General features: G+C 63.9%; 91 protein-coding genes and 1 riboswitch (1 of these 92 cut by a window edge). Of the genes, 38 read left to right on the top strand and 53 right to left on the bottom strand.

The features are described from left to right. Positions 1–210 precede the first annotated feature (210 nt). From HJ583_RS18405 to HJ583_RS18395, 3 genes are all read left to right on the top strand, one after another. The gene (locus HJ583_RS18405) at positions 211–564 is read left to right on the top strand and encodes an energy transducer TonB (RefSeq protein WP_170023279.1); all 354 of its coding nucleotides are present in this window, start codon (positions 211–213) and stop codon (positions 562–564) included. 111 nt (positions 565–675) lie between these two features. Continuing rightward, complete coding sequence (locus HJ583_RS18400; protein WP_173863649.1) at positions 676–1,359, top strand: hypothetical protein; 684 nt, start codon at positions 676–678, stop codon at positions 1,357–1,359. 462 nt (positions 1,360–1,821) lie between these two features. Beyond that, entirely contained in the window at positions 1,822–2,328 is a 507-nt protein-coding gene (locus tag HJ583_RS18395; RefSeq protein ID WP_170023278.1) for a hypothetical protein, read from the top strand. Between the two features lie 183 nt (positions 2,329–2,511). On the opposite strand, the gene HJ583_RS18390 is transcribed toward HJ583_RS18395, so the two are convergent. The 8 genes from HJ583_RS18390 to HJ583_RS18355 all read right to left on the bottom strand — a co-directional run bounded on the left by HJ583_RS18390 (position 2,512) and on the right by HJ583_RS18355 (position 7,497). Beyond that, on the bottom strand, positions 2,512–2,964 hold the full coding sequence (locus tag HJ583_RS18390) for an Hsp20 family protein (protein ID WP_170023277.1): 453 nt from the start codon (positions 2,962–2,964) through the stop codon (positions 2,512–2,514). A gap of 205 nt (positions 2,965–3,169) precedes the next feature. Next, positions 3,170–3,556 (bottom strand): VOC family protein, encoded by a 387-nt coding sequence (locus HJ583_RS18385; protein ID WP_170023276.1) that lies wholly within the window; start codon positions 3,554–3,556, stop codon positions 3,170–3,172. A gap of 76 nt (positions 3,557–3,632) precedes the next feature. Then, entirely contained in the window at positions 3,633–3,992 is a 360-nt protein-coding gene (locus HJ583_RS18380; protein WP_101940330.1) for a DUF1304 domain-containing protein, read from the bottom strand. Between the two features lie 16 nt (positions 3,993–4,008). Next, entirely contained in the window at positions 4,009–4,308 is a 300-nt protein-coding gene (locus HJ583_RS18375) for a putative quinol monooxygenase (protein WP_170023275.1), read from the bottom strand. A 76-nt stretch (positions 4,309–4,384) separates the two neighbouring features. Then, positions 4,385–5,023: an NAD(P)H-dependent oxidoreductase gene (locus HJ583_RS18370; protein WP_101940332.1), complete on the bottom strand. Its 639-nt coding sequence runs from the start codon at positions 5,021–5,023 to the stop codon at positions 4,385–4,387. A 48-nt stretch (positions 5,024–5,071) separates the two neighbouring features. Further along, positions 5,072–5,752 (bottom strand): type 1 glutamine amidotransferase domain-containing protein, encoded by a 681-nt coding sequence (locus HJ583_RS18365; RefSeq protein ID WP_170023274.1) that lies wholly within the window; start codon positions 5,750–5,752, stop codon positions 5,072–5,074. A 29-nt stretch (positions 5,753–5,781) separates the two neighbouring features. Further along, positions 5,782–6,810: an NADP-dependent oxidoreductase gene (locus HJ583_RS18360; RefSeq protein ID WP_170023273.1), complete on the bottom strand. Its 1,029-nt coding sequence runs from the start codon at positions 6,808–6,810 to the stop codon at positions 5,782–5,784. A gap of 96 nt (positions 6,811–6,906) precedes the next feature. Then, on the bottom strand, positions 6,907–7,497 hold the full coding sequence (locus HJ583_RS18355; protein WP_170023272.1) for a TetR/AcrR family transcriptional regulator: 591 nt from the start codon (positions 7,495–7,497) through the stop codon (positions 6,907–6,909). Between the two features lie 264 nt (positions 7,498–7,761). Between HJ583_RS18355 and HJ583_RS18350 the strand changes: the two genes are divergently transcribed. Continuing rightward, a complete protein-coding gene (locus HJ583_RS18350; protein ID WP_170023271.1) occupies positions 7,762–8,097 on the top strand; it encodes a hypothetical protein in 336 nt (111 codons plus the stop codon). Between the two features lie 111 nt (positions 8,098–8,208). Here the strand turns inward: HJ583_RS18350 and HJ583_RS18345 are convergent, their stop codons facing one another. The 4 genes from HJ583_RS18345 to HJ583_RS18330 form a co-directional block, all read right to left on the bottom strand. Continuing rightward, the gene (locus HJ583_RS18345; protein WP_170023270.1) at positions 8,209–9,348 is read right to left on the bottom strand and encodes a ribonucleotide-diphosphate reductase subunit beta; all 1,140 of its coding nucleotides are present in this window, start codon (positions 9,346–9,348) and stop codon (positions 8,209–8,211) included. Then, positions 9,345–12,173, bottom strand: coding sequence for a ribonucleoside-diphosphate reductase subunit alpha (locus HJ583_RS18340; protein WP_170023269.1), 2,829 nt, complete (start codon positions 12,171–12,173; stop codon positions 9,345–9,347). The genes HJ583_RS18345 and HJ583_RS18340 overlap by 4 nt, the downstream gene beginning before the upstream one ends. A gap of 102 nt (positions 12,174–12,275) precedes the next feature. Then, positions 12,276–12,433, bottom strand: a riboswitch (cobalamin riboswitch). A gap of 144 nt (positions 12,434–12,577) precedes the next feature. Beyond that, on the bottom strand, positions 12,578–12,901 hold the full coding sequence (locus HJ583_RS18335) for a hypothetical protein (RefSeq protein WP_170023268.1): 324 nt from the start codon (positions 12,899–12,901) through the stop codon (positions 12,578–12,580). Between the two features lie 53 nt (positions 12,902–12,954). Continuing rightward, positions 12,955–14,175 carry a glycoside hydrolase family 6 protein gene (locus HJ583_RS18330; protein WP_217423505.1) on the bottom strand — a complete coding sequence of 407 codons (1,221 nt, stop codon included), beginning with the start codon at positions 14,173–14,175 and terminating at the stop codon, positions 12,955–12,957. 168 nt (positions 14,176–14,343) lie between these two features. Between HJ583_RS18330 and HJ583_RS18325 the strand changes: the two genes are divergently transcribed. From HJ583_RS18325 to HJ583_RS18315, 3 genes are all read left to right on the top strand, one after another. After that, positions 14,344–16,236 (top strand): MFS transporter, encoded by a 1,893-nt coding sequence (locus tag HJ583_RS18325; protein WP_170023267.1) that lies wholly within the window; start codon positions 14,344–14,346, stop codon positions 16,234–16,236. Beyond that, positions 16,233–17,048, top strand: a complete 816-nt coding sequence (locus HJ583_RS18320) for a DUF429 domain-containing protein (protein WP_170023266.1) — start codon at positions 16,233–16,235, stop codon at positions 17,046–17,048. The genes HJ583_RS18325 and HJ583_RS18320 overlap by 4 nt, the downstream gene beginning before the upstream one ends. 299 nt (positions 17,049–17,347) lie before the next feature. Next, positions 17,348–20,608, top strand: coding sequence for a DEAD/DEAH box helicase (locus HJ583_RS18315; RefSeq protein ID WP_170023265.1), 3,261 nt, complete (start codon positions 17,348–17,350; stop codon positions 20,606–20,608). A gap of 105 nt (positions 20,609–20,713) precedes the next feature. Here the strand turns inward: HJ583_RS18315 and htpX are convergent, their stop codons facing one another. From htpX to def, 3 genes are all read right to left on the bottom strand, one after another. Then, positions 20,714–21,553 (bottom strand): zinc metalloprotease HtpX, encoded by an 840-nt coding sequence (htpX, locus tag HJ583_RS18310; RefSeq protein ID WP_170023264.1) that lies wholly within the window; start codon positions 21,551–21,553, stop codon positions 20,714–20,716. A gap of 84 nt (positions 21,554–21,637) precedes the next feature. After that, positions 21,638–22,570, bottom strand: coding sequence for a methionyl-tRNA formyltransferase (gene fmt / locus HJ583_RS18305; RefSeq protein WP_170023263.1), 933 nt, complete (start codon positions 22,568–22,570; stop codon positions 21,638–21,640). Between the two features lie 72 nt (positions 22,571–22,642). Further along, complete coding sequence (gene def / locus HJ583_RS18300; protein ID WP_170023262.1) at positions 22,643–23,146, bottom strand: peptide deformylase; 504 nt, start codon at positions 23,144–23,146, stop codon at positions 22,643–22,645. 187 nt (positions 23,147–23,333) lie between these two features. Here def and HJ583_RS18295 point away from each other — a divergent pair, with 187 nt between their 5' ends. The 6 genes from HJ583_RS18295 to HJ583_RS18270 all read left to right on the top strand — a co-directional run bounded on the left by HJ583_RS18295 (position 23,334) and on the right by HJ583_RS18270 (position 30,704). Then, positions 23,334–24,383: a LysM peptidoglycan-binding domain-containing protein gene (locus HJ583_RS18295; RefSeq protein ID WP_170023261.1), complete on the top strand. Its 1,050-nt coding sequence runs from the start codon at positions 23,334–23,336 to the stop codon at positions 24,381–24,383. 4 nt (positions 24,384–24,387) lie between these two features. Next, positions 24,388–25,473 carry a DNA-processing protein DprA gene (gene dprA, locus HJ583_RS18290; RefSeq protein WP_170023260.1) on the top strand — a complete coding sequence of 362 codons (1,086 nt, stop codon included), beginning with the start codon at positions 24,388–24,390 and terminating at the stop codon, positions 25,471–25,473. Positions 25,474–25,510: 37 nt separating this feature from the next. Then, the gene (locus HJ583_RS18285; protein WP_170023259.1) at positions 25,511–25,993 is read left to right on the top strand and encodes a DUF494 family protein; all 483 of its coding nucleotides are present in this window, start codon (positions 25,511–25,513) and stop codon (positions 25,991–25,993) included. Between the two features lie 120 nt (positions 25,994–26,113). Beyond that, a complete protein-coding gene (locus tag HJ583_RS18280) occupies positions 26,114–28,711 on the top strand; it encodes a DNA topoisomerase III (RefSeq protein ID WP_170023258.1) in 2,598 nt (865 codons plus the stop codon). A 114-nt stretch (positions 28,712–28,825) separates the two neighbouring features. Next, a complete protein-coding gene (locus HJ583_RS18275; protein ID WP_170023257.1) occupies positions 28,826–29,656 on the top strand; it encodes a DUF481 domain-containing protein in 831 nt (276 codons plus the stop codon). Positions 29,657–29,717: 61 nt separating this feature from the next. Continuing rightward, positions 29,718–30,704, top strand: coding sequence for a magnesium transporter CorA family protein (locus HJ583_RS18270; RefSeq protein ID WP_170023256.1), 987 nt, complete (start codon positions 29,718–29,720; stop codon positions 30,702–30,704). Here HJ583_RS18270 and HJ583_RS18265 read toward each other — a convergent pair whose 3' ends face one another. The 3 genes from HJ583_RS18265 to dmeF all read right to left on the bottom strand — a co-directional run bounded on the left by HJ583_RS18265 (position 30,705) and on the right by dmeF (position 34,329). Then, positions 30,705–31,688, bottom strand: a complete 984-nt coding sequence (locus HJ583_RS18265; protein WP_170023255.1) for a bile acid:sodium symporter family protein — start codon at positions 31,686–31,688, stop codon at positions 30,705–30,707. Positions 31,689–31,793: 105 nt separating this feature from the next. Continuing rightward, positions 31,794–33,323, bottom strand: coding sequence for a phytase (locus tag HJ583_RS18260; RefSeq protein ID WP_170023254.1), 1,530 nt, complete (start codon positions 33,321–33,323; stop codon positions 31,794–31,796). Between the two features lie 67 nt (positions 33,324–33,390). Beyond that, positions 33,391–34,329, bottom strand: coding sequence for a CDF family Co(II)/Ni(II) efflux transporter DmeF (gene dmeF / locus HJ583_RS18255; protein ID WP_170023253.1), 939 nt, complete (start codon positions 34,327–34,329; stop codon positions 33,391–33,393). Positions 34,330–34,383: 54 nt separating this feature from the next. Between dmeF and HJ583_RS18250 the strand changes: the two genes are divergently transcribed. From HJ583_RS18250 to HJ583_RS18240, 3 genes are all read left to right on the top strand, one after another. After that, positions 34,384–34,659, top strand: a complete 276-nt coding sequence (locus HJ583_RS18250) for a metal/formaldehyde-sensitive transcriptional repressor (protein WP_170023252.1) — start codon at positions 34,384–34,386, stop codon at positions 34,657–34,659. Positions 34,660–34,741: 82 nt separating this feature from the next. Further along, the gene (locus tag HJ583_RS18245; RefSeq protein ID WP_170023251.1) at positions 34,742–35,197 is read left to right on the top strand and encodes a MerR family transcriptional regulator; all 456 of its coding nucleotides are present in this window, start codon (positions 34,742–34,744) and stop codon (positions 35,195–35,197) included. Further along, a complete protein-coding gene (locus HJ583_RS18240; protein ID WP_170023250.1) occupies positions 35,139–35,576 on the top strand; it encodes a carboxymuconolactone decarboxylase family protein in 438 nt (145 codons plus the stop codon). The genes HJ583_RS18245 and HJ583_RS18240 overlap by 59 nt, the downstream gene beginning before the upstream one ends. Positions 35,577–35,689: 113 nt before the next feature. On the opposite strand, the gene HJ583_RS18235 is transcribed toward HJ583_RS18240, so the two are convergent. After that, the gene (locus HJ583_RS18235) at positions 35,690–36,928 is read right to left on the bottom strand and encodes a cystathionine gamma-synthase family protein (protein WP_170023249.1); all 1,239 of its coding nucleotides are present in this window, start codon (positions 36,926–36,928) and stop codon (positions 35,690–35,692) included. 78 nt (positions 36,929–37,006) lie between these two features. Beyond that, positions 37,007–38,083, bottom strand: coding sequence for a GGDEF domain-containing protein (locus HJ583_RS18230; RefSeq protein WP_170023248.1), 1,077 nt, complete (start codon positions 38,081–38,083; stop codon positions 37,007–37,009). Positions 38,084–38,266: 183 nt separating this feature from the next. Here HJ583_RS18230 and HJ583_RS18225 point away from each other — a divergent pair, with 183 nt between their 5' ends. From HJ583_RS18225 to HJ583_RS18215, 3 genes are read left to right on the top strand one after another with little or no spacing between them, the layout of a single operon-like run. After that, positions 38,267–38,938, top strand: coding sequence for a CsgG/HfaB family protein (locus HJ583_RS18225; RefSeq protein WP_170023247.1), 672 nt, complete (start codon positions 38,267–38,269; stop codon positions 38,936–38,938). Positions 38,939–38,953: 15 nt separating this feature from the next. After that, on the top strand, positions 38,954–39,316 hold the full coding sequence (locus HJ583_RS18220; protein ID WP_101940359.1) for a DUF4810 domain-containing protein: 363 nt from the start codon (positions 38,954–38,956) through the stop codon (positions 39,314–39,316). Next, positions 39,313–39,981, top strand: a complete 669-nt coding sequence (locus tag HJ583_RS18215) for a DUF799 domain-containing protein (RefSeq protein ID WP_170023246.1) — start codon at positions 39,313–39,315, stop codon at positions 39,979–39,981. The genes HJ583_RS18220 and HJ583_RS18215 overlap by 4 nt, the downstream gene beginning before the upstream one ends. 21 nt (positions 39,982–40,002) lie before the next feature. Here the strand turns inward: HJ583_RS18215 and HJ583_RS18210 are convergent, their stop codons facing one another. Beyond that, the gene (locus tag HJ583_RS18210) at positions 40,003–40,611 is read right to left on the bottom strand and encodes a TetR/AcrR family transcriptional regulator (RefSeq protein ID WP_101940361.1); all 609 of its coding nucleotides are present in this window, start codon (positions 40,609–40,611) and stop codon (positions 40,003–40,005) included. Positions 40,612–40,712: 101 nt separating this feature from the next. Between HJ583_RS18210 and HJ583_RS18205 the strand changes: the two genes are divergently transcribed. The 4 genes from HJ583_RS18205 to HJ583_RS18190 all read left to right on the top strand — a co-directional run bounded on the left by HJ583_RS18205 (position 40,713) and on the right by HJ583_RS18190 (position 45,214). Beyond that, positions 40,713–42,164: an efflux transporter outer membrane subunit gene (locus HJ583_RS18205; RefSeq protein ID WP_170023245.1), complete on the top strand. Its 1,452-nt coding sequence runs from the start codon at positions 40,713–40,715 to the stop codon at positions 42,162–42,164. 72 nt (positions 42,165–42,236) lie between these two features. Then, positions 42,237–43,400, top strand: coding sequence for an HlyD family secretion protein (locus HJ583_RS18200; RefSeq protein WP_170023244.1), 1,164 nt, complete (start codon positions 42,237–42,239; stop codon positions 43,398–43,400). Positions 43,401–43,410: 10 nt separating this feature from the next. Then, positions 43,411–44,970 (top strand): DHA2 family efflux MFS transporter permease subunit, encoded by a 1,560-nt coding sequence (locus HJ583_RS18195; protein ID WP_235943929.1) that lies wholly within the window; start codon positions 43,411–43,413, stop codon positions 44,968–44,970. A gap of 34 nt (positions 44,971–45,004) precedes the next feature. Then, complete coding sequence (locus tag HJ583_RS18190; protein WP_170023243.1) at positions 45,005–45,214, top strand: hypothetical protein; 210 nt, start codon at positions 45,005–45,007, stop codon at positions 45,212–45,214. 11 nt (positions 45,215–45,225) lie between these two features. On the opposite strand, the gene HJ583_RS18185 is transcribed toward HJ583_RS18190, so the two are convergent. The 3 genes from HJ583_RS18185 to HJ583_RS18175 form a co-directional block, all read right to left on the bottom strand. Beyond that, a complete protein-coding gene (locus tag HJ583_RS18185) occupies positions 45,226–45,474 on the bottom strand; it encodes a DUF2835 family protein (protein ID WP_170023242.1) in 249 nt (82 codons plus the stop codon). A 63-nt stretch (positions 45,475–45,537) separates the two neighbouring features. Then, positions 45,538–47,055: a fumarate hydratase gene (locus HJ583_RS18180; RefSeq protein ID WP_170023241.1), complete on the bottom strand. Its 1,518-nt coding sequence runs from the start codon at positions 47,053–47,055 to the stop codon at positions 45,538–45,540. Between the two features lie 94 nt (positions 47,056–47,149). Beyond that, positions 47,150–47,716, bottom strand: coding sequence for a TIGR00645 family protein (locus HJ583_RS18175; RefSeq protein WP_170023240.1), 567 nt, complete (start codon positions 47,714–47,716; stop codon positions 47,150–47,152). Positions 47,717–47,866: 150 nt separating this feature from the next. On the opposite strand from HJ583_RS18175, the gene HJ583_RS18170 reads away from it, so the two are divergent. From HJ583_RS18170 to HJ583_RS18155, 4 genes are all read left to right on the top strand, one after another. Then, positions 47,867–48,409, top strand: coding sequence for an adenine phosphoribosyltransferase (locus HJ583_RS18170; RefSeq protein ID WP_170023239.1), 543 nt, complete (start codon positions 47,867–47,869; stop codon positions 48,407–48,409). Positions 48,410–48,530: 121 nt separating this feature from the next. Continuing rightward, on the top strand, positions 48,531–48,986 hold the full coding sequence (locus tag HJ583_RS18165) for a hypothetical protein (protein ID WP_170023238.1): 456 nt from the start codon (positions 48,531–48,533) through the stop codon (positions 48,984–48,986). Positions 48,987–49,037: 51 nt separating this feature from the next. Further along, positions 49,038–49,523 carry a YbaK/EbsC family protein gene (locus HJ583_RS18160; protein WP_170023237.1) on the top strand — a complete coding sequence of 162 codons (486 nt, stop codon included), beginning with the start codon at positions 49,038–49,040 and terminating at the stop codon, positions 49,521–49,523. 149 nt (positions 49,524–49,672) lie between these two features. Continuing rightward, positions 49,673–51,034, top strand: coding sequence for a diguanylate cyclase (locus HJ583_RS18155; RefSeq protein ID WP_170023236.1), 1,362 nt, complete (start codon positions 49,673–49,675; stop codon positions 51,032–51,034). On the opposite strand, the gene HJ583_RS18150 is transcribed toward HJ583_RS18155, so the two are convergent. Continuing rightward, positions 51,031–51,546 (bottom strand): hypothetical protein, encoded by a 516-nt coding sequence (locus tag HJ583_RS18150; protein WP_170023235.1) that lies wholly within the window; start codon positions 51,544–51,546, stop codon positions 51,031–51,033. The genes HJ583_RS18155 and HJ583_RS18150 overlap by 4 nt on opposite strands. A gap of 2 nt (positions 51,547–51,548) precedes the next feature. Next, on the bottom strand, positions 51,549–52,457 hold the full coding sequence (gene hemF, locus HJ583_RS18145) for an oxygen-dependent coproporphyrinogen oxidase (protein ID WP_170023234.1): 909 nt from the start codon (positions 52,455–52,457) through the stop codon (positions 51,549–51,551). 137 nt (positions 52,458–52,594) lie between these two features. On the opposite strand from hemF, the gene HJ583_RS18140 reads away from it, so the two are divergent. Then, positions 52,595–53,959, top strand: a complete 1,365-nt coding sequence (locus tag HJ583_RS18140; protein WP_170023233.1) for a pectate lyase — start codon at positions 52,595–52,597, stop codon at positions 53,957–53,959. 63 nt (positions 53,960–54,022) lie between these two features. Here HJ583_RS18140 and HJ583_RS18135 read toward each other — a convergent pair whose 3' ends face one another. The 5 genes from HJ583_RS18135 to HJ583_RS18115 form a co-directional block, all read right to left on the bottom strand. Then, on the bottom strand, positions 54,023–54,349 hold the full coding sequence (locus HJ583_RS18135; RefSeq protein WP_170023232.1) for a DUF2782 domain-containing protein: 327 nt from the start codon (positions 54,347–54,349) through the stop codon (positions 54,023–54,025). Between the two features lie 37 nt (positions 54,350–54,386). Next, positions 54,387–56,390 (bottom strand): DUF1631 family protein, encoded by a 2,004-nt coding sequence (locus tag HJ583_RS18130; protein WP_170023231.1) that lies wholly within the window; start codon positions 56,388–56,390, stop codon positions 54,387–54,389. A gap of 4 nt (positions 56,391–56,394) precedes the next feature. Next, positions 56,395–56,985 (bottom strand): RdgB/HAM1 family non-canonical purine NTP pyrophosphatase, encoded by a 591-nt coding sequence (gene rdgB, locus HJ583_RS18125; RefSeq protein WP_170023230.1) that lies wholly within the window; start codon positions 56,983–56,985, stop codon positions 56,395–56,397. A 66-nt stretch (positions 56,986–57,051) separates the two neighbouring features. Then, the gene (locus tag HJ583_RS18120; protein WP_101940377.1) at positions 57,052–58,260 is read right to left on the bottom strand and encodes a multidrug effflux MFS transporter; all 1,209 of its coding nucleotides are present in this window, start codon (positions 58,258–58,260) and stop codon (positions 57,052–57,054) included. Between the two features lie 102 nt (positions 58,261–58,362). Beyond that, positions 58,363–59,538 (bottom strand): phosphoglycerate dehydrogenase, encoded by a 1,176-nt coding sequence (locus HJ583_RS18115; protein WP_170023229.1) that lies wholly within the window; start codon positions 59,536–59,538, stop codon positions 58,363–58,365. Positions 59,539–59,844: 306 nt separating this feature from the next. On the opposite strand from HJ583_RS18115, the gene fabI reads away from it, so the two are divergent. The 3 genes from fabI to HJ583_RS18100 are packed head-to-tail and all read left to right on the top strand — an operon-like array spanning position 59,845 to position 62,043. Beyond that, complete coding sequence (gene fabI / locus HJ583_RS18110) at positions 59,845–60,681, top strand: enoyl-ACP reductase FabI (RefSeq protein WP_170023228.1); 837 nt, start codon at positions 59,845–59,847, stop codon at positions 60,679–60,681. Between the two features lie 58 nt (positions 60,682–60,739). Next, positions 60,740–61,387, top strand: a complete 648-nt coding sequence (locus tag HJ583_RS18105) for a CoA transferase subunit A (protein WP_170023227.1) — start codon at positions 60,740–60,742, stop codon at positions 61,385–61,387. Positions 61,388–61,392: 5 nt separating this feature from the next. Beyond that, positions 61,393–62,043, top strand: coding sequence for a 3-oxoacid CoA-transferase subunit B (locus tag HJ583_RS18100; protein ID WP_170023226.1), 651 nt, complete (start codon positions 61,393–61,395; stop codon positions 62,041–62,043). Positions 62,044–62,052: 9 nt separating this feature from the next. Here the strand turns inward: HJ583_RS18100 and HJ583_RS18095 are convergent, their stop codons facing one another. Continuing rightward, positions 62,053–62,325: a hypothetical protein gene (locus HJ583_RS18095; RefSeq protein ID WP_101940382.1), complete on the bottom strand. Its 273-nt coding sequence runs from the start codon at positions 62,323–62,325 to the stop codon at positions 62,053–62,055. 67 nt (positions 62,326–62,392) lie between these two features. Further along, entirely contained in the window at positions 62,393–63,052 is a 660-nt protein-coding gene (locus tag HJ583_RS18090; protein WP_170023225.1) for an HAD family hydrolase, read from the bottom strand. A gap of 232 nt (positions 63,053–63,284) precedes the next feature. Here HJ583_RS18090 and HJ583_RS18085 point away from each other — a divergent pair, with 232 nt between their 5' ends. Further along, positions 63,285–64,919: a pectate lyase family protein gene (locus tag HJ583_RS18085; protein WP_170023224.1), complete on the top strand. Its 1,635-nt coding sequence runs from the start codon at positions 63,285–63,287 to the stop codon at positions 64,917–64,919. A 151-nt stretch (positions 64,920–65,070) separates the two neighbouring features. Here the strand turns inward: HJ583_RS18085 and rng are convergent, their stop codons facing one another. Further along, entirely contained in the window at positions 65,071–66,525 is a 1,455-nt protein-coding gene (gene rng / locus HJ583_RS18080) for a ribonuclease G (protein ID WP_170023223.1), read from the bottom strand. An 87-nt stretch (positions 66,526–66,612) separates the two neighbouring features. Between rng and HJ583_RS18075 the strand changes: the two genes are divergently transcribed. Both HJ583_RS18075 and HJ583_RS18070 read left to right on the top strand, forming a co-directional pair. Then, positions 66,613–67,791, top strand: coding sequence for a BaiN/RdsA family NAD(P)/FAD-dependent oxidoreductase (locus HJ583_RS18075; RefSeq protein ID WP_170023222.1), 1,179 nt, complete (start codon positions 66,613–66,615; stop codon positions 67,789–67,791). A 359-nt stretch (positions 67,792–68,150) separates the two neighbouring features. Further along, a complete protein-coding gene (locus HJ583_RS18070; protein WP_170023221.1) occupies positions 68,151–69,668 on the top strand; it encodes a pectate lyase family protein in 1,518 nt (505 codons plus the stop codon). Between the two features lie 86 nt (positions 69,669–69,754). Here HJ583_RS18070 and HJ583_RS18065 read toward each other — a convergent pair whose 3' ends face one another. Next, the gene (locus HJ583_RS18065; protein WP_170023220.1) at positions 69,755–71,665 is read right to left on the bottom strand and encodes an ATP-binding cassette domain-containing protein; all 1,911 of its coding nucleotides are present in this window, start codon (positions 71,663–71,665) and stop codon (positions 69,755–69,757) included. 29 nt (positions 71,666–71,694) lie between these two features. Between HJ583_RS18065 and HJ583_RS18060 the strand changes: the two genes are divergently transcribed. The 3 genes from HJ583_RS18060 (at position 71,695) to HJ583_RS18050 (ending at position 73,965) form a co-directional block, all read left to right on the top strand. Then, positions 71,695–72,408 (top strand): hypothetical protein, encoded by a 714-nt coding sequence (locus HJ583_RS18060; protein ID WP_170023219.1) that lies wholly within the window; start codon positions 71,695–71,697, stop codon positions 72,406–72,408. Positions 72,409–72,524: 116 nt separating this feature from the next. Then, positions 72,525–72,869 (top strand): ArsR/SmtB family transcription factor, encoded by a 345-nt coding sequence (locus HJ583_RS18055; RefSeq protein WP_170023218.1) that lies wholly within the window; start codon positions 72,525–72,527, stop codon positions 72,867–72,869. A 34-nt stretch (positions 72,870–72,903) separates the two neighbouring features. After that, a complete protein-coding gene (locus tag HJ583_RS18050) occupies positions 72,904–73,965 on the top strand; it encodes an alkene reductase (RefSeq protein ID WP_101940391.1) in 1,062 nt (353 codons plus the stop codon). Positions 73,966–74,030: 65 nt separating this feature from the next. Here HJ583_RS18050 and HJ583_RS18045 read toward each other — a convergent pair whose 3' ends face one another. From HJ583_RS18045 to HJ583_RS17990, 12 genes are all read right to left on the bottom strand, one after another. Further along, positions 74,031–75,113 (bottom strand): lactonase family protein, encoded by a 1,083-nt coding sequence (locus tag HJ583_RS18045; RefSeq protein WP_170023217.1) that lies wholly within the window; start codon positions 75,111–75,113, stop codon positions 74,031–74,033. Positions 75,114–75,170: 57 nt separating this feature from the next. Next, complete coding sequence (locus HJ583_RS18040; protein WP_170023216.1) at positions 75,171–76,553, bottom strand: glycoside hydrolase family 28 protein; 1,383 nt, start codon at positions 76,551–76,553, stop codon at positions 75,171–75,173. Positions 76,554–76,616: 63 nt separating this feature from the next. Further along, positions 76,617–77,927 carry a putative acyl-CoA thioester hydrolase gene (locus HJ583_RS18035; protein WP_170023215.1) on the bottom strand — a complete coding sequence of 437 codons (1,311 nt, stop codon included), beginning with the start codon at positions 77,925–77,927 and terminating at the stop codon, positions 76,617–76,619. A 44-nt stretch (positions 77,928–77,971) separates the two neighbouring features. Beyond that, positions 77,972–79,210, bottom strand: a complete 1,239-nt coding sequence (locus tag HJ583_RS18030; RefSeq protein ID WP_170023280.1) for a glycerate kinase type-2 family protein — start codon at positions 79,208–79,210, stop codon at positions 77,972–77,974. A gap of 47 nt (positions 79,211–79,257) precedes the next feature. Continuing rightward, the gene (locus HJ583_RS18025; protein WP_328824944.1) at positions 79,258–80,226 is read right to left on the bottom strand and encodes a 2-hydroxy-3-oxopropionate reductase; all 969 of its coding nucleotides are present in this window, start codon (positions 80,224–80,226) and stop codon (positions 79,258–79,260) included. Further along, positions 80,189–80,977: an aldolase/citrate lyase family protein gene (locus tag HJ583_RS18020; protein WP_217423506.1), complete on the bottom strand. Its 789-nt coding sequence runs from the start codon at positions 80,975–80,977 to the stop codon at positions 80,189–80,191. The genes HJ583_RS18025 and HJ583_RS18020 overlap by 38 nt, the downstream gene beginning before the upstream one ends. 23 nt (positions 80,978–81,000) lie before the next feature. Next, on the bottom strand, positions 81,001–81,798 hold the full coding sequence (locus HJ583_RS18015; protein ID WP_170023212.1) for an ABC transporter ATP-binding protein: 798 nt from the start codon (positions 81,796–81,798) through the stop codon (positions 81,001–81,003). Between the two features lie 10 nt (positions 81,799–81,808). Beyond that, positions 81,809–82,672: an ABC transporter ATP-binding protein gene (locus tag HJ583_RS18010; RefSeq protein WP_170023211.1), complete on the bottom strand. Its 864-nt coding sequence runs from the start codon at positions 82,670–82,672 to the stop codon at positions 81,809–81,811. Positions 82,673–82,806: 134 nt separating this feature from the next. Beyond that, positions 82,807–83,709: an ABC transporter permease gene (locus HJ583_RS18005; protein ID WP_170023210.1), complete on the bottom strand. Its 903-nt coding sequence runs from the start codon at positions 83,707–83,709 to the stop codon at positions 82,807–82,809. A 10-nt stretch (positions 83,710–83,719) separates the two neighbouring features. Beyond that, a complete protein-coding gene (locus tag HJ583_RS18000; RefSeq protein ID WP_170023209.1) occupies positions 83,720–84,760 on the bottom strand; it encodes an ABC transporter permease in 1,041 nt (346 codons plus the stop codon). A 60-nt stretch (positions 84,761–84,820) separates the two neighbouring features. Then, positions 84,821–86,422, bottom strand: a complete 1,602-nt coding sequence (locus tag HJ583_RS17995; RefSeq protein WP_170023208.1) for an ABC transporter substrate-binding protein — start codon at positions 86,420–86,422, stop codon at positions 84,821–84,823. Positions 86,423–86,461: 39 nt separating this feature from the next. Then, positions 86,462–87,616, bottom strand: a complete 1,155-nt coding sequence (locus HJ583_RS17990) for a mandelate racemase family protein (RefSeq protein ID WP_170023207.1) — start codon at positions 87,614–87,616, stop codon at positions 86,462–86,464. Positions 87,617–87,912: 296 nt separating this feature from the next. On the opposite strand from HJ583_RS17990, the gene HJ583_RS17985 reads away from it, so the two are divergent. Further along, on the top strand, positions 87,913–88,632 hold the full coding sequence (locus HJ583_RS17985) for a FadR/GntR family transcriptional regulator (RefSeq protein WP_170023206.1): 720 nt from the start codon (positions 87,913–87,915) through the stop codon (positions 88,630–88,632). An 81-nt stretch (positions 88,633–88,713) separates the two neighbouring features. Here HJ583_RS17985 and garD read toward each other — a convergent pair whose 3' ends face one another. The 6 genes from garD to gudD all read right to left on the bottom strand — a co-directional run. Beyond that, positions 88,714–90,294 (bottom strand): galactarate dehydratase, encoded by a 1,581-nt coding sequence (gene garD, locus HJ583_RS17980; protein ID WP_170023205.1) that lies wholly within the window; start codon positions 90,292–90,294, stop codon positions 88,714–88,716. A 129-nt stretch (positions 90,295–90,423) separates the two neighbouring features. Further along, positions 90,424–91,257 carry an aldo/keto reductase gene (locus HJ583_RS17975; RefSeq protein ID WP_170023204.1) on the bottom strand — a complete coding sequence of 278 codons (834 nt, stop codon included), beginning with the start codon at positions 91,255–91,257 and terminating at the stop codon, positions 90,424–90,426. Continuing rightward, complete coding sequence (locus tag HJ583_RS17970) at positions 91,254–92,534, bottom strand: glycerate kinase type-2 family protein (protein WP_170023203.1); 1,281 nt, start codon at positions 92,532–92,534, stop codon at positions 91,254–91,256. Before HJ583_RS17970 ends, HJ583_RS17975 begins: the two co-directional genes overlap by 4 nt. 17 nt (positions 92,535–92,551) lie before the next feature. Further along, positions 92,552–93,442, bottom strand: a complete 891-nt coding sequence (glxR, locus tag HJ583_RS17965) for a 2-hydroxy-3-oxopropionate reductase (RefSeq protein WP_170023202.1) — start codon at positions 93,440–93,442, stop codon at positions 92,552–92,554. Positions 93,443–93,475: 33 nt separating this feature from the next. After that, entirely contained in the window at positions 93,476–94,258 is a 783-nt protein-coding gene (gene garL / locus HJ583_RS17960) for a 2-dehydro-3-deoxyglucarate aldolase (RefSeq protein ID WP_170023201.1), read from the bottom strand. 10 nt (positions 94,259–94,268) lie between these two features. Continuing rightward, positions 94,269–94,425, bottom strand: the 3' portion of a protein-coding gene (gene gudD, locus HJ583_RS17955) for a glucarate dehydratase (RefSeq protein WP_170023200.1). Its footprint extends 1,199 nt past the window's final position; the window shows 157 of its 1,356 coding nt (coding positions 1,200–1,356); its start codon lies off the right edge, out of view; its stop codon occupies positions 94,269–94,271.

Genomic DNA, 94,425 nt, shown 5'->3' with positions numbered 1-94,425 from the left:
ATTCATATGGACTTCCCCTTTCGCCATTCAGATTGAGTTTCGCAACCCCAATCTTGGCACTTTGATGCCGGCGAGGCTTACGCCTCCGGCGACTGTGGGAAGTCCCTTTTTAGTCCGTCGAGAGGGATCGCCCACAAGATGCGCTTGTGGGTTCCCTTCGCGGCTTCGCCGCTACGGCGGCCCCTCACGTCAAACGTTAGGCCTCAGTTAATGCTACGAAACGCAGCGCTTACTCTTCTGATTGCAGTATCACTCACTGCTTGTACGTCTTTGGAAAAAGACGACGAGATTCAGAGCGCAAATCAAATACCAAAGAATGGCGCTCCTATATATCCAAAAGAATCTCGTAACACTGGCGAAGAAGGTACCGTCTTTGTCTATGTTCTTGTTGGAAAGTCTGGCGATCCAGTTGAAGTGAAAATTTCAAAATCAAGTGGATTCAAAGCACTAGATGACTCGGCTATTTCCGCAGTTAAAAGCTGGAAATTCAGTCCTGCTAGAAACAAAGGTCAGCCAATTGAAGCTTGGCTGAATATTCCCATTGCCTTTAAAATCGAAAAATAGTCGGCAGTATTTCCGCCCTAACTCCTCCATCGAGAGGGACGGTTTGAAGCTGTGCTTCAAATTCCCTCCGCCTGCGGCTCCGGCCGCCCCTCGCGTCAAACGTTGGGCATCATGATCCGCGTATTCGCGAAAGGTGTCTTTCTTATGGTTTTCGGATTGTTTGGCGCCAAAGCACAAGCTTCACCAGAAGCTGATTTTTGGAAATGGTTCACGACCAATGAATCTATGCTTTTCTCTTGGGAGTCAGACCGCGAGGCGACCTTCGACAAGTTGGCCTCAGCCATGCAAAAAATCCATCCGGATCTCACCTTCGAGTTCGGCCCAGCGATTGGCGGCAAAAGAGAATTCGTCATCAGCGCTGGAGGAATAAAAGCCGCATTCGCGGCAGTGGAGGCACTCTACAAAAGTGCGCCAGCACTTAAGCGCTGGGAGTGGGTCAAATTCCGCCCCCGCAGACTACCTCTGAACAACATTGAGTTTGGAGGCAAGCCGATCCGCGTTGAAGATGTTCACTATCTACTTGCCAAAGATGATCCGAAAGTTGGGATCGTTCTTTTCTTTGATGGCTACAACGAAAAGGAAAAAAATATCTTCGGGCAGATCGGCTACTTGTTTCTCGATGAAGCCCTTGGCGAGTTTGCTGTTGAAATGCAGGTTGGGTTCATCGAGTTCCAATCGCGCGATTCAAAGTACTTCCAGAACGCCTCGCCTCTCGAAGAGCTGCCCGCTTACTTTGATGAGCTCTGGGCGAAGAGGGGCACTGATGCCCAACAATTCCGTCGTGAGGGGCCATAGAAAATGGTAGCGATTGAGGTTGTTGTCAAATTTTTAATCGTTGCACTCATCTGGATTGTACTGTCTAGCCCATTTATCATTTTTTCGGTGGTAATAGCTCGGCACATGAGGCGCAAAGGGGCAACGTCGCGTTTGGCTTCGGTAGGATTGGGTTTCATCACTGCCATGCTTATCGCACCAGTTCCAACCTCCATAATTACAATATTTATACCAAACGGCTTGGCTGTTGCTCAGTCTGAATATTACGAAAGGCTCTTTTCAGGAGGAGCACTGGATTCACGGCTCTGGCCTCGGGTAGTGCTATCCATTGCGATAAGCAGCCTTATCTGTATCTCTTGGATTTCTCGCTTCTTTCAACGAGAAGTAAAGGTCACGGTTGATGTATCAAGCGCGCAGTCTCAGCTTTGAAGTGCAATTCACCAATGCCCCCACCCTAACCCATGAAGTCATCCCCTGGTCTGCATGACTCAACATCTCCGACGCTTCGCTATTGCTCTGTGGCTCATCAGCTTTGTTGTGCCCACAGGCACATTGCAAAACGGAACAGTCGCGCTTGGTGCGCAGATCGCCCTGGCAGGCCTGTTCGGCATGGCCTTCATGTTTCCCGTCGGCTTGCTCGGTATGCCGCTTCAGGCCATCAGCCTGCTGAGCAATTTGCTCATGCTGGATGAAATACGACGTGAAGCAAGCAGATCGAGTTATCCAAACACCCTTTTCAGAACGCTTCTGCTTGTTTCGACTGCAGCGCTGAATGTGGCCGTTGCGCAGCAGGTGAGGTCATTTTTACCTGACCTCCTCTCCCATCCTGGCTTCTATCTGTGGTCGTCTTCCTTCGTTCTTCTGGCATCCATCGCAGCATTTGAAGAAAGGCTCTTCTTTTTTGCGCTCCTGAAGCGAAGCCTGGCGCTCAGTGCTGTTGCCCTCGTCGTGTTTTTTACAGGGCTCGTAGCCATCTTTTTGGGTCATTAGCGAGCACGCCCTCGGCAGCTTCCGACATCTGTTGTACTTCGCTACACACGTTGAGTTGGGTGGCGCTATTCACGATGCCCTGCGCCTGAAGGCCCGCCGTTCGAGTCTCCGGATGAGCCCCAAAATCAAAAGCCCCCGCCGGTCATTCCGGATGGGGGCTTTGTGTTGGGCGGGCTTTGGAACTTACGCGGCTTCACCCCTGATCAGCGGCAGGGATTCGCCGCCGTCGATGAGGATCTTGCGCGGTTTGTGGGCCTCGGGGATTTCGCGCTCGAGCTCGATATTGAGCAGGCCGTTCTCGAAGCTGGCGGCGACCACTTTCACATGGTCGGCGAGCTGGAAGCGCTGCTCGAAATCGCGCGCGGCGATGCCGCGGTGCAGGAAGGTGCGCTCACCGGGCTCTGTGGCCTTCTTGCCGATGATCTTGAGGGTGTTCTTCTCGGTTTCCACGTCCAGCTCATCGCGGCTGAAGCCGGCCACGGCCATGCTGATGCGGTATTTGTCTTCCGAAACCAGCTCGATGTTGTAGGGCGGGTAGCTGGGCTGCTCGGTGCGCAGCGCGGTTTCGGCGAGCTGGGCCAGGCGATCGAAGCCGATGGCGGAACGGTACAGCGGGGAGAAATCATAGGTACGCATTTTTCATATCCTCGTAAGCGATATAAGGGTTGAGCAGGCCTCACCGTGAGCGCCTGCCCTCCCTATCTGCGTACGCCACACATGATTTTCAAGTGCTTGAAATCATGTGGCTTTATCCCCATCTGGGCTTGTTTTGAATGCTCCCTGGATCTTCTTGGTGCGCATCGCCCCTGCGCTGCCCGGGTGTGCGAGCCAGAACGCCTTGTCAGCAATCCACTAGGGGCTCTGATATTTCGATCAGGTTGAGATCCGGATCGCGCAGGTAGATCGAGCGAAGCTTGTGGGTGGCCCCCGTGCGCTGCACCGGACCTTCAATGATCGTTCCGCCAGCCTCGGTAATACGGGCGATCACTTCATCCAGCGGGATGGCGGCGATGAAACACAGATCGAGCGCGCCCGGCACAGGCAGATGTGCCTTGGGCTCGAACTCGCTGCCACGCACATGCAGATTGATTTTTTGGTTGCCGAATTTCAGCGCATGCCGCCCGTTGCCGAACTGCTCGTAACACATGCCCAGCTGCTCGGTGTAGAAGCGGATGGTGGCTTCCAGATTGGTGCTTGTGAGAACGAGGTGGTCAAGATGATCAATCATGTCGGGCTCGTCAGATTGGGTTGGGGAATGGCTTTGAGGTCTGCACTCTGCTCAGGGCTAAAGCGCTGCCTGCAGCTCAGGCCGCCAGCCACACCAGCCCCATGGCCAGCGCGGCGGGAATGCCTTGCACGAAGAGGATCTTCTTGCCGACCGTGGCGGCGCCGAAAATGCCGGCCACCAGCACGCAGCCGAGAAAGAACAGGCGCACCGCCACGCCCTCCGGCCCCAGCCACAGGCTCCAGAACAGGCCGGCGGCGAGGAAACCGTTGTAGAGCCCCTGATTCGCTGCCAGCACACGGGAGGCCTGCGCGAACTCGTCACTCAGACGGAAGGTTTTCTTGCCGAGCGGGTGAGTCCAGAGAAACATCTCCAGGATCAGGATCCAGCTTTGCAGCAGGGCGATGAGGAGGGTAGCGAGGCTGGCGGCGGTCTGCATGGAAGCTTGGGCTGGATCAGGCGGCTACATCCACGGCGCTGGTGATGCTGATCGTGAGCGGCTGAGCGAGCAGCGGGGTGATCTGTTCCTTGAGGGTGAGGAAGTGAGCAGACTGGGCGTGGGCGACCAGCGCGGCTTGGTCCACATACGCCTCGTAGAACTGGAAGGATGCCTCCCCCTGCACGGACTTGAACAGGTCGTAGCGCAGGCAGCCGGGCTCCTTGCGCGATTGCACGACGGCGGCACGCAGGATCTGTTCGGCAGCTTCGAGGTGCTCGGCTTTGGGGGTAACGCTGGCAAACACGTAAATGCTCATGGGTTTTCCTTGAATCCTGGATAAGGGTAAGCGGCGCAGGGAGCGGCAGCGCATGCTGCGCTCCCCGGCAGATGGCTTACTTGAGTTCGATGATGAACTTGTCGCGACTGCGGCGCACCTTCTTCAGGTTTTGCAGCCAGTCGCCCTCGTCGGCGCGGTAGCCGAGCGGCAGGATGATGACGGAACGCAGGCCGCGTGCCTTGAGGCCGAGGATTTCATCGACCTTGACCGGATCGAAGCCTTCCATCGGGGTACTGTCCACGCCTTCTTCAGCGGCGGCGATCAGCGCAGTGCCGAGTCCGATATAGGCCTGGCGAGCTGCGTGCTGATAGTTGACCTCGGCATCGCGCGGCACATAGCTGCCAAGCACTTGCTGGCGATAGTTTTCCCAGCCTTCGTTTTTGAAGCCGCGCTCGTCGTTCACGAGGTCGAACATCATGTTGATGCGATCACTGGTGTAGTTATCCCATGCAGCAAAGACCAGCAGGTGCGAGGCTTCGGTGATCTGGGCCTGGTTCCAGGCATGCGGCTGGATCTGGGCACGCAACTCGGGATTGCTGACGACGATCACTTCATAGGGCTGCAGGCCGCTGGAGGTAGCGGTGAGGCGAATGGCTTCGAGGATGCGCTCGATCTTCTCTTGCGGCACCTGCTTCGCCGGGTTGAACTTCTTGGTGGCGTAGCGCCATTGGAGCTTTTTCAGCAGATCAGACATGGGGACTCACTTTCGATGTTTCAGGGGAGGGGATGAAACCAGAGGGCTTCAGGATAATGCCAAAAGGATTTTCTGGGCGACCAGTTCGGAGGAGGCCGGATTCTGCCCAGTGATCAGTGTGCCATCGACCACGGCGTACGGGGCCCAATCCGGCCCCTTGCTGTAGTGGCCGCCATTGGCCTGGAGCATATCCTCAACGAGGAAGGGCACAACCTTCGTGAGCTGCACGGCCTCTTCTTCAGTGTTGGTGAACCCAGTGACACGGCGGCCCTGCACCAGTGGCGTGCCATCGGCATTTTTAGTATGGCGCAGCACACCCGGAGCATGGCACACGGTGCCCAGCGGTTTACCGGCGGCAACGGCGGCTTCGATCAGGGCGATGGAGTGCGGGTCTTCAGCCAGATCCCAGAGCGGGCCGTGGCCGCCGGGGTAAAACACTGCGTCGAAATCGGCGAGTCGGATATCGGCGAGCCGCAGGGTACTGGCGAGATGAGTCACAGCCGCCGCATCGGCGCGGAAGCGATGGGTGGCTTCGGTCTGAAAGTCTGGCTCGTCGCTCTTGGGGTCCAGCGGCGGTTGGCCGCCCTTAGGTGAAGCGAGGGTAATGTTGAGGCCGGCATCCTTGAACACATAGTAGGGGGCGGCGAATTCTTCGAGCCAGAAGCCAGTCTTGAGGCCGGTGTTGCCAAGCTGGTCATGCGAGGTGAGAACGATGAGGACGTTTTTCATGGCTTTGCTCCGTGTAGGGGGTGAGGTGTTCAGTCGGCCAGCTTGACGATCAGCTTGCCAAAGTTGCGGCCCTTGAGCAGACCGATGAGTGCTTCGGGGGCGGCTTCGAGGCCATGCACAACGTCTTCGCGGAACTTGATCCGGCCGGCCGCAAACCATTCGCCCATCTGCTGCAGGAACTCCGGATAGCGATGGCCGTAGTCATCAAAAATGATGAAGCCCTGCATGCAGATGCGCTGCTTGAGAATGGTGCTGGCCAGCAGCGGCAGGCGATCCGGCCCCTCCGGCAGGCCGGTGGCGTTGTAGCTGGCGATCAGGCCGCACACGGGCACGCGGGCCTTGGTGTTGAGCAGGGGCAGCACGGCATCGAAGACCTTGCCACCGACGTTCTCGAAATACACGTCGATCCCGGCCGGGCAGGCATCGGCAAGTTGTGCGGCCATGTCGTCCGCATGGTGATCGAGACAGGCATCGAAACCGAGCTCTGTCGTCACATAGGCGCATTTCTCCGCCCCACCCGCAATGCCCACCACACGGCAACCGAGGATTTTGGCGATCTGCCCTACCACCGCGCCCACCGCGCCACTGGCGGCCGCGACCACCACGGTTTCGCCGGCCTTTGGCTGGCCGATATCGAGCAGGCCCATATAGGCGGTGAAGCCGGGCATGCCCAGCACGCCAAGCGCAAGGGAAGGCTGGGCGAGATCACCGAGCTTGTGCAGACCACTGCCGTCGGAGAGGAAGTAGTCCTGCCAGCCGGTGTAGGCCAGCACCAGGTCACCGGCCTTGAAATCCGGATGCAGCGAGTTTTCGACGCGGCTTACCGTGCCGCCCACCATCACATCGCCGAGCCCCACCGGCTTGGCGTAGGACTTGGCGGCGCTCATACGGCCACGCATATAAGGATCCAGCGAAAGGTAGAGCGCACGCAGCAGTACCTGGCCCTGGGCGGGCTGCGGTACGGGCGCGGTTTCGAGGCGGAAATTGGCGACCGTGGGCTCGCCGACAGGGCGGGAAGCCAGCACGATGCGGCGGTTGAGAGAGGCAGGTGCGCTCATGGGAAAGTCCTCGGGCATTTCGCACTAGACCGGTCGTCTAGTTCGGGATCAAAAAAAGCGGCGAGGCCTTTGCCCCGCCGCGTGCGTCGTGTCTTTTCAGTTCAGTTGCAGCAGCTCGCGGGTTTTTTCCATGGCGCCGGCAAAGGCACTGTCGTCCCGCCGCAGCTTGGCCAGCAAGGATGCGCCGAGCCAGGCTTCATACAGCCATTGCGCCAGCGCCGCGGCATCCTGCGGATTGCCGATCGAGCCATCTGCCTGGCCAGCAGAGACATGCCCGGCCAGCTCGCGCAGCACAGCATCGGTGGCAGACAGCATGCGGGCCCGCATCGCTTCGGAAAGATCGGCCACCTCGGCACTGAGCTTCACGATCAGGCAGTACTCGGCCGCATCGTCGCCGCGCTGGGTTTCGGCCCAGCGCTCAAAATAAGTCAGCAGCCGCTGTGCGCCCTTGAGCCCGGGCCGTGCGTTGAGCGCCGCCAGACGATTCAGGTAGCTGGCCTCGTAGCTCTCCAGCAAGGCCACTCCGAAGGCTTCCTTCGACGCGAAGTAGTGATAGAAGGAGCCCTTGGGTACTTTTGCGGTCGTCAGAATCTCGGCCAGCCCGACCGCTACGAAACCCTTGGCCGCAATGAGTTGCTGGCCACAGGCAAGGATGTGCTGACGGGTATCGGGGCGTTCGGAGTTCATGGCCTGGATCCTAAAGCACAAATAGACCGGTCGTCTAGTTAATTTTTGTGTGTCCAGAAAGACTCGCTCCCAGGCCTGGCCATGCATCGGCGTCAGTCGCGGCGCGCGCCCTCCTCGGCATGATCGGCATTGAAACCTGGCTCTTCTCCCCCATATCAGGAAAACGGACACACGCCCGGCCGGGGAATCTTTTGCCGGATCCGCGCTCTGAACCTCCGTCTTCCCCGCACCCAGCCGGCTCGCTGGCTACAAGGATCACCTGTCATGCCTTCACCCGTTTTCATCCGTATCCCCTCTTCGCGCCCACGCACCCCAGCCGGCCCCTTTACCCGGATCGTGGCAGGGCTGTTCACGCTGGTGGCGATCGTGGCCATGGTGATGTTCTCGGTGGTGGCGCTGGGCGTAGTGCTGGTCGGGGGCGCCGTGTTTCTGGGCTATTTCTGGTGGAAAACTCGCGCCCTGCGCCGTGCCTTGCGAGCCCAGTCCCCCGTGCAGCAGGAGCCCTTTGCGCAACGCAGCCCGGCTGAGAACTCCGATGGCATGGTGATCGAAGGCGAGATGATTCGCGAGGTGCCTGATCATGAGGCTCAGCGTCGATAAATTTGAGGCAGGGTCAGGAAGCAATACAGGCTTGCCGCTTCACTCTGGAAAGACTCCAAGAAAAAGGCCTCGCGTACTGCGAGGCCTTTTCATTTCATACTCCAACACACCTCAATCCCAGCTCAATGCCCCGCCGGTCTGGTACTCGGTGACGCGGGTCTCGAAGAAGTTCTTCTCCTTGCGCAGGTTGGCCTGTTCGTCCAGCCAGGGCAGCACGTTCTCGGCGCCCGGGAAGGGTTCGGCGAGGCCCAGCTGACGCGCGCGGCGGTTGGCGATGAAGCGGAACTGGGCACGGTGCAGATCCGCCGAGTAACCGAGGATGGGCTCGCGCAGGATGTAGCCGGCATAGCCTGACTCAGCGGCTTCAGCTTCTTCCCACAACTCCTGCACGGCGCGCGGATCGAGTGTGAGGTTCTCTTCCTTGAGCAGCTCGCGCACCACGCGGATGCCGAAGGCGCAGTGCAGTACTTCGTCGCGCATGATGTACTGCAGCTGCTCGGCCGCGCCCTTCATGAGGCCGCGGCGCTGCAGGGCGAAGATTGGCGTGAAGCCGTTGTAGAACCAGCAGCCTTCGAAGATGCCGGCGAAGAACATGTAGGAGAGCGCGAACTCGTGCAGGTTGTCGCGATCGGCGAGGTCGAAGTCCGAACGCATGACACGCTCAAGGCGACGGTTGGCCAGCGAGATCTTGGCGTTGATCTCGGGCACCACGCGGTAGCGGTTGTAGATCTCCTGCTGATCGATGCCCAGGGTTTCAATGCAGTGCTGGTAGGTCCAGGTGTGCAGCGCTTCTTCGTACACCTGACGCGCCTGGTAGATCTGCAGTTCGGGCGCACTCATCTTTTCCATCACCGCCAGACCGATGTTGCGCATGGCGAGGATGTCCGAGGTGGTCAGGTAGGCCAGCACGTTTTCGAACACATGGCGCTCGGCCGGCGTGAGTTTGTGCTGGTAATCATGCACATCCTGAGCCATTGAGATTTCGAGCGGGGTCCAGTGGTTCTTGTTGGCGTTGAGGAAGAAATCCCAGGCCCACGGATACTTGAACGGGGCGAGCTGGTTGATGTCGCCCTGACCGTTGACGATGCGTTTGTCCTGCGCGCGCACGGCAGCCAGCGCGGGGTGCGGCATGTTGCCGGTGACTCCACGCGGCACCGGCGCAGCCGCCTGCGGCGCCGGTGCGGAGCCGCCCGCCACGGGCTGGAGGGCGGACGCGGGGCTGCCCCAGTCTTCGAAATTCAGGGAGCTCATTGGCAGGCCTCGCATTCGGGATTGTCGATGGAGCAGAACTTGGGCTCGGCGGGCACATTGATCTGCTCGACCGGGGCGGAGGTCTTCTCCATGGCGGTGGCACCGAGGGTGCGCAGGTAGTAGGTGGTCTTCAGGCCACGCTTCCAGGCCAGCTTGTAGATCTCGTCGAGCTTGCGGCCCGAGGGCGCAGCCAGGTACAGGTTCAGCGACTGGGCCTGATCGATCCACTTCTGACGGCGCGCGGCGGCTTCGATCAGCCACACCGCGTCCACCTCGAAAGCGGTGGCGTAACGGGCCTTGAGCTCGGCCGGGATACGATCGATGCGGGCCAGCGAGCCATCGAAATATTTCAGGTCGGCGATCATCACTTCATCCCACAGGCCCAGGGCTTTCAGATCGCGTACCAGGTGTTCGCCCACCACCGTGAATTCACCGGAGAGGTTGGATTTCACGTAGAGGTTCTGATAATCCGGCTCGATGCAGGCGGAGACACCGATGATGTTGGAAATGGTGGCGGTAGGTGCGATGGCAACGCAATTGGAGTTGCGCATGCCGTGGCGGCCGATCTGGCTGCGCAGGGCATCCCAATCGAGGCGCGCGCTGCGATCCACTTCCACCGCTTCGCCGCGACCTTCTTCGAGCAGGGCGATCGACTCGTGCGGCAGGATGCCGCGATCCCACAGACTGCCACGGTAGCTGGAGTACACACCCCGCTCTCGGGCCAGCTCGCTGGAGGCCCAGTAGGCCTGATAGCAGACGGCTTCCATAGAGCGATCGGCAAATTCGACGGCTTCATTCGAGGCGAAAGGCAGGCCCATGCGGTGCAGGCAGTCGGCATAGCCCATCACGCCGAGGCCCACCGGGCGGTGGCGCAGGTTGGATGTGCGCGCCTTGGGGGTGGCGTAGAAGTTGATGTCGACCACGTTGTCGAGCATGCGCATGGCGGTGCCGACGGTGCGGGCGAGCTTGGCCTGATCGAGCTGCCACTCACCATCGATCTGCACCAGGTGGGCCGGCAGGTTCACCGAGCCGAGGTTGCACACGGCGGTCTCGGTGTCGGAGGTGTTGAGGGTGATCTCGGTGCACAGGTTGGAGCTGTGGACCACACCGGCATGCTGCTGCGGCGAGCGCAGGTTGCACGGATCCTTGAAGGTGATCCAGGGATGGCCGGTCTCGAACAGCATGGTCAGCATCTTGCGCCACAGTTGCACGGCGGGCAGCTTCTTGTGCAGCTTGAGCTCGCCACGTGCGGCCTTCTCTTCGTAAGCCTCGTAGGCAGTGCGGAAGGCGCTGCCGAACTTCTCGTGCAGATCGGGCACATCGGAAGGCGAGAACAGGGTCCAGTCTTCACCGGCGATCACGCGCTGCATGAAGAGATCCGGAATCCAGTTGGCGGTGTTCATGTCGTGCGTGCGGCGGCGCTCATCGCCGGTGTTCTTGCGCAGCTCCAGGAACTCCTCGATGTCGAGGTGCCAGGTCTCCAGATAGGCGCACACCGCGCCTTTGCGCTTGCCGCCCTGATTCACGGCCAGCGCCGTGTCATTGACCACCTTGAGGAAGGGGATCACGCCCTGGCTCTTGCCGTTGGTGCCCTTGATGCGGCTGCCCAGCGAACGCACCGGGGTCCAGTCGTTACCCAGGCCACCGGCATACTTCTGAAGCAGGGCATTTTCCTTCACCGCCTGATAGATGCCGTCCAGATCGTCAGCTACCGTGGTCAGATAGCAGGAGGAGAGCTGCGAGTGGCAGGTGCCGCTGTTGAAGAGGGTCGGCGTGCTGCTCATGAAATCGAAGCTGGCAAGCAGCTGGTAGAACTCGATGGCGCGCGCTTCGCGGTCGATCTCATTCAGTGCCAGTCCCATCGCCACGCGCATGAAGAAACTCTGCGGCAGCTCGATGCGGCGCTCTTCGATGTGCAGGAAGTAGCGGTCGTAGAGAGTTTGCAGGCCGAGGTAGTCAAAGCGCAGATCGTTGTCGGCCTTTAGTGCGGCAGCCAGGCGCGGCAGGTCGTACTCGGCCAGACGCGCATCGAGCAGGCCGGCCTTGACGCCTTCGCGGATCAGGCCCGGGAAAGCTTCCGGCAGGCGCGCAGCCATGGCGACCTGGCCCAGCTCCTCACCCAGCACTTCGATGCTCACGCTGCGCAGCAGCAGGCGGGCAGCCAGCTTGGAATAATCCGGATCACGTTCGATCAGGGTGCGCGCCGCGAGCACCAGAGACTGACGCACGGAAGCCACCGGTACGCCGTCGTAGAGATTGTGCAGGGCGTGTTCGAGCACGGTTTCGGCGGACACATCTCCCAGGCCAACGCAGGCTTCACGAATCTGGCCAAGCAGGGCAACCTCATCCAGCGGGCGACGCTCGTCGCCATCCAGCACATGCAGGCGGGCCGGCGCGGCAGCGGGCACGGCAGCCTGCTGGGCGGCGCGTTCGGAAGAGCGCTTCTCACGGTAGAGCACATAGGCACGGGCCACATCGTGCTGGCCGGCGCGCATCAGGGCCAGTTCGACCTGATCCTGCACATCTTCGATATGCACCGTGCCGCCGCCAGGCAGGCGGCGGGTCAGGGCGCCGACCACAGTCGCCGTAAGCTGATTCACCAGCTCGCGGATGCGCGCCGAAGCGGCTCCTTGCCCACCCTCAACGGCGATGAAAGCCTTGGACAGCGCCACGCTGATTTTCTCAGCCTGGAAGGGCACCACAGCGCCATTGCGACGGATCAGCTCGAGACCTGCCTGGCTGGCGGCAAAGTCGGACTCGCTGCTGGAAATGCTGCTGGGCGCGCTGCTGCGGGCGGCCTCGGCCGCGATGGCGGAATGTTGCATACCGGCTCTCTCTCTCTTGATGGGGAACGGCATGCTGGGGGCGGTGAACGCAGGCCTGCAGGCAGCGTCGCATCGGCCCCGGAGACACCCCGCTCCAGTTGATGTTTTATCTGTGTGACGGCCGGTCTCCTGGCTGCCGGGTCAAAGCCTGTCGGCAGCCTTCCCGGATCATCCCAGTGGCATGCCGACACTCGCCGGTCACAGTTGCGGGGGCAGCGCCAGCGAGCTGGCTTCCCGACACCGTCGGGACGGAGTGTAGGGGCTGTATTTAGTTGGAGTCAAGCTGATGACAACTATACCTAGTAGCAGATACCAATAACCCGACTAGATGTAGTGAAATGCAGAAAAGCGCTTGTGGGCTTGCTGCAGGGCCGCTTGCGCTGGTTTTGCGCCGCCCGGTGCGCTTACTCCTGGCGCACCAGACGCACCCCATCCACCTCCATCACCCATTCCCCCTGCTCCGGGTGTGGGCGCTGACTGACGACGAAAGTGGCAGCAGCCGGGCCAAGGCCGGCGACGATGTTATCGCCCTCAAAGCGCTGGATCGGCAATTCCAGCGTGCGTGAGCTGCTGCCCTGCACGCGCTGGTAGTACAAACGGCCGTCACTGCTGATCGACAGCTGCATGCCCGGCCCTTCCCAGTCACCGGCGTAGATTTCCTTGTCGGCGGGCAGGGGCTCGCTGCAGGCAGCCAGCAGCAAGGCGATCAGGAGCAAGAGGCGTTTCATGGGAAGCATCTTTCAGGCGTAAAAAAGCCCGGCGACTGCCGGGCTGGAGGGTTTCAGCCACCGGTGGCGAGTCGGTAGGCCAGATCCGGTGAGAACTGACCAGCGCCGGCCGCGCAGCCATCGGCTTCGCCCGGGGCCTTAAGCCACAGCGCCATCTCCATGCCGCTACCGAGGCTCAGCACCTTACTGGTGGCACCGACCTTGCGGCCGGCCGGGTCGCACCATTCGCTGCCGTTCGGGCCATTGCCGTTGCGCGAAGAGTCGATCACATAAGGCTTGGCAGCACTGCCCTGGAGCTGTAGCTGCGCGATCACGGCCGCGCCGTGGGTCTGCAGTTCGGTATCGGCCCGGTAGTTGGACACGTTCAGGGCAAAACCACGCACCCGCGCCACACCGGCATTGATCAGGCGGGTAGCGGTATCCGCCGCACTCTTCCAGTTCGAATGGCCTGCATCGATATAGACCCAGGCATTCGGAGCCTTGGCGGCAAACTGGTCGACGGCGTAATTGAGCAGGGCCAAGCGCGCCGTGCGGTCGGCATCCGAGGGCAGGCAGTCGAGCTGCATCAGCGCGTCCGGCTCAAGGATCACGATCGCCGGCTTGCTGCCGATGCCCCCAGCAAATGCGCTGATCCAGGTCTTGTAGGCGTCACCACCGCTGGAGCCGCCTGCGCTGTAAGAGCCGCAATCACGGCTGGGAATGTTGTAGGCGATCAGCAGCGGGATCTTGCCGGCGCTCTGCGCTGCGCCGGCATAGCCACTCACGGCAGTGGCGATATCGCCGCTCCATTCGCCGAACCACTTGCCGAAGGCCTGCTGGGCGATCGCACTGTTGATGGTGGCGGTGCGTGAGTCAGCGGGATTGGCAGCTACCCAGTTGCGCACCTGCGAATTCGGGTCCGAGTAGAAGGCGCTGAAGCCATTGCTGAGGCCCAAACCTCCGCTGGCACTGCTCGCCGTGCTGGAACTGGCAATGCTGCTGGCAGCCTTGCTTGATGCGACACTGCTGGCAACACTACTGCTCGTTGCGGCGCTCGAAGCCTTGCTGCTGGTGGCCGCCGATGAGCTGCTGGCGATGCTGCCGGCCACTGAACTGGACACGGCCACCGCGCTGCTGCGGGCTGAACTGGCGCCCTGACTGGTTGCAGCGCTGCTTACCTGCACCGAAACCGACGACGCGGAGGCGCCTCCACTGCTACCCGCACTTCCACCGCCACCGCCACACGCGGCCAGCATGACAGCGGCCACCGCTCCGACCAGAAAGACCTGACGCATTGCTTCACTCCCCGAAACTGCTTGTTATGTGCGTGGAATCCTAAGCAGAATCCGTGACTTAATTCACGAAAACTCGACCAGTGGCACTGCGCTGCTGCCAGCTGCGAGGCTCGCCGCAAGCCCTGGCCTGCGTTATCCTCGCCCGGCATCCTGACCGGCTCCCTGCGCATGTCCATCGAACCTTCCCGCTCCACCCTGCAGCTTCTCGGCGCCCGTCGATTCGGCCCGCTGTTCCTCACGCAGTTCTGTGGCGCGTTCAATGACAACGTGTTCAAGAACACGCTGCTGCTGCTGATCACCTTCCAGGCCGGCCAGGTGCTCGGACTGGCGCCGGCGCTGGCGGTGCAACTGGCGGCGGGGCTATTCGTGCTGCCCTTCTTCCTGTTTTCGGCGCTAGCTGGCCAGCTGGCGGACAAGTACGACAAGAGCCGCCTGATCCGCATCATCAAGGCGGTGGAGATCGGTATCGCAGTGGTCGCCAGCGTGGGTTTCTTCACCCGCCATGTGGAGCTACTGCTCTTCGCCCTGTTCATGATGGGCTTGCACTCCACCTTCTTCGGCCCGCTCAAGTATTCGATCCTGCCGCAGCACCTGCATCCGGACGAACTGGTCGCCGGCAATGCCTGGGTGGAGAGCGGCACCTTCGTGGCGATCCTTGCCGGCAGCGTGCTCTCCGGCCTGCTGATGGCCATTCCGCAGATCGGAGCGGACCTCTGCGGCGTGCTCACGGTGATCGTGGCGGGACTGGGCTATGCCGCCAGCCGGCGCATTCCGCCGGCGCCTTCACCCGCGCCAGAGCTCAAGGTGAGCCACAACTTCATCGCCGAAACCTGGCGCAACCTGAAGCTCGCCGCGCGCAACAAGACGGTGTTCATGGCGCTACTGGGCATCTCGTGGTTCTGGTTCTTCGGCGCCCTACTGCTGACCGAGTTCGCCCCTTATGTGCAGGGTGTGCTGGGCGGCGATGAGCTGATGGTTACCACCTTGCTGGGTACCTTCATCGTCGGCATCGCGACGGGCTCCTTCCTGTGCGAGCGCCTGTCGGGCAAGCATGTGGAGCTGGGCCTGGTGCCGCTCGGCACGCTGTGCATCAGCCTGTTTGCCTTCGACCTGTGGCTGGCCAGCCCCACCGGTACGCCTGCACCGGTCACTCTGGCGGGCTTCCTGGCCAAGCCAGCCAGCTGGCGCATCCTCCTCGACATGGTGATGATCGGCATCGGTGGCGGCTTTTTTACCGTACCGCTGTATGCGCTGATGCAGAGCCGCTCGAATGTGGCCGAACGCTCGCGCATCATCGCCGCCAACAACATCCTGAATGCCGCTTTCATGGTGGCCTCGGCCGGCATCACGGCCGGGCTGCTTGCCGCCGGGCTCACGATCCCGCAATTGTTTCTGGTATGCGCGCTGCTGAATCTGCTGGTGGCCGGCTTGATCTACCGCGCCGTGCCCGAGTTCTATCTGCGCTGCATCGCGTGGTCGCTGACCCACAGCATCTACCGCGTAGCCCCCAGCGGCCTCGCCAATGTGCCGGCCAGCGGCCCGGCGCTCGCGGTGTGCAACCACGTGAGCTTCGCCGATGCGGTAATCCTGATGGGCGTGCTGCCGCGCCAGCCGCGCTTCGTGATCGATCACCAGATCAACCGCACGCCCTTGGTGCGCTGGCTGTTCCGCGCCAGCCGCTGCATTCCGGTGGCCAGCGCGCAGGAGGACCGCGAATCGGTGCAGCGCGCCTATGAAGAAATTGCCCGCGCGCTGGACGCCGGCGAGCTGATCTTCATCTTCCCCGAAGGCACGATCACCCGCGACGGCGAAATCGGCCCCTTCAAGGGCGGCCTCAACAAGATCCTGCGCCGCAACCCGGTGCCGGTCGTTCCAATGGCCCTGCGCGGCCTGTGGGGCGGCTATTTCTCGCGCGCCTACGGCAGTGCCATGAGCAAGCTCTTCCCGCGCGGCCTGCGCAACCGGGTGGAGTTGGTCGTCGGCGAAGCACTAGCGCCGGAAGGGCTCAAGCCGGTCGAGCTGCGCGCGCGCATCGCCCAGCTGCGCGGCGAGTGGAGATGAACGCGCCCTTGCTGCTGGGCGTGGACTTCACCTCCGCTCCCAGCCGGCGCAAGCCGATCACCGTAGCCAGCGGATGGCTGCGCGGAAATACCCTGGCGGTGGCGGACATGGAGCGCTGTGCGGACTGGGCCCGCTTCGAAGCGGTGCTGCAGCGCCCCGGCCCCTGGGTTGGCGGTTTCGATTTTCCCTTTGGCCTGCCGCGCGCGCTCGTCGTGCAACTTGATTGGCCACAGAACTGGGCCGGGCTGATCCGGCACATTCACACGCTCAGCAAGCCGGCCTTCAAGGCTGCGCTCGATGGCGTGCGCGAGCGTCGGCCGATGGGCAGCCGCTACCTGCACCGCGCCTGTGACGGACCGGCGCGCTCGCACAGCCCGATGAAGCTGGTCAATCCGCCGGTCGGCCTGATGTTCTTCGAGGGCGCGCCACGCCTGCTCGCCGCCGGCCTGAGTCTTCCCGGCCTGCACGCCGGCGACCCGCAGCGCCTCGCGCTGGAAGCCTATCCGGCCCTGCTGGCGCGCCGCTTCACCCAGGCCTCCTACAAGAGCGACGAGCGCGCCAGACAGACGCCCGAGCGCCGCGCGGAACGGGAGAAAATCATCATGTGCCTGAACACAGGCGCAGCCGAGCTGACGCTGAAGCTGAGTCCGGCGCTCACCGGGCAGCTGCTTGATGACGCCAGCGGCGACAGCCTCGACGCTGTGCTGGCCCTGCTGCAGGCGGCGCGGGCCTGGCAGTTGCGTGAAGCCGGCTTCGGGCTGCCGGCCGACGTCGATCCGCTTGAAGGCTGGATCATCGGCTGTCCGGGCTAGGGCCTGTTCACATTTACCCCGCCAGATCACGTTGGCCGGTTCAGGCGTGCCAACAAGGCGCACGAGGCAGCCAAGGGTGGTCCCCTTGGCAACGAGTGCAACGCAGTGGGCGCGGCTGAACCGGCCAACCCACAGGGCTCATGTGATGCGGGCGCATCGCCACGTTGGTGCTCCTCACGAGGGGGCCACCCTTGTTTCGTCGCCCCGCCTTGCGCTGCATCCCGCAACACATGAGCGTGACTGGCGCGGTAATTGTGAACAGGCCCTAAACTGGCTCCTTTGCCCGCGAATTCTGCTTCATGCACGCTAGCGCTCCTGCCCGCCACTTCACCCGCGATGACATCCTGCGCGCCCTCGGCCCGGCCGGGATGGCCAAGGGTGAGGCTTATCTGCCAGCGGTCAGCCAGCTGCATGTCAGCGACTTCGAGGTCAGTGCGCTGGTGCAGGGCACCGAGCGGCGGCCCTACACCGTGCGCGTCGTGTTCCATCCGGCCAAGCGCGGCATGCAGATCAATGCGTCCTGCACCTGCCCGGTGGGCAGCGCCTGCAAGCATTGCGCCGCCGCTCTGCTGGCCGCCATCGAGCAGCGTGGCGAGAAGAAGGCTCTGCCGGACCCGGCCGTGCTGGCTTGGTTGCGCGACTTCCGCGAGGAAGTGGAGGCGCCGGCCAAGCGCGAGGCCACGCGCAGCCGCGAGCAACTCTTCTACCTGCTTGAAGCTTCGCCGGACGAACGCCTGCTCTCCGTGCGCCTGTACAAGATCCGCCCGGCGCTGGATGGCGGCTTTCCGGAGCGCCCGGCCGAGTGGAGCAATATCGAGCGCGCCCTGATCCAGCCGCCGGCTTTCGTTGACGACAATGACATCGCCATCCTGCGGGCGCTGTGGCTGACGCGCGATCGTGATGGCTATTACCTGCGCCTGCGCCTTGATGGCTGCAAGGTCGAAGAATTGCTGCCGCGCCTGCTGGCTACGGGTCGCTGCCATTTCAGCAGCCTGCAGCACGGCGTCCTGCAGCCGGGCCCGGCACGCAGCGCACGGCTGGGCTGGCAGATGCGTGAAGACGGCTGCCTGCATCCTGCCATCGAAGGGCTTGCTGGCCTGCGCCTGCTGCCAACCGAACCACCCTGGTATCTGGATGAAAAGGGGCGCTGTGCAGGCCCGCTGGAACTGGGCCTGCCGCCGCGCCAAGCCAGCCGCCTGCTCGGCGCACCGCCCCTGCGCCCGGTGGATGCCGCCGTCGTCGCGCGCGAGCTGGCCGAGTTCGCGCCGGAACTGCCGCTCCCTCAAGGCCGCGCCACCGAGTTACGCGAAGTGCGGGTGGCACCACGGCCACGTCTGCGCCTCTACAGCCGCACGGTGGACACCAGCAGACGCTGGCGTCAGCACCCACCGCTGTTCCGTGACTGGCTGGATTTCGCCCAGCCTAGCTTCGACTACGCTGGCATCGAGGTGGCGCTGGATGACACGCGCGAATTCCGCGTGCAAGGCAGTGAAACCGTGCGCCTCGTGCGCGACACTGCCGCCGAGCAGCGCGCGCTGGAAGTGCTCACCCGTCTCGGCTTTGAAGAAATCCCGCGCGGCCTGTTCCAGTATTGGTCGGTTCCCACCGAGAAGAATCTCTTCAGCCTCGCAGCGGCAGAAGACTGGCAGTACTGGGTCGGCAAGCTCGCCCCGGCCCTGCACACGGCCGGCTGGACGCTAGAGCTGACGGAGGACTTCCGCCATCACATCGTTGAAATCGATGATTTCTTCAGCGACATCGAGCCCGGCGAAAACGGCTGGCTGGAGGTGAGCCTGGGCTTCGAGCTGGAAGGACGGCGCGTCGAGCTTGCGCCGCTGTTGGCTGGGCTGCTGGAGCATCCGGCGGTGAGCCGTGCCGGCGGGCTGGACAAGCTGGCCGACGACGCCCGCCTGCAACTCACGCTCGACGAAGGTCAGCGCGTGAGCCTGCCGGTGGCGCGCGTCCGCCCGGTGCTGCGCGCCTTCCTCGATCTCTTCGACGGCAGCGCCCGCCTGCGCCTCTCGCCGCTGGACGCCGCCCGGCTCAGCGAGATTCCGCCACCCCGTTCGCAGGATGGCCTGCGGGCCCTGCAGGCCGCCCGCCAGCGCCTGCACGAGCTGGCCCGCCCGCCGGCGCTGGCCGCCCCGGCCGGGCTGGGCGTGAGCCTGCGCCCCTATCAGCTCGAAGGTCTGGCCTGGCTGCAGCAGCTGCGTGCGCTCGATCTGGCCGGCATCCTTGCCGATGACATGGGCCTCGGCAAGACCGCCCAGACCCTCGCCCATCTGCTCACCGAAAAGCAGGCCGGTCGCCTCGACCGCCCGGCGCTGGTGGTGCTGCCGACCTCGCTGGTCTTCAACTGGCAGCGCGAAGCTGCGCACATCGCCCCGGCCTTGCGGGTGCTGGCCCTGCACGGCCCGCAGCGCGATTTTTCGGCGATTGGCCAGCATGATGTGGTGCTGACCACCTATCCGCTGGTTTGGCGCGATGCTGAGCACTTGCAGGCCCAGCCCTGGCACATGCTGATCCTCGACGAAGCGCAGACGGTAAAGAATGCCGCCAGCAAGGCCGCTGCCGTGGTGCGCGAGCTCGATGCGCGGCACCGCCTGTGCCTCACCGGCACGCCGATGGAGAACCACCTCGGCGAGCTGTGGAGCCAGTTCGATTTCCTGCTGCCGGGTTTTCTCGGCGACAACCGCGATTTCACCCGCCGCTGGCGCACGCCGATTGAAAAGAATGGAGACAGCCTGCGCCGCGAGCTGCTCTCACGCCGCGTGAAGCCCTTCATCCTGAGGCGCCGCAAGGAAGACGTGGCCAGCGAACTGCCGCCGAAAAACATCGTGCTGCGCACGGTGGAACTGGCCGGCAGCCAGCGCGATCTCTACGAGACCGTGCGCGCGGCGATGGACGAGAAGGTGCGCGCGGTGGTCGCCGACAAGGGCTTCAAGCGCAGCCAGATCGTGATTCTCGACGCGCTGCTCAAGCTGCGCCAGGTGTGCTGCGATGCGCGTCTGCTGGACATGCCCAGCGCTACAAAAGTGAAGGAGCGCGCCAAGCTCGATCTCTTGATGGAGATGCTGCCCGAGCTGATCGAGGAAGGCCGCCGTGTGCTGCTCTTCTCGCAGTTCACCAGCATGCTCAGCCTGATCGAAGCCGAGCTGAAGCAGGCGGCCATCGGCTATGTGAAGCTCACCGGCCAGACCCGCAAGCGCCAGGAGGCGGTTGAAGCCTTCCAGAGCGGGCAGCTGCCGCTGTTCCTGATCAGCCTGAAGGCCGGCGGCGTGGGGCTCAACCTCACGGCGGCGGATACCGTGATCCACTTCGATCCCTGGTGGAATCCGGCGGCCGAGGATCAGGCCACGGACCGGGCGCATCGCATCGGCCAGACCAAGTCCGTCTTCGTCTACAAGCTAATCGCCGCCGGCAGCATTGAAGAGCGCATCGTGGCCCTACAGGAGAAGAAATCCGCGCTGGCCGCCGCGGTGCTGAGCGGCGACGCGGAAGGCGAAGTGAAGTTCAGCGAAGCCGACATCGCCGAACTCTTCGCGCCCTTGCCCGAATGAATAAAGCCCGGCGCGAGGCCGGGCTTTGGATTTCGTAGGTGCGGCTTCAGCCGCACGCGGGACGTGGTGGCGGACTGAAGTCCGCCCTACAGCGGCCCTGCTACCTCAGCGCATCGCACGCAGGCGACGAATGCGTTCTTCGGTCGGCGGGTGGGTCGAGAAGAGGCCGGCCAGCCCCCCACCCGAAAGCGGGTTCATGATCATCATCTGCGCCGTGGCCGGGTGCTCGTCCGCCACCGGCATCGGGATGCCACGCGCGTAGTAATCGATCTTCTGCAGCGCGTCGGCCAGCGCATCCGGATCGCCGCAGAAAGCAGCGCCGCCCGCATCGGCTTCGTACTCGCGCGCCCGCGAGATCGCCATCTGGATCAGGCTGGCGGCCAGCGGGGCGAGCAGGGCCACGGCGATGGTCGCGATCGGGTTGGCCGGGCGGCCGTTCTCGTCGCGCCCACCAAAGAACATCGCGAAATTGGCGAGTGCCGAGATCGCGCCGGCCATGGTCGCCGAGATCGTCGAGATCAGGATGTCGCGGTGCTTCACGTGCGCCAGCTCGTGCGCCATCACGCCGCGCAGCTCGCGTTCGGTGAGCATCTGCAGGATGCCGGTGGTGGCCGCCACGGCGGCATGCTCCGGGTTGCGGCCGGTGGCGAAGGCGTTGGGCTGATGCTCGTCGATGATGTAGACGCGCGGCATCGGCAGCTGGGCGCGCTGGGCGAGCCGCCTGACCATGTTGTAGAGGTAGGGCGAGCTGGCCTCGTCGACTTCCTGCGCGTTGTACATGCGCAGCACCATCTTGTCCGAGAACCAGTAGGAGAACACGTTCATCGCGCCGCCGAAGAGCAGCGCCAGGATCATGCCCTGCTGTCCGCCGATCATCGCGCCGACTACGCCGAACAAGGCCACGATGCCCGCCATCAGGATCGAAGTCTTGAGCCAGTTGAACATTGTCTTAACCTGCCTTCCAGAAATAAACCGTGCTCATGCACGCGAAGTTTAGATGGGGGTCAGGAAAAAAGATTCAATCCTGGTTCAGGCGGGCAGATCGAAACGGGCACCGGCTGTCAGCGCAAAACCGCGCAGAAAATCCCCCGCTGGCAGGCGTTTGCTACCCGGCTTCTGCAGCACGGTCAGACGCAGCGCGCCTGCGCCGCAGGCGACGACGACGCCGGCCGCATCCGCCGCCAGCACTGTCCCCGGTTCGCCCGCGCCTGTCGTGGCCTCGCCCGCCCACAGTTTCAGCGTGGTGCCGGCGATATTTGCGGCGCCACCCGGGAAGGGGTCGAAGGCGCGCAGCTTGCGCGCGAGTACTTCGGCGCTCTGGCGGAAATCGAACTGGCTTTCGGCCTTGTCGATCTTGTGGGCGTAGGTCACGCCTTCTTCAGGCTGGATCGTCGCCGGTAGCGGGCCTTGTGCCAGCGCACGCAGGGCCTCGACGATCATTTCGCCGCCCAGTGCGGCGAGGGTGTCGTGCAGGCTGGCGGTGGTGTCGGCGGGCAGGATAGGCACGGCGCGCTTGAGCAACATCGGTCCGGTATCCAGCCCGGCTTCCATCTGCATGATGGTGATGCCGGTCTCCGTGTCGCCGGCTTCGATGGCGCGGTGGATCGGCGCGGCGCCACGCCAGCGCGGCAGCAGCGAGCCGTGGATGTTCAGGCAACCGAGGCGCGGCAGGTCCAGCACCGCCTGCGGCAGGATCAGGCCGTAGGCGGCGACCACCAGCACGTCGGCGCCACAGGCAGCGAGCGCAGCCTGCTGCTCGGACGTGCGCAGCTTTTCGGGCTGATCGACGGCGATGCCATGTTCGAGCGCGACCTGCTTCACTGCAGAAGGTTGCAGCTGCATGCCGCGCCCGGCGGGTCGGTCGGGCTGGGTCAGCACCAGCGGCACCTCGAAGCCGGCGGCGAGAATGGCGCGCAGGGCGACGGCAGCGAATTCCGGAGTTCCGGCGAAAGCGATTTTCATTTTTGAGTAAGGGCTTAAAGCAAGCGGGCGGCAAAAGCCGCCCGGGAACACGCCACCGCAGGCATCAAGGCATCACGCCGTAATGCGTGCCTTCTTGGCAAGCTTGGTTTTGATACGGTTCTGCTTGAGGGGCGAGAGGTATTCAACAAAGACCTTGCCCTCCAGATGATCCATCTCGTGCTGCACGCATACGGCGAGCAAGCCGTCAGCCTCGAACTCGATCCGCTCGCCCTTCTCGTTCAGGGCACGTACCTTCACATGCTCGGAGCGGGTCACCGTGTCATAGATGCCAGGCACCGACAAACAACCTTCTTCGCAGGTCTGCTCGCCATCGCGCGCAATAATTTCCGGGTTGATCAGGGCCAGCAGGCCACTTCTGTCTTCGGAGACATCAATGACGATGACGCGTTCATGCACATCAACCTGGGTGGCGGCCAGGCCAATGCCCGGCGCCTCGTACATGGTCTCGGCCATGTCATGCACCAGCTTGCGGATACGCTCGTCCACAACGGCCACCGGTTTGGCCTTGGTATGCAGTTTGGGATCGGGATAGCGGAGGATGGGCAGCAGCGCCATTTGTCTGAAAAACCCTTGCTGGATGAGTGAGCTACATGCAGAATCTAACGCAAAACTTGAATATCTGCAGCGTCTGGTCAAGTAATGAATAGGCCGGCTGCAAAGCAGCCTGCACGCCTAACAAGGCGAGGAGTTTAGCGTTTCCGGAACGACTCCGCGCCGCGACCAACCATTTACGGGGTTCGCAATGCTCAGAAAATCGCTTCTCGCACTGATCGTGGCCATGGCCACCGCTTACGCCGGTGCTGCCGACAATTCGCCGATCGCCGATAGTGCGCCAGACAGCTATACGGTCAAACAGGGTGACACCCTGTGGGGTATCTCCGGCATGTTCCTCAAGCAGCCTTGGCGCTGGCCGGAAGTCTGGAAGATGAACCAGGACCAGATCCGCAATCCGCACCTGATCTATCCGGGTCAGGTGGTGGTGCTGGATCGTGCCAACGGCACTCTCTCGATCGGCAAGTCAGTCGATGGTCAGGTGACCGGGGGTGACCGCCTGTCACCGCAGGTCTATTCCAAAGACGCTCTTTCCCCGATCGCCAGCATCCCGCTGGAAGCCATCCGTGCCTTCCTAGTCGAACCGCTGGTCGATGAGTATGGTGACAATCCCGCGCTGCCGACCATCGTCGCCAACCAGGAAAGCCGTGTGATTGTCGGTGCACGTGGTGACACCACTTACGCCCGCAACCTCACGCCCGGCATCGACGCATGGGACATTTATCGCCGCGCCCAGCCGATCAAGGACCCGTACTCGGGGGCCGTGCTGGGCCATGAAGCCAAACTGGTCGCCAAGGCCCGTGTGGTGCAGCCTGAAGCCAACGGCAAGGTCGCTGAACTGGCGCTGACCGAGTCGGTCAGTGAAGTGATTGCCGGCAACCGCCTGGAGCCCTCGTCGAAGACCAGCCTGATGGCAGCACCGCCGCACCCGCCGGCAGCCTCTCTGCAGACTTCCGTGGCCTCCATTTACGACGGTGTAAGGGATGCTGGCCGTGGTTCGGTCATCGCCATCGCTGCCGGCCGTGATCAAGGCATGGAGCCTGGCCATCTGGTTGCACTGACGCGAGTGAATGGAACGGTTACCTACCTGGAAAGCCTGCGCAGCTCGCAGAAGGTCAATCTGCCGGACTCCCGCGTCGGCCTTGCCTATGTGTTCCGCACCTTCAATCGGCTTTCCTACGCCCTGGTAATGGACGCTACCGGCCCGGTCAAGGTCGGCGACAAGGTCAGCGCGCCCTGACGCGTTGAGCGCCAGCGACCTGCGCCACTGGCTGCGCCTGTGCCTGATTCCAGGCATTGGCCCGGAACGGCAGCGCGAGCTGCTAGCCACCTTCGGACTGCCCGAGCGGATCTTTGCCGCCGGGCAGTTTTCTTTGGCGCAGGTGATCGGTGAAAAGCTTGCCACCGCCCTCCGTACTCACGACAACAGCGCCCTGGTCGAAACCGCACTGGCCTGGGCCAATGAGCCCGGCAATGCAATCCTGACTCTTGGCGACGCCGCCTATCCCCAGGCGCTGCTGCAGATCGCCGACCCGCCCAGCCTGCTCTACGCCAAGGGACGCGTCGAATTGCTGCAGCAGCCGGCCATTGCCATGGTTGGCGCACGTGCTGCCACACCGCAGGGTGAAGCCAATGCTGAGGCCTTCGCGGAAGCCTTTGCGGCCGCCAACCTTACCGTGATCAGCGGCCTTGCGCTGGGGGTCGATGCGGCAGCCCATCGCGGCGCGCTGAAAGCCGCCGGCAGCACCATCGCGGTGATCGGCACCGGAGCCGACCGGATCTACCCGGCACGCAATGCCGCGCTTGCCCGGCGCATTGCCGAGAATGGCCTGGTGATTTCGGAATTCCCGCTCGGCACGCCACCGACACCCTACAACTTCCCGCGCCGCAACCGCATCATTTCTGGCCTCGCGCGCGGTGTGCTGGTGGTGGAAGCGGCGGTGGATTCCGGTTCGCTGATCACCGCCCGCACAGCGATCGAACAGGGGCGTGATGTGTTTGCGATTCCCGGCTCGATCCATTCACCGCAGGCGCGTGGCTGCCATCGCCTGATCAAGCAGGGCGCCAAGCTGGTCGAAAGCGCCCAGGATGTGCTCGAAGAACTCGACTGGGCCCACAACGCCCACATCGCCCCGGTAGTATCCCAGGCAAGCGCTGACGCGGAGGAGCTCGGCTTGCTCGGTCAGATGGGCTTTGATCCGGTCGATCCAGACACACTGGGCACTCGGGCGGGCTTGACGCCGGATGCGCTCTTCGCCATCCTGACCACACTGGAACTCGACGGACGCATTGCGCGCCTGGCCGGGGGCCGGTTCCAAAGAATCACCTAGTGCCGCGCCGTGTGGCGGCACACAAGCAGGAGCTGCCATGATCGACATTCTGGTTTATCTGTTCGAGACCTATGGCTACGCGGATGCCTGCCCGGAAGAGCCGGAGCAACTGACCCGCAAACTCACTGCCGTCGGTTTTGAAGAAGGCGACATCGCCGAAGCGGTCGAATGGCTCAGCGGCCTGCGTCTGGTTGCCAGTCAGGCGGCACCCAAACCGGCCAGCGGTTCGATGCGCATCTTCACCGAAGCGGAAAGCGCACGCCTGGACGTCGCCAGCCGCGGCTTCATGAGTTTCCTTGAAAGTGCTGGCGTGCTCGATATGCGCAGGCGCGAAATGGCCATTGAACGGGCCATGGCGCTGCCTGAGACAGAGATCGGCCTGTCCCAGTTCAAGGTCATCGTGCTGATGGTGCTGTGGCAGGAGCGTGCCAGTGTCGACGCTCTGATTCTCGATGAACTGCTCACCGACGAAGTCGAAACCGTCGAGGACGATTGGCAAACCACGGTAGCCGTGCACTGAAAGCCAAGAGCCTGCTTTCAGCGGGAAAACTTGCGCCGCCGGGCGCAGCACTTCTATCATCCAGAGCAGTTTCAACAACCGCGGCTTTACAGCCGCGTTTTTTTGCCTGTCCAGGCCACCATGACCAAACAACTCATCATCGCCGAAAAACCCTCTGTTGCTCAGGATATTGCCCGGGCGCTGGGCGGCTTTACCCGCCAGGGCGACTATTTCGAGAGCGATGACTACGTATTGTCCTCGGCCGTCGGCCACCTGCTTGAGCTGGCTGTGCCAGAGGAATTCGAGGTCAAGCGCGGCAAGTGGAGCTTCACCCACCTGCCCATGATCCCGCCGCACTTCGCGCTGAATCCGATCGAGAAGAGTGCTGAACGCCTGCGCCTCCTGACCAAGCTGATCAAGCGCAAGGACGTGAGCGGCCTGATCAACGCCTGTGACGCGGGGCGCGAAGGTGAGCTGATCTTTACCTATGTGGCCCAGCATGCCGGCACCGCAAAGCCGGTGCAGCGTCTGTGGCTGCAGAGCATGACCGCGCAGGCCATCCGCGACGGCTTCCAGCGCCTGCGCACGGCCAACGAGATGAGTGGCTTGCGCGAAGCAGCAATGTGCCGCGCCGAGAGTGACTGGCTGATCGGCATCAATGGCACCCGCGCCATGACCGCCTTCAACTCCAAGAGCGGCGGCTTCCATCTGACCACCGTGGGCCGGGTGCAGACGCCGACGCTGGCCATCGTGGTCGAACGCGAAGAACGCATTCGCGCCTTCAAGTCGCGTGATTACTGGGAAGTCGAAGCCACTTTCGGCGTCTCCGCTGGCGAATATGCCGGCCGCTGGTTCGACGAGAACTTCAAGAAGCCAGAGGATGACGAGCACGCCACTGCGCCGCGCATCTGGGACAAGGCCAAGGCCGACGCCATCCGCACCAAATGCGCCGGCAAGCCAGGCAAGGTCGAGGAAGAGTCCAAGCCCTCGACCCAGCTCTCGCCGCTGCTCTTCGATCTCACCTCCCTGCAGCGCGAGGCCAACGGCCGCTTCGGCTTCTCAGCCCGCACCACCCTGCAGCTGGCCCAGGCCCTGTACGAAAAGCACAAGGTGCTGACCTACCCGCGAACCGACTCACGCTGCCTGCCGGAAGATTACGTCGCCACCGTGCCGGGCATCCTCGGCGCGCTGCCGGACGAGTACGTCGGCTTCGCCACCCAGATCATCAAGCGTGGCTGGGTCAAGCCGAACAAGCGCATCTTCAACAATGCCAAGATCTCGGACCACTTTGCCATCGTGCCGACCGGTACCGCGCCGAAGAGCCTGAGCGAAGCCGAGTACAAGATCTACGACCTGGTCACCAAGCGTTTCCTCGCCGTATTCTTCCCGGCCGCTGAATACCAGATCACCACCCGCATCACCCGCGTCGAGAACGAGGCCTTCAAGACCGAGGGCAAGGTTCTCGTGAACGCTGGCTGGCTGGCCATCTATGGCAAGGAAGCCGCGATCGAGGGCGAAGAGGCAACCGGCTCGCTGGTGCCGGTACAGGCTGGCGAGGGCTCGACAACCGAAGAAATTCACGTCAAGGCCAGCGTCACCAAGCCGCCCGCACGCTACAACGAAGCCACCCTGCTCTCCGCCATGGAAGGCGCCGGCAAACTGGTCGACGATGAAGAGTTGCGCGCTGCCATGGGCGGCCGTGGCCTCGGTACGCCGGCCACCCGCGCCCAGATCATCGAGAACCTGATCGCCGAAACCTACATGCTGCGTGAAGGCCGTGAGCTCATCCCGACCGCCAAGGCCTTCTCGCTGATCACTCTGCTCAAGGGGCTGGGCATCACCGAGCTGTCTTCCGCCGAGCTGACCGGCGAGTGGGAATACAAGCTGGCGCAGATGGAAAAGGGCCTGCTCACGCGTGCCGAATTCATGGGCCACATCGAGGCCATGACGCGCGAGATCGTCGAGCGTGCCAAGACCTACGATTCGGACACCATCCCCGGCGATTTCGGCATTCTCGAAGCCCCTTGCCCCAAATGCGGCGGCCTGATCCGCGAGAACTACAAGAAATTCCAGTGCTCGGATTGCGACTACTCGCTGTGGAAGATCGTCGCTGGTCGCCAGTTCGAACCGCACGAGATCGAAACCTTGCTCACCACCGGCCGCGTCGGCCCGCTGCTGGGCTTCCGCAACAAGATGGGGCGTGCTTTCAACGCCGAGATCCGCCTCAATGACGACAAACTGCCCGAGTTCGACTTCGGTCAGCCACGTGACGGTGAAGCCGCCGAAGCGCCGGACTTCTCGGCCCAGACCAGCCTCGGCAGCTGCCCCAAGTGCGCCAGTGGCGTGTATGAACACGGCACCACCTATGTCTGCGAGAAGGCTGTTGGCCCCGAAAAGAGCTGCGACTTCCGCTCCGGCAAGGTAATCCTGCAGCAGCCGATCGAAATCGAGCAGATGCAGAAGCTGCTCACCACCGGCAAGACGGATCTGCTGCGGCTCTTCGTGTCTTCACGCACGCATCGCAAGTTCTCGGCCATGCTGGTGTGGGATGCCAAGGCCGGCAAGGTCGGCTTCGAGTTCGAACCGCGTGCCCCCAAGGCCCCCAAGGCAGGTGCTGCCAAGGCCGTCGCGGCAACCGAGGGCGAAGAGGCAACTGCAGCGGCCCCCGCAGCCAAGGCCAAGGTCGCCAAGAAACCGGCAGCGACCAAGACAACCCGCACCCGCAAGGCTGCCAGCTGAACCGGCGCCTACGTCGTCCGGCCCAAGGCCTGCGCAAGCAGGCCTTTTTCATTCCGGCACGGAACTCCTGCCACGACGCACACTCACACCAGCTTCAACTCTCCCGAACGATCCATGTCCAGCCCGCTGTACCGCAACATCCTGCCCCTGCTGTGCCTGCTGGCCAGCACCGGTGTCCTCGCCCAAGCCCCTGAAGAAGCCGAGTCGCCCACCCCCGCGCCACCACCACCCCTGCCATCGCAGGTGAAGGACCCACTCTTCAACAACCTTGCCCGAGCGCCTGAAATCGATGCGCCTTCGGACAAGTGGAACGGCTCCTTCGGTCTCGGCATCACCCTGCAGCAAGGCTCCACGAACTCCAGCCAGGGTTCGATGACCCTCGACGCGGTGCGGACAACCGCCAACCGCCGCCTGCTCGCCAACGTGATCGCGGTACGCGGTACCGAGAACGGCGAACGCGATACCGACAATATCAACGCTGATTTCCGCAGCGAACGCAGCTTCGGTCAGGACATGTTCGGCTACCTGGCGCTAGGTGCCGAACGCGATGGCGTGCAGGAGCTCCAGTCGCGCGGCAGCGCAGGCGGTGGCCTCGGCTCGCATCTCTTTGCCTCGGACACCCTGAGCTTCAACGCCTACACCGGTATTGCCTACAGTGAAGAGCGTTATCGTGGCGAGGAGGCCTCGCGCGGCATCGAAGGCCTGCTCGGCTCCGAGCTGCGCTACGACATTTCCGAGCACTCGCGCTTCACCCATCGCCTGGTGGTGTATCCGGACTCAGTCAGCGGCGGCACCCGTTTCGCCATGCAGGGCGCCCTGTCGACGCGGATCAATTCGACGCTGGGCCTGCAGGTCGCGATGCTGCAGAAATACCGCGAGAAGGTTCGCGGCGACGCAACCAATCTCGACACCATCGTGTTCACAGGCATCACCGCCGGCTTCTGAACGGCATCGCCGCCGCAACGCCAGCCCCTATACTCGGGCAGATCCATTCCCGGGCCCCGCCATGAAACGTTGCTTCAACCTGCAGGCCGGCACCATCCAGCACGCCGAGGGCGATCCGGCCGCAGCACCGATCCGTGTCTACGCCGCGCCCGATCGCGCCGAGCGCGAGGAGTTGCGCAGCACGCTCGGGCTCGATGATTACGATCTCGACGCCGCACTGGACCCGGAAGAGATCCCACGTGTCGAGTTCGGTGCGCATGGCGCCGCCAACATCATCTGGAAGCGCCCCAAGAACGTTTCGATCGGCGCCCAGCTGCGCTTCGACGTGGCCTCGGTGGGCATCTTCGTACGCCCCGATGCGGTGGTGCTGGTCACCGCCGAAGGGGAGCCGGACTTTTCGGAGCGCGAATTCCGCGGCATCCACAGCCTCAGCGATTTCCTGCTCAAGCTGCTGCTGCACACGGTGCACCACTATCTGGGCCACCTGAAAGTCATCAAGCAGATCAACGCCGAGCTGGGCAGCAAGATCAGCGTCTCGATGGAAAACCGCTACTACCTGCAGATGCTGGCCCTCTCCGAGAGCCTGATCTACTACGTGGACGGCATCGAGGCCAATGCGGCGGTACTCGCCAAGCTGCGCAGCTCCACCCATCGCCTTGAACTGACGCCGCTACAAGCCGAGATGCTGCATGACACGGTGCTGGACATGCAGCAGTGCGCGCGCCAGGCTGCGATCTATTCGAGCGTGCTCTCGGGCCTGATGGATGCGCGCGGCGCGATCATCAACAACAACGTCAACACCCTGCTGAAGAACCTGACCCTGATCAGCGTGATCTTCCTGCCGCTGAATCTGGTGGCCAGCATTGGCGGCATGTCCGAGTTCAGCGTGTGGACTGCTGGCCTGGACTGGCGCCTGTCCTACGGCCTGCTGGTGATCGGCATGGCGCTGGCCGGCTGGCTGGGCCTGCGCATCATCGTGCAGCTCGCCAGCGGACGCGGCCTCGGCTGGAATGGGCTACGCTGGCCGCGCGTACTGAGGCGCAGGTAGTCAGCCGCTGTGCTGCTGGCCCCAGCGCCGCGCCAGCACACTGACCATCACCAGCTGCAACAGGTGGAAGATCATGATCGGTGCAATGATCAGGCCCAAAGCCGGATTGCCGGCGAACATGATGCCAGCCATCGGCACCCCGGCCGCAAGCGATTTCTTGGAGCCGCAGAACTGGGCTGCGATACGGTCCTCACGCGAAAAACCGAGCCGGTCGCACAACAGCGCCAGAAGGCCCATCACGCCCCAGAACAGGACGACCGCGATGGCTGCGATCGCCAGCAGGGTCAGGATGCCTTGCTGCGCCCACACGCCCTCATGCACCGAATCCGCGAAGGAATTGGCCACGATCGCCACGATGGTGGCGCGATCGAGCCAGCGCGTGACGGGAGCGGCCCGCTCCAGCTGGCGCAGCAGCAGGGGGCGCAGCAACTGGCCGAGCACGATGGGCACAACTACCATCAGCACGATCTTGCCGATCACCGGCCCGAGCGGCAGGCCAGCGCCCTGGGTCTGCAGATAGGCATTCACCCACAAGGGCGTGATGAAAACGCCGATCAGGCTGGAGAGGCTGGCATTGAAGATCGCGCCCGGCACATTGCCATGGGCAATGGAAGTCATCGTCACCGATGACGACACGGTGGAGGGCAGGGCGCACAGGTAGAACAGGCCCAGCGCTAGCGGCGCAGCAAACAGGCTGCCGAGCGTGGCATCGAGCAGCAGGCCCAGCAGCGGAAAGAGGATGAAGGTAGCGCCCTGCACCACGCAGTGCAGGCGCCAGTTGAGCAAGCCTGCGCGCATCCGCGCTGGCGACAGGCCCAGACCGTAGAGCAGGAAAACGACGGCCACCCCCCAGCTGGCATACCAGTCCAGATGGAGCAGACCGCCGCTGCGGCCAAGCTCCGGCCACACGGCGGCAAACAATGCAGAAGCCAGCAGGGCAAGGATGAAGCCATCCAGGCCAAAACGTCGAAGCAAAGCGAACATCGGGCAGCGGGTAATTCAGGGGAAACCCCGAGTTTAACGCGCCCAGCCGCCCTCTCAGAAACCCGCCTGAGCGCCCGCCCGGCCAGCGGGCCGGCGCTCACATGCTCAGAATTTGCGCGGATCGAAGCTGTCGTATTTGGCCAGCCCGAGCGCGGTGGCGATCTTTTCCCAGGAGGTGTACTTCAGGTTGGTCTGGTGAGTCACATCGCTCAGATTGTCCAGGTCGTCGTTATAGCCGTCCTGGCTGATGAACACGCCATAGGGATAGCCCGGCAGCTGCAGCGCGATCACGTCCGCGCCATCACACTCCTGCACCCCATCTGCCTGCCCGGCCGCGCCCTTGCTGATGCGGAAGCCGCCCTTGAAGACCGGCGTCTTGCTGCCGTCGAGCGTGAGAACCACGAAGCTGTCGTCATACGGCGCATCGGCCAGGGTTGCGCCGGTGCCATGCGCGCCGCCCTGGCTGGAGGCGATCAGATAGCCACCGCCGTCCGGGCCGTAGTAGATGCTGAGGCCTTCAAGATCGCGCGAGATGCGGCTCTCCGGGTTGAAGAAGCTGTGTTTGACGCTGCTGGTCCCGTCCACATAGCTCGCCACGCCGCTGCCGCGGGTCTCGTAGAAAGGCGCCGTGCTGTCGAGTTTCTCGCCGGTCTTCAGATTGATGCGCCAGATGCCCACGTCTTCCTGGCCGGCGTAGAGAATGCCGTTGCGCTGATCCACCACCATGCCTTCAAACTGCGGACTCCAGTCGCGCGAGGCATCAGTGTCGCTCGCTTCCAGCAGGCTCTGACCCTTGTAGGTATAGGGGAAGCGCCAGTCACGTCCGCTCACGGCTGCCACGTTGACCGTACCGCCCACCTCGGCCACCAGCTCGAACTGCTGCACCCGCGCCTGCTTGCGCTGATTCACCAGCACATAGTGCTTGCCACTCGCGCTGTCGCTCCAGTGGGTCAGACCATACCCCGTGTTCTGCTTGGAAACCTTGATCGACACATCCTTGCTGCTGTCCGCCTCGCTGCCGGTCGCCGGCACCAGCGGGAACAGGCGCAAAGGCGTGGCCGAAGTGATGTCGGTAAGCGGAGCGGCGCTGTCGCCATCAATCTTCCAGACCCGGATCAGATCCTGGCCACGATCGCTGGCCACCGCGAGATCAACCGTCGTGCCGTTGGCCAGCTTGAAGCCATAGACCACGTCGACATTGTTGAAGCGGCTCTTGCCGGCCGTGTCATGCACCAGGATGCTGGCAGCGATGCTCTGCACCACCTGGCCTTGCAGGTCATAAACCCTCAGGCCACCATCCTTGACTGCGGCCACCACCAGGCTCTTGCTGCGATCCGTGGCATGTACCCAGATTGCAGGATCATCGACATCACCGCTCGCGGCAGCCATGTTTTCGGTTTCCAGATCAAAGCTCAGCGCGGCCACGCTGTAACTGGAAGCCGACGAAGCCCCTGCACTGCTCGCCGCACTGGCGCTTGAGGCGCTGCTGCTGACGCTGGCAGCGGAAGAAGCAAGGCTGCTGGTTGCGCTGGAAGAAGAGGAGGGCGTGGCTGACTCGCTGGAGCCGGCACCACCGCAAGCGGTCAGCAGACAGGCGAGCAGCAGGCAGGATCCTGCCGCAAGGGAATATTTCATGGACTTCGGGCCTCGTAGAAAGGCCCGCAGTCTGCTGCCGGCGGATTACCGCAGGATGACAAACGGATTACACGGTGGACGGCGGCAGCAGCTCGACGGTGATATGTACCAGCTCTTCATGGATCGCCAGCTGGGCGCGGAAGTACTCCGCACTCACCGGCTCCGCAACGCTCAGGCTCAGAATGACGGCATAGCTGCCCTTGCCCACGCGCCACACGTGCAGATCGCGGATCGTGGCCGGCACTGGGCTGGCCGCGATCACTTCACGGATCTCTTCCACCACCGGCACATCCATCTCCGCATCGAGCAGCACGCGTCCGGTCTGCTGCAGCAGGCCAACCGACCAGCGCGCCACCAGCAAAGCACCGGCAATCCCCATCACCGGATCCAGCCAGGCAGCGCCCCACAGCTTGCCACCAAACAGGGCCAGGATCGCCAGCACCGAGGTGGCTGCATCGGCCAGCACATGCAGATAAGCCGCGCGCAGGTTCAGGTCGTGATGGTGATCGTGGTCGTGCGCATGGCCGTGATCATGGTGGTGATGGCTATGGTCGTCCCGCAGCAGCCAGGCACAGACCAGATTGATCAGCAGACCGAGCAGCGCGATCGCGATCGCCTGATCGTAATGGATGGCCTGCGGTGCAAGCAGGCGCTCCACCGACTGAAACAGCATCAGGCCGGCCACACCGATCAGGCACAGGGCACTGGTGTAACCACCGAGCACTTCGAACTTCCAGGCTCCGAAGCTGAAACGCGCATCAGCCGCGTAGCGCCGGGCCAGCGCATACGCCAGTAGCGACAGCCCCAGGGCCAGCGCATGCGAGCTCATGTGCCAGCCATCCGCCAGCAGCGCCATTGAATTGAAATACCAGCCGCCAAAGATCTCAGCGACCATCATCAGCACAGTGAGGATCACGGCCCAGCGCGTCTTGCGCTCGGCGAGCGGATTGCCGGCGTCGAACTGGCCAGCTTGCAGGCAGTGATGAGCGGAAGGGCGCGATTGCATGATTGTTTGTGCTCGGTGTATATACTCCCCCCCAGTATAAACCCGAGACCTGCCATGGCCCATACCATCCGTGATCGCAAACCCCTGCTGACCCGCGTGCGCCGCATCCAGGGCCAGTTGCGCTCGCTGGAGACCACGCTTGACGAAGGTGGTGACTGTGCTGCCGTGCTGCAGCAGATCGCCGCCGTGCGCGGTGCGGTGGCCGGGCTGATGAATCAGGTGCTGGAAGGCCACATCCGCGAGCATCTGGGCAACCCGGACGCCACGCCCGAAGAACGCACGCAGGATGTCGAGCAGGTCGTTGCCGCACTACGCTCGTATCTCAGATAGACCGGTCTGAAGTTGGCAGGCTTGTCATCAAACGCCACGGCGTGCTTGACTTCGAGTGCACTCAAACTTCGAGAATGCCGCCATGGATACGCAACTCAGCATTCAGCAGCTCGCCGCGAGCACCGGTCTGAGCCCCCACACCCTGCGCTACTACGAGCGGATCGGCCTGATCCAGAACGTAGCGCGGGATGCCGGCGGGCGACGACGCTACACGGCAGCAGATCTGGACTGGCTGCGCTTCCTGATGCGCCTGCGTCAAACCGGCATGTCCATCACCGAAATGCTGCGCTACGCCGGATTACGACGAGAAGGCAGCAGCACGCAGGCCGAACGCTGCGCGATGATGGAAGCTCAGCTTGCTCACGTCCGCCAGGAGATCGCCCGCCTGCAGGCTCTGGCAGGGTTTCTGGCCGACAAGGTGGACGGGTATCACGACGCCCTGCGCATCTCCATGAATGCAGCAAACACGGAGATCAAACATGCTGAATCACGAAGAAACCCGCTTCCAGAACGGCCTCGCAAAACTCGCCGAAGTTGATGGTCAGGCCGGCGAGAAGGTGATCGCCGCACTTCAGGACATCGCGCCGGATTTCGCCCGCCTGCTGGTGTCCTTTGCCTTTGGCGATATCTACAGCCGCCCCGGCCTCGATCTGAAGTCTCGCGAGATAGGTGTAGTCGCAGCCCTGACGGCGCTCGGCAATGCAAAACCGCAACTCAAGGTGCATATCCACGCGGCACTCAATGTCGGCTGCAGCCGCGAGCAGATCATTGAGACCATCATGATGATGAGCGTCTACGCCGGCTTTCCGGCTGCGTTGAATGGCCTGTTCGCCGCCCAGGAAGTGTTTGCGGAAACGGAGCACAAAGCGCATTGCCGGCCAACGCCTCCGCCCGCCCCCTGCAGCATGCCTGCCTGAAGCCCTCGCCGGCCAAGCACGGGGGCGGCAACCGAAACCAGCAGGCCCCCTCGCCGCACGCTGTCAGACACAGATTGCGCTGCGGTCCGGCCGGAACCGGCCCGCGCGGACAATCAACCGGCCTTGGCCAGCGCCTGCTCGAAGTCGGCAATGAGATCGTCGGCGTCCTCGATACCGACCGAGATGCGCACCGTACCGTCAGCAATCCCCATCTCGGCACGGCGCACCGGCCCCATCTCGGCGTAGATGGTGTGCGCCACCGGAATCACCAGCGTGCGGTTGTCACCCAGATTGCTGGCCAGCACGGCCAGCTCCAGCGCATCGAGGAACTTGAAGCAATCCACTTCCGGCTTCAGCTCGATGGCCATCAGGCCACCGAAGTTGCGGAACAGTTCGCGGGCGCGCGCGTGCTGCGGATGACTCGCCAGGCTCGGATGGAAAACCCTGGCAATCGCCGGTTGCGCGGCAAACCAGGCGGCGAGCCGGGCGGCGTTGTCAGCCGCACGCTGCTGGCGCAGAGGCAGGGTTTCGGCGCCGATGGCGATGTGGTGCGCGGCTTCAGGCGCCAGCGTGGCGCCCATGTCACGCAGGCCCTTCTTCTTGATCTGGGTGAGGCCCCAGTTGCTGGCCGCGCCGGTCTTGTAGCCTTCGATCAGGTTGGGGAAGCGGCTCCAGTCGAACAGGCCGGTCTCGGTCACCGAACCGCCCAAAGCGTTGCCATGGCCGCAGATGTATTTCGACAGTGAATTGATCACCAGATGCGCACCCACCGCCTTGGGGCGGAAGTTCCATGGCGAAGTCATGGTGTTGTCGACCACGTAGAGCAGGCCGCGCGCCGTACAGAGCTGGCCGATGGCGGCCAGATCGGCGATCTGGGTACAGGGGTTGGCAATGGTCTCAACAAAGACTGCGCGGGTGTTCGGCTGCAGTGCGGCCTCAACATTCTGCGCATCGGTGGCATCGACGAAAGTGACCTCGATGCCAAAGTTCTTGAAGGTATTGAAGACACTGTTGGTGTTGCCGAACAGGAATGCGCTCGACACCAGATGATCTCCCGCCTTCAGCAGCGCCAGGAAGGTGGCGCTGATGGCCGCCATGCCGGTGGCGAAGCAACAGGTGGCGAGCCCGTCTTCCATCAGGCTGAGTTTCTTCTCCAACGCCACCACGGTCGGGTTGATCTGACGACCGTAAGTGAAGCCGGCCTGCTTGCCCTGGAACACGGCGGCAATATCGGCGGCGCTGGCATGCTCGAAAGTGATCGAGTTGTGCACCGGCTTGTGCAGTGAGCCATGCTCGATACCGCCGGCGCGATCACTGTGGAGGATGGCGGTGGTGAAACCCTTGGCCTTCATCTGGAAACCTCGTTCAACATGGCGAAACAACCGCCATTGTCCGTCAAGGCAGGGCTTCTATGCACGGAACCGATGCATCTATACGCCAGTTTCGACGCGATTGCGTCCGCCGGTCTTGCCGCGATACAGCGCTTCGTCGGCCCGGTTGACGGCGGCATGCCAGTTTTCCTGCGGGTCCAGAAGGCTCACGCCGAGGGTCAGGGTGACCGGGATCGCCTGGTCTTCAAAACTGATCACACACGCCTCAACTGCTGCACGCAGGCGTTCGGCGATCGCGGTGGCCCCTGCTGCCGTCGCATCCGGCAACAGGATCAGGAACTCCTCGCCGCCCCAGCGAGCCACGCAGTCGTACTCGCGTACGGTCGCCTGGAGCAGGTTGGCCACCGTCTGCAGCACATGGTCCCCGGCAGCGTGACCGTGGCTGTCATTGATGCGCTTGAAATGATCGATGTCGCACAGGATCAGCGACAGCGGCTGGTGGGTGCGCTGGCTGCGGGCGATCTCGCGTTCGGCGAGTTCGGTGATGGCGCGGCGGTTGAAAAGGCCGGTGAGTGGATCGCTGCTGGCGATCCGCTGCAGCACCTGCTCGGCCTCATGTGCGGAAAGCGCATGGGCGTGCGCGATCCAGGCCAGGATGGCGCAGAAGCCGAGAATGTTGAAGTGGCGCAGGATGGCAGTCAGCCTGGGGGTCAGCGCGTAGAGCGGAGTCTCGCTCGCCAGCCAGGTGTCGCAGAGCAGGAAGAAAGCAACGATCACCGCGCCCTGGAAGAGCTTGTGCGAGAGCGGCCGGCTCAGGCTGGAAAAACTCGGCAGCAGGGTGCCTACCAGGTACAGCTGGAAGCCAGCCCCGGGACCCAGCAACAGCACCGCCAGCAAGGCCTGGGCGAAAATCACCAGCCATATCCACAGCACCAGCCGGTTAGGCCGGTAGCCAGGCGCATTGGTTGCCCGGAACACCCACAGGTAGTACAGGCTGCCGGCCAGGTAGCTGGCGGCGAGCGGCCAGATCTGCAGGATCGCAAACAGCAAGGCAAAGCCGACATTGAAAACGACGCTGACCGGACGCAGGCGCAAGCCGATGCGGCGCTGCTCCTCATGCAGGGTCTGCAACAGGCGGTCTTCATCGAGATCGGAGACAGGCGGGCTGGCGGGCATGAAAACTTCCTTGGGGGCAGATCCCTCTTTCTAGCAGCTTCCGCTCGCCTCTCTACGCAGGACTTCACCGATGGTCAGCTTGCCGTCAGGCACCGTATGCCGGGCTTGGCATAGCGATCAGGTATGCTGCGGGGCTCCGCGCGGCCTGCCGATGCCGGCGCCCCCCTTGTCGAGGACCCGAATATGACAAAATTTTCCTTCTTCCCGCTGCTGCTGGCCGCCCTGTGCACGCTGGCCGGCTGCGCTACCGAATCCTCCCGCAGCCTGGCCGTAGCCAAGGTCGAAACCGCCAACCAGCCCTATGCCGGCGCACGCAGCCCGCTGTCGGTCGGCAAGTTCGACAACCGTTCGAGCTATCTGCGCGGCGTGTTCTCCGACAACGTCGACCGCCTCGGCGGCCAGGCCAAGACCATCCTGATCACCCATCTGCAGCAGACTGGCCGCTTCGTCGTGCTGGATCGCGACAACATGAAGGAAATCGCTCAGGAAGCCCATATCAACAAGCAGACGCAGAGCCTCAAGGGTGCCGATTACGTGGTGACGGGCGACGTCAGCGAGTTCGGCCGCAAGGAAGTCGGCGATATGCAGCTCTTCGGCATCCTGGGCCGTGGCCGTGAGCAGGTGGCCTACGCCAAGGTGAATCTGAACGTGGTCAACGTGCTGACTTCTGAAGTGGTCTATTCGGTGCAGGGCGCTGGCGAGTACAGCCTGTCCAACCGCGAGGTGGTCGGCTTCGGCGGCACCGCCAGCTACGACTCGACCCTCAACGGCAAGGTGCTGGATCTGGCCATCCGCGAAGCGGTGAACAATCTCGTGCGCGGCGTCGAGAGCGGCGCCTGGCGCCCCGCCCAGTAAAGGCACGTGCTTCCGATGCGAATCAAGACCACACTCGGCGGCCTGCTGCTGGCCGCCCTGCTGGCGGGCGGCTGTGCCACCCGCACGCCCACACTCTACTACTGGGGGGACTATCAGCCGCAGCTGTATGCCTATCTGAAGAACGAGGGCAGCAGTCACCCCGAGCAGATCCTCGCCCTGCAGAAGATCATCGAAGAAGCCAAGGCCGCCAACAAATCCGTGCCACCCGGCTTCTACGCCCACCTGGGGCTGCTGCAGATCAACGAGGGCAAGCCGGAACTGGCGCGCCAGGCCTTTGAAACCGAGAAGACCCTGTTCCCGGAATCGGCCGCGTATATGGATTTCCTGCTGCGCAAACTGGCCGGAGGCAAAGCATGATCCGCATCCTGAAGCTCGCCCTGCTGCTGGCCTTGGCTGCGCTCGCCACCGGTTGCGCCACCTCGCCGCAAGCCTATGACTACACAGCCTTCCGGCGCGCCCAGCCGCGCTCCATTCTGGTTCTGCCACCGGTGAACAAGTCACCGGACATCAAGGCCAGCAACAGCGTGATGTCCTACGTCAGCTACCCACTGGCCGAGTCTGGCTACTACGTTTATCCGGTCACCGTGGTGGATGAAACCTTCCGCCAGAACGGCCTGACCCAGCCCGACGAAATCCACGCCGTGGCACCCGCCAAACTGCACGAGATCTTCGGCGCGGATACCGTGATGTACATCGAGATCACCGACTACGGCACGCGCTACCAGATCTTCTCCAGCGACACGCGGGTCACCTGCAGCGGCCGCCTGGTCGATCTGCGCAGCGGCGACACGCTGTGGATCGGCTCAGCCACGGCCTCCACCAACGAGGATCAGGGCAACTCCGGGAATGGCGTGATCGGCATGCTGGTCAAGGCGGCGGTCGACCAGATCGTCAACACCCTCAGCGATCAGGGCCACCGCGTGGCGGGTGTGACCAGCCAGCGCCTGCTGGCCGCGCGCCCCAATGGCATCCTGTACGGCCCGCGCTCCCCGCGCTACGCACTCGACGCAGCGCCGAAGTAAGCTGATCCGCCGGCGGCCACCTCAGACGGTGGCCGGCGCATAGCCGCACAGGAAGACCTGCACCGCACGTGCCACCATCGGCGCAATGCTGGCCGGCTCGATCTCATCCTGTACGCCCAGCAGCAGGCGCTCCAGGCTCTCAGCCTTGAGCAGGCCGAGGAAATGGTGGGCAGCAATCATCTTGTCTTCACTGCGTAGCTTGCCCAGCGCCATCGCCTGCTGCATGAAGTCGGCCAGCATCTGCAAACCTTCGAGCGGGCCGCGCTCGTAGAACAGACGTCCCACATTGCTCTTGCCGGCCTCCGCAAACAGATTGCGGTGCGCACAAACCATATCCGGCTGGCTGATCCGGCCCAGGAAGCGTTCACCGAAAACCTGCAGCGTGTTGCCCAGATCCGCAGCAGGATCGAGCAGGGCGAAGATTTCGCGCATGTGCGCCTCGGCAAACTGGCGCACCACGGCCACGAACAGCTCCTCCTTGGAGCTGAAGTAGCTGTACAGCGTGGCCTTTGAGCCGCCTACCCGCGTCGCGATTTCGGACATCGAGGCGGCCTCGAAGCCGAACTCCCGGAAGACCTCGCTGGCGACTTCCACAATGTTCTGGCGACGTGCTTCGCACTTGATCCGCATGGCTGAAACCTTTTTTTAAACTCACCCGTACAGTTTTGCTTGACAAGGCGTCGCTGTCAATTAAAACTGTACCGTACAGTACAGTTAATAAGGAAGCCGTCGTGCCCTCCCTCCCCAATACCCCTGCTGCAGCGCGGGTTTCACCCTCCCTCACCGTCCTGGCGCTGACCAGCCTGCTGGCCCTCGCAGCCTGTGCCCAGATTCCGCAAACCGGCCCGCTCAGCGCACTCAAGCCTGCCGCAGACTGGTCCGCCGAGCAGAGCCTCGCCGCCCCCGCCCAACGCTGGCCACAGGATCGCTGGTGGAATGACTATGCTGATGCCCAGCTTGATCGCCTGATCGAAGAAGCCCTGGCCGGCGCCCCCAGCCTGCGCGCCGCTGCTGCCCGCCTGCAGCGCGCCGAAGCCGGTGTGCAGACCCGTCAGGCCGGCGGCGGGCCGCAGCTCACGGCCAATGCCTCGGCTTCCGAAGCCAAACAGAGTTACAACTACCTCACGCCCAAGAGCATGTCGCCGCAGGGCTGGAACGACTACGGCCGGATCAGCCTGGATTTCAGCTGGGAGCTGGATTTCTGGGGCAAGAACCGCAGCGCCGTGGCTGCCGCCACCTCCGAGCGCGAAGCCGCTGCCGCCGATGCCGCCCAGGCCGCGCTGCTGCTGTCGAGCTCGATTGCCAGTGGCTACGCCGAGCTGGCCCGCCTGCACGCCGCCCGCGACACCGCCGCCGCCGCGCTGGAAGTGCGCAGCAAGACCGCCCAGCTGTTCCAGGAACGCTACACCAACGGCCTCGAAACCCTGGGCAGCGTGCGTGGCGCCGAAGCCCGCCAGGCCGCGGCTGAAGGCGATCTGCTGGCCGCCGACGAGAGCATCGCCCTGCAGCGCAATTACCTCGCCGCACTGCTTGGTGCCGGCCCGGACCGTGGCCTCGCCATCGCCCGCCCGACAATCCGCCTCGACCATGCGCCAGGCCTGCCCGGCCAGCTCGCGCTGGAATTACTGGGCCGCCGCCCGGACGTGATCGCCGCCCGCCTGCGCGCCGAAGCCGCTGCCAAGCGCATCGATTCGGCCAAGGCCGAGTTCTACCCGAACGTGAATCTCTCCGCCTTCATCGGCGTGCAATCCCTGGGGCTGGACCAGCTCTTCAAGTCTGGTTCGGACATCGGCGCGGTCGGCCCGGCTATCTCCCTGCCGATCTTCGACAGCGGCCGCCTGCAGGCGCAGTACAAGAGCCGCCGCGCCGACTACGAGGAATCCGTGGCGAACTACGACAGCACCGTGACCCAGGCGCTGCGTGAAGTGGCCGATGCGGCGGTGAGCCAGCGTGCCTTGGCACCGCGTCTGGAGCGTGGCGAAGCGGCGTTCGGCGCTGCGAAACAGGCATGGCAGATCGCCCGCAACCGCTATGACGGCGGCCTCTCGAACTACCTCGACGTGCTCAGCGCCGAAGACGCGATGCTCAGCAGCCTGCGCGGCCTGACCGACCTGCAGTCGCGCGCCTTCAGCCTCGACGTGGCCCTGGTGCGTGCCCTCGGCGGCGGCTACCAGCACAACTGAACCGTCATTCCCGCGCAGGCGGGAACCCAGCGACTTTTGAACGATATCGACCCGAATTCAAGGAAAACCATCATGTCCCAGACCTCCACCGCCAAGATCCACGCCGTCAGCGAAGAAGACCTCGCCATCGATGCCCGCAACGGCCAGCGCCGCAAAACCCTGTTCACCGCACTCGGCGGCGTCGTAGCACTGGCTGTTGTCGGCTACAGCCTCTACTACGGTCTCTACGCCTCACACTTCGTCACCACCGACAACGCCTATGCCGCCGCCGAGATTGCCCAGGTCACCCCCGCCGTCGGCGGCACCGTGCGCGAAGTGAAGGTCAGCGATACCCAGGCCGTGAAGGCCGGCGATGTGCTGATCGTGATCGACGACACCGATGCGCGTCTGGCGCTGGCCCAGGCCGAAGCCGAATATGGCCGCGCAGTGCGCAAGGTGCGCGGCTACCAGGCCACCGATAGCGGCCTCTCGGCCCAGATCGCCGCGCGGGCGGCCGACGAACAGCGCGCCGCCGCCCAACTCGCTTCGGCCGAGTCCGATTTCGAACGCGCCGGTATCGATCTGCGTCGCCGCGAAGCCCTGGCCGGCTCCGGCTCGGTCTCCGGCGAAGAGCTGAGCCGCGCCCGCAACAGCTTCGATGCGGCCCAGGCTGCACTGGCTGCGGCCAAGGCCGGCGCCGCCCAGGCCCGCGCCAACCGCGCCGCCGCCGTCGGCTCGCGTGAAGCGAACTCAGTGCTGATCGACGACAGCACGCTCGAGACCAACCCCGAAGTGGCGCTCGCTCGCGCCCGCCGCGATCAGGCCCTGGTCGACCTGCAGCGCACCGTGGTCCGCGCGCCGGTGGATGGCGTGGTGGCACGCCGCGCGGTGCAGGTGGGCCAGCGCGTGCAGGCCGGTGCCAGCCTGCTCTCGGTGGTGCCGGTGGCGCGCATGCACGTCGATGCGAACTACAAGGAAGTCCAGCTTCAGGACGTGCGCGTAGGCCAGAAGGTTGAGCTGCGCGCCGACATCTATGGCGACAAGGTGACTTATCACGGCACCGTGGCCGGCTTCTCCGGCGGCACCGGCGCTGCCTTCGCCGCCATCCCGGCGCAGAACGCCAGCGGCAACTGGATCAAGGTGGTGCAGCGCCTGCCGGTGCGCATCGAGCTCGACCCGACCGATCTGGCAGCCCACCCCTTGCAGGTCGGCCTCTCCATGCACGCCACCATCGACACCCGCAGCAGCACCAACTGAGCACCGCCCCATGAATCAGGCTCTTCTCCCCAACGGCGAGCAGCCCCTGCGCGGGGGCATGCTGATTGTCGGCGCATTGGTGCTGGCACTGGCGAACTTCATCGCCGTGCTGGACATGACCATCGCCAACGTGTCGGTCGCCACGATCGCCGGCAGTCTCGGCGTCACCAGCAGCCAAGGCACCTGGGTGATCACCTCCTACGCGGTGGCCGAGGCCATTACCGTACCGCTCACCGGCTGGCTGGCCGGGCGCTTCGGCGCGGTGCGCGTGTTCGTGACTTCCATGGCCCTGTTCGGCCTCGCATCCCTGTTGTGCGGCTTCTCCAACTCGCTGGGCATGCTGGTGGGCGCGCGCGTGCTACAGGGGCTGGCCGGTGGCCCGCTCATGCCGCTGTCGCAAACCCTGCTGCTGCGCATCTTCCCGAAGGACAAGGCCGCGGCAGCCACAGCGATCTGGGCCATGACCACCCTGGTCGCCCCGATTCTCGGCCCCATCGTGGGCGGGGTGATCTGCGATCAGAGCCACTGGTCCTGGATCTTCTACATCAATGTGCCGATCGCCCTGCTCTGCGCCTGGTTCGGCTGGGGCCTGCTCAAGCGTTACGAGACTGGTCTGGAAAAGGCGCCGATCGACACGGTTGGCCTCGCCCTGCTGATCATCTGGGTCGGCGCGCTGCAGATCATGCTCGACGAAGGCAAGAATCTGGACTGGTTTTCCTCACCACTCATCGTAGGCCTCGCCATCGTGGCCGTGATCGGCTTCGCTGCCTTCCTGATCTGGGAGCTCAACGAGCGCCACCCGATCGTAGACCTGCGGGTGTTCCGCCATCGCGGCTATTCCTTCGGCGTGCTCACGCTGGTGCTGGCCTTCGGCGCTTTCTTCGGCGCCAATGTGCTGACCCCGCTGTGGCTGCAGCAGCACATGGGTTACACCGCCACCTGGTCGGGCATGGCCACGGCCTGGAGCGGCGTGCTGGCGGTACTGTGCGCGCCCTTCGCAGCGATGCTCTCGAGCAAGATCGACTCGCGTCCGCTGGTCTTCTTCGGCGTCTCCTGGCTCGGCACGGTCACCCTGTGGCGCGCTTTCGGCACCACCGACATGACCTACTGGCAGGTCGCCCTGCCGCTGCTGGTGATGGGCATCGGCATGCCCTTCTTCTTCGTGCCGCTCACCGGCCAGATCCTGGGCAGCGTAGAGGAACGCGAGACCGCCTCGGCCGCCGGCCTGATGAACTTCCTGCGCACGCTCGCCGGCGCCTTTGCCACCTCGCTGACCACCGCCAGCTGGGAAGACCGCATCCAGTTCAACCGCGCCGACATGGTAGCCACGCTCGATCCGGTGAATCAGGCCGGCATCGCCAGCCAGCTAGATCCGCTCGGCTCGGCCGCCCATGCCCTGCAAGACCCGGGCGCCCTCGGCGCGCTCGAACGTCTGGTCGAAGGCCAGAGCGTGATGCTCGCCACCAACCAGCTGTTCATGCTGATCGCCGTGATCCTGTTCGTGGCGGCCTGCAGCATCTGGCTAGCCCCGCGCGCCACGCGCGCCGTGGATCCCTCGGCCTCGCACTGATGAATTGATGAATCTGAACTACGGAGGACAGCTCATGCATCCCGATAACGCACCCCGCTCCCTCGCCAGCCTGCCAGGCTGGCGCCTGCCGGCTTTCAGCCTGTCGCACCTGGCGGCCATGCTGCTGGGCTTGCTGGTCGTCGCTTACGTGGCTGGCTGGATGGTCGGTCAGGAACAGGAACGCGATCTGCAGCGCGCCCGCCAACTCGCCTGCCAGGCCGACCAGCACTGCCTGCGCCCCTGAGCAAGCAGGCCTCAGGCGCGCACCCGGATCGAGCGCGGTCGCGGCCTGCGGCTGAGCCTGGCGCCCTTGTTGTGATCGTCGCAGGTGAGCACGAAGTCGCCGTGGATACCGTCGGCCAGCACGAATTCGCGCAGCAGCCCGGCCGGAAAGCTCATGGTCTGGCCGTTGGCCAGCGTCACCACCACCTGCAGTACCTCGCCACGGTAATAGGCGAGGTATTGGGTGGGGCTGATGTCGAGGCGGAATTCGAAGCGCTTCATGGGTGGAATTTTGCCACTGCATGAAAAAGCCCGCATCGCTGCGGGCTTTCGGGTGGGTGAGGCTCAGATCGTTTTCACGCCGATCTGGCTGATGCGCGATTGCCATTCCTTCGGCCCGGTCTCATGCACCGAGATGCCGGTGGAATCCACGGCCACGGTCACCGGCATGTCCTGCACGGTGAATTCGTAAATGGCTTCCATGCCGAGGTCTTCAAAGGCCAGCACGCGCGCGGCCTTGATCGCCTTGGAGACGAGGTAGGCGGCGCCGCCCACGGCCATCAGGTACACCGACTGGTGCTTCTTGATGGCTTCGATGGCGACCGGGCCGCGCTCGGACTTGCCGATCATGCCCAGCAAGCCGGTTTCGGCCAGTACCTGCTCGGTGAACTTGTCCATGCGCGTGGCGGTGGTTGGGCCAGCCGGGCCGACGACTTCGCCCGCCACCGGATCAACCGGGCCGACGTAGTAAATGAACTTGCCCGCCAGATCCACCGGCAGCTTTTCACCCTTGTTGAGCATGTCGGTCATGCGCTTGTGCGCGGCGTCGCGGCCGGTGAGCATCTTGCCGTTCAGCAGCAGCACGTCGCCCGGCTTCCACGAGGCGACTTCTTCGCGCGTCACCGTATCGAGATTGACGCGTTTGCCCTTGGAGGCGTCATAGGTGAGGCTCGGCCAGTCTTCCAGCGAAGGCGGATCGAGGTAGACCGGGCCGGAGCCATCCAGCTCGAAGTGGGCGTGGCGGGTGGCGGCACAGTTCGGGATCATCGCCACCGGCAGGTTGGCGGCGTGGGTCGGGTAGTCGAGGATCTTCACGTCCAGCACGGTGGTCAGGCCACCGAGGCCTTGCGCGCCAATGCCAAGAGCATTGACCTTTTCGTACAGCTCGATGCGCAGCTCTTCGGCGCGATTGCTCGGGCCACGGGCGATCAGGTCGAGGATGTCGATCGGCTCCATCAGCGCCTCTTTGGCCAGCAGCATGGCCTTTTCAGCCGTGCCGCCGATACCGATGCCGAGCATGCCCGGCGGGCACCAGCCGGCGCCCATGGTCGGCACGGTTTTGAGCACCCAGTCGACGATGGAATCCGAGGGGTTGAGCATCGCAAATTTGGACTTGGCTTCCGAGCCACCGCCCTTGGCGGCGACGATCACATCCACCTTGTCGCCCGGCACGATGCTCATGTTGATCACGGCCGGCGTGTTGTCGCGGGTGTTCGTACGCTTGCCGGCCGGATCGGCCAGCACCGAGGCGCGCAGCTTGTTGTCCGGATGGTTGTAGGCGCGGCGCACGCCTTCGTTGATGGCGTCTTCGAGGCTGCCGGTGAAGCCTTCCCACTGCACGTTCATGCCGACCTTGAGGAAGACCGTGACAATGCCGGTGTCCTGACAGATCGGGCGATGGCCTTCGGCACACATGCGCGAGTTGATCAGGATCTGTGCCATCGCGTCCTTGGCGGCCGGGCTGGCTTCCATCTCGTAGGCACGGGCGAGGCCCTTGATGTAGTCAACCGGGTGGTAATAGCTGATGTACTGGAGTGCGGCGGCAACGCTGTCGATCAGGTCGGCTTGCTTGATGGTGGCCATATAGTTCTCTCTTTGTTTTCGGCTAGGGCTGACATAGCTGGGGGCGTAGGTTCGGCCTCAAGCGCACATGGCGGGTTGAAGCCCGCCCTACGAATCAATGCTCGAGGTCTTTGTTCAACAACAAGGTGCTGTTCATGATCCTGTCGGTATAGGCCATGACCAGGGCCGAGAGGACGAAAGTCAGGTGAATGCCGATCTGGAACAGCACGCCATGCTCCAGACGGGTCAGCGCGAAAGCGTCCGGCGCCTGGGCCATCTTGCTGCCGACTTCGATGAAGGTCTTGAGCAGATGGATCGAGGAAATGCCGATCAGCGCGGTGGCGAGCTTGATCTTGAGCACGCCGGCATTCACATGCGAGAGCCACTCCGGCTGGTCCGGATGATCATCCAGATCAAGGCGCGACACGAAAGTCTGGTAGCCGCCCACGATCACCATCAGCAGCAGGTTGGCCACCATCACCACATCGATGAGGCCCAGCACGATCAGCATGATGTCCACTTCGGTGAAGCTCACCGCGTGAGTCACCAGATGGATCAGCTCCTGCAGGAACTTGAACACGTACACGCCCTGGGCGAAGACCAGTCCGAGGTAGAGCGGAGCTTGCAGCCAGCGGCTGCCGAAGAGGAAAGCTTCGAGGTGGTGCGATGCGTCTTTTTTCATGATCTCTCTTGCAGTAACAGGGGCGGCAGCCGGGGTACAGCTGTCTGGAGCCCATTTGGGGCCGGGTCTGCGCCCGGTCAAGCGCAAAGTATAGCAGCGGCCCCGGAGCCGTCTGGCGGGCTAGAATCCCGCCGCTATCAGGAGGAAACCATGCTGCTCGACCCCAACAATCTGCGCGACCATATCCGCACCGTGCCCGACTGGCCCCAGCCCGGCGTGCAATTCCGCGACATCACCCCGCTGCTGCAGGACCCGGCGGCGCTGCGCGTGCTGGTGCAGCATTTCGTGCTGCGCTACATGCACCAGAAGATCGACGTGGTGGCCGGGCTGGACGCGCGCGGCTTCATCATCGGCTCCATCGTGGCCTATGAGCTGAACGTGGGCTTCGTGCCGATTCGCAAGAAAGGCAAGCTGCCCTACACCACCATCGCCGAGGAATACGAGCTCGAATACGGCAGCGCCACCGTCGAGATGCATGCCGACGCCTGCAAGCAGGGCGACCGCGTGCTGCTGATCGATGACCTGATCGCCACCGGCGGCACCATGATGGCCGGCAAGAAGCTGCTCGAACGCCTCGGTGCCACGGTGGTGGAAGGTGCGGCGATTGTTGACCTGCCCGAGCTGGGCGGCTCGCAGCTCTTGCGTGACTCGGGCCTGCAGCTGTTCACGCTGGTGGATTTCGCGGGGCATTGAGAGCCAGATTTGACCCCGGCGGAAAATCACAAGCGGACATTTTCGACTTGCTGGATGAAGCTTTATGACCCGCCACCTCATTCATTCGCAGATTTCTTGATTCATCACGGAGAGCATCAGCATGGTTTTCAGATCCTTATTTTCTTTCGGCTTCACCTTGATTGCGGCGGGCAGCTTTAGCGCGGTGCACGCTGCAGCAGCTACTCCGGAACGCCAGCAGGCGTCAGCGGAGCGGGTTGAGCCAGCCGGGCAAGAGGTGACTACTCCAGCTTCCTTGGAATTGAACGCCGCCACGGGTAAGTTTCAGAGTCTTCGCGTAGGGATGTCAGCGCTTGAAGTGAATGAGGCTCTGGGGCGGAAGCCGGACATTTACCACACCTACGAATCAGGAAAACGCTGGATTCCATTCTATTTTGGCAGTGATGCGGTCCGCCTTCAGGCCCTATACAAGGGCGAAGGTTGCCTGATTTTTTCGGCGGGCTTCCGCTACCAGAATCACGGAATTGACTGGGTTGATTTTTCAGGCACTCTGGCTGAAATCGCCCTTGACCCCAGCTCTGCCTGCTACAAGCCTTGAGGGGAGAACAGTGCAAACCTGCTCTACGGTGAAACGGGAAAGCCTCACTGGATGAAGCCCGCCGAACATCCCAATGCCCGCCGCATCCAGCAACTTCTGGATGCGGCAGGTGTTGCCACCACCGTGGTCGAATTCGAGCAACCGACGCGGACCTCGGCCGAGGCCGCGGAAGCGGTGGGCTGCCGCGTGGCCGAGATCGCCAAATCCATCGTTTTCCGCGGCAAGCAGAGCGATCAGGCGGTGGTGGTGATCGCCAGCGGCGAGAACCGGGTGTGCGAGAAAAAGGTGGCTGCCCTGGTGGGCGAAACCCTGGGCCGGGCGGACGCCGATTTCGTGCGTACCGCCACCGGCTATGTGATCGGGGGTGTCGCCCCGCTGGGCCACGCCCAGCCGGTACGGCTGGTGATGGATGCCGATCTTCAGCGCTTCGAGCGCCTGTGGGCGGCAGCCGGCACACCCTTCTCGGTCTTCCCGCTGAGCCCGGCCCAGCTTGCTAGCCTGACCGGTGCAGCCTGGTCCGACGTGCGCAAGGACTGAGCATGGTCCACCGAATCAGTCAGGGCGAACACCTGTTTCATGCGCAGCGTGGCGAAATGCCGCATCGCCCTCGGGTACAGGCTTAACAAAGTGGCGCGCCTGTCGTACAAAAGGTCTGTTTCTGCAACGCACACCGCCGGGCCACCCGCATGTTCTCCCTCGCCGAACTGACCGAGATCCTCGGCGCCTTGCCCGACCCAGTCTTCATCCTGACTCGCAGCGGCCGCTACGTGGCGGTACTGGGTGGCTCGGACGCCCGCTACTATCACGACGGCAGCGGCCTGGTCGGGCAACGCATCAGCGATGTGCTGGTGGCGGAGAAGGCAGATTGGTTCCTCGCTGAGATCGCCAAAGCACTGCAAGCCGGCACGCTGCATGTGGTGGAATACGGGCTGGCCGGCAGTGACGTGAAGGGACTGAGTAGCGACGGGCCGCAGCAACGCATCTGGTTCGAGGGACGCGTGCAGGCCCTGGCCTTCCGTGTCGACGGAGAAGAGGCTGTAGTGTGGGTGGCCAGCAATATCACCGAGCGCCATGAGCTGGAGCAGCGGCTGCGCGCGCAGAGCGAAACCGATGCCCTGACCGGGCTGTGGAACCGCCGCCACTTCGAGAAGCGGGCACCGCTGGAACACGAGCGGGCACAGCGCCACGCCTATCCAGTCGCCATCCTGATTTTCGATATCGATCACTTCAAATCGATCAACGACAGCTGCGGGCATGAAATCGGCGATCAGGTGCTCAAGCAGGTCGCCCAGACCGTAAAAGCCTGCATCCGCGAATCCGATCTGGTCACCCGCTGGGGTGGCGATGAATTCACCGTGCTGATGCCCTATGCCGACGCCGGACATGCAGCGACGGCAGCCGAGAAGATTCGCCAGGCAATTGCCAGCCTGGCTTTCAGTGGCGGCCTGAAGGTCAGCGTCAGCATCGGCGTTGCGGAATGGGCCACGCCTCATGAGAGCATCGGACGCGCGCTGTCGCGGGCCGATGAGGCGCTCTACGGCGCCAAGTCGGAAGGGCGTAATCGCGTCGTGCTGGCCGCCCCCCCGCGTGATGCGCAGGATCACGCGATGACGGTACGCCATGCCCGCCTGCTGTGGCGACGCCACTTCGAATCGGGCCACAGCCAGATCGATGCCCAGCACCGCAGCCTGTTCGAGTGCGTCGAGGCGGTGCAAGAGGCGGCCGCCAAACTGGAACCAGGCAATCTGGCGAGCGTATGCGCAGCCATCGATCGACTCATCGACGACCTGCACAGCCACTTCCGCTATGAGGAAGAGGTGCTGGGAGAGGCCGACTGGCCGGGGCTCATCGCCCACCGCCTGGAGCACACGCGCCTGCTCAGCAAGGCGGCCAGGCTGCGCGCCGAGCTGACGCAAGCGCAGTCCGCCGCCGCTGCGGCAGAGTTGATCGACTTCCTGATCGTCGACATGGTGGCCAACCACATGCTGCGCGCCGATCGCGCGTTCCACGCCCTCTTCAGGCCCGCCAGCGAAACCCGCCAGGACTAGCGCTGTACGGACAAGGTGACCAGAAAGGGGAAGTCCCGGTCGGCCGACTGCCTGATGCGGGTATCCGGCCCGAGATCACGTGTCAGCGCGGCCTTCAGCGCCTCGATGTCCACGGCCTCGCAGCGCAGATCGGCCATGATTTCACCTTCGTTTTCATAGACCGGGAAATCGCTGCAGCCCACCGGTTTGAGCGGGGTGGTATAGACCGTGCAGCCGCAGGCCGCATCGAAGGCCGGGCAGGGTTTGCTGTGCGCGTAGTAGAGACCGTTGGCCGGGCGGATCTCTATCGGGCCCCGACCTGTGGCGAGGCGTTTGTCGAAAGCCTTGCGTGATTCTTCGAGCTGCCAGAGGCCCTTGACCTGTGCCCATTCCAGCTCCAGCACCAGCTTGTCGAGCTTGCAACAGGGCGCTGCACACGTCGGGCAATGCGGGATGACGGCTTCGCGCTGGTAGCCTGCGGCGGCAACAGCAAGTTCCTGAGGCGGAGTGCGGCGGAGTTTCTGCTTGTTCATCGTCAGACCCAGTCCCGCACCGGCAAGAAATCGGTATACAGCCTGGCCTCGGCGCTGCCCGGCTCCGGTTGCCAGTCATAACGCCACTTCACCTCGGGCGGCAACGACATCAGGATGGATTCGGTACGCCCGCCCGACTGCAGGCCGAACAGGGTGCCGCGGTCGAAGACCAGGTTGAACTCGACGTAGCGGCCGCGCCGGTAGGCCTGAAAATCACGCTCGCGCTCGCCGTAAGGCGTGTCACGACGGCGCTCGATGATCGGCAGATAGGCCTTGAGAAAAGCGTCGCCGACCGAGCGGGTCAGCGCGAAGCTGTTGGCAAAGCCCAGCTCGTTGAAATCATCGAAGAACAGGCCGCCGACGCCGCGCGCCTCGTTGCGATGCTTGAGGTGGAAATAGCGGTCGCACCAGTCCTTGAAACGCGGATGCAGCGCCGGCCCGAAAAAAGCCACCGCCTGTTTGCAGGTGGCATGGAAGTGGCGGGCATCGTCCTCGAAACCATAGTAGGGCGTGAGATCCATGCCTCCGCCAAACCACCACGTCGGCTCGGCTGCTTCATCCTGCGGCCGGGCAATGAAGAAGCGCACGTTCATGTGCACCGTGGGGCACCAGGGATTGCGCGGATGCAGCACCAGCGATACGCCCATCGCCTCGAAGCCGCTGCCGGCGAGTTCCGGACGGTTGGCCGAGGCAGAGGGCGGCAGCTTGCTGCCGAAGACATGCGAGAAATTCACCCCGCCACGCTCGAAGAAGTTACCGCCTTCGATGACCCGGGTGATGCCTTCACCACCTTCCGGGCGCTGCCAAGCATCGGTGCGGAAGGGCTGGCCATCGAAATCTTCGAGGGTGGCGACGATGCCATCCTGCAGGCCCTGCAGGTAGTCGCGTACGGCGAGGGAATCAGGCTTCATGGTCGGGGCGTTTGTGAAATCCGCTGGAGTGGGTGTGATATCTGCCGCGCTGCCACCTCTGCGGGGGCGCATTCGTTATGCTGCGGCAATCCGCCCGGTCAGAGGCGGTTTCATCATTGTCCGGAGACCACGCCATCATGTCCATTCAGCGTTTCGCCAGAGCGCCGCTGGCCGCCAGCCTGCTGCTCGCCTCTTCCGCCGTTTTTGCCTTGCCGGCCTTCCCGGGCGCCGAGGGCTTCGGGGCCGATACCGTGGCCGGACGCGGCGGGCGGGTGATCGCCGTCACCAACCTGAATGACGCCGGCCCCGGCAGCCTGCGTGCGGCGGTGGAAACCGAAGGGCCGCGCACGGTGGTGTTCCGGGTGGCCGGCACGATTCATCTCCAGTCGCCGCTGGCGATCCGCCACCCCAACATCACGCTTGCCGGCCAGACCTCGCCCGGCGGCGGCGTGACGGTGGCCGGCTACACCACGCGCATCTATGCCAGCGATGTGGTGCTGCGCTACATGCGCTTCCGCCTCGGCAACCTGACGAAGACCGAAGACGATGCCCTGGGCGTGATGCACGGCGCACGCCGGGTGGTGATCGACCATGTCAGCGCCGGCTGGTCCACCGACGAGTCGCTTTCCACCGAAGGGGATGTGGCTGACATCACGATCCAGTGGAGCCTGATTGCCGAGAGCCTCAACAAGAGCGTGCATGCCAAGGGCGCCCACGGTTACGGCTCGCTGCTGCGCGTGAATGGCGGCGTATCGCTGCATCACAACGTGTACGCCCACCATCGCGGGCGCAACCCACGCTTTGGTGACAACTACTTCAAGAACACGGCGCCCGGCAGCATCGATTTTCGCAACAACGTGATCTACGGCTGGGGCGACTACGCCTCCGGCACCAACGATGGCTGGATCAACATCAATTACGTGAACAACTACATCAAGCCGGCGAAATACTCGGTGCTGATCGAGCCACTGGTAATGACCGACAAGGCCACGCCGGACAAGATCCAGCTCTTTGTGGCCGGCAATTTCATGCAGGGCAATGCCGCCGCTTCACGGGACAACTCCAGGCTGCTAGGTGCGGGCGCGCCGCCCGACAAGGTCAAGCCCGCGCCGGACAAATACACCGTGGCTGCGCAGGCTTTCGCCGCCCCGGCGGTGACCACCTGGCCGGCCCTGGACGCCTTCATCCGGGTGCTCAGCGACGTCGGGGCCAGCTCCCCCTGGCGTGACTCGGTCGATCTGCGCGTGATCGAGCAGGTCTCCGAAGGCAGCGGCCGCATCATCGACTCGCAGGAAGAAGTCGGCAGCTGGCCCGCTGTGCCGCAGGGCACGCCACCGCTCGACACGGATGGAGATGGCATCCCTGATGACTGGGAAATCGCCCAGCGCCTCGATCCGAAGAACCCGGCCGATGGCGCAAAGCTGGCCCGCAACGGCTACTCCAATCTGGAGAACTGGCTCAATTCGCTGGTCAGCTCACCAGTGGCCAGGCCAGCCCGCTGAGGCAAGCCAAGCGCATGAAAAAGCCGCCTTGCGAGGCGGCTTTCTTGTGTGGGCAAGCGCTGCTTACCAGCTGAAGAGCACCCACTGCGGAATCATCTGGGCGCGATCCAGATCATTCACACGCTGGAATGCACCGCCCCGCTCGCGAGATACGAGGTAATAGACGGGGCCTACACGCGGTGTCACCTTGATCATGTAGAGCTGGCCATGGAGGCGGTATTCCTCATAGCGATCACCACCACGATTGCGGATCGTGATCTCCGGCTCGGGATCATTGGCACCGGCTGGCGGCGGCGGAATTTCAGCAATCGGCTCCAGTTTCTGAGCCAGGCTCAGGGTGCTGGCCAAGGAGAGGGTAAGGGCAAGAATCAGGGGAATGGTTTTTTTCATGATGGGCTCCCGGAAGCGCCAGGGCGGCTTCCACGGTTCAATGATAGCCCGCCCCTGCGCGCAGCGCCGTCTCGGCCGCCTGCTCGAAGAGCGCGCCGGCAGGCAAGGCCTGCGCCCGTGCCTCGGCCTGCTGTAGCCAGCGCTGCGGAATAACCAGGCAACGCGTGGCATCCAGCGTGCACGCCAGATACATCCTCGGACTGCCTTCGCAGGCGCAGATCCGGAGCCGCAGGCTACCGGCCTCGCCCGGCAGGCACAGGTCCAGCCAGTGGTCTGCCGCCAGCTGGGCAATCCACTCGGGCGGCGGGCTGTCGGTTTCCGGTGCCAGACGCACCCATTGCAGACCCGGCAGCTGACTGGCGGCTTCAAGGCGGGGCGGCGTCGCTTTCAGGATGTCGTCGCCCAATGAGGGCCCGGACTCACGCCCCTGCATGGCCAGCGCATGAAGGCTGGCGAAACTCTGAAAAGCGCGCTCACGCAAGGCTTCCGGCGTACCGATGGCATCCAGGCCGGCGCGCAGTTCGGCCAGCAGACCCGGCAAGCCAGCCAGCAAGGCATCGCGGCTGGCCGTATCGCTGCGCGGCTGCACGCTCTCGACCAGCTGGTTGGCAGTGCGCAAGGCGCGCAGCCAGGCCGGCGATTTCTCGCCGCCACCATGCTGGTGGATCGCAGCCAGCACGCGTACCCACAGACGTTCAAGAAAGACCCGCACCGGCCGTGGCAGATCGCCGGCGCACAGCGCCCGCACGGCGCGTGCGGCGCGATTGCGCGAATGCTCGCGCTGGGCCTCCTGCTGCAAGGCGGGCTGAAAAGCTGCGCAGGCTTCCGCCTGGCGGGCCAGCAAAGCCGCTTCATGCTCGCCCAGCAGCGCGGCTTCGCGGGCGAACACGGCGGGATCACGCTCGAACTCGCGCTGGATGCGCAGCACCGCCGCATCGATGGCGCTACACAGCGGGTCCGCCGCCGCGGCATCGGGCGCCAGGGCATAGCCCAGGCGCAGCAAAGCCTCAAGGAAACGGCTGACCACCCCGTCGGCCTGCCCCAGCACCTCGCCCTCAATCAGCGCTGCCTTGGCTACCGGCAGGCGCAGGCGTGCGAGGCTGGCACGTACTGGTGGGCACAGACGGGCATCGGCGCATAGCACGTCAAAACTCAGATTGATGGCATCCAGCGTGGCATTGCTGGCGGCGGGCAGGAGGGCCTGCAGCTCGGCCAGGCTGCCCGGCGCAGCATCGGCGGCGGCCTGCTGGCGCTCGGTGAGCCAGATGAAGACGCGTTCCATGATGGCCGCCAGCAGGGCCGGATCGAGGGTCGGCGCACTGGCTGCGGCGCCGCTCTGGCGATTGCGCAGCAAACGCTCCTGCAACTGACCCAGCGGGCCATCCAGCGTACGCCCGATGTTGAGGCTTTCGCTGCCGGGGCCGCCGTAGCCCTTGCCATCGCCGCTGGCCAGCGGCACCCGCTCCTGCAGCGGCTGGTAGCCGCTGCCACCTGCTTCCTGGCCGGAGCGCAGCAGGGACACCGGCTCCACGCCAGCCGCCTGCAAGGTTTCGGTGAGCCCGCTGTAGAGCTCGCGGAGCAGCACACTCAGATAGGGCCGGACCAGGTCCGGCAGCTCGAGACGCAGCTCCGGCGCGATCTCGCCGGAATCACATACCCCGCGCAAAGCCACACAGACGGCATCCGGCCCCACGGGAAGCTGGTCCAGCACAGAGCTGTCCTGCCCAAGCAGGCGCATGAAGAGCAGGTGCAGGCGTGGCAACTCGCGTTCGCAGGCGTCTCCCAGGGCGTGGCTGAGATTGATCAGAGCCACCGTGAGGTCCATGTCCTCCGGGTGCACCAGGCTGATACGCGAAGCCGTGACGCTGCGCAGGCGCTGGTATTCCTCCTTGCTGTGCAGGCCAGCCAGTTCACGGAAGGCACTGGCAGCCTCCCGCCGGATCACTTCCTGCACGGCCGGCAGGCGCAAGCCACATTCGGCCAGCGCGGCCGCGAGGGTGTCGGCAAAACGCGTGCGGCACTGCTCGAGCAGGGCGTCCATGATCTCAGCCCAGTCCGCGCAGGCGTTCGATCAGCAGTCGACTGGCTTTGCCACGATGGCTCAGGGCGTTCTTCAGTGCCGCATCAAGTTCGGCGGCGGTCTGGCCCATCTCGGGCAGCAGGAAATAGGGGTCGTAACCGAAACCACCGGCACCGCGCGGCACATCGATGATCTCGCCGTGCCATTCGCCCTCAGCGATCAGTGGTTGCGGATCCTCGGCACTCCGCACCATGGCCAGCACGCAGACGTAGTGGGCGCGGCGGTCCGCCTCGCCCTTGAGCTTTTCAATCAGCAAGGCGTTGTTGCGTTCATCGGACTTCGGCGCACCGGCAAAGCGCGCCGAATACACACCGGGCGCCCCTTGCAGAGCATTCACACAGATACCGGAATCGTCTGCCAAGGCCGGCAGCCCGGTATGCGCGGCGGCATGGCGGGCCTTGAGCAGGGCGTTTTCGATGAAGGTGCAGTGTGGTTCGTCGGCCTCCGGCACGCCCAGTTCAGCCTGCGGCAGCACCGTCCAGCCCAGCGGGGCCAGCAGGGCCTGGAATTCGCGCAACTTGCCGGCGTTATTCGAAGCAAGAACGAGTTTTTTCATGGCGGGCGGCTTTCATGACGATGTCAGCATTCTAAGTCTGGAGAAACATCTCCCTGTTGCGGCTTTTCAGGATTTTTCCGGTGCATTTCCGGGCTTGACGCTCAGGTGCCGGCTCCAGGCGAAGAAAACCACCGAACACAGCCAGAAGCCGGCCATGGTCCACGCCATGGTCAGGGTGGAGTGCCACACCATCGGGGCCACCACTCCGGCCAGCACCGACATGATCATCGTATGGATGAAGCCCTGGCAGCTGGCGGCCATGCCGCGCCGCGCCGGGAAGAGATCCAGCGCGATCAGGGTCAGGCTGGGGAAGGCCAGATTCATGGCAAAGCTCTGCAGCGCCAGTTGCGGAATGCGGGTCGCGACACTGTCCGGCAACAGCAGATTAGCCGCCAGATTCCATACCGCTGCGAGGGCGGTGATCGCAAACCCAAGCTTGATCACCTGCAACTGGGTGAAGCGGTGCGAGAGGCGCACCGCCGTCATCGAACCGCCGATCATGCCGCACACCAGCGGCACGAAGAGCCAGCCGAACTCGGTGGCACCCAGCCCAAGATGACGCATCAGAAACACCGGCGCGGACATCACGTAAAGGAAGAAGCCCAGGAAGATGAAGCTCATGGCCAGGGCGATGAATACGAAGGGGCCGCTGCCCAGCACCGCGCGGTAGCCGGCCAGCATGTGGCCGGCGGCCAGGGGCTGGCGCTTCTCGGGCGGCAGGGTTTCGGGCAGCACACGCCAGGTCATCACGATCTGCACCGCCGCCAGCAAGGTCAAGAACCAGAAGATGGCACGCCAGCCCAGATGCTCGGTGAGGAAGCCGCCGAAGATCGGCGCAATCGCCGGGGCAATCGCGAACACCATGGCGATGTGGGACATCAGGCGTTGTGCCGCCGGGCCATCGAACAGATCGCGCACAATGGCGCGGCCCACGATCACCCCGGCGCCTGCCGAGAGGCCCTGCAGGGCGCGGCCGAGCAGCAGCACATGGATGTTGCCGGCACTGGCGCAGAGGATGGAGGCAATCAGGAAGACGACCAGCCCGGCCAGGATCACCCGCTTGCGGCCCAGTGAATCAGAGATCGCGCCGTGCCACAGCATCATCACCGAGAAGGGAATCATGTAGGCGGTGAGGGACTGCTGCATCGCGACCGCGTCGGTCTGCAGCGAGGCCTGCATGGCCGGGAAGGCCGGCAGATAGGTATCAATGGCGAAGGGGCCGATGGCATTCAGGAAAGCCATCAGCACGGCCAGTACGGGGTAGGAAAGCTTCATCAGGGTGTTACCGGTCCAGCAAAGTGGGCTACGTGCGGCCCAGAAGGAAAGAGGCCCGTCCTCACGGACGGGCCTTTCCAGATTAGCGGAAGCTGCGACGACTTACTTGCAGTTCGGAATCACGCGCACATTGATCACACCATCCACGGCCTGCAGTTTGGCGACCAGATCGGCCGACACGTCGCCGGACACGTCGATGATGTTGTAGGCGTAGTCGCCGCGGTTCTTGTTGAGCATGTCGTCGATGTTCAGGCCCGAAGCGCCGATGGCGGCGGTGAGGCTGCTGATCACGTTCGGCACGTTGCGGTTCGAGATGGTGATGCGGGTCTTGCCGGTGGGGGCCATTTCACAGGCCGGGAAGTTCACCGAGTTGCGGATGTTGCCGCGCTCAAGGAATTCACGGGTCTGGTCAGCAGCCATCACAGCGCAGTTGTCTTCCGATTCCGGTGTGGAGGCGCCGAGGTGCGGCACGCACAGGATCTTGTCCACGCCCAGCAGCTCATCTTCGGGCAGGTCGATCACATAGCCGGCGACGTGGCCGGAAGCGATAGCGGCCTTGATGGCGGCGTTGTCGACCAGACCATTGCGGCTGAAGTTGAGCAGGCGCGCGCCCTTCTTCATACGCGCGATGCGCTCTTCGTTGAAGAGGTTCTTGGTGTCCTTGGTGGCCGGCACATGAATGGTGATGTAGTCGCACTCGGCGATCATGGCGTCGAGGCTGGCAGCCTTCTGCACTTCGTGCGAAAGCTTCCAGGCCGCGTCGACGCTCACAAACGGATCGAAGCCGATGACACGCATGCCCAGGGCGTTGGCGGCATTCGCCACCATCACGCCGATGGCGCCGAGGCCGATCACGCCGAGAGTCTTGCCCTGGATTTCCGGACCGACGAACTGGGCCTTGCCCTTCTCGACCAGCGGCGGCACTTCGTCGCCCTTGCCCTTCAGGCTGTTGGCCCAGGTGATGCCTTCAAACAGGTTGCGGCTGGACAACAACAGGGAGGCAATGACGATTTCCTTCACACCATTGGCGTTCGCGCCCGGGGTATTGAAGACCACGATGCCGCGCTCGGAACATTTATCCAGCGGGATGTTGTTCACGCCGGCGCCGGCGCGGGCGATGGCCTTCACGGAGGCGGGGATGTCCATGCTGTGCATGTCGGCCGAGCGCAGCAGGATGCCGTCCGGATTCACGATCTCGGTGGCCGATTCGTAGTTGTCGCGCGGCAGGCGATCGAGGCCGCAGGCGGCGATCTTGTTGAGCGTCTGGATCTTGAACATCGTGTTGTTCCTCGAACGTGAAATGGAAAAACCCTGGCGGAAGGCGCGCTGCCGCACTCCGCGAAAATTCCCGGACTGCCCGCAAGAGGCAGAAAGATCCGCATTGTAGTGGTTTTGTATTACCAGCAACTTGAAGCGGCTCAAGGCAAGTGATCGCGGCAGGCCCTTGCGGGCAATCGTCACGCTGGCGTCATTGCCACGAGGCAGCATCCATAGCCATATGCTGAAAAGGGCTGCTATCCTGAATTTGCTGCTTTGCAGCATCCGCCGCTGCAACATTCCCTGAACCGATTCCGAGGAGCAAGCATGGCCACCACCTTCACCGATCCGAACTCTATCGACCCCCTACCCAAGGTGTGGGACGAAAATTCCCGCGTGGGCGACATGCTCAAGGGCAAGAAGGGCCTCGTCGTGGGGGTGGCCAACGCCGACAGCATCGCCTTCGGTTGTGCCGCCAAGCTGCGCGCTTTCGGCGCCGACATCGCGCTGACCTACCTCAACGAGAAGAGCAAGCAGTACGTGGAGCCACTGGCCAAGCAGATCGACTGCTCGCTGCTGATGCAGATGGACGTGGCCAAACCCGGTGAGATGAAAGCCGTGTTCGAGCAGATCGAAGCCGAATGGGGCAAGCTGGATTTCGTAATCCACTCGATCGCCTTCGCCCCCAAGGATGATCTGCACGGGCGCATCGTGGACTGCTCGGAAACCGGCTTCCTGCAGTCGATGCAGATTTCCTGCTACTCCTTCATCGAGATGGCCCGCTACGCCGAACCGCTGATGAAGGAGGGTGGCGCGCTGGTCACCATGACCTACTACGGTGCCGACAAGGTCGTCGGCAACTACAACATCATGGGCCCGGTGAAGGCCGCCCTGCAGGCCTCGGTGCGCTACATGGCGAACGAGCTTGGCCAGCACGGCATCCGCGTCTATGCCGTGTCGCCCGGCCCGCTGAAGACCCGTGCCGCCAGCGGCATCGCCCACTTCGACGAGCTGATCGACATGGCCGTGACGCGCTCGCCGGGCCAGCGCATGGTATCGATCGACGAGGTCGGCCGCGTGGTGTCCTTCCTCGTCGGCGGTGGCGCTTCGGGCATGACCGGCGACACCATCTTCGTGGACGCCGGCCTGCACATCGTGGCCTGATCCTGAATACGGGGTGGCTGCGGCCGCCCCGCTCTCAACACTCCCGACGGAACACGCGATGCAGACCATTTCCCTTGCCGATGCCGTGGCCCTGATCCCGGATGGAGCCAGCCTGATGATCGGCGGCTTCATGGCCGTCGGCACGCCCGAACCCATCATCAATGAACTGGTCCGTCAGGGCCGCAAGAATCTCACCGTGATCGCCAACGACAGCGCCGCGCCCGGTCGCGGCATCGGCAAGCTGATCACGGCACGCGCCGTGAGCCGCCTGATCGCCAGCCACATCGGCCTGAATCCGGAAACCCAGCAGCAGATGCTGGCCGGCGAACTCGAATGCGAACTGGTGCCGCAAGGCACCCTGATCGAGCGCATCCGTGCTGGCGGCGCGGGGCTGGGCGGCGTGCTCACGCCGACCGGCATCGGCACCAGCGTCGAGGAAGGCAAGCGCAAGATCGAAGTGAATGGCCGCGAGTACCTGCTCGAAACGCCCTTGCGTGCTGACTTCGCGCTGGTCGGCGCCTTCCTCTCGGATTACCTCGGCAACCTGCAGTACGCGCTCACCGCGCGCAACTACAACCCGATCGTCGCGATGGCGGCCGACACCGTGATCGTGAATGCCGAAAGCATCGTGCCGACTGGCGTGATCAGCCCCGATCACGTCATGACCCCCGGCGTACTGGTCGACTACCTGATTGCCCACGAGTGAGCCCCATGGACGCACAAGAACTGATCGCCCGCCGCATTGCCCAGGAGCTGCGTGAAGGCATGCTCGTGAATCTCGGCATCGGCATTCCGACTCTGGTGGCCAACTATCTGCCGGCCGGCCTGCACGTCTACTTCCAGTCCGAGAACGGCCTCATCGGCACCGGCTCGGTGCCGGACCCCGGCATGGCCCAGCCGCGCCTCACCGATGCCGGCGGCAAACCGGTCAGCGCCCTGCCCGGTGCCTGTGCCTTCGACAGCGCCATGTCCTTCGCCCTGATCCGCGGCGGCCATCTGGACATGACCGTGCTGGGCGGCCTGCAGGTGGATCAGCAGGGACGTCTGGCCAACTGGACCATCCCCGGCAAGATGGTGCCCGGCATGGGCGGCGCCATGGATCTGGTCACCGGCGCACGCCGGGTGATCGTGGCCATGCAGCACAATGCCAAGGGCAAGTCCAAGATCGTGCGGGAGTGCAGCCTGCCGCTGACTTCGGCACGCATCGTGGATCTGGTGGTCACGGATCTGGCTGTGATCGACTTTGCCAACGGCCGTGCCCGCCTGCTCGAAACCGCGCCAGGCGTCAGCGTGGCCGAGGTGGTCACGGCCACCGAAGCGGAACTTGAAATCCCGGCCGACGTGCCGGAAATGCAGCTTTGAGCTAGGCGCTCAGATCTGCTCGGCGCCGCGGATTGCCGAGATCGGCAAGCCAATCTCATCATTGGGCCCAAGGCCCATGAAGCCCGAGAGGCGGATAGAACGAATCGCACTGAGCGGAAACAGCTGGATCTCGTGCTCGAGCTGGATCACCACGAATTGGCCCTGCATGAAGTCTTCCAGGCGCATCTTGCGGGCTGCCGGGCTGCTGGGCGGAGCTGGAAATGTGAAGCTTTCCTTCTTGCCGTCGAGAAATTCGATGACGAGAAAACGGTTGGGCTCCATGGTGTGCAGCTCCTGTCAGTCGAATGAAGGCTTTTCGAGTATGGGTGGCAGCCTGCTGGTGGTCAAACTACATCAACGCGATCAGTACGTCCTTGAGCGAATCCACTACCGGTACACCGTAGCGACGGATATCCGCCTCCGGGCGCAGCAGGTCCGGCACCATCACCACCGGCATGCTGGCGGACACCGCAGCGCGCACGCCGGCGTTCGAGTCTTCCAGAGCCAGGCAATCACGTGGCTCCACACCGATCCGACGGGCGGCCAGTTCATAGATGTCCGGTGCCGGCTTGCCGCGCACCACTTCATCCCCACAGGTGAGCGCGCCGAAATAAGGCAGCAGATGGACCCTCGCAAGCTTGGCCTCGGCGCGCGTGCGCCGCGTGGAGGTCGCCACGCCACGCGGAATGTCCGCTGCCACGAGATAATCCAGCAATTCACGCACATAGGGCTTGAGCGGAATGTCCCCCGCCACAATGGCCGCCTCGTACAGTTCGCCGAAACGCTGACGATGGGCCTCAAGCGGAAAATTTTCGCCAAAGGCTTTTAAAATCAAAAGATTGGCATCTTTCGAATTAAGCCCGACCAGCGACAGGCCGACCTCAGCGGACCAGGGCGTACCCAACTCACGCGAAGCCTGCTCGAAAAATCGCAAGGCCACACGTTCGGAATCGAGCAGCAGGCCGTCCATGTCGAAGATGACAGCGCGAGGGCGGGAAAGGCTCAGCATAAGCGGTATACCCTTGAAAAATAAGTCAATACGGGTGGGACCGTTCACATTACCCCGCCTGATTTTGTAGGACAAACTCCTACAACAACCGTTCGTCGCCGTGTAGGAACGGTCATAAGAAAGCGCTTGGGAACATACCTCTGCGCATGTCCAAATTCACCCCGGCAGAAGCACGCCTTCGTGGTGTTAGCGCGCCACCCCCGAATAAAACTTTAGAAGTAGGAGCAATCCCATGCGATTCACGATCAAGACCACCGCTGCAGTTGTCGCAGCGCTGCTGGCCGGCAGCGCCTTCGCGGCCTCCACCGGTGGTTTCGCCACGGCTGACGGCAACATCGGCAGTGCCCGCAAGTTTACCGCCAAGACCTACGCCGAAATCAACACCATCATCGCCAATGCCCGCGTGAATGACGCCGGCAGCAAGGTGGCCACCGGCGCTTATCCGCTGCACATCACCTACACCGGCAATGAAGACGCGCTGATTGCCCAGATCGTCAAGGATTCCACCAAGGATTCTTCCGGCAACTGCCCGGCCCCGCACTGGAGCGATGCCTACCGCTATGTCGAGGTGAAGAACTTCACCGCCGGCATCACCATCGAAGGCGCTAACGGCTCTTCGGCCAACTTCGGTATCGTGATCAACGGCGCATCCAGCAACGTCGTAGTCAAGAACATGAAGATCGGTGCCCTGGGCGGCGCCAGCAACGATGCAGACATGTTCCGCATCGACAGCGCCTCCAACGTGCTGATCGACCACAACGAGATGTTCGCGGTGAACAACGAGTGCAATGGCTCGCCCGACGGCGACCTGACTTTCGAGTCGGCCATCGACATCAAGAAGGATTCGCACAACATCACCGTCTCGTACAACTTCATCCACGACAGCAAGAAGGTCGGCCTGGATGGCTCCTCGGCTTCCGACATCGGTAACGGCCGCGAGATCACCTACCACCACAACTACTACAAGAACGTGAACGCCCGCCTGCCGCTGCAACGCGGTGGCTGGATCCACGTTTACAACAACCTGTACGACGGCATCACCGACTCAGGCATCAACGTGCGCACCGGTGGCTATGCACTGATCGAGAAGAACTGGTTCCAGAACGCCAAGAACCCGATCACCTGCCGTTACGACACTGTCAACTGCGGCAAGTGGGATCTGCGTGGTAACAACGCCACCAGCGCAGCGGATAACGCCACCTACGGCATCACCTGGAACGACGCAGGTTCGGGCGGCATCAACGCCGATAGCTGGACCACCACCGGCGCCTTCCCGAAGACCCTCAGCTACACCTACGAGCCGGTCAGCCCGCAGTGCGTGAAGGACAAGCTGGCCCAGTACGCCGGTGTGGGCAAGAACGGTGCTCAGCTGACGGCTGCCGCCTGTAGCGGCTCCACCAGCTCGGCTGCTGCCTCTTCCGCCGCAACCTCTTCGGCCGCTGCCTCGAGCAAGGCCGCCAGCTCGGCTGCAGCCGCCAGCAGCGCCGCGTCGTCCAGCAAGGCTTCGAGCTCGGCAGCCGCCAGCTCTGCCGCTGCTTCGAGCAAGGCAGCCTCCAGCGCCGCAGCTAGCAGCAAGGCCAGCTCCTCCGCCGCTTCGTCCAGCAAAGCCAGCTCGTCGGCTGCATCGTCCGCAGCGTCTGGCGCTCCGGTCCTCTCCGGCACGGGTGACTACCCCAACAACTTCAGCAAGTGCGCTGACGAGGGCAAGACCTGCACGCCGAGTCGTGGCACCGGTTGGGTGGCTTTCGGCCGCAAGGGCAAGTGGGTGACCAAGTACGTCGGTGTGGACAAGAGCATCGCCTGCACCGTCGCTGCCTTCGGCGCCGACCCGGCTGGCAACCCGAACAAGTGCTCCTTCCGTAACTGATCGGCAGCACTCAAACAAAGCCCCCGTCCGGTTACCCGGCGGGGGCTTTTTCATGGGCCGGCACTAGGCGCTCAGAAGCTGTTCACGATCTGTAGCATGAGCCCTCTCGGTTATCAATGAGCGGCCTCGCAGTCAGATCGGGAACTGCTTCTCAGAGCAGCACGATATCGAACTGCTCCTGGGTGTAGCTGGTTTCGGCATGGAAGGAAATCGGCTTGCCAATGAAATCCTGCAGATTGGCAATCGCCTGCGCTTCTTCGTCGTGAAACAGATCGACCACGCCAGGCGCAGCCAGGATGCGGAATTCACGCGCGTTGAACTGACGCGCCTCACGCACCACTTCGCGCATCACTTCGTAGGCTACGGTACGGCCAGTCTTCACTTCACCACGCCCGCCGCAGGTGGGGCAGGTTTCGCACAGCACGTGGGCCAGCGACTCGCGGGTGCGCTTGCGCGTCATCTCCACCAGCCCCAGCGAAGTGAAGCCGCCCACCGAGACCTTGGTGTGGTCGCGGGCCAGCGCGCGGGTCAGCTCGGCCAGCACGGTGAGGCGGTGCTCCTCGTTCTCCATGTCGATGAAGTCGAGCAGGATGATGCCGCCGAGGTTGCGCAGGCGCAGCTGGCGGGCGATGGCCTGGGCGGCTTCGAGGTTGGTCTTGAAGATGGTGTCGTCGAAGGTGCGCGCGCCAACGAAGCCGCCGGTGTTCACGTCGATGGTGCACAGGGCTTCGGTCTGATCGATGATCAGGTAGCCGCCGCTCTTGAGGTCGACGCGCCGCGCCAGCGCCTTCTGGATTTCGTCTTCCACACCATGCAGATCGAAAAGCGGACGCTCGCCGGAGTAGTGCTCCAGCAGATGCGCCACACGTGGCATGTAGTCGGTAGCGAACTGGCTGAGCTTCTGGAAGTTCTCGCGCGAATCGATGATGACCTGCTCGGTGTCGCTGCCGACCAGATCGCGCAGCACGCGCTGGGCGAGGTTCAAGTCGCGGTAGAGCAGCGCAGGCGGCTTGCCTTGAGTGCGCTGAAGCTGGATCTCGGCCCACAGCTTGCGCAGGTAGGCGATATCGGCGGCAAGTTCTTCGTCGCTGGCCTGCTCGGCCTGCGTGCGCACGATGAAGCCGCCTTTTTCCTCACCGGGCAGCAATCCCTGCAGACGGGCGCGCAGGGCTTCGCGGCCGGCCTCGCTCTCGATACGCTGGGAAATGCCGATGTGCTTGTCCTGCGGCAGATAGACCAGCAGGCGGCCGGCGATCGAGAGCTGGGTCGACAGGCGCGCGCCCTTGGTGCCAATCGGATCCTTGAGCACCTGCACGATGAGGCTCTGTCCCTCGGAGAGGATGCGCTCAATCGGGCGCTGCTGCTCGCCGGCCGAGCGATCCACCCAGATATCCGCCACATGCAGGAAAGCGGTGCGATCGAGGCCGATGTCGATGAAGGCGGACTGCATGCCGGGCAGCACACGCACCACCTTGCCGAGGTAGATGTTGCCGACGAAACCGCGCGCATGTTCGCGCTCGATGTGCAGTTCCTGCACCACACCGTTGTAGAGCAGCGCGACGCGCGTCTCCTGTGGCGTGAAATTGACTAGATAAGCCTCGCTCATGGGGCCCCCGGAATCCTGTTGGTGGCGACATTCTACCGGCTGGCAGCAAGCCGCCGGCTATCATGCTGCCCATTGAGGAGAAGCCTTGTGACTGAGACTTTCGATGTAGTGGTGATCGGTGCCGGTGCGGCCGGCATGATGTGCGCCAGCGTGGCCGGGCAACGCGGCCGGCGGGTGCTGGTGATCGACCATGCCACCGCGCTGGCCGAGAAGATCCGCATCTCCGGCGGCGGGCGCTGCAACTTCACCAATCTGCAGGCCGGCCCAGCTAACTTCCACTCCGAGAATCCGCATTTCTGTCGCTCCGCCCTCGCGCGCTACACACCGCAGGATTTCCTCGCCCTGCTAGCCCGCCATGGCATTGCCTGGCACGAAAAACACAAGGGCCAGCTGTTCTGCGACGACTCCGCGCAGAACATCATCGACATGCTGGTCGCCGAATGCAGCGCTGGCAATGTCGCCTGGCGCCGGCCCTGCAAGGTCGAGGCCCTGCAGCGCGAAAACGAGGGCTGGCGGGTGGATACGGAGGCAGGCACCGTACATGCCGCGTCGGTCGTGATCGCCACTGGCGGCCTGTCGATCCCCAAGATCGGCGCCACCGACTTCGGCCACCGCATCGCCCGCCAGTTCGACATTCCGGTGATCGCGCCGCGCCCCGGCCTCGTGCCACTGACCTTCGACGCCGGCAGCGCGCCCTTCGCCGAGCTGGCTGGCATTGCGCTGGAAGTCGAACTCACCTGCAACGCCGGCTTCTTCCGCGAAGACCTGCTCATCACCCACCGCGGCCTGTCCGGCCCGGCGATCCTGCAGATCTCTTCTTACTGGACGCCGGGCGACGCCCTGCGCATCAATCTGCTACCGGACCTGAAGGTGGACAGCGAACTGCTTGCTGCCAAAAACGGCGCGCGCCAGCATGTGGTAAGCGTGGTGGCGCAATGGCTGCCGCGACGCATGGCGGAACTGCTGGTGGAGCGCGCGGGCCTCGCCGGCCGCCCGATTGCCGAGGCGGGCGACAAAGCCCTGCGGCAGCTTGCCGCCAGCATCAACCAGTGGGAGCTCAAGCCCTCAGGCTCCGAAGGCTATCGCAAGGCCGAAGTGACGCTCGGCGGCGTCGACACCCGCGCGCTGGACCAGAAGACCATGATGGCGCGCAGCCAGCCCGGCCTGCACTTCGTCGGTGAAGTCATGGACGTCACCGGCTGGCTGGGCGGCTACAACTTTCAGTGGGCCTGGGCCAGCGGCTACGCTGCGGGAATGGCAGTCTGACGAGTGCATCCGGGCCAGGAAAACTGCCTTACGTGTTGCACCCCAGCTCGATAAAAAGACAGACAACAACAACAAAAGTCCGACAACATGGGCGCAAAAACCAACTGACAAGCCTGTTTTTGCCAGACAAGGTGTAGCCAACGGGCCGTTTTTTTCAGGGTTTGTCCGCGCCAAAAACAAACAAATGCGTTCCGTCACAGGAAACAATAATTTATGCCCATAAGGGCTTGTTTTCCGCCCAACAAAATGTTTTATTTCACGCCGTCGCGCGAAAAACAGTGCGTCGGCGCAGCCACCGCGCAACGATCCGAAGCGTGGCGCTGCACAAAAACATACCTATATAAGCAGGAGACAAGTCAATGAGCTTCACCCTCAAGACATCCGTCGCAGTTGTCGCCGCCTTGCTGGCTGGCGGAGCATTCGCAGCCAACACCGGTGGTTTCGCCACCACCGACGGCGGCAATGTGGCCGGTGCCCTCGTCAAGAGCGCGGCCACCATGGACCAGATGAACGCCGAAATCGCCGCCGCCAAGGCTGCCAAACTGCCGCTGATCCTGACCTATACCGGTAACGAGGACGCGCTGATCGCTCAGGTGATCAAAGATCACACCATCGATGCCAACCACAACTGCCCGACCCCGCGCTGGAACGACGCTTACCGCAAGGTTGAGGTCAAGGACTTCACCTACGGCCTGACCATTCAGGGCGCCAACGGCTCCTCGGCCAACTTCGGCATCCCCATCATCAACTCCAGCAACGTGATCGTCCGCAACATGAAGATCGGTGCGCTGGCCGGTGCCAACAACGATGCCGACATGATCCGCGTCGACAACTCGCCGAACGTGTGGATCGACCACAACGAGCTGTTCTCGGTCAACAACGAGTGCAATGGCTCGCCCGATGGTGACCTGACCTTTGAGTCGGCCATCGACATCAAGAAGAACTCGACCCACACCACGGTCTCTTACAACTACATTCACGACAGCAAGAAAGTCGGCCTGGATGGCCACACCCAGAGCAGTGGCACTACCGACTTCCAGCGCAACGTGACCTATCACCACAACATCTACAACAACGTGAATGCCCGCCTGCCGCTGCAGCGTGGCGGTATCGTGCATGCCTACAACAACCTGTACAGCAAGATCACCGATTCGGGCATCAACGTTCGTGCGGGTGGCAAGGCGCTGATCGAACGCAACTACTTCGAAAACTCGATCTCACCGGTAACCTGCCGTTATGACACAGTGGGTTGCGGCACCTGGTATCTGGACAGCAACAACACCACCAGCGCCGCCAGCAATGCTACCTATGGCATCACCTGGACCTCTGCTGGATCGGGTGGCATCAACGCCGACACCTGGGTCTCCACGCTGACCACCAAGCCTTCGCTGACCTACACCTACGAGCCGGTTCCGGCCCAGTGCGTGAAGGACAAGCTGGCGTCCTACGCTGGTGTGGGCAAGAACGGCGCCGTGCTGACGGCTTCGGCCTGTAGTGGTTCCACCTCCTCGGCTGCTGCGTCTTCTGCTGCGGCTTCCAGCGCTGCCGCTTCGAGCGCTGCGTCGTCCAGCAAGGCTTCCAGCTCGGCAGCCGCCAGCTCGGCAGCTGCTTCGAGCGCCGCCGCCTCCAGCGCTGCCGCTTCGTCCTCGGCCAGCACCGCACCGGTTCTGTCCGGCACCGGTGATTATCCGAGCGGCTACAGCAAGTGCGCCGATCTGGGCGGCACCTGTACCGCTGGCAGCACCGGCTGGGTCGCTTTCGGCCGTAAGGGTTCGTGGGTCAGCAAGTACGTCGGTTCGGGCAAGACCATCGCCTGTACCGTGGCTGCTTTCGGTTCCGACCCGCTGGGCAACCCGAACAAGTGCTCGACCAAGTAAGCTGAGCACGCAGCAAGCAAAAGCCCCTGTCCGGTTCGCCGGCAGGGGCTTTGTGTTTTATGGAACCGGTCTGCTTCGTACGGACGTCAGACTTCGCCGATTTCCTCCAGCTCGGTCTGAATCTCCAGCCAGCGTTCCTCGCCGGCATCAATGCTGGCGCCCAGCTCGCCCTGACGCTTGAGCAGGCTCTGCACCAGCGCACCATCGCCGCTGGCGTAGAGCGCCGGGTCAGACACGCGCTCGTCGAGCAGCTTCTTCTCGCCCTGCCAGCCCTGCAGCTTGCGCTCGAGCTGCTCCAACTCCTTGAGCAAGGGGCGACGGCGCTGGATGCGCGCCTGCCGGTCAGCCTTTTCGGCCTCACGGCTGGCAATGCGGCTGGCCTTGTCATCAGCCGCCTGCACATCGACGCGCGCGGCGGCTTCGCGTGAGCGACGCGCATCGAGCCATACGAGGTAATCCTCGATATCGCCATCGAAGGGCTGGGCAAGGCCATCGGCCACCAGCAGGAAATCGTCGCACACGGTTCTGAGCAGTGCGCGGTCGTGACTCACCAGCACCATGCTGCCTTCGTATTCGGACAGCGCCAGGGTCAGCGCGTGGCGCATCTCTAGATCGAGGTGGTTGGTCGGCTCATCGAGCAGCAGCAGATTCGGTTTATGACGGATCAGCAAGGCTAGCGCGAGGCGCGATTTCTCGCCGCCCGAGAACGGCCCGACCTTGGCGTCGGCCATCGGGCCACGGAAATCAAAGCCGCCGAGGTAGTCGCGCAACTCCTGCTCGCGGGTCATCGGCTCCTGGCGGATCAGATGCTGCAGCGGCGACTCATCCGGGCGCAGTTGCTCCAGCTGATGCTGGGCGAAGTAGCCCAGCACCACGCCTTTGCCGAGCAGCACCGTGCCGCTCTGCGCGGCCAGATCGCCAGCCAGCAGCTTGATCAGGGTGGACTTGCCGGCGCCGTTCGGCCCCAGAAGGCCCAGGCGTGCGCCGGGGCGCAATTCGAGTTTGAGCTTGGCGATGATGGTCTTGTCGCCATAACCCAGCTGCACATCCTTGAGGGTCACCATCGGGTCCGGCGCCCGGTCCGGCTCGGGGAAGGCGAAATCGAAAGGCGTGTCGACGTGGGCAGCGGTGATCCGCTCCATCCGCGCCAGCGCCTTGATCCGGCTCTGCGCCTGACGCGCCTTGGTAGCCTGGGCGCGGAAGCGGTCGATGTATTTCTGCAGGTGCGCGACTTCACGTTGCTGCTTCTCGAACAGCGCCTGCTGCTGCGCGAGCTGGGCGGCGTGCTGATCCTCGAAAGCATCGTAATCGCCGGTATAGAGGGTGAGCTTCTGCGCGTCGAGAAAAGCGATGTGGGTCACGCAGGCGTCGAGAAAATCCCGGTCGTGCGAGATCAGCAGCAGGGTGCCGCGATAGGCGGCGAGCCACTTTTCCAGCCACACCACGGCATCCAGATCAAGGTGGTTGGTCGGCTCATCGAGCAACAGAAGGTCGGAGCGGCACATCAGCGCCTGCCCCAGATTCAGGCGCATGCGCCAGCCGCCCGAGAAATCCGACACCGGCCGGCTGAAATCCGCATCGCTGAAACCCAGTCCGTGCAGCAGCGTGGAAGCCCGCGCATTGGCCGAGTAGCCTTCGATTTCCTGCAGGCGGGTGTGGAGCTCGCCGATCAGGTGACCGTCGTGCGCGACTTCGGCCGCCACCAGATCCCGCTGCACGCGGCGCAGTTCGGCATCGCCTTCGAGGATGTAATCCAGTGCCGAGCAGGTGAGCGCCGGGGTCTCCTGCGCCACATGGGCAATGGTCCAGGCAGAAGGAATATCAAGATCGCCCTGCTCCTGCTGCAGCTCGCCGCGCAGCAGCGCGAACAGGCTGGACTTGCCGGTGCCATTGGCGCCGACCACGCCAATGCGCCAGCCGGGGTGAATCTGCAGGGAGAGATTGTCGATCAGGCGACGAGCGCCGCGCGCGAGCGCAAGATTACGGAACTGGATCAAGGCCGTAGGGTCTGGGAGAATTGGAAGCAATGCGCATTCTACCGGCCCGCGAGGCCCAGCTCCCCATGTCCATCAAGAAGCTTGTGTTCCTCCTGTTGATCGCCTGCCCGCTGGCCCAGGCCGTTGGCCCGCAGCCTTCGGCCGACCTGCCGATGCCGCCCCAAACCCTCGCCGAGGCGAAGGAGCAGCAACAGCTGGCGGCGGAGTTGCGGCGCGATGCGGATGCCCGCCGCAGCGAATCCGAAGCCGCCTTCAAGCGCGACGACATTGCCTGCTACGCCAAATTCCTGGTCAACGCCTGCCGCGAAAAGGCGCGCCTCGCCAATATCGAGCGCATGAAGGTGGTGCGTCAGTACGAAATCGATGCCAACCTGATCGAGCGACGCGCCAAATCCAAGGTGCTGGAACTGGAGGATGCAGAGAAATCCGCCCCGCAGCCGACCCGCCCACCTGTGCCGACGCCGAGCGGCACGCCACGGGGTGAGGCGCCGGAAGGCGGCACGCCGATCGTGCCGCCCCCGCTGAAGCCGGCACCGGCAGCCCAGCCCGGCCCGGAGGCCAAGGCCAAAGCCGATGCCGACAAGAAGACGCGCGTGGCAGAGGCCGAAAAAGCCCGCCGGGAGCGCGAGCAGGATGCGGCCGAACGCGCCGCTCGCGCCAAGGCCGACGCGGCCCGCTACGATCAACGCGCCCGTGAGGCGGCCGAGAAAAAGGCCAAGAAGGCCGCCACATCAGCCCCCTGAACCCGCATTGGCGCATCCACCACATGGATGATCCACACCCGCCAGCCCCTCCATCGGGCTGGTTTTTTTTCGTCGCGCGCTTGTATTTCGTTTAATAGCGAATTACGATTCGCTACATGACGAAAGAAAATTCCACTTCCGACGAAACGATCTCGCTCGCCGAAACCGAGCTGGAAGAGATCATCAAGGCGCTGGCCAGCCCGGCGCGGCGCGAGATCCTGGCCTGGCTGCGCACGCCCGAGCAGCATTTCGCCGATCAGGCCCATCCGCTCGAAATGGGCGTGTGCGCCGGCAAGATCTTCGAGAAAACCGGCCTCTCGCACTCCACCGCCTCGGCGCATCTGGCCAGCCTGCAGCGCGCCGGCCTGGTCAGCACCCGCAAGATCGGCCAGTGGATCTTCTATTCGCGCAACGAAGCGGTGATCGCCGCCTTCCTGCTCAAGATGCAGCACGAGCTCTGACCCCCTCCCCGCAGCCCACAAGGAACCCCACACCATGAGCATCCTCTTCGAACCCCTCCAGGCCGGCGATCTGCTGTGGCCCAATCGCATCGTGATGGCCCCGCTGACGCGCTGCCGCGCCAGCGAGGGCCGCGTGCCCAACGCACTGATGGCCGAGTACTACGCCCAACGCGCCAGCGCCGGCCTGATCCTCAGCGAAGCCACCTCGGTGACCCCGCTCGGCGTGGGCTATCCGGATACCCCGGGGATCTGGTCCAACGCCCAGGTTGAAGGCTGGAAACTGGTAACCCGCGCAGTGCATGCCGCCGGCGGGCGCATCTTCCTGCAACTCTGGCACGTGGGCCGCATCTCCCATCCGGACTATCTGGACGGCGAGTTGCCGGTGGCGCCAAGCGCCATCCAGCCGGCCGGCCATGTCAGCCTGCTGCGCCCGATGCGCGATTACGTGACCCCGCGCGCACTCGACACCGCCGAGATCGCAGACATCGTCGAAGCCTATCGCCAGGGCGCCGAAAATGCCTTGCGCGCTGGTTTTGACGGCGTCGAGATCCACGGAGCCAATGGCTACCTGCTCGACCAGTTCCTGCAGGACAGCACCAATCAGCGCAGCGACCAGTACGGCGGCAGTCTCGAAAACCGCGCCCGCCTGCTGCTCGAAGTGACCGACGCTGCCATCAGCGTGTGGGGCGCCGGCCGCGTCGGCGTGCACATCGCACCGCGCAGCGACTCGCACGACATGGGTGACAGCGATCCGCTGGCCACGTTCAGCTACGTCGCCCGCGAACTGGGCAAGCGCCAGATTGCCTTCCTGTTCGCCCGCGAATCGCAGGATGCGCCGCGCCTCGGCCCGGCCCTCAAGGCAGCTTTCGGTGGCGTGTATATCGCCAACCAGGGCCTCAGCCGCAGCCAGGCCGATGCCCTCTTGAGCAGCGGCGAAGCCGATGCGGTGGCCTTCGGCAAGGACTTCATCGCCACACCGGACCTGCCACTGCGTTTCCTGCGCGAGCAGCCCTTGAACGCGCCGAAGCCGGAGAGCTTCTACGGCTACGGTCAGCCAGATCCGCGCGTCGGCTACGTCGACTATCCGCAGGCCTGAGCAAGACTGCAGGCAGACCAAAGGGGGCTCGCCCGGCGAGCCCCCTTTTTTTCTTGTCGCAGACTTCAGCGTGGCAGGCTGATCATTTCGATCCAGTTCGGCCCCTGGCCGGCCGGGTAGCGGCCCAGCTTTTCAAGGCTGCCGTCGGCGCGAATCGCATGCACACCGAGCATGCCGGAGCTCTGGCCGGCTTCGATCAGGTAGCGTCCTGCCGGATCGATGTTGAAGCCGCGCGGCTGGGTTTCGCTGGGCCAGTGGCCGATCAGGCTCAGGGCGCCACTCCCGGCATCCACCTTGAAGCCCGCCAGGGTGTTAGAGCCACGGTCCGAGGTATAGAGGAAGCGTCCGTCCGGCGTAATGTGAATATCCGCCCCGGCGGCCTTGCCGCTGAAGCCGGCCGGCAGGCTGGCGAGGCTGGCCACCCAGCTCAGGCTGCCGCTGGCCGCATCGAAGCTGAAGCTGTGCACACGGGCGTCGAGCTCATCCATCAGATAGACGAAGCGCCCGCCCGGATGAAACGCCAGATGGCGCGGACCGGACTTGGCCGGCAGGGCCAGCTCGGCCGGCGCGTTCGGGCTCAGCAGCCCCTCCGCGGCATCCAGCCTGAATTGCAGCAACACATCGCCGCCGAGGCTGGTGGCGAAGGCAAAGCGGTTGTCCGGCGTGGCCTGCAGGTTATGCGCCATCGGCGGAGTCGGGATGATCTGGTGCGCGGGCGCTACTTCGCCGCTGGCGCTGATGCGGCTCACGCTGAGCAGATTGCCGCCATAGGAGGCGGCCAGCAGAAACCGACCGCTGCGGTCCGTGGCGATGCTGGCCATGCTCTCAGGCAAGGGGAAGTTGCCAAGGTGGCGCAACTGGCCGGATTGCGGATCGATCGCGAAGGCCGCCACGGCATAGGGCTTGGAGCGCAGGGCGGCAAACAGGAAGCGTTTGTCCGGGCTGATTGCCAGTGGCATCACCGTGCCGTCGACGGCGACCGTCTGGCGCGGCGTGAGGGTGCCACGGGCACGATCGAGCTCAGCGACCAGAATGCTCTTGCTGACCGAGCTCGATACGTACACATAGGTGCTGGTCGGCGCGCAGGCCAGCAGGCCCAGGCAGGACGAAACGGCACACAGGGTGCGCAGGCTGCGGATGTATTTCATGAGGGCTCTCTTGTTGTGGATCGGGGCCAGCTCAGCTGGCCCCGGTTCGAACGCTGCTTACTTCTGGCTCAGCTTGCCATCTTTCTGCAGGATCAGCTGGTTACCCATGCGCGCCTTGAGCGAGAACTTGCGTGCCTCGACGCTAGCATTGCGGATCAGCAGGCCACGCTCGGCCTCGATCTTCACATTCTCGAAGCTGAACGCGCTGATCGGGGCCTCGGGCACGCCGACGATATAACCCGCGGCCTTGCTCTTGCCGGTGGACACCAGATTGATGATGCGGATGTTGCTGAAATGCGGCGTCTTCACAGCATCAAAGGCCTGGGCCGGATCGGAGTCCGCCGGGTAGAGCTGGTCACCCACCACGAAGCCGCCTTCGGCCAGGGCACGGGCCAGCTCTTCGGCATTTTCCGGTGCACTCTTGTAGTAGCCGGAGAAGACCAGCGGCACGCCGACGTTCACCATCTTCGTGTCGCGGTAGGTGATGTTCGTCACCTTGCCGGCCTTGCCGCGCGGGCTCTTGATGCGCAGGCCGTACATCGAGCCGTCGAAGCTGTTGTGCTCGACCAGCACATTCGACACGCCGCCCGCAGACTCGCTGCCAATGGAGATGCCACGGCCGCCCTTGATGGTGTTGTGGGCGATGTAGATGTTGCTGGTGACGCCATCGGGATAGCGCGGATCGGCCTTCTCGGCCTTGATCGCCACGTGATCATCGTTGTTGTCGATGTAGTTGTGGGTGATGCGGATGTTGCGGCTGTCGATCGGGTCGATGGCATCGGTGTGCGGCGCAAACGGCGGGCTGACGATGCGGGTGCGGGTGACGTCGATGTCTTCCGAGTAACGCATGACCACATGGAAGCTCGGCGAGTTGGTGATGGTCACGCCTTCCACCAGCACGTTATGACTGTTGCGGATGTAGATCAGGCGCGGGCGATCCGTCGAGCCGCGCTTGGCCGGATTGGCGCGCACATTGCTGCGCCAGCGCTCCCACCACACCGCGCCCTGACCATCGATCGTGCCTTCGCCGCTGATCGCCACGTTTTCGGCGCCCGCCACGCTGATGAAGGGCAGCCAGCCGTTCTCGGCTTCGGCGTACTTGGTTTCGGGCGTGGCGCGATAGCTCGATTCGATGCTGGAGGCGACCAGGATGGCGCCCTTTTCCAGCTTGAGGCGGATATTGCTCTTGAGGAAGATCGGGTCGGTCAGATAGTTGCCGGGCGGAAACAGCACGGTGCCGCCACCGGCGAGCGCGCAGTCATCAATGGCCTGCTGGATCGGCGTGGTGTTGAGCACGATCTGCTGACGCTCGCCATTGGCACCGTAAGCGGTCACGTCGCAAATCTTGGCCGGGATGCGAATGTCGGTAACGGCCCAGGCGCTCGGTGCAAGTGCAGCCAGCGCCAGACAGATCAGGGAATGAGATTTCTTGAAGGACATGCAGATACTCCACAGAACAGAAAATGGCAGGAATCAGGGAAGCTCAGAGTGCCAGGCGCATGCTCACGGCGCCGGCTGTGCCCCTGGTCCGTAGTTGTTGAACTCCCACAGCCGGTTGAAGGCGGGGTCATCGAAATTGCGGCTGGCGGCCACATTACCGCGATGCGGCCGGCCAGTGGTGGCCGCTTTGTCCCAGGGCGCAGCAAGATCAAAGCTCTGGTCGATATAGCTGTCGCGGATCACCAGCTGGCCGTTGGGCGAACTGCCCGGCAGATAGCCGGTGCCGCCCGCACCCTGATCCCAGGAGCGACCGAGCTTGGAGAACTTCAGCGCCTGATGGCCTTTGTCACCCGTGATGCGGCTGTGGATGACCAGAAAGCCCAGCGAGGAGGCCGGCACCGTGTCCGGTGCGAAGACGATCGCCGGCACGCTGCGGCGGGTGGACACCACACGGAATTCGCACTGCTCGAACACCGCGTTGGCGCGGCCGAACACGAAGTCCACATCACCCTCGATGTAGGCATCCCGGATGTAAGCCCGCGCAATCTTGTCCAGCGGATAAGTGCCCACCTTGTTGGTGGGCGTGGGCGCCTCGCCGACGTTCACCAGGAAAGTGTCCTGACGGCCGATCAGGCGCACCTGCTCGAACTGGGCACGATCGCCATCGCTGCGCAGGGCCACCGCCTGATGGCCTTCGCGCTTGGCGTCGATCACCGATTCGAGCAGGGTGTTGGTCACCGTCAGGTTCTTGAGCTGGAAGCCATCGGCCTGCACCCACATCACGGCAGCACAGGGCGTATCCATCGGCTTGTCGGCGGCCTGGCCGGCGCACACCTGGTACATGGCCCAGGCCGGGTCGCCCGCCTTGAACTGACCGGCCGGATTCAGCGCTGCGATGTAGGCCGACGGCGGGGTGCGCGCATCCAGGGTCAGCTCGATATTCACCTCTTCAGGCTTGCCGCTGCCGTAGAGGGTCAGCGGGCCAGCATCGATCGGCACATACACTGCGCCGGTATAGGTGCCGGGCAATATGCGGATGTATTGACGGCTGCGCTTGCCGCTGGAAATCGCTGCATTCACCGCCTGCTGCACGGTGGCATGGCTGCCGCCTGCGCCGACGACGAAGTCGGCCTTCACGCCAGCCAGATCAATGGGCTGCGGTTGCCAGGGGTCATGCTCGGGGGCCGACAGCCGGCCCTTGTGCGCGAAGTAGCGCTCCCGGGTGAAACGGCCAGCTTCCTCGGCATTGAGCACAGGGCGGCTGGCGCTCCCAGGCGCGACCTGTGGCGATACTGGCTGCGACGCAAGCAGACTGCAGCCGCTCAGGGACAAGCCCAGCAGAAAGGCCAGCACAGGCCCGGCAGGATTTTTCATGACCAGCTCCAGACAAGAGAAAACAGGATGCATGCCACCGCCGATCAGCCAGCAGCCCCGATCAGGATGGCGCGGAAGTCATTCACATTGGTCAGGGTTGGCCCGGTGATCACGGAGTCTCCCAGCGCACCGAAGAACCCATGCGCATCATTGGCGTCCAGTGCTGCGCGCGGACGAATGCCCCGTGCCCAGGCGCGTTGCAGGCTATCCGGAGTAAGCAGTGCGCCCGCGATCTCTTCCTGGCCATCAACGCCGTCGGTATCGCCCGCCATGGCCCAGACGCCAGCCAGGCCATCGAGCGCCACGCCCAGCGAGAGCAGGAATTCGACATTGCGCCCACCGCGCCCATCACCGCGCACAGTAACGGTTGCTTCGCCGCCGGAGAGCAGGATGCAGGGCGACGGAAAGGGTTGCTGATTGAGCGCCACGTTGCGCACGATGCCGGCCATCACCTTGCCCATGTCACGCGCCTCGCCTTCCAGGCTGTCGCCAAGATTGAAGACGGCAAAGCCGGCCTCGCGCGCCAGTTTCGCCGCAGCTTCCAGCGCCAGCGCCGGAGTGGCGATGAAGTGGCAGCTGCTGTTCGCCAGGCGCGGGTCGCCAGGTTTCACCGATTCGCCCTCGCCACTCTCCAGCAAGCGGCGCGCGGCGGCCGGCAGAACCACGCCGTAGCGCTCGACAATGGCCAGCGCATCGGCGCAGCTCGTAGGATCAGCCACGCTAGGGCCGGAGGCGATATCCACCGGATGATCGCCCGGTACATCGGAAATCAGCAGGGTCACCACGCGCGCCGGATAGCAGGCCGCAGCGAGGCGCCCGCCCTTGATCGCCGAGAGGTGGCGGCGCACACAGTTCATCTCGCTGATCGTGGCCCCGGAGGCCAGCAGGGCGCGATTGATCGCCTGCTTGTCTGCCAGCGTCAGCCCTTCCAGCGGCAGCGGCAGCAATGCCGAGCCGCCGCCTGAAATCAGGCACAACACGGTGTCGTCGGCCGTCAGGCCACTCACGAGTTCAAGCATGCGGCGCGCTGCATTGAGGCCATTCTCATCCGGCACCGGATGCGCTGCAGTGGCGATCTCGATGCGCTGGCAGGACACCTCGTAGCCGTAGCGCGTGACCACCAGCCCGCTGAGCGGCCGCGCCCAATGCCCTTCAACCACCCGCGCCATCTCGGCCGAAGCCTTGCCGGCACCGATCACCACCAAGCGCCCGCGCGGAGGTGGTGGCAGAAAGGGTGGCAGGCAACGTGCCGGCTGGGCGGCGGCCACCGCCGCCGCGAACATCTGGCGCAGGAGCACCTGAGGATCGTGCGTCACGCCGTGCCCTTTCCTCAGGCGGATTGCCCGATTTCGAAATTGGCCATCAACTCCAGCGCGCGCACCATGCCGGAGTGATCCCAGGCTTCGCCGCCATGTGCGGCGCAGCTGTTGAACAACTCCTGGCAAGTCGCAGTGTTGGGCAGCGACAGGCCCAGCGTACGCGCGGTGGACAGTGCGAGGTTCAGATCCTTCTGATGCAGGGCGATGCGGAAGCCCGGTGCGAAGTTGCGCTTGATCATGCGTTCGCCATGCACTTCGAGAATCCGCGAGTTGGCAAAACCGCCCATCAAAGCCTGGCGCACCCGGGCCGGATCGGCACCGGCCTTGGAAGCCAGCAGCAGGGCTTCGCCGACCGCTTCGATGGTCAGCGCGACGATGATCTGGTTGGCCACCTTGGTGATCTGGCCGGCACCGGCCTCGCCCACCAGGGTGATGTTCTTGCCCATCTTCTCGAACAGCGGACGCACGCGTTCGAAGACGCTCTCCTTGCCGCCGCACATGATGGTCAGGCTGGCGGCCTTGGCACCCACATCGCCGCCAGAGACCGGTGCGTCGATGTAGTCGGCGCCGAGGGCTTCGATCTTCTGCGCGAATTCCTTGGTGGCTACCGGCGAGATGGAGCTCATGTCCACCACCACCTTGCCGGCCGAAATGCTCTCCGCCACACCGTTTTCACCGAAGAGCACGGCTTCGACGTGCGGGGTGTCCGGCACCATGATGATCACGATATCGGCCTGAGCCGCAACTTCGGCCGCGCTGCGGCAGGCGATGCCGCCAGCGGCGACGAGTGAGGACGGCACTTCGCCAACAGTGTGCAGATAGGCCGGGTAGCCCGCAGCGATGAGATGGCCCGCCATCGGCGTGCCCATGATGCCGAGGCCGATGAAACCGATTTTTTCCATGTCCAGACTCCTGTGATTGTCCTGTGATTGAAGCGCGGCCTCAGGCGGCCTGAGGGCAAGTGTTCTTGAGCGGCGCAAAGCGTGCCGCGAGTTGCTCGGAGGCCCGCGCCAGCAGCGCAATGTCGGCCCCCACGGCAGTGAAGCAGCAGCCCCATTCGATGTACTGACGCGCCTGGGCCTCGTCGCCGGTGAGGATGCCGGCCGGCTTGCCGGCGGCGCGGATGCGCTTCACGGCGTCTGCAATCGCAGCCTGCACCTGCGGATGGCCCGGATTGCCGATCTGCCCCATGGCCGCCGACAGATCGCCGGGGCCGATGAAGATGCCGTCAACGCCTTCGACGGCAGCAATGGCTTCGATCTGCTCCAGGGCTTCGACGGTTTCCACCTGCACCACCACGCAGATCTCATCGGCGGCGCGCTGGTGGTAATCCTTGATGCGACCGAAACGCGAAGCGCGCGACAAGCCGGTGAAACCGCGCAAGCCGCCGTCGTGCGGATAGCGCGTGGCGGCCACCGCTTCGGCGGCCTCCTGAGCGTTCTGCACCTGCGGAATCAGCAGGGTCTGGGCACCAATGTCGATCACCCGCTTGATCAGCACCTTGTCATTCCAGGCCACGCGCACCACGGCACTGCTGCCGCCCTCGGACAGGGCCTGGAGCTGCTGGTGCAACTGGAAGGTTTCGTTGGGCGAGTGTTCGGCGTCCAGCACGATCCAGTCGAAGCCAGAGCCGCCGATGACTTCGGTGCTGACATGGTTCGACAGATGCGACCACAGGCCGATCTGCAATTGGCCTTCAGCGAGGCCGCGTTTGAAACGGTTGAGGATCATGTCCACGGTGGATTCTCCTGGGTTCAGACGGCTTCAGCGGGAGTGAGGTCGGCCCCGACTTCAGCCATCTCGCGGCTGTAGTGGCGGCTCGCTTCGACCAGCATGCGGGTATAGGGGTGCTCGGGTACCGCGCCGACCAGACTGGCGCTTTCGATCAGATCGACGATGCGGCCCTGCTGCATCACCGCCACGCGGTCGCACAGATGAGCGACCACGCCCAGATCGTGCGTCACCAGCAGGTAGGTGAGGCCTTCCTGTTTGCGCAGGTCGGCCAGCAGGTTGAGGATTTCGGCCTGCACCGACACATCCAGTGCCGAGGTCGGTTCATCCAGCAACAGGATGCGCGGCTCGAGGATCAGCGCGCGCGCAATCGCCACGCGCTGGCGCTGACCGCCGGAGAGCTGGTGCGGATAGCGATAGCGGAAATTGGTCGGCAGGCCGACCTTGGTCAGGATGCTGTCGATGCGTCGGCTGGCATCGGTAATGCCGTGAATCGCCAGCGGCTCGCTGAGCGCGGTCTCCACCGTGTGGCGTGGGTGCAGCGAGCCGTAGGGGTCCTGAAAAACCATCTGCAGCTTGCGGCAGCGTGCCTTGTCGAGCTTGCGGCCAAGCCTCTCACTGTTGATGGCAAGGCTCCCGCTCCAGTGGCTGTACTGGCCGGCGAGACAGCGCAATACGGTGGTCTTGCCGGAGCCGGATTCACCGACCAGACCAAAGGCCTCGCCGTCGCCCACGTCGAAGCACACATCGTGCAGTACCTGATTGGCCTCGGCGCCTTCGCCGAAACTGAGATTGAGTTTGTCGACTTCGATCATTGCCATTGCGTTCTCCTCAGGCGCCGATGGGCTGGGTGAGCCAGGCCGGGTCGCGCTGCAGCACCGGCAGGCGCTCGCGGCGCTGGTCCACGCTGGGCAAGGACGCCAGCAGGCCCTGGGTATAGGGGTGCTTCGCGTTGTCCAGATCGCTGGCGGCGATTGATTCAACGACGCGGCCGGCATACATCACGAGCACCCGGTCGCAGAAGCTGCGCACCAGGTTCAGATCGTGGCTGATGAAGATCAGGCCGAGGCCACGCTTGGAAACGAGATCGTCCAGGGTAGCCAGCACCTGCAGGCGCACCGATACGTCGAGCGCGGAAGTCGGCTCGTCGGCGATCACCACTTCGGGCTCGGTGATCAGCATCATGGCGATCATGATGCGCTGGCCCATGCCGCCGGACACTTCGTGCGGATACATGCGGAACACGCGCTGCGGATCGCGGATGCGCACCGCTTCGAGCATCGCCAGCGCGCGCTGATTGGCCTCGGCACGCGCGACCTTGTGGTGCGCCAGATAGGCCTCGGCAATCTGGTCGCCGACGCGCATCACCGGGTTCAGCGAGTACTTCGGATCCTGCATGATCATCGACATGCGCTGACCACGAATGGACTGCATGGTTTTCTCGGAGCAGGTGGCCAAATCGATGTCGCCGAACTGCATCTTGCTGGCGGTGATGCGCGCGCTCTTCGGATGCAGGCGCAGCAGGGTACGGCCCACGGTGGACTTGCCCGAGCCGGATTCGCCGACGATGGCCAGCTTCTCGCGGCCGAGGCTGAAGGACACCCCGCGCACCGCGTCGACCAGTGCGCCGCCACTGGTGAAACTCACGCGCAGGTCTTCCACCTGCAGCAGGGGCTGATTGGTTTGATTCATCATGATTACGTCCCAGGAAGGGCTAACAAAATGAAGTGAAGCGCAGCGAAACGGTGCTGACGAGGCGTAGCCGCGCAGACAGTACAAGTGGTACGGCAAGCGGCTGCAACAAAGTCAGCATCATTTTTTAGCCCTTCCTATTCGGAGCGCGGGTCGAGCACGTCGCGCATGCCGTCGCCGAAGAGGTTGAAGGCCAGGCTGGCAAACATGATGGCGGCGCCGGGCATGGCCACCAGCCACCAGCACTCCAGCATGTAGCGGCGCCCCGCCGAGATCATCGCGCCCCACTCCGGCACCGGCGGCTGGGCGCCGAGGCCCAGGAAGCCGAGGCCGGCAGCGGTGAGGATGATGCCGGCCATGTTCATGGTCAGGCGCACCACCACCGAAGACAGGCACATCGGCGCCACATGGCGCAGCAGGATGCGGGTGGCAGAAGCGCCCTGCAGCTGCACCGCGACGATGTAGTCAGCCTTGCGCAGCGACAGCGTTTCGGCGCGGGCCAGACGCGCGATCGGCGGCCAGGCAGTGAGTGCGATGGCGATCACGGCATGATCCAGCCCCGGGCCGAGGGCGGCGACGAAAGCCAGGGCAAGCACCAGACCGGGGAAGGAAATGAAGATGTCGGTGATGCGCATGAACACCGTATCCACCCAGCCGCCGAAGTAGCCCGAGATCACACCGATCGCGAGGCCGACCGGGCCGACGATCACGGTCACCAGCGAGATGATGTAGAGCGTGATGCGCGAGCCATAGACGAGGCGGCTGAAAATGTCGCGGCCATATTCGTCGGTGCCGAACCAGTGTGCGGCATCCGGCGCCTTGAGGGTGTTGGCCAGATCCTGAGCCAGCGGGTCGTGGGTGGCAATCCAGGGCGCGAAAGCGGCCAGCAGCAGCAGTGCGCCGATCACCACCAGGCCCGCCACCGACAGCGGATTGCGCACCAGCTTGCGCAGGTTACGCGCCAGGTTCTGGCGCAGGGCCTGGGCGGAGGATTGCGGCGTTTGCTCGCAAGCCGCAGCGGGAAGAGTTGTCGTGGTCATGGTGCCTGCCTTATCGAGTGCGGGGGTCAAACACCTGGTAGAGCGCATCGGCCACCAGATTCAGGGTCACGAAGATGATGCCGATCAGCAGCACACAGCCCATCACCGCGTTCATGTCGCCCAGCAGCAGGCTGGAAGTGAGGTAGCTGCCGAAGCCGGGCCAGGCGAACACGGTTTCGATCAGCACCGCACCTTCGAGCAGCGAGCCGTAGGCCAGGGCAACGATGGTCAGCAACTGCACCAGGATGTTGCGGAAGGCATGGCGCCAGACCACCTCGAACTCCGAGAGGCCCTTGACCCGCGCGGTGATGATGTATTCCTGGTTGAGCTGGTTGAGCATGAAGGAGCGCGTCATGCGGGCGATGTAGGCCATCGAGTGCAGGCCCAGGATGCAGGCCGGCAGGGTGATGTGGCGGATGGCGCTCTGGAATACTTCCCACTCGCCGGCCAGCGCCGCGTCGATCAGCAGCAGGCCCGTGCGGCTCTGCACCAGACCGTCGTAGGCCAGATCGACGCGCCCGGCGCCGCCGGCCCAGCCGAGCCAGGCGTAGAAGATGATCAGGCCCATCATGCCGAACCAGAACACGGGTACTGAATAACCACACAGGCTGATCACGCGCACCACCTGATCACCGAGGCGGCCCTTGCGGGTGGCGGCGAACACGCCCAGCGGCACGCCGACACAGGTACCAAAGAGAATCGCGATGGTGGCCAGCTCGATGGTGGCCGGGAAAACGCGGGCGATGTCGGCCGTGACGGCGTTGCCGGAGAGCAGCGCACGGCCCAGATCCCCGTGCAGCAGATCGCGCAGGTAGTAGGCGAACTGCATGTAGAGCGGCTGGTCCAGCCCGAGCTGGTGGAAGACCTGATCGTAGGTGGACTGGTCGGCGTCGGAACCGACGATGGACAGCACCGGGTCCAGCGGCATCACGCGGCCGATGAAGAAGGTCATGGCCAGCAAGCCCAGCAGGGTCACTGCCACGATGCCCAGGCGATGGCCGAAACCGGTCAGCCGGCGCGCGGAACGGCCAGAAGGAAAGAGGATCGACATGGAATGCTCCGTTGCGACAGGAGGCGCTCATCCGCAGAGCGCGGATGAGCGATCGGGAACTCAGCGCTGCTTGTAGACCTCGCGCCAGCGCGTGGTCGAAGCCGGGTGACTGTGGAAGTTGCGCAGATCCTTCTGCAACACCACGGTATCCACCATCTGCGACACCGGCTGGATCGCGCCCACCTGCGCGTCATACAGTTTCTGAACTTCCTGATACATGGCGGTCTGCTTTTTCTCGTCCTGCTCGACCTCGGCCTTCTCGATCAGGGCGTTGATCTCGGGGCTGATGAAGGAGGTGCGCCAGCCCTGGAAGTTGGTCAGCTTGGCCTCATCCCGGTTGTCCGGGTTGTAGACCAGGGAGCGCAGGCTGCTGTGCGGGTGCGGCTCGGCCCCACCGCCGCCGCGGCCGACGATGATCTCGAAGTTGCGATCACGCATCGCGCCATACACCTGGTTGCCAGTACCCGGAACTACGCTGGCCTCGATGCCGCCCAGCGCCAGAGTGGATTGCAGATTGGTGGCAATATTGATGAAGGGCGGGTCGGAGAGCACGCGGATAGTGGTCTTGAAGCCATTAGGGAAGCCGGCTTCCGCCAGCAGCTTCTTGGCCGCCGGCACATCGAGCTTGTAGCCAGGGTTGGGCAGGGTTGCCGGCAGGCCCATCTGCACCGGGCGCTGATGGTAGAGGCCGTAGTTGGGCATCACCGTCTTGTTGATGCCGTCATAGTCGATGAGCGCACGGATGGCCTGACGCACACGCTTGTCAGCGAACTTCGGGTCCTTCACGCTGACCGCCACGTAATACACATTGCCACGCTTGACTGCCTCGATCACGGCATTCGGATTCTTCTTCATCGACTCCACATCCGGCACCGACATGCCGGCGGCCACATCGATATCGCCGCGCTCGAGCATCAGGCGCAGGGTCTGTGATTCGGTCATGTGGCGCAGCACCACGCGCTTCAACTTGGCCGGACCGCGCCAGTAGCCGTCAAAGCGGCTCATCAGCAGTACATCCTTCTGGCGCCAGTCGTTCAGCGCGAAGGGGCCGGAGCCGGCTTCGTTGGTGGTGAGCCAGGCCTTGCCCATGTCGCCATCCTTCTCGTTGGCCATCACCTTCTTGCGATCCAGCACCATGGCGCCCACCGAGGTGCCGAGGGTGTAGATCACCAGCTTCGGATCGGTCGGCTCGGGCAGGGTCAGCACCAGGGTTTCGGCATCCAGCGCGCGGATGTTCTGCTCCACATTGGCCGCGGAAAAGCCGTAGCTCTTCCACACCGAAGCCAGCGCGAGGTTCAGCTTCAGCACACGCTGCAGTGACCAGGCGGCGTCTTCAGCCGTCAGCGGATTACCCGAATGGAATTTCACGCCCTTGCGGATCTTGAACGTGATGCTGCGGTTGTCCGGTGCCACCGTCCAGCTTTCGGCCAGACCCGGCAGGATCTTGTAGGTGTCGGCCGGGTCCAGTTCGACCAGCGAGTCGTACATGTTGGCATTCACCTCGACCACATCATTGCCGGTGGCGCCGGCCGGATCGAGCGACAGCAGATTGTTCATGCTCATGCCGACAATCAGCTGATCGGCCGGCGTCTTGGCGGCGGCCAGACCGCTGGCCAGGGCCATCGCGACGGCGGATGCAACCAGAAGGCGATTGAATTTCATGCGGGTCTCCTTGCTTGTCTCTGTGTGGACTGGGGGCGCTCAATAAGTCGCCACGGTATGCGCTGCGATGTAGTCGAAATTGATGTCTTCGCCCAGGCCGGCTTGCTGCGACAGATGGACGAAGCCGTCCTGGTCCATCGGGTCGGCCAGACTGTTGAGATAGGCCGGCACCTCGTCGTATTCAAGGAAGGGGTGGAGCAGGCCGCGCTCGTACCACTGGCAGTTCTTGATCGCCGCGCATACCGCCAGGTTGGCCGCGCCATTGCCGTGCACTTCGCAGTTCATGCCGAAGGCGTCGGCCATATAGGCCACCTTGAGGGTCGGGGTGATGCCCCCAACGCCCGGCACGCCGGCACGGGTGATTGCGGCGGCGCCGGCCTTGATCCATTCGGCGCGGGTATGGTGCTTGCCGCCCATGTATTCCGGGCCAAGGATGGGGATATCGAGCTGCTCGGAGAGCCACACATAAGAAGACATGCTCTGCTCGTCCATCATTTCCTCGAACCAGGCGAAGCTCAGCTTTTCCAGAGCACGGCCGATCTTCAGCGCCTCGGTGCGGGAATACCAGTGGTAGCCATCGAGCATCAGGTCGATGTTCGGGCCGACCGCTTCGCGCACTGCGGCACAGCACTTGATGTCCATGTCGACATTGGGCGCGAAGGCCACTGGCGGCATCCAGGTGTGCAGCTTGATGGCCTTGTAGCCGCGCGCCACCAGCTTGAGGGCGAAGTCCGCGTATTCCTCGGGAGTGGACAGACCTCCCTTGAGCTCGTCGCCACACATGGTGGAGCCGTAAGCCGGCACCTTGTCGCGGTAGCCGCCGATCAGTTTGTACACCGGCTGGCCCAGCTTGCGTCCGGCCAGATCCCACAGCGCCTGATCAGCCACCGCCATCGCGCGGTCGGTGAGCTGGCCGGCACTGCCGCGCTGCCAGTGGGCGAGGTCCTGCCAGATCTGTTCGCGCATGAAAGGATCGGCACCAATCATCACCTTGCGGAAAAAGGCGTCGAACACATGTTTGCGCACCACCTCGACCGGGCCGAAAGCATGGCCTGCGCTGCCGTCATCACAGGTGATGGTCAGCATCGCCAGCTTGGCGTCCTTCTCCGGTCCCGGATGGGAGTGACCCGCGCTATCCACCGAGCGCTTGCTCGGGTAGGTGAATACGGTGCCGCGGATGCTTTCGATCTTCATCATTTCTCCTGGTTCTGCGAGCCTGGGCTGCGTCTTGTCAGTCGTCATACGTGTTGGACTGAATAGTAGTGAGCACGAAGCCAAGGCGTCAAACCCACTAAACCCCTAGACGTTTACCCTAGGTTTTTTTCATACACCCTTGAATAAATGCCTATTTTTTGATTTTTAAGGCCTCAAAGCGTCTCTATCAGGGCTTTCCCTTGGAGAGAAAAAGCACTTGGAACTAGTCATATAATGAGTTCAAGACGTCACACGAGTTAAAAGTCATCATGACAGGTAGCCCACAGGAGTACGGCATGAATAAAGCCCGGCCGCGCGAAACCCTGACTGGCCAGCTGACCCGCACCCTGGCCGAACGGATCACCTCCGGCCAGTACGCTGTCGGCACCCAATTGCCGAGCGAGCAAAAAATGATCAGCGAGTTCGGGGTGAGCCGTACTGTCGTACGCGAAGCCATTGCCAACCTGCGTGCCAACGGCCGGGTATTGACGCGTCAGGGCTCCGGCGCCTTCGTGCTGCAGCAGGAAGCGGCCAAGGGATTCCATATTGATTCAGGCCATCTCACGGACATCCAGGAAGTGGTGTCTCTGCTCGAATTGCGTATCGGACTGGAGTCAGAAGCCGCGGTGCTCGCTGCCCAACGCCGTACGCCGGAGCAGCTGGAGGCCATGAAACAGGCCTTGCGCGACATCGAACAAGCCATCCTGCGTGATGAAAATGCCCTTGAGCCGGATCTGCGCTTCCACCGCCTGATTGCCGAGGCGGCTGGCAATCCGCACTTCCTGAAGCTCTTCCACTATGTCAGCGAGTTGTTGATGACACGCGCCAGCATGCGCCCGGGCCGCCTCAGCAGCCGTTCGCCCGAGGAATTCCTGAACCACGCCCAGCGCGAACACGAGCAGATCTGCTTCGCCATCGAACGCCAGGATCCGGAGGCTGCCCGCGCGGCACTGCGCATGCATCTTTCCGAAAGCAAGGCGCGCCTGCTACGCAGCGCGGCCTTGCACAATCCATGAGCCTTGTACCTGCAGCAGGGCCGGTGCAAAAACAGAGAAGCCCGCATTTGCGGGCTTCTCTGCTATCCGGGATGCGGCGGATCAGGTCACCGGCGCCGGGTTGAACAGGGTCAGCGCGTTGTAGAGCTTCAGCTGCTCGGCCCAGGTCTTGCGACCGCTGGCCACTTCGAGCATGAGCTGGAAGATTTCCCAACCCAGGGACTCGATGCTGGCCTCGCCGTCAGCAATCCGGCCGGCGTTCACGTCCATCAGATCGTGCCAGCGGCGGGCCAGATCGGTACGCGTGGCGACCTTGATCACCGGGCATTCGGCCAGGCCATAGGGCGTGCCACGGCCGGTGGTGAAGATGTGCAGGTTCATGCCGGCCGCCAGTTGCAGCGTGCCGCAGATGAAATCCGAGGCCGGCGTAGCGGCATACACCAGGCCGGACGTGATGCCGCGGTCTGCCAGGCGCTCACCGGGCGAGATCACGCCGGAAATCGCCGATGAGCCGGACTTCACGATCGAGCCCATGGCCTTCTCGACGATGTTCGACAACCCGCCCTTCTTGTTGCCGGGGGTGGTGTTGGCGCTGCGGTCCACCTGGCCCAGTTTCAGGTATTCGTCATACCAGCCAAGTTCGCGGATGATCGCCTGGCCCACTTCGGGCGTGGCGGCACGCTCGGTGAGCTGGCGCACGCCATCGCGGACCTCGGTGTTCTCGGAGAACATCACGGTGGCGCCGGCCCGCACCAGCAGGTCGGCGGCATAGCCCAGCGCCGGGTTGGCGGTAATGCCGGAGAAAGCGTCCGAGCCGCCGCACTGCATGCCCACCACCAGCTTGGAGGCCGGGCATGGCTCGCGGCGCCGCGCGTTGAGGCGTTCCAGATGGACGCGGGCGCGCAGCAGGATGGAATCGATCATGGCGCCGAAGCCGACGTGCTGTTCGTTCTGCAAGCAGACAACGTCGAGGCCTTCAGTGCTGTCGGTTTCCTGCTTGAGCATCACCGCCTTGGGCAGATCGAGGCGCTCGGGCTGCAGCTTTTCGCAGCCCAGGCTCACCACCAGCACCTCGCCGCCGAAGTTCGGATTCAGGGCGAGGTTGCGCACGGTGCGGATCGGGATGATGGCGGTGGGCGCGTCGATCGCCACGCCACAGCCGTAGGTGTGGTTCAGCGCCACTACGCCATCCACGTTCGGGTATTGCGGCAGCAGCTCCTCGCGGATGCGCTTGGCGGCATGCTCGACCACGCCGGCCACGCACTGCACGGTGGTGGTGATGGCCAGCAGGTTGCGCGTGCCGACGCTGCCATCGGCATTGCGGTAGCCCATGAAGGTGTGACCTTCAAGCGGCGCATGTTGCGGTGGCTGGCGGGTGGCCAGCGGCAGGCCTTCAAGGCCGACAGCCTCAGGCATCGCCAGCAGCGTCTCGTTGACCCAGCGGCCGGCGGCGAGATCCTCGAGGGCGGTGCCGATACTCACGTCGTAGCGGCGCACCACCTCGCCCTTGGCGATCGGCTCCAGCGCCACCTTGTGGCCCTGCGGCACATGTTCGCGCAGCACCACGCCGGGCGCGACCTCGGTGCCGGCGGGCAGGCCACCCACGCCGACGATCACGGCCACGTTGTCGGCCGGGTGCATGCGAATGATCAGTGGGGCCTTGCCGGTATTCGGGATATTCATGGCGTTTCCTTCACTTTCGTCTTGTCCTGCGGAGTTGCCTTCAAACGTATAACTTGTCTGGATCGCCTCGCCGTGCCATGGCACGGTGTTCGGCGCCCCGTCCTGTTCTACGCCTGAAGCAAGCCTGCTTCAGAGCATTTCGAGCGGCGTGGCCGCTGCGGGAGGTGGAAAAAAAATGTCCAGGGCGGCGCGCGTGGCGGCATCCAGTTCAAGTGACAGGGCGGCGGCATTTTCGAGCACGCGCGGCGGGCTCGAGGCCTTCGGAATGATGATGCATTGATCGTTACCGAGCAGCCAGGCTAGTGCGAGCTGAGCCGGAGTGAGGTTCAGGGAGGCTGCGATGCGGCCGAGGCCCGGATCGTGCAGCAGGCGCGACTGTTCCAGCGGCGAATAGGCCATCAGCGGAATGCCGTGCGCACGACACCAGGGCTGCAGATCCCATTCGATGCCGCGCCGGCCAAGGTTGTAGAGCACCTGATTGCACACCGGAAGCTTGCCGTGCGAGGCCTTCAGTACATCGTCGATACCGAGCGCGGTGAAATTGCTCAGGCCCCAGTAGCGGATCTTGCCTTCACGTTGCAGGCGCTCGAAAGCTTCCAGGGTTTCGTCCAGCGCAATGGAGCCGGGCCAATGCAGCAGATAGGCGTCGAGCCGGTCGGTCCCGAGACGCTTCAGGCTGGCTTCACAGGCGCTGATCATGCTGCGGTGCCCGGCGTTGAAGGGATAAACCTTGCTGACCAGGAAGACGCCGTCGCGCCGACCCCGGATGGCTTCGCCGACGAGGCGTTCCGATTCACCATCGCCATACATCTCGGCAGTGTCGATCAGGCTCAGCCCCGCATCCAGCCCGGCCTGCAGGGCCGCCAGCTCGCGCGCCCGATTGGCGCGCACTTCACCCATCATCCAGCTGCCCATGCCGAGTGCGGGCACTGCTTCGCCGCCAGGCAGGGTCACGGTTTTCATGCCTGTGGCTCCTCAATCAGGATGGCGCGGAAGTCATTCACGTTGGTCAGGGTCGGGCCAGTCACCACCGCGTTGTCGAGTGCGCCGAAGAAGCCATGGCCGTCGTTATTGGCGAGGCTGTCCTTGGGGCGGATGCCCTGCTCCCAGGCGCGTTGCAGGGTGTCCGGAGCGAGATAGGCGCCGGCGATTTCTTCGACGCCATCGACACCGTCGGTATCGCCGGCCAGCGCATGCACGCCGGCGGCGCCGTCGAGCGCAATGCCCAGCGAGAGCAGGAATTCCACGTTGCGCCCACCGCGCCCCTGGCCGCGCAGGGTGACGGTGGTTTCGCCGCCCGATAGCAGCACGCAGGGGGTACGGAAAGGCTGGCCATGCGTCACGACCTGCAGCGCCACGCCTGCCATGACCTTGCCCACATCGCGCGCCTCACCTTCGATGCTGTCGCCGAGAATATAAGGCGTCACGCCAGCATCCAGCGCCACTTTGGCCGCGGCTTCGAGGGCCATCTGCGGCGTGGCAATCAGATGCGTCTCGCAATATTCGAGACGCGGGTCCAGCGGCTTGATGGATTCGGCCGCCGGGCTGGCGAGCACTTCGAGCACGTTCGCCGGCAGCGCGATGCCGTAGCGGCGCACGATGGCCAGCGCGTCTTCGCAGGTGGTGATGTCGGCCACGGTGGGGCCGGAGGCGATGTCGCAGGGCTTGTCGCCCGGCACATCGGAAATCAGCAGGGTCACCACGCGCGCCGGATGGCAGGCGGCGGCGAGGCGCCCGCCCTTGATCGCGGAGAGGTGACGGCGCACGCAGTTCATCTCGCTGATCGAAGCGCCCGAGGCCAGCAGCGCGCGATTCACGGCCTGCTTGTCGGCCAGGCTGAGGCCCGGCAGGGGCAAGGGCAGCAAGGACGAGCCTCCGCCCGAGATCAGGCACAGCACGGTGTCGTCGGCAGTCAGCCCACTGACCAGATCGAGGATGCGCTGCGCGGCCGTGAGGCCGGCTTCATCCGGCACCGGGTGGGCGGCTTCGACGATCTCGATCTGCCGGCAGGGCACGGCGTAACCGTAGCGGGTGACGACCAGGCCTTCGAGCTTGCCCGGCCAGGCCGCTTCCACCGCCGCGGCCATCGCCGCCGAGGCCTTGCCGGCCCCGATCACGATCAGCCGCCCGCGCGGCGATTCCGGCAGGAAGGCGGGGATGCAGTGAGCGGGCTGCGCGGCCTCGATGGCAGCGAGGAACATGTCCCGCAGGAGACTTTCGGCAGAACGCTGGCTGCTCATGTGCATCCCCTTTCCGCTCAGGCCTTCTGGCCGACTTCGAAGTTGGCCATGATCTCCAGCGCCCGCACCAGCGCCGAGTGATCCCAGGCCGCGCCGCCGTGGGCTGCGCAGGTATTGAACATTTCCTGGCAGGTGGCGGTGTTGGGCAGGGCCACGCCGAGCTTGCGCGCGGAGCTGAGCGCGAGGTTCAGATCCTTCTGGTGCAGCTCGATGCGGAAGCCCGGATTGAAGGTGCGCTTGATCATGCGTTCGCCATGCACTTCGAGAATCTTCGAGGAGGCGAAGCCACCCATCAGGGCCTGGCGCACCCGCGCCGGATCGGCGCCGGCCTTGGAGGCAAACAGCAGCGCCTCGCCCACGGCCTGGATGTTCATCGCCACGATCATCTGGTTGGCGACCTTGGCGGTCTGGCCGTCGCCATTGCCGCCGACCAGGGTGATGTTCTTGCCCATCAGCTCGAACAGCGGCTTGACGGTGTTGAAGGTGGCTTCGCTGCCGCCGACCATGATGGAGAGCGTGGCGGCTTCGGCGCCGACCTGGCCACCGGAAACCGGCGCATCCAGATACTCACAGCCCAGGGCGCGGATCTTGGCGGCGAACTCCTTGGTCTCGATCGGCGAGATCGAGCTCATGTCCACCACGATCTTGCCGGCCGTAAGGCCCGCGGCGATGCCGTGCTCGTCGAACAGCGCGGCCGCCACGTGCGGGGTATCCGGCACCATGATGAAGATGATGTCGGATTTCTGTGCGACTTCCTTCGCAGAGGCGTACACCTTGCCGCCGGCCTCGGTCAGCGCCGGGGCCACCGGGCCGATGGTAAACAGCGCCAGCTCATGGCCGCCCTTGATGAGATTGGCCGCCATCGGCGTGCCCATGATGCCCAGCCCTACGAAACCCAGTTTGCTCATGCTTTTCGTTCCTTGATGATTGATGAATTCTGCTCACGCGCCGACATAGCGGTCGCGCAGTGTCTGACTGCCGGCGCGCAGCAGGCCGATGTCGCTGCCCACCGCGACCATCGTGATGCCCATCTCGATATAGCGGCGCGCATCGGCCTCCACCGGAGCAAGGATGCCCACGGCCACCCCGTGCTTCTTGCCGGCGGCCACGACGGTGGCGATGGCTGCCTGCACCTCGGGGTGCCCCGGATCGCCGAGGTAGCCGTAACCGGCGGCCAGATCCGAGGGGCCGATGAACAGCACATCCACGCCCGGCACGGCGCAGATCGCGTCAATGTCGGCCACGGCCGAGCGTGTTTCGATCTGCACGGCGACCACGATATTGTGGTTCACCACCTTCTGGTAATCCGGCACCGTGCCGTAGCGGTTGCTGCGCGTGGCCACCGATACGCCACGGATGCCTTCGGGCGGGTAGCGCGTGGCGGCCACCGCGGCGGTGGCCTGCTGTGCGTTCTCGACGAAGGGCACGAGGAAGTTGTAGAAGCCGGCATCAAGCAGGCGCTTGATCTGCACCGGATCGTTCCACTGCGGCCGCACGATCGGGGCGCTCGGGCTGTCTTTCAGCGCCATGAGCTGCATGACCAGGGTCTGCATGTCATTGGGCGCATGCTCGGCATCGAGCAGCAACCAGTCGAAGCCGGCCAGACCGATGATCTCGACCGAGAACGGACTAGTCAGCTGTTGCCAGCAGCCGATCAGCTTGTCGCCCTCGCGCAGGCGGCGCTTGAAGCTGTTGGGGATGGGGGTGTAGGCATTTGTGTTCATGCTCATGTCCTCAGCGCACCAGGCACGGGCGCTTGTTGTTGAAGGTCCAGCCCGGAATCAGGAACTGCATGGCGACCGCATCATCACGCGCGCCGAGGCCCATGTTCCTGTAGGCCTGATGGGCCTTCTCGACCTCGGCCATGTCGATTTCCAGGCCCAGACCCGGC

The sequence above is a fragment of the Uliginosibacterium aquaticum genome (assembly GCF_012972705.2).
Classification (GTDB): Bacteria; Pseudomonadota; Gammaproteobacteria; order Burkholderiales; family Rhodocyclaceae; genus Uliginosibacterium; species Uliginosibacterium aquaticum.
Note: the sequence above shows the minus strand (reverse complement) of the source record. Positions and strands in the feature narration are given on the sequence as shown.

Bases quoted from the DNA above. Each gene is read 5' to 3' on its own strand.
- HJ583_RS18380 (WP_101940330.1), bottom strand. From the start codon at position 3,992: ATGCAGACCGCCGCCAGCCTCGCTACCCTCCTCATCGCCCTGCTGCAA.
- HJ583_RS17970 (WP_170023203.1), bottom strand. From the start codon at position 92,534: ATGAGCAGCCAGCGTTCTGCCGAAAGTCTCCTGCGGGACATGTTCCTC.
- HJ583_RS18275 (WP_170023257.1), top strand. From the start codon at position 28,826: ATGTCCAGCCCGCTGTACCGCAACATCCTGCCCCTGCTGTGCCTGCTG.
- HJ583_RS18375 (WP_170023275.1), bottom strand. From the start codon at position 4,308: ATGAGCATTTACGTGTTTGCCAGCGTTACCCCCAAAGCCGAGCACCTC.
- HJ583_RS18250 (WP_170023252.1), top strand. From the start codon at position 34,384: ATGGCCCATACCATCCGTGATCGCAAACCCCTGCTGACCCGCGTGCGC.
- HJ583_RS18235 (WP_170023249.1), bottom strand. From the start codon at position 36,928: ATGAAGGCCAAGGGTTTCACCACCGCCATCCTCCACAGTGATCGCGCC.
- HJ583_RS18120 (WP_101940377.1), bottom strand. From the start codon at position 58,260: ATGAAGCTTTCCTACCCCGTACTGGCCGTGCTGATGGCTTTCCTGAAT.
- rdgB (WP_170023230.1), bottom strand. From the start codon at position 56,985: ATGAAAAAACTCGTTCTTGCTTCGAATAACGCCGGCAAGTTGCGCGAA.
- HJ583_RS18085 (WP_170023224.1), top strand. From the start codon at position 63,285: ATGCGATTCACGATCAAGACCACCGCTGCAGTTGTCGCAGCGCTGCTG.
- HJ583_RS18105 (WP_170023227.1), top strand. From the start codon at position 60,740: ATGCAGACCATTTCCCTTGCCGATGCCGTGGCCCTGATCCCGGATGGA.
- HJ583_RS18045 (WP_170023217.1), bottom strand. From the start codon at position 75,113: ATGAAATACATCCGCAGCCTGCGCACCCTGTGTGCCGTTTCGTCCTGC.
- HJ583_RS18215 (WP_170023246.1), top strand. From the start codon at position 39,313: ATGATCCGCATCCTGAAGCTCGCCCTGCTGCTGGCCTTGGCTGCGCTC.
- HJ583_RS18220 (WP_101940359.1), top strand. From the start codon at position 38,954: ATGCGAATCAAGACCACACTCGGCGGCCTGCTGCTGGCCGCCCTGCTG.
- HJ583_RS18090 (WP_170023225.1), bottom strand. From the start codon at position 63,052: ATGCTGAGCCTTTCCCGCCCTCGCGCTGTCATCTTCGACATGGACGGC.
- HJ583_RS18195 (WP_235943929.1), top strand. From the start codon at position 43,411: ATGAATCAGGCTCTTCTCCCCAACGGCGAGCAGCCCCTGCGCGGGGGC.
- HJ583_RS18180 (WP_170023241.1), bottom strand. From the start codon at position 47,055: ATGGCCACCATCAAGCAAGCCGACCTGATCGACAGCGTTGCCGCCGCA.
- HJ583_RS18365 (WP_170023274.1), bottom strand. From the start codon at position 5,752: ATGAAAAACGTCCTCATCGTTCTCACCTCGCATGACCAGCTTGGCAAC.
- def (WP_170023262.1), bottom strand. From the start codon at position 23,146: ATGGCGCTGCTGCCCATCCTCCGCTATCCCGATCCCAAACTGCATACC.
- HJ583_RS18185 (WP_170023242.1), bottom strand. From the start codon at position 45,474: ATGAAGCGCTTCGAATTCCGCCTCGACATCAGCCCCACCCAATACCTC.
- HJ583_RS18055 (WP_170023218.1), top strand. From the start codon at position 72,525: ATGACGAAAGAAAATTCCACTTCCGACGAAACGATCTCGCTCGCCGAA.
- HJ583_RS18370 (WP_101940332.1), bottom strand. From the start codon at position 5,023: ATGTCTGATCTGCTGAAAAAGCTCCAATGGCGCTACGCCACCAAGAAG.
- HJ583_RS18005 (WP_170023210.1), bottom strand. From the start codon at position 83,709: ATGACCACGACAACTCTTCCCGCTGCGGCTTGCGAGCAAACGCCGCAA.
- HJ583_RS18020 (WP_217423506.1), bottom strand. From the start codon at position 80,977: ATGATCCTCAACCGTTTCAAACGCGGCCTCGCTGAAGGCCAATTGCAG.
- HJ583_RS18360 (WP_170023273.1), bottom strand. From the start codon at position 6,810: ATGAGCGCACCTGCCTCTCTCAACCGCCGCATCGTGCTGGCTTCCCGC.
- HJ583_RS18355 (WP_170023272.1), bottom strand. From the start codon at position 7,497: ATGAACTCCGAACGCCCCGATACCCGTCAGCACATCCTTGCCTGTGGC.
- fabI (WP_170023228.1), top strand. From the start codon at position 59,845: ATGGCCACCACCTTCACCGATCCGAACTCTATCGACCCCCTACCCAAG.
- HJ583_RS18260 (WP_170023254.1), bottom strand. From the start codon at position 33,323: ATGAAATATTCCCTTGCGGCAGGATCCTGCCTGCTGCTCGCCTGTCTG.
- HJ583_RS18395 (WP_170023278.1), top strand. From the start codon at position 1,822: ATGACTCAACATCTCCGACGCTTCGCTATTGCTCTGTGGCTCATCAGC.
- HJ583_RS18315 (WP_170023265.1), top strand. From the start codon at position 17,348: ATGCACGCTAGCGCTCCTGCCCGCCACTTCACCCGCGATGACATCCTG.
- HJ583_RS18320 (WP_170023266.1), top strand. From the start codon at position 16,233: ATGAACGCGCCCTTGCTGCTGGGCGTGGACTTCACCTCCGCTCCCAGC.
- HJ583_RS18350 (WP_170023271.1), top strand. From the start codon at position 7,762: ATGCCTTCACCCGTTTTCATCCGTATCCCCTCTTCGCGCCCACGCACC.
- HJ583_RS18265 (WP_170023255.1), bottom strand. From the start codon at position 31,688: ATGTTCGCTTTGCTTCGACGTTTTGGCCTGGATGGCTTCATCCTTGCC.
- HJ583_RS18240 (WP_170023250.1), top strand. From the start codon at position 35,139: ATGCTGAATCACGAAGAAACCCGCTTCCAGAACGGCCTCGCAAAACTC.
- HJ583_RS18325 (WP_170023267.1), top strand. From the start codon at position 14,344: ATGTCCATCGAACCTTCCCGCTCCACCCTGCAGCTTCTCGGCGCCCGT.
- HJ583_RS18140 (WP_170023233.1), top strand. From the start codon at position 52,595: ATGTCCATTCAGCGTTTCGCCAGAGCGCCGCTGGCCGCCAGCCTGCTG.
- HJ583_RS18335 (WP_170023268.1), bottom strand. From the start codon at position 12,901: ATGAAACGCCTCTTGCTCCTGATCGCCTTGCTGCTGGCTGCCTGCAGC.
- HJ583_RS18095 (WP_101940382.1), bottom strand. From the start codon at position 62,325: ATGGAGCCCAACCGTTTTCTCGTCATCGAATTTCTCGACGGCAAGAAG.
- HJ583_RS17985 (WP_170023206.1), top strand. From the start codon at position 87,913: ATGAATAAAGCCCGGCCGCGCGAAACCCTGACTGGCCAGCTGACCCGC.
- HJ583_RS18405 (WP_170023279.1), top strand. From the start codon at position 211: ATGCTACGAAACGCAGCGCTTACTCTTCTGATTGCAGTATCACTCACT.
- rng (WP_170023223.1), bottom strand. From the start codon at position 66,525: ATGAGCGAGGCTTATCTAGTCAATTTCACGCCACAGGAGACGCGCGTC.
- HJ583_RS18050 (WP_101940391.1), top strand. From the start codon at position 72,904: ATGAGCATCCTCTTCGAACCCCTCCAGGCCGGCGATCTGCTGTGGCCC.
- HJ583_RS18010 (WP_170023211.1), bottom strand. From the start codon at position 82,672: ATGATGAATCAAACCAATCAGCCCCTGCTGCAGGTGGAAGACCTGCGC.
- HJ583_RS18130 (WP_170023231.1), bottom strand. From the start codon at position 56,390: ATGGACGCCCTGCTCGAGCAGTGCCGCACGCGTTTTGCCGACACCCTC.
- HJ583_RS18400 (WP_173863649.1), top strand. From the start codon at position 676: ATGATCCGCGTATTCGCGAAAGGTGTCTTTCTTATGGTTTTCGGATTG.
- HJ583_RS18165 (WP_170023238.1), top strand. From the start codon at position 48,531: ATGGTTTTCAGATCCTTATTTTCTTTCGGCTTCACCTTGATTGCGGCG.
- HJ583_RS18190 (WP_170023243.1), top strand. From the start codon at position 45,005: ATGCATCCCGATAACGCACCCCGCTCCCTCGCCAGCCTGCCAGGCTGG.
- HJ583_RS18100 (WP_170023226.1), top strand. From the start codon at position 61,393: ATGGACGCACAAGAACTGATCGCCCGCCGCATTGCCCAGGAGCTGCGT.
- HJ583_RS18385 (WP_170023276.1), bottom strand. From the start codon at position 3,556: ATGATTGATCATCTTGACCACCTCGTTCTCACAAGCACCAATCTGGAA.
- HJ583_RS18015 (WP_170023212.1), bottom strand. From the start codon at position 81,798: ATGGCAATGATCGAAGTCGACAAACTCAATCTCAGTTTCGGCGAAGGC.
- glxR (WP_170023202.1), bottom strand. From the start codon at position 93,442: ATGAGCAAACTGGGTTTCGTAGGGCTGGGCATCATGGGCACGCCGATG.
- HJ583_RS18170 (WP_170023239.1), top strand. From the start codon at position 47,867: ATGCTGCTCGACCCCAACAATCTGCGCGACCATATCCGCACCGTGCCC.
- HJ583_RS18280 (WP_170023258.1), top strand. From the start codon at position 26,114: ATGACCAAACAACTCATCATCGCCGAAAAACCCTCTGTTGCTCAGGAT.
- HJ583_RS18040 (WP_170023216.1), bottom strand. From the start codon at position 76,553: ATGTCCTTCAAGAAATCTCATTCCCTGATCTGTCTGGCGCTGGCTGCA.
- HJ583_RS18155 (WP_170023236.1), top strand. From the start codon at position 49,673: ATGTTCTCCCTCGCCGAACTGACCGAGATCCTCGGCGCCTTGCCCGAC.
- HJ583_RS18030 (WP_170023280.1), bottom strand. From the start codon at position 79,210: ATGTTCGCGGCGGCGGTGGCCGCCGCCCAGCCGGCACGTTGCCTGCCA.
- HJ583_RS18330 (WP_217423505.1), bottom strand. From the start codon at position 14,175: ATGCGTCAGGTCTTTCTGGTCGGAGCGGTGGCCGCTGTCATGCTGGCC.
- HJ583_RS17995 (WP_170023208.1), bottom strand. From the start codon at position 86,422: ATGAAATTCAATCGCCTTCTGGTTGCATCCGCCGTCGCGATGGCCCTG.
- HJ583_RS18295 (WP_170023261.1), top strand. From the start codon at position 23,334: ATGCTCAGAAAATCGCTTCTCGCACTGATCGTGGCCATGGCCACCGCT.
- dmeF (WP_170023253.1), bottom strand. From the start codon at position 34,329: ATGCAATCGCGCCCTTCCGCTCATCACTGCCTGCAAGCTGGCCAGTTC.
- HJ583_RS18160 (WP_170023237.1), top strand. From the start codon at position 49,038: ATGAAGCCCGCCGAACATCCCAATGCCCGCCGCATCCAGCAACTTCTG.
- HJ583_RS18270 (WP_170023256.1), top strand. From the start codon at position 29,718: ATGAAACGTTGCTTCAACCTGCAGGCCGGCACCATCCAGCACGCCGAG.
- HJ583_RS18060 (WP_170023219.1), top strand. From the start codon at position 71,695: ATGCGCATTCTACCGGCCCGCGAGGCCCAGCTCCCCATGTCCATCAAG.
- HJ583_RS18135 (WP_170023232.1), bottom strand. From the start codon at position 54,349: ATGAAAAAAACCATTCCCCTGATTCTTGCCCTTACCCTCTCCTTGGCC.
- hemF (WP_170023234.1), bottom strand. From the start codon at position 52,457: ATGAAGCCTGATTCCCTCGCCGTACGCGACTACCTGCAGGGCCTGCAG.
- HJ583_RS18285 (WP_170023259.1), top strand. From the start codon at position 25,511: ATGATCGACATTCTGGTTTATCTGTTCGAGACCTATGGCTACGCGGAT.
- HJ583_RS18345 (WP_170023270.1), bottom strand. From the start codon at position 9,348: ATGAGCTCCCTGAATTTCGAAGACTGGGGCAGCCCCGCGTCCGCCCTC.
- HJ583_RS18150 (WP_170023235.1), bottom strand. From the start codon at position 51,546: ATGAACAAGCAGAAACTCCGCCGCACTCCGCCTCAGGAACTTGCTGTT.
- garL (WP_170023201.1), bottom strand. From the start codon at position 94,258: ATGAACACAAATGCCTACACCCCCATCCCCAACAGCTTCAAGCGCCGC.
- HJ583_RS18210 (WP_101940361.1), bottom strand. From the start codon at position 40,611: ATGCGGATCAAGTGCGAAGCACGTCGCCAGAACATTGTGGAAGTCGCC.
- HJ583_RS17990 (WP_170023207.1), bottom strand. From the start codon at position 87,616: ATGAAGATCGAAAGCATCCGCGGCACCGTATTCACCTACCCGAGCAAG.
- HJ583_RS18230 (WP_170023248.1), bottom strand. From the start codon at position 38,083: ATGCCCGCCAGCCCGCCTGTCTCCGATCTCGATGAAGACCGCCTGTTG.
- fmt (WP_170023263.1), bottom strand. From the start codon at position 22,570: ATGAAAATCGCTTTCGCCGGAACTCCGGAATTCGCTGCCGTCGCCCTG.
- HJ583_RS18245 (WP_170023251.1), top strand. From the start codon at position 34,742: ATGGATACGCAACTCAGCATTCAGCAGCTCGCCGCGAGCACCGGTCTG.
- HJ583_RS17975 (WP_170023204.1), bottom strand. From the start codon at position 91,257: ATGAAAACCGTGACCCTGCCTGGCGGCGAAGCAGTGCCCGCACTCGGC.
- HJ583_RS18035 (WP_170023215.1), bottom strand. From the start codon at position 77,927: ATGAAAAATCCTGCCGGGCCTGTGCTGGCCTTTCTGCTGGGCTTGTCC.
- HJ583_RS18000 (WP_170023209.1), bottom strand. From the start codon at position 84,760: ATGTCGATCCTCTTTCCTTCTGGCCGTTCCGCGCGCCGGCTGACCGGT.
- HJ583_RS18200 (WP_170023244.1), top strand. From the start codon at position 42,237: ATGTCCCAGACCTCCACCGCCAAGATCCACGCCGTCAGCGAAGAAGAC.
- HJ583_RS18340 (WP_170023269.1), bottom strand. From the start codon at position 12,173: ATGCAACATTCCGCCATCGCGGCCGAGGCCGCCCGCAGCAGCGCGCCC.
- HJ583_RS18225 (WP_170023247.1), top strand. From the start codon at position 38,267: ATGACAAAATTTTCCTTCTTCCCGCTGCTGCTGGCCGCCCTGTGCACG.
- HJ583_RS18175 (WP_170023240.1), bottom strand. From the start codon at position 47,716: ATGAAAAAAGACGCATCGCACCACCTCGAAGCTTTCCTCTTCGGCAGC.
- garD (WP_170023205.1), bottom strand. From the start codon at position 90,294: ATGAATATCCCGAATACCGGCAAGGCCCCACTGATCATTCGCATGCAC.
- htpX (WP_170023264.1), bottom strand. From the start codon at position 21,553: ATGTTCAACTGGCTCAAGACTTCGATCCTGATGGCGGGCATCGTGGCC.
- HJ583_RS18070 (WP_170023221.1), top strand. From the start codon at position 68,151: ATGAGCTTCACCCTCAAGACATCCGTCGCAGTTGTCGCCGCCTTGCTG.
- HJ583_RS18115 (WP_170023229.1), bottom strand. From the start codon at position 59,538: ATGTTCAAGATCCAGACGCTCAACAAGATCGCCGCCTGCGGCCTCGAT.
- HJ583_RS18390 (WP_170023277.1), bottom strand. From the start codon at position 2,964: ATGCGTACCTATGATTTCTCCCCGCTGTACCGTTCCGCCATCGGCTTC.